This is a genomic window from Acinetobacter sp. 3657 (assembly GCF_031456775.1).
Lineage (GTDB): Bacteria > Pseudomonadota > Gammaproteobacteria > Pseudomonadales > Moraxellaceae > Acinetobacter.
On the sequence record NZ_JAVDVH010000009.1, the window covers coordinates 1 to 115343 of the forward strand.

Below are 115343 nucleotides of genomic sequence, written 5' to 3' on the forward strand. Positions count from 1 at the left end.
CCAAGATTTAAATCTTTCAATCCAAATCCTTGTTTCTCAACAAGTTTTTATCTGCATCACCGCCGATGGATGTGCATTCTACAGCATTTCCAATCAGGCGCAACCCCTTTTTTTAATTTATTTATCTAAGTGGGTATTTTTAGATCAATTTCACATTTCTTCTTATATTTTGTCAGTGAATTTGCTTTAATAATAGATGAGTACTTTAACTGTATTCTGCTTAATATGTTTTGTGCTAAATAGTACAATCATTTTTATGACCGTATTTCGCTCAGACCGCGATTAAGGATTAATATGCATTACTCCAATTTTATCTTGCTTGGGTTGTTAACTGCTGGAGCATGCTCATCCGTATTTGCTCAAGAGACGCTTAATGAAGCAGCAACTGATAGCAATCCAACTGTAATCTCAAATGAACATAAGACATCAACAATACAAGCAATAAAAGATTTAAAACATCTCACTAAAAATGATTTAAAAGTCAATGCAAATGCTGCTCAGCCAGATGAAGTGAAAGATCCATTACAACCATTAAACCGTCAGATTTTCCTTTTTAACGATGCATTAGACCGCAACCTATTGAAACCGGTAGCAATACAGTATGTTGCTAAAGTTCCTGTAGAGGTTCGTAGCCCTTATCGTCAGTTCCGTAAAAATCTGGGCGAACCGTGGAATGCTGTGAATCAAGTGATTCAAGGCCGACCTAGCCGCGCAGCAAAAACCTTAGGTCGTTTTACTGTGAATACACTCACAACCTTAGGTTTTGCTGACCCTGCTCGTCGTTTAGGGTTATCAACAGAAGAAGAAAACTTCGGTGTGACTTTAGGCTATTACGGCGTTCCTTCTGGCCCTTATGTCATGTTGCCATTTTTTGGCCCAAGTACGTTTCGAGATGGTTTTGGCTTAGCCGCAGATAGTTTTGGTCGTCCACAGAAATATTTACTTGACGATCAAGATGGTATTTATTGGTCAAGCAATGTATTGCAAGCTGTAGATGCCCGTTCACAGCTTCTCGATATTGAAGAAAGCTTGAAAGGTGATAAATATTCGATGATTCGTGACTTTTATTTGCAACGTAAGGCTTTCCAAATTGCAGAGAAACGTGGTGATGCAAATGACATTTCCTTTATCAACGATGCAGATGATAATGATGAATCATTTTCAGATGAAGAATAGTTAAATTAAAATAATGTCTTACAAACTTATGTGTCGCTAGTGAATTTAAACGCTAGCAACACTAGGTTTTAAGTTATCTTTCATCTATGATGAATTAAAAAGTGATCATACAAAGGATTGGCAATACATCAATGTATTTCATTCAACCCACACGCTCCATACCTTACTTAGATCAAGCTTTAACTGAGTTACCGACCCTCCAAATCATTCAAGTGAATGATTTGGATTTGTATGATCAAACAATTATTGCGATTGCTGATGTACAAGACTTCCTAAAATATCAATGGAAACTTCCTACCATTGTGCTTGCATTTGAGCATGAAGGTGCTGCACTTGCTCAAGCTTGGGAAATGGGTGCATTAGCAGGTTGGATGTGGGATAACCTTCCCAAGAATCCAATACATGCTTTATTTAAAATAGATGCGCAATACAAGCGAAATCAAGACAGCCGCGACCTTCCCTCTGCGGCAGAGTTACAGCAACGTCTTTTACCAAATCCAATTCAATTACCAAACTATCAATTTGAATCGTTTTTCCAACCATCTGCCTATTTATCGGGAGATTGGTACGATTACTGGCGATTAAATGATGAAGAGGTCTTATTTTATCTAGCTGATGTTTCAGGGCATGGTGTCACCAGTAGTTTATTGACGTCATGGATGGCAGCTTTTCATGGTCGATCAAAAACGCCAAGTCAACTGATTCAAAAACTTAATGCCATGTTGATGCAAGAAAATATAGAAAAACATATTACGATGGTAGCAGGGATTCTAAATCTAGTAACAAACGAAGTTCGCTGGTCGAGCGCAGGACACTATCCTCCTCCTATTATTTTTGAACCAAACCAACCACCACAAATTCTATCAACCAGTAGTTTTCCCTTAGGGCTCACAGAAGAACTGGAAGTTGAAGAACATCACTGTATACTCAATCGCCAAGCACGGTTCATTTTATGTTCTGACGGCGCGCTTGAGCCTTTCGATGGTGGATTGAATGATCAGTTTAATCAATTGGTCGAACATCTACAGAATAACTCCTTCCGCGCCCCAGAACATGTCGCCGATGACATTGCCATTCTAAGTTTATGCCGAATGAATTAATCATAAAATCAATATCTTAACCAGTTCACAGTATCCAAGCCCTTGTGTCTGGAATATCACTATGGGATAATTTTATATCCTTTCTCTGAAAATGGCATTTATATGTCAACAGGTCATGTTGAATATGCAAGTTTGAACGGAACGCATATTTTCAAGCTTATTGGCGAAGTGCGTGCTCACTCTTGTATAAGTCTAGACAAACTCCTCAACCGAATTGAACAACAACAGAACGTTGTTGGTGCAATTGTTGATCTTACCCAAGCCACTTTTATTGACAGTACCGTCTTAGGAATACTGGCAAAACTAGGCTTAAAACTTAAGCAAGCGCATCACATACAAGCCGTAATGCTTTCAACCAATGCCGATATTACAACCTTAGCCAACAGCATGGGGCTAGCACAAGTGTTTGTAATTTTGGATTATTGTGGTGATCCTAATGTATGCACGCTAGAGCTTACTGAAGAACATATCACGCATAGTGCTATGCTTAACACCGTGCTTGACGCGCATAAAACACTCATGCGTTTGAATGAAAACAACCAGAATATGTTTGAGCCTCTGGTTAAACAATTGCAAAAAGAACAAGATTGCTTAAGTATCGATGTACAAAAACAAAATGTTTGATCACTAAATTCTGTATCGTGACTGGCTTATGACCTTACTTTCCGTTGTACAAATGAACTCCCAAGATGACATTGAGGCTAACTTCCTTGTCATTGAATCATTGATCCAACAAAGTAAGGCACAAGCCGCAAAACTGATTGTCTTTCCTGAAAACTTTGTTTGTTTTGCTGCAGGTAAACAACGTGAAACTGCTGCTCAATTTGAAAGCATTCAACAACGCTTAGAGCGGCTTGCTCATCGCTATCAAATTTGGATCGTTGCTGGCACACTCCCTTGCCCTTTCCGCCCCGATGGTTCAATCGTTCCCGACGGCCGCGTTCGGACTGTGAGTCTATGTATTAGCCCTGAAGGCACAGAAGCGCGCTACGACAAAATTCACTTATTTGATGTGCAGGTTGGAGATCGCGTTGGGGGCTATCAAGAATCAAAATTCTTTGAGCCGGGCAATCAAGCTGTTGTGGCAAAAACACCATTTGGCAATATTGGCTTAATGGTGTGTTATGACTTACGCTTCCCTGAGCTTGCCTTAACTTTACGTCAGCAAGGTGCAAATATTTTAACTGCTCCCGCAGCGTTTACTTACATCACAGGTCAATTACACTGGCAATTATTGTTGCAAGCACGTGCAATGGATAGTCAATGTTATGTTTTGGGTGCAGCACAACAAGGTTGGCATGGTCAGCAGCGTCAAACTTGGGGGCATGCGGGTATCACCGATAGTCGTGGTCAACTGGTGCAAATACTCAATACAGAAGGTCATGCTTTAATCAGCTCAACTTTTGATCTCGCAGAACAAGAAGCGGTACGTCTTGCAATGCCGTTGATGCAACATCGCCAACTCATCCACTATTAGAAATATATTTCCTACTTTAAATATCTAAACTTCAATTAAACCTTTATTTCTTGGCATAAGCTGACTGTTCTGATCATTTTTATTCATGTCAGCCTACTTAAATCATGATTTAATACAAATTATTGAACTCTGTCGAACAAAGCAAAATGACTTTATTCGATGAGTGAAATAATATTGTCAATTCATTCTTATTAAGCTTTTGTTCATGTTTAGATTTATTAGCATATTGTTTTTTCTAGGGGCAACGACACCACTCCATGCGACATCAGTAGAAGATATTCCTGATGTATCAACCAATACGCAAAATAATTTATCCACACCACAAAACTTGTCTCTCAATACTTTTGGTCAATGGATCATTGGCTGGGGCACAGGGGCGGAAGGTGCGAGACAACGCTTAGACTATATTCAGCCTGAAGATGTGGTGATCATTAAACAAAAAGGGACAACCTTGGAAATGATCAAAGCATGGCAGCAGTATTATGAGCAAGAAGCTCAGAAAAATATAAGTAACCCCACCGCTCGTTATAGAGCAAGATTAATGAAAAAAATTGCAGAGCTTTGGTAAACAAATCCTATAACAATAAGCACTTAATATTCAAAATTGAACAACCTTTACTTACTTGTTTTTTAATTCATATAGCGTACGATCTAATGCTATTCAATAATATTCAGGAATAATAATCATGTCTTTAGAAAAAGTGGTTTATAGCGCAAAAGCGAAAGCAACAGGTGGTCGTGATGGCCGTGCAACGTCTTCTGATGGTGTTTTAGATGTTCAATTAGGTGTGCCAAAAGAAATGGGCGGTGCTGGTGGTGCTGTCACCAATCCAGAGCAACTTTTTGCCGCAGGTTATTCTGCATGCTTCTTAGGGGCAATGAAGTTTGTTGCGAATCGCGATAAGTTCAATATAAGTAAAGATGCTTATGTTGAAGGTGAAGTTGGGATCGGCCCTATTCCAAATGGATTTGGTATTGAAGTGACTTTAAATGTCTATCTCATAGGAATGGAGGAGGCAGAGGCACAGCAACTGGTTGATGCTGCTCACATCGTCTGTCCATACTCGAATGCAACACGCAATAATATTGATGTGAATTTTAATATCGTCACTGCTGAATAATACTCTCACTGATAAAAAAACAGCATGGATTCACCATGCTGTTTTTTTATCGTACCGCTGATTGCTTATCCTTCGGCAGCTTCATTGGTGACTCGCAACACTTCTTCTAAAGTGGTTTTGCCAGCCAAGACCTTTCTTAAACCATCATCACGAATTGAACCCGATTGTTTACGAACATAGGTTTCTAACTCATATTCAGCAGCATTGCCATGAATCAAACGACGCATGGATTCATCAACGGGTACAATTTCATAAATTGCCGTTCGTCCGCTAAACCCTACGTGTGAACAATGCTCACAACCCTGCGGCTCTGGTAACTCCATTTGATGATTGACATCGAGGTGTTTGAAAAGCTGTTGTTCAAAATCATCTGCTCTACGCCATGTCACACAATGTGGACATAAAGTACGAACCAAACGTTGTGCAATCACGCCTATCAGCGAGCTTGCAAGTAAGAAAGGCTCAATCCCCATGTCTTTTAAACGAGTGACTGCACCAATTGCAGTATTGGTGTGTAGCGTTGATAAAACCAAATGACCCGTCAATGACGCTTGAACCGCAATTTCAGCCGTTTCAAGATCTCGGATCTCTCCGACCATGACCACATCAGGATCTTGACGCAACATCGCTTTAAGCGCACGAGCAAAGGTCATATCAACTTTGGTATTGACCTGTGTTTGACCAATCCCTTCGAGTTGATATTCAATCGGATCTTCCGCAGTCAAAATATTACGCGTGTGGTCATTCAGATCAGAGAGTGCCGCATACAATGTCGTGGTTTTACCCGAACCCGTTGGTCCAGTCACAAGGATAATGCCATGTGGACGATGTACCAATTGAGTTAAACGTGCGTAATCACCTTGCATCAAGCCTAAATGGGTCATATTTAAACGCCCAGCTTGCTTATCCAGTAAACGCATCACCACGCGTTCACCATGTGATGATGGCAATGTCGATACACGCACATCAACTTCGCGTCCAGCTAAGCGCAAGGAAATACGACCGTCTTGAGGAATTCGCTTTTCTGCAATATCAAGTTTAGCCATGACTTTGATACGTGAAACCAACAACGGCGCTAACTCACGACGCGGCTGTACGATTTCACGCAGTTGACCATCAACACGCAGGCGTACCGAAAGTTTTTTCTCAAAGGCTTCAATATGGATATCAGATGCACTGACACGAATTGCTTCTGACAGCAAGGCATTAATGAGGCGCACAATCGGTGCATCATCTTCCTGATCCATCAAATCTTCCGCTTCAGGAACTTGATCCGCCAAGCTCAACAGATCGGGGTGATCTTCTAAACCCGCGGCAACTTGTTGCGACTCGCCTGTATCTCCTGCATAGCTTGAACTGAGTAAAGCATGAAACTCTTGCTCGGTACAAAGTTGATCATGAGCTGACTTCCCCAAAATTCGACGTGCTTCCTGCAAAGCAATACGCGCCGTTTCCTTGCGTCGCACAATAAAAACTTGATCGCCTTCATAACGGAACAAAACGCCATGCCGTTTGGCAAAACTATATGGAATTTGTATTTGTTTAAGTATTTGCATCACACAAATAATGATAAAAGAAAGCATTGAGTGTACTCTAAGCTGGTTACAGCGTGAAGTCTCTTTAGCATCCTCACAAAGGAATTTTGCATCTTGTCTCAAAATAATCTATATGAAGCGCCTCATTCAGAATCTTTGAAGTGGTGGGGCGAACAAAAATTTGAAATTCAACAAGCTAAAGCTTGGCAATTCGGTTCATTACTCTTCCGTCTCACACGCGGAATTAAAGAGTGGCGATTGGAATACCATCGTCCGCACTATCAGAACGATTATGAACAACAATGGCGAATTCTAACGGATACTGAATTTGCAATGCCACAACCTGCAAAAATTGAACGCTACATGCTGCATAAAACCAATGAGACGTTTCATTTGATGCCACGTCTGGCTGATCGTTCAGTGGTCATTAAACCCGTAGACCCTATTTATATCCCAGCTGGTCAACGGGGAACACTTTATATCAGTACCCCTCTGTGGATTGCTGGTTTGGCTGATGGATTGGTAGAACCTTTGTTTGACATTCCTGTGATTCAATCCAAAGACACGTGGTTCGGGAAAAATCCTCAACATGGAGAAATTTGCTACGCCACTTCGGTTGATGGTCGCACGGATTTAAACCTTTTAACACCGCGTGCTTTTCGCGCAGTCACGCCCATCGAATTTCAAAACAACAGCCCACATCAACTCCGTTTTGACCGTATGAATGTCCCCGTTCCTGCCCTCCCTCTATTTTATAGTGAAGGCACTGGTCGACTATGGACCTCCAAGATCAAGGTTTATTATGATGGTGCTGAACAAGCACGAATTCGCATCGAGAATAGAACGCCAAATCAAGCAGGAGAAGTGACCTATATTCACCCTCCACGCTCACCCAATAGTACTTTTTTGAATATGTTTGACTCGTTTTTTTAAGAGGTTGCTATGCCAGATTCCAATATTCCGAAAGATGTTGCAAGCAACCTCACCAGCATATTTACCAATATTAATTTTGCGCGACTCAGTGAAATTGTAGTCGCGATTATTTTATGTTTTATTGGTTTTATCATTGCAAGATTATTATCCAATACCTTTATTCGAACCATTGGCAACCGACTCAATGCACATCAACGCCTTTTGTGGCGCAGAGGGATTTTCTATTTCATTTTCTTACTGTTCATTATGACCAGTCTAAGAGAAGCAGGATTTAAACTCAGCGTTTTTTTAGGCGCGGCAGGTATTCTCACCGTCGCACTGGGTTTCGCCTCACAAACCTCTGCATCCAATTTGATTAGTGGTTTGTTTCTGATCGGTGAAGGTTCTTTTGAAGTCGGTGATACTATTCAAATCACCTTGATTCGAGGACATACCATTGAAGGTGAAGTCATTTCGATTGACCTACTTTCGGTCAAGCTTCTGACACTAGATAATGTATATATTCGCTTGCCAAACGAGCAATTGATTCGTGCACCAGTCATGAATTTATCTAAATATCCAATACGACGTATTCCCATTACACTAGCGATTAACTTCCACGAAGATATTATTAAAGTCAGACAGGTGTTATTAGATGTCGCATCAAAATATCCGCTCGTGATGGATGACCCTAAACCAGCCGTCACAGTGACTGCTTTTAAAGAATCCTCAATCGAAATTTTATTTGCGGTATGGTGTCGTCAAGAAAACTATATTCAAGTTCGTGATGAAATGCAGGAACGTGTTCGTAATGGTTTCTTGGAAAATGAAATTGAAATTCCAGTACCAAAAATGGGTTTAATTGATCGACCTGCATCATTGGAAAATGACGAAATCGATCAATATACACACCAAAAAGAGCTCAAAAAAGAACAGAAAGAGAAATAATCAGCGCTGTTTCTCAGGCTCGTCAATCGCAGGTGGCAAAGGTGCAAGATATGCTATCACCAACATGATTGCACCAGACCCAATAAATGAAATCACACGGGTCAATGTGCCACTTTGCGATAGGTCAAGTAATAATAATTTAGCCACCACGATACCTAACAACGCAGCACCCACAAACCAAATTTGACGAATATGACGACGACTAGAAAAAGTCATTAATACAAAAGCCAAAATCATCCACAATAAGGTCAAGCTCAGTTGCACATCACCGTTTCGCCAAATTGCCCCACCCCATAATGGCGTACCCAAATAATGGTGCATAGCACGAACCACCACACTACTAAGTACCAACAAACCAATTAAAATAGTTGTGACTTTAAAGCCCCATTCAATCGATCGTTCAGCACTGAAATCGTGATGATAAATGATCCAAATCATGCCAATGAACATCAACAAAGACAGAATGTCAGTCAAATTTAACAGCGGCACACTATAATATTGCTCAGCAGAATAAGGATCTAGACTGACCAACACCAACCAAAACAAAGTTAAACTCCAGACAGGGAGCTGATGCAGCAATTGGGTCTGCTTCGATGTAAACAACCAAATACTATAGATCGCTGGGATAAGTGCTAAAGCAATCACTGGCATGCTCGGGAAAATAGCTAAACCAATACTCGCCAAGCTCAGCCAAAGCAAAGTTGACCACACCAGCAGATAAGTTTTGGATGCTAAAGGCTTTAACACCACAAGCAACACGGTTAAACCAATTGAAGCAATCAAAAAGCTCACTTGACTTAAATAACTTGACCAATGCCCTAACCAATAGACATTTTCAGCCAAACTTGCGCTATAGAGTAAAAATAATAGTCCGCCCAACAAGGTGAGCTGTAGATGCTGCCATTGCAATTTTGATTTCAAATAAACTGCAACGCTAAATATCGCCAGTAAAACCACAGCAACTGCTAAATAAGGACTGAGTCCATGTTGCTGCCACTGCATCAACTCAACAGCAGCGATCGAACCCGCGTACATGCCTAATGCGATAAAAATCCCACTCAACATGCGTGAACTAAAATACTTTTCGACTTGTTGATAATGTAATAAATAAAATGCCGAGATAAATTGAGCTAAGGCATAAATGACAGTACTGAGGACTGGGAAATGGTCATTGGACCAAACTTGGAACATCAGTGCAATTGAACTGAATAGAACCAATGCTACCCCAATATAACGACTCAAACGATAACGTTCAGTCACTCCCCAAACAATCAATGCTGTTCCTTGAATCACCCAACCTGTTGAGGTCCAATGTGCACCTTTAGCAAGCGGGAAAATCAACGCAACAAAAACCACTGCAAGGATAAAAAAGCTTTTTGCTAAGATCGATAATTGGGGATGCTGACGTTTAATCCAGATATTTAAAACGATATAAACAACCGCCAATGCCACTGCACCCCAAGTCAATGCTGAAGTTGAGTTATGCATCAAATAAGCATGTAAAGAAAAGCCAAGCACAGGCACACTAAAAATCAGCCCAACATCCAAAATCGGCTGTAAACGCTGTGCTTTAGGCGCTGTTTCTTGTTGCAGGTTTTGCGCACGTAACATCAATTGGCTATAACGAATACTCAGCCAAATAAATAAGGCAATATGCAACCAAAGGATAAAATCAAGGGTTGTGTGTTGCTGATGTTCTGCATAAATAGCAATGACCGCTCCACCAATAAACATGGTGGCAAAAAACGCAATTTGGTGCAGGATCTTCCAAGGTTGAATAAAGTTAACGGCGGCAACAGCCAAATTAATCAGAAAATAATAAGCAAATAAAAAGATGACATCAGGATGATTTTGCGGAATAAGTAATGGCGCAAGATAGGCCATAGTCAACGCAAGGATGGCCAAATATAGGGCTTGTTGTTTGAGGCTGAGATAGACGGTTGCCAATAATAAAATCACAAAAAGGATACTGGCAGTGGTCAAACTAGCAATCACTGCAAAATGATGCGAGAAAATAAGTGTTAAAAAGACAATCGCTAAACCTAAACCTTGTAAAGCCACTGCAAATAGCTGATTTTTCTTTTGTAGTAAATAACCTACGATTGTTGTAATCCCACCTGCACAGGCGATAAAGCCGAGTTTTACACCGAGGCTTAACTGCCAATGTTCACTGGCAAACCGTAACAGCAGTACCACGCCAACCATTAAGATCGCCACCGCAACACGCAAAATTGGATTGCCATGGATCATCCAATCAAATGCAGGCTGCCACCATGCTGCATCTTTAGATTCAGACGGAGAGCTTATAGGGAAAGGGTTTTGAGTATTGGGTTGTTGACTTGATCCAGTATTAGCTTGCATCCAAGCAGGATGTTGTGACTCAGACACTGGTAAAGTAGTGGTCGTTAATGGCGGAGATGATTCAATTTCTGGAACAAGCGGTGCAGATTCAGTTTTCGGTGTAGTCATTGAGAACTGTTCTAAATGCAGCAATCTGGTTTGAAATGCACTGATGGTTTGAATCAAACACAACATCAGTACCAATAATGCACCGCCTGCCAGCCACATCCACGTGTTGGCATAAGCAAATAACGCAACCAATGCGGCGCTATAAATCAGTACCCGCTGTATCACTATTCCTGGGGATTGACCCGAAAAACCAGAACAGGCTTGCTCCAACTGACATAAGCGTTGATGAATTTCAGAAAGGATGTGCACAATAACAACGGTTAATCCCACGGTGGCAGCAACAATGGTTCCCTGCCATTTAAATGCAATGGCACAAGCCAGCAACACAGTCAAAGCAATTAAAACAATGACAATTCCCTGTTTGTCTTTTTTATACATAGACTTATATCAATAAAACAGCTTCATTGAGGCTATCTTACTTGATCACTAGATAAGCAGCTATTTTTGCATACAAAATACTGCAATTTTTTAAAGTGACGTAACTCGTCATTGCACAACACGGCGACAAGGACAGACAACACTTTTTCACGTAAAATACCTGCTAACTTATAATTAGGATTTGCGAAATGCCACCTTTTGTCTTGGTTGACGGGTCTTATTTTTTATTTCGTGCTTATCACGCGTTACCACCGTTAACGACGTCTACTGGCTTACATACCAATGCAATACGTGGTGCAATTTCAGCAATTCAAAAATTGATGCGTCGTACACAACCGACGCATATGGCGGTGATTTTTGATACGCCTGAACCTACTTTTCGCCATGCTCTTTCACCTATTTATAAAGGTGATCGTCCAAGTATGCCCGAAGAATTGTCTCAACAAATTCCATATTTGCACGCATTAATTAAGGCACAAGGGATTCCTTTATATTATCTCGCAGGCGCTGAAGCGGATGATATTATTGGAACTTTGACCAAGCAAGCACTGAGTGAAGGTCATCATGTTCTGATTTCAACGGGTGACAAAGATATGGCCCAATTGGTCAATGAACATGTCAAGCTTGAAGATAGTTTCAAAGAACGTGTGCTTGATGAAGCGGGTGTTTTTGAAAAATTTGGCGTTCATCCGCATCAAATTATTGATTATCTCACCCTCATGGGCGATGCATCAGATGGCATTATGGGGGTTCCAGGTATTGGTGCAAAAACTGCAGCTAAGCTCCTCAATGAATACGGCTCACTGAATAATATTATTGCCAATGTCGATCAGCTAAAAGGCAAAATCAGTCAAAACATTAAAGACAGCTTAAACAACATCAAAATTGATCACCAATTGGCAAGTATTGTCTGTGATCTTGAGCTAAATCTAGATTGGCATGAGCTTAAACTCAGCAATCCAAATATTGATCAGCTACGTGATCTCTATACAGAACTCGAATTTCGTAATCAATTACAATCCTTAGACCACCCGAATAATCCAAATACCTCGGCTTATCAGCAAACCTCACAAAAAATTGTGAAAGCAGAGCAAAAAGCTGAAACGATTGTGACCGAAGATCACGCCACACTTTCAAGTCAAGATGATCAGCTCGGAACAGCCACTTATCATACAGTTCTCACACAACAAGACTGGGATGCATTGTTACAACGAATGCAACAAGCAGATCATTTTGCCATTGATACAGAAACCACGAATTTAGATTATCGTATTGCCGAACTGGTTGGTTTTTCGGTGGCATTTGATGCCAATGATGCATTCTATGTGCCTGTGGCGCATGATTACGAAGGCGCACCCGAACAACTGAATCGTGACCAAATTTTAGCTCAAATCAAACCAATCCTTGAAAATGAGCAGGTCAAGAAAATTGGTCATCATCTAAAATATGATGCCCATATTTTTGCCAATCATGGCATTACCATTCGTGGTTGGTATTTCGATACCATGCTGGCATCTTATGTGTTAAATGCAGCAGCCACACGTCATGGTATGGATGATGTCGCACGACTTTATCTGAGCCATTTGACCACCACCTTTGAACAAATTGCAGGTAAAGGTGCCAAACAGAAAACCTTTAATCAAATTGAACTCGAAGTTGCAGCACATTATGCGGCCGAAGATGCACATGTCACTTATCGACTGTATGAAGTTTTATCAGGAAAATTAAAAAGCTCCCCAGAACTAGTAAATATTCTGCACAATATCGAAATGCCAGTTGCGCGTGTGTTGACTGCCATGGAAGAAGATGGCATCAAGCTCGATCATCAGTTCCTTGATCAGCTCAGTGTTGAATTTTCAAAGACCATACAAACACTAGAAAATCAGGCAACTGAACTGGCAGGTGAAGCTTTTAATGTTTCTTCACCAAAACAAGTGGGTGAAGTCTTATTTGAAAAGCTGGGGATTAAAGGCGGTAAAAAAACGGCTACGGGACAGTTCAGTACCAGTGAAAGTATCTTAGAAAAAATTGAACATCCACTCGCCGAAGTCATTTTAGAACACCGCGGCTTGGCAAAACTGAGAAATACCTATACTGACCGTCTGATTGAGCAATCTCATAATACAACACATCGTGTTCACACCAGTTATCACCAAGCCTTGACCACCACAGGTCGCCTATCTTCGACAGACCCAAACTTACAAAACATTCCTATTCGTACCCCAATTGGACGACAAATCCGTAAAGCCTTTATAGCACCTGAAGGTCGCGTGCTATTGGCAGCCGATTATTCACAAATTGAACTGCGTTTGATGGCGCATTTTTCTCAAGATGATGCTTTGATCCATGCATTCCAACAAGGACAAGATGTACACCGTCGTACTGCGTCAGAAGTATTGGGCATTGCGATTGAAGATGTCACCAATGACCAACGTCGCCAAGCCAAAGCCGTCAACTTTGGTCTACTTTATGGCATGTCAGAATTTGGCTTAACCCGTCAACTGGGCTTTACTCGTGAAGAATCACGTAGCTATATCGCACGTTATTTCCAACGTTATCCAGGTGTTTTGGATTATATGGAGCGCACGCGTCAGATTGCACGTGAACAAGGTTTTGTTGAAACAATTTTAGGTCGTCGCCTCTATACCCCTGATATTTTGGCAAGCAATAAAATGATCAAGCAAGCCGCTGAACGAGCTGCAATTAATGCACCACTGCAAGGCAGTGCGGCTGATATCATCAAGTTAGCGATGATTGCCGTGGATCAAATATTACCAAAAGAGCAAGCTAAACTCTTGCTGCAAGTACACGATGAACTTGTATTTGAAGCGGACGCAGCAATTGCGGATGAACTTTCCAAGCAAATCGCCGAAGTGATGCAATCCGTCTTGAAAATCTCAGTTCCATTTGTGGTTGAAGTTGGACAAGGGCTGAATTGGGACGCGGCTCACTAACCCTGATTCTGAGCAAAAAAAAAGAGATGCTAAGCATCTCTTTTTTTTTAATCAAAGCTAGACAATTGCTCTGAGCATTGTTTCAGCCACAAATAACACTAAAAATGCAAGAATCGGTGATAAATCAATCATCCCCATACTTGGCATCACTTTACGGAAAGGTGCCAAAATCGGCTCGACCAATTCCTGAATCACCTCCATATAAGGCGATCGAAATTGTGAAAGCATCATGATCCAGCTACAAATAATAAAAGCAAAAATCATATATTTAAGGAGCGTCACTAAAGACAATAGCATTTCTTTTACTGTAGAAACAATAAAATACAAGGTGCTCCCCGTACCAACGCCAGCTAAATGCTTTTCTCCCCACATTTTGAGGAAGTAAAGCAAAATAACCAAAACCAATGCGGCTAAATTAACCCGTCCTTTGCTCACCGTTGGGAAAATACGGCTGAAAACATCTACAATCTTGGTCGCTTTCGTTGTTGAAAGCACCACGGGATTGTAGGGAGTGACTGCCGCCAATTGCATTAAAAAACGGAAAAAGATCAATAAAATAGCAACATTGATCAAAACACCAAAAATTAGCGCAGAACTTGCACCCATAATTGTCTTATCCTACTTAAACTGATTTAGTCTTGTCACTCAACTCTTGCGCAAGCTCTTGGCTGCGTTTTTGAGCTGCTGCAAGCGCTGCTTGAATATTTTGTGAAATCTGTGCACGATCAAACACCTCTAAGGCTGCTTGAGTTGTGCCATTTGGTGAAGTCACATTTTTACGTAATTCTGCTGGAGAATTTGAACTGGTAATCGCCATTTGCGCCGCGCCCAGCGCGGTCTGCAAGGTTAATGCAGTAGCCACTTTTTCATCTAAGCCCAAGTTTTTACCCGCGCGAATCATACTTTCCATTAAATAGAAAAAGTAGGCAGGGCCTGAACCAGATACTGCAGTTACCGCATCAATTTGCGCTTCATTATCAACCCAAATGGTTAAACCAGTCGCCGCTAAAATTTGACTGGTTAATTCACGATCTTTAGTACCTACAGCCGCAGGTGCATAAATACCATGTGCGCCCGTTTGAACCAATGCAGGCGTATTCGGCATCACACGTACAATACGTTCGCTACCGCCGATTAAATCTGAAAGGGTTTGAATCTCAGCGCCCGCAATAATTGAAATCACGAGTTTATCTGACAACAACCCTTTTAATGGTTGTAAAACCGTTGCTAAGACCTGTGGTTTTACCGCCAATACAACAACATCAGCATCTTTGATCGCTGCAACATTATCTGTCGTGGTTTGAATCTCTTTTTCTTCTAATATTTGACGAATCTGCTCTACTGGGTCAGACACTGTAATGCGTGTAGTTGGTAAGCCACGAGAAAGTAACCCACCAATCAAGGCTTGCGCCATATTACCGCCGCCAATAAAACAGATATTTTGATTCAATGATGTCGCCATGTCCTACTCGTCATGTAATAAAGACTGATGAAAAATACAGTCAGAAATTAAACTTGGTTGCCAACCGCCCTGCACCAGATACTCAGATTGCGCCAACCAAAAACCTTTTGGGCTAAAAACCCCAAGCATAACATTATCCACGACTAATATTTGAATTGTATGACGTAACCAAGGCAAAATCTGCGCATCTTGAATGGCTTTTTTGAGTGGCCAATGCCCAACTCGCCCATACAGATGGATTTTTTCACCGCCTTGTCGTTTCAACAACTGCAACTCTCTATCGAATAGTTGAGGAGAAAGACCTAGACTTTGAGATTCAATTTTAAACTGCCCTGCTGCCACCTGAATATGCTGTCCTAACAAATAGCGCTGTGAAATAACATCAGCAAGTGTCGATAATTTTTCTGCATATAGGATGTCATGGCTTAAACGGTACAACGTTTTTTGATAACGCACATAATAATACGGATGCACATGTAAGGTCGCTTGGGCATCTGGTTTGGCTGCAATCACTTCTTGTTGTAAACGCTGAACCATGTCGTAACTTGGTCGGTATTGTGCATTGCCTTTCATCCATGAGGAGAGCAATTGACGCTGGCGTGCATGAGATAACTTTTTGAGTTGAGTTAAATTGAGTTCATGGTCGGTAGCACATTGCTGCCAATCCGTTTGCAACACTTCATCTAAAATCTCAGCCGCATCCTGCATTAAATAACTACTACGTGCGACCGCCGCCTGCATTTTAGGAAATCGATGTTGTAATACATCCCATAAGACTTCACGACACCATGCCCGATCATAATGAGTATCTTGATTGCTTGGGTCGGTCACATACTCAAGACCGATCTGTTGTGACCATTGTTCAATCTGCGCTCGACTTAGATCTAAAAATGGCCGCCAAATGGTCAGCTCTTTACGTACGTCGATTTGTTGCATCGCCGCCAACCCATTGACACCTGCACCTGAGAATAAACGCAACAAAACCGTCTCGGCTTGATCTTGTTGATGATGCGCTAAAACTAAAATTTCATTGGTTTGTAAATGTTGGTGATAGGCTTGATAACGGGCTTGGCGAGCTTGTTGTTCTAAATTGCCGGTTTCAACTCGTACTTTCTGAATGATACAGGGAACATTGAATATCTTTGCCTGTTGTTGCACCAACTCACCCCATAGCACACTAGGCGGTTGTAATTGATGATCAACATAAATGGCACGAATTTTATCGGGAAAAAGTTCAGACATTTGAGACAGCAACAGCATGGAATCCATGCCGCCGCTACATCCAATTAAGAATTGAGTTTGCTCTGAAAAATGCTGTGCTTGCGCTAAGACGCGATGCCTAAATTGCTGCTGCCAAACTTCATTAAACGTTGATAACGTGCTTCGCATCGTGCTTGTGCATCCATCGGTTGCAATTCTTCCAAGGCTTGTTTTAACACATCTTTTAGGTCATGCATGACTTTTTCAGGCTGCAAATGTGCACCCTCGCCTTCATCCACGACATATTCAACAATACCAATCGCTTTTAACTTATCCGCAGTCAATGCAAGTGCTTCACTCGCTTGCGCTGCTTTATCTGCTGTTTTCCATAAAATAGAAGCACAGCCTTCAGGTGAAATCACCGAGTAAATACTGTGTGAAAGCATGATAACACGATCAGCCACACCAATACCCAAAGCACCACCTGAACCACCTTCACCCAGTACGGTTGCGATCACAGGTACTTTCAAACTCGAAAGTTGCGCCAAACTCGTTGCAATTGCTTCTGCCTGACCACGTTCTTCAGCACCGACACCAGGATAAGCACCCATGGTATCGACAAAAGTAAAAACAGGTAAATTGAAACGTTCAGCCATATCAAGTAAACGTTGAGACTTTCGATAACCTTCTGGGTTACACATCCCAAAGTTATGTTGCAGTTTCTCACGGGTACCACGTCCACGATGTTGACCCACCACCATCACAGGCTGTCCATCAAAACGTGCTAAACCACCAATCATTGCACCGTCATCACCATATAAACGATCGCCGTGAAGTGCATCAAATTCAGTGAAAATTTCACTCACATAATCGAGGAATTGCGGACGTTCAGGATGACGTGCAATTTGAACCGTAGTCCAAGCCTTGGACTGAGTCGCTTTATTTTTCATAAGTCGTAAATAATCCCTAACAAGGATGCAAGGTCTGTTGACACTTTCTATAAGTTATACGCACATTGCGTTTCAAGCTGAAAGATCAACAGCTCCTAGGTTAATCAACAAATTTATCTGACACGATATGTAAACCAATGTTCCAATGCTTAAATTGCACTTGTTCATCATGCAAATCTGCAACCAGTAAAGGCCATTGCTTCGCATCGCCAGAAACACTCAGTTGCCATTGTTGATCATTTACCACACTGAGTTCAATGGCAGGAAGCATCTGATCACTACGACTATGATTTAGTAAAACTGCAAGACGAAGAATCATGCAAAGATAAACTAAATGATGACCACCAACTTTTAATACATCGTTTTTAGCATCTGCACGTAACTTACGACGATGATGAGAAATCAGATGCGAAAGATGATTTTGATCAATTTGTGAAAAACCAGGAATATCTGAATGTTGTAATAAATAGGCGCCATGACGGTGATAACCACCATGACTAATGGCCAATCCAATTTCATGTAAATAAGCTGCACGACGCAGTAAGTCACTGTCTTCAGTAGTTAAATCTAGTACGTCAGCTACACCATTAAACAAGTGCTGGGCGGTATTGACCACACGCTCTGCCTGTTTTGGATCGGCATTGTAACGACCCATCAATGCTTGAACACTGCGATCGCGAATATCTTCATGTTTGAATCGACCCAACAAGTCGTACATTACACCTTCACGTAATGCACCATCCGAATAAGCAAGCTTATCAATGTTTAATACATCAAAAATCGCATACAAAATCGCAAGTCCAGCTGGCAAAACTGCTCGACGATCTTCACGTAAGCCTTCGAAATCAATTTCTGAAGTATGCTTAAATTTCAACAAACGATCTTTAAGCTTATATAGACCATCACGAGTCAGGTTTTCTTGTTCATCACTCAAGCCGAGATTTACTAAAATTTGACGACAGGCTTTAATGGTTCCGCTCGAACCTACTACCGTATCCCAACCTTCCATTTTATAAGTATTGGCAATACCTGACATTTCTTTACGTGCAGCAACAACAGCCTTATCAAAGGCCTTGGTTGAAATCTCACCTTCAGCAAAAAAAGTCTTACTATATGCCACACAGCCCATCTGCAAAGACTCGGTATAAATCGGCTCGAATTCCTCGCCAATAATAAATTCTGTTGAGCCACCGCCAATATCAATCACTAAACGACGTCCGCCATTGGCCATAGTATGCGAAACACCGAGATAAATGAGGCGCGCTTCTTCACGACCTGCAATAATTTCAATAGGTTTAGGCAAAATTTCAGCGGCTTTTTGGATAAACTCGTGACCATTCTTGGCTTGTCTTAATGCATTGGTCGCAACAATTCTCAGGCGATTTGGTTGCACGGAACTCAAACGCCCAACAAAACGCGCTAGACAGGCTAAACCGCGTTGTTGAGCAGCTTCTGTTAAATTTTTATTTTCATCTAGCCCAGCAGCCAATTGTACTTTTTCTGACATTGAAGCAACTTTCTTCACTTCACCGTGATCAACACGAGCAATTGCAAGATGGAAACTGTTCGACCCCATATCTATTGCAGCAAGTAATTCTTCATCAATCAGAAAATCAGACATTATTCGTATAAACCCATGCTCAATTCACGCATTAGAGTAATTCACATGCTTACAATTTTAAAGTCATTTTAAACAATAAAACGCGTGTATTTTCGCTTATAGCCTATAAATGATTGTTTAAGTCGATGAACAGCATCGTGAGCAACCATTAGACTTTTTACTTTCTAACTTGAATAATTAGAACAAACCCTTACATTGAATAAAGTAGCAATGTAATATTCTTTCTGATACTGAATTGATACTTTATTTCTTAAATTTGGAGCAACCCCATGTCTGCGACTATTGTTAATACAACTGATGAAAACTTCCAAGCAGATGTATTAGATGCTGAAACTCCCGTACTTGTTGATTTCTGGGCTGGCTGGTGTGCGCCTTGTAAAGCCATTGCACCAGTCCTCGAAGACTTGTCAAACGAATATGCAGGAAAAGTTAAAATCGTTAAAGTTGACGTGACTGCATGCGAAGAAACAGCAGTAAAATACAACATCCGTAACATTCCAGCATTATTGATGTTTAAAAATGGTGAAGTTGTTGATCAACAAGTCGGTGCAGCACCCCGTTCTAAACTTGCAGCATTTATTGACCAAAACATCTAATTAAGTTGTATAACTGTCAATCTGCGGAAATACGCTATTCATTGATTAGCGTATTCCTCCGTAAAAATTGACAAAGCAGTTGATTTCGTCTATATTTCTCGATCAAGAAGCTTTGAATGGAATCTACTTCATCGCGCTTCTTACACGATACAAAACATAAGATCGCCGCTCGGCAATAACAATTGTTTTCACATTTCTCTCTGAAACAATGAACCAGACTACTGGATCGTAATTGTTTAATACAATTACATCAGTATATATGCGGTCGATTTTTTCTTTCCCAACACAATCCTCCACTTATTCCATTCTGTCTGACCACTTATGAACTTAACTGAACTCAAGAAAAAACCCATTGGCGAACTCATTAAAATTGCGGAGTTTATGGGCCTTGAAGGCATGGCACGTAACCGTAAACAAGATATTATTTTTGCCATTTTAAAACGCCATGCAATGAATGGTGAAGAAATCTTTGGTGATGGCGTTTTAGAAATCCTTTCTGATGGCTTTGGTTTTTTACGCTCCGCTGCTGGTTCATATTTAGCTGGACCAGATGACATTTATGTCAGCCCATCACAAATTCGCCGTTTTAATTTACGTACGGGTGATACCATTACAGGTACGATTCGCCCACCAAAAGAAGGTGAACGTTATTTTGCTTTATTAAAAGTGAATCAAATTAACTATGACACACCAGAAAACTCACGTAACAAGATTTTATTTGAAAACTTAACCCCATTGTTCCCAACCGAACAAATGGTGATGGAACTTGGTAATGGCACAACAGAGGATCTAACCTCTCGTGTTGTCGACCTTGTGGCACCGATTGGTAAAGGTCAGCGTTCAATTATTGTTGCACCGCCAAAAGCGGGTAAAACAATGCTTTTACAAAACATTGCTCAATCCATCGTTCGTAACAACCCAGAAGTCTTCTTGATCGTTTTACTCATTGATGAACGTCCAGAAGAAGTGACCGAGATGGAACGTACAGTTCGTGGCGAAGTTGTGGCATCAACTTTTGATGAAGCCCCTGCTCGACATGTCCAAGTTGCGGAGATGGTCATTGAGAAAGCAAAACGTCTAGTCGAGCATAAAAAGGATGTTGTGATTCTGCTTGATTCTATTACTCGTTTAGCACGTGCCTATAACACGGTTGTTCCATCATCAGGAAAAGTACTTACAGGTGGTTTGGATGCGCATGCGCTCGAACGCCCAAAACGCTTCTTTGGTGCTGCACGTAATATCGAAGAGGGTGGTTCACTGACCATTATCTCGACGGCATTGATCGAAACAGGCAGTAAAATGGATGATGTCATCTATGAAGAGTTTAAAGGTACAGGTAACCAAGAGATTACGCTCGATCGTCGTATCGCGGAAAAACGTGTCTTCCCTGCCATGAACATTAAGAAGTCTGGTACGCGCCGTGAAGAACGCTTAATGGGAGAGGATAACCTTCGTAAAGTTTGGATTTTACGTAAGCTACTTCACCCAATGGACGAACTTGCGGCGATGGAGTTCTTACTTGATCGCATGAAAGAAACCAAGACCAATGATGATTTCTTCGACCAAATGAAGCGTAAAGCTGCAAACTAGGTCTATCATCCAATGATCACAACAGCCACCTTTATGGTGGCTGTTGTGATTTGGTTGACATGCTTACACAACAGTTACAATTAGATTGTTCTTTGATAGCAAACCATTATCCATCTGATTTATATACTTAAATACAAACAAGTTCTGCTATTTCTCTCTAGAATACCGATTCACAAATGATCCTTCATAGTTATTTTCTATCAAAAAATGACCTATTTTTGTCTATTTTTGTCGTTTTGCCAGACAGAATAGTAGTAATTCATGATTTGCTTTGATAGGATAGCATCTGACTAGTTAGGCTGCTCCCTGCGTTGTTTCCTAAAATATTTAGGAATAATAAAAGCACAAACAGACTAACTCAGGTTTTTTTTAATCTCACAATTTTATGAGAGTGATGCCATGTTATTCAAAAAATTCGCTGTTATTGCTGCTGTTGCAACTACTTTAGCTTTTGTTGGTTGCTCTAAGAAAGAAGACGCTGCTGCTACTGACGCAACTGCTGCTGCTTCTGAAGCTGTAGCTGCTGCTTCTGAAGCGACTGTTGCTGCTTCTGAAGCGACTGTTGCTGCTGCTTCTGAAGTTGCTGTTGCTGCATCTGAAGTTGCTGCTCCTGCTTCTGTTGCTCAATAATCTAGTTTTAGATTAAAAAAAAGAGAACCTTTTGGTTCTCTTTTTTTATGGCTGAAGATTTATTTAAGTCAGTTAAAATTGTTTCAGACTTAAAAAAGCAGATCAATCGATCTGCTCATTTCCAACACGTTGTCTAAATTTCTGACCCGCTCTAAAGGTCACAACTCGACGAGCAGAAATCGGAATCTCCTCACCCGTCTTTGGATTACGGCCAGGGCGCTCACGCTTATCACGTAACTCGAAATTCCCGAACCCAGAGAGTTTGACTTGTTCGCCCGCAATCAATGCTTGGCTAATTTCGTCAAAAAACAATTCGACCATTTGTTTTGCTTCACGGCGATTTAAGCTCGTGAGTTCACTTAAATGGTCCGCCATATCTGCTTTTGTTAATGCTGTCATGAGGCCCTCAATGTCGCTTGATAAGTGTTTTCCAACACTTGAATAATGTTATCCATACCAGATTTGATTTCAGCATCTTCAAGCGTACGAGTTGGGTGCTGCCATAACAATGCGAAAGCTAAAGAACGCTTGCCTTGTTCGACTCCTTGCCCCGTATACACATCGAACAACCATGTAGAGTCAAGTAACTCTCCCCCAGTCTGTTCAATCATGCGCTGAATATCTTTCACCACAATCTTATCAGAGATTAAAAGCGCAATATCACGTCTAACTGATGGAAAACGTGATAATTCTGTAAAATTAGATACATAAGATTGCAAAACTGCTTGCTGATCGAGCTCAGCAACCCAAGTCGTACCCAAATCCAAATCATTTTCCAAAGATGGATGTAAACGCCCTAAATAACCGATTGACTGCCCATCGACCAGAACTTCAGCAGACTGCCCTGGATGCAACCACGCTCGCTCGGTGCGAACAAACTCAACCTTAACACGTCCAGCCGCCAAAATTTCTTCAATTTCACCTTTAAAATCAAAGAAATCCATTGCAGTCGGCTTAGCATGCCAAGATTCAGGTACCTGTGAGCCTACTGCAATCAATGCCAATGTTGGAATCTGCTTAAGGTCATGAATATTTTGCGCATTTTGATAGTCAAAACGCAAACCCAACTCAAAGAAACGAACACGATGTTGTTGACGATTCAAGTTATATTGCACACAAGGAATCAAACTAGATAACAGTGTGCTACGCATTGCCGCCAAATCACTTGAAATTGGATTCGCAAGCATGAGCGGTTGTACATTTGGATTGAGTTGTTTTTCCAATTTCGCATCAGCAAAACTAAAGCTAATCGCTTCCTGATAACCCAAAGTTGCAACACTTTGACGTAGTTGTGCAATATCAAAACCATCTTGGTACTTTTTCAACTTCACATCAATTTGTGGCAAACTGATTTGAATATTGTCATAACCATGAATACGGGCAACCTCTTCAATAAGGTCTTGATAAATCACCATATCATAACGATGCGAAGGCGGAGTCACAGACCACTGGTCTTCAGCTAAGGTCTCAACAGCACAACCAAGGCGACTCAAAGCATCCGCAATAAAATCACCTGCAACTTGATATCCTAACAATTGATCAACTTGACTTTGTTTTAACTGAATTGTTTCGCGTTTTGGCAATAATTCAACTTGTTCAGCAACCGTAATTGGACCAAATTCCCCACCAGCAAAGGCCTGAATCAACTCAGAAGCACGATGCATTGCGATCATTGGCAACTCAAAGTCAACACCGCGTTCATAGCGCTGTGATGAATCGGTATGCAAGCCAAAACGACGTGCACGACCAGCAATCGCTAAAGGTGCAAAGAACGCACTTTCAAGGAAGATATCTTGCGTATCATCCGTAACCGACGAATCTAAACCACCCATGATGCCAGCAATCGCCAATACTTTTTGATCATCAGCAATCACCATCATGTCATCTTGCAGTTCAACTTGTTGATCATTAAGCAAGGCCAGTTGTTCTTTTGGCTGAGCTTGGCGTACCTGAATCGAACCATCAATCTTCGCCAAGTCAAAGGCATGCATCGGTTGACCTAACTCAAGTAAGACATAGTTGGTGATATCGACCAAAATACTATGGCTGCGAAGACCAGAACGCGTAAGCGCTTGTTCCATCCACTCAGGCGTTGCTGCTTTTACATTTACATTTTTGATGATACGACCCAAATAGCGCGGTGTACCCTCAGTGCTAATCACTACTGATTTTTCATCTGAAATGCTTGCTGCAATGGCTTGAATTGTAGGTTCATTAACTTTGAGTTGATTAATCACGGCGATTTCACGCGCAATACCACGGATACTAAAACAGTCACCGCGGTTTGGTGTGATGCTAATATCGATTACATTGTCATCGAGTTTGAGATAGTCACGGATATTCATCCCGACAGGTGCATCAGCTGGTAACGCCAATAAACCATCAATTTTATCTTCTAAATCAATTTCAGAAGCACCGCAAAGCATACCTTGTGATTCCACACCACGTAGCTTGCCTTTTTTAATTTTAAAATCGCCAGGCAACACAGCACCAATGGTTGCTACAGGTGCTTTCATTCCTACGCAAACATTTGGCGCACCGCAAACGATCTGTAATGGCTCATCTGAACCAATATTTACTGTGGTAACACGTAAGCGATCCGCATCTGGATGTTGCTCAACCGTAACGACCTCACCCACAACAACCCCAGTAAATGGTTTGGCTACAGGCGCTAATTCATCGACCTCCAAACCAAGCATGGTGAGTTGATCAGACAGTGCTTCGCTATCAATTGAAGGGTTCACCCACGTGCGCAGCCAATTTTCACTAATTTTCATTTGTATAAACCTTTGTTAATCCTGAAATACTGTTAGGCGAATTGGCGTAAGAAACGCACGTCGTTTTGGTAGAACATACGCAAATCATTGATGCCATAACGCAACATTGCAAAACGCTCTACCCCTAAACCAAAAGCAAAGCCTTTGTATTTATCAGGATCAATACCTGCGGCACGCAGTACATTTGGATGTACCATGCCACAACCTAAAACTTCTAACCAGCGACCACGCTCGTCCATGATATCCACTTCTGCACTCGGCTCTGTGAATGGAAAATAAGAGGGACGGAAGCGTACTTTTAAGTCTTTTTCAAAGAATTCATTCAGCAGGTTAATTAATAAACCTTTTAATTCAGCAAAGCTGGTATTTTCCGCGACATACAAGCCTTCGATCTGATGGAACATCGGAGAATGCGTCTGGTCGGAGTCACAACGATAGACACGACCCGGACACACAATACGAATAGGCGGCTGATTTGTTTCCATGGTACGGATTTGCACACCCGATGTATGGGTACGAAGTAGATGTGTCGCATCAAAATAGAAAGTATCGTGCATCGCACGTGCTGGATGGTGTCCTGGAATATTTAGGGCTTCAAAGTTATGATAATCGTCTTCAACCTCAGGACCATGTGCGACTTGGAAACCCGCTTTGGTAAAGAATTGGCAAATACGCTCTTGAACTTGAGTGACAGGATGGATACTCCCCATGCGTTGACCGCGACCGGGTAAAGTAATATCAATCGTTTCACTTGCTAATTTTTTTGCAAGTTCAGCTTGTTGTAAAGTCTGTTGGCGCTCAGTCAAAGCAGCATTGATTGCTTCACGAACAGCATGGATCGCAGCACCTTGTACTTTTCGCGCTTCAGGGTCCATTTTTCCAAGTGCTTTCGACTGTTCTGCAAGCTGGCTTTTCTTCCCTGTAAATTGGACTCGTACTTGATCGAGTACAGCAAGGTCTTGAGCCGCTGCAATGGCAGCAAGCGCTTCAGTGGTCAGGGCTTCCAGTGACATAGTAACTCTCAAAGCAACAAATTATAGAAATATAATAAAACGCTATAGTTTATCAGCTTTTTATCTGTTTTTTGAAGATTAAGCCGATTGAAAAAACATATACCGCAACAATTTGATAAAATCGTCAATACCGCTAAAAAACCAAGAGTAAAAACAATGGCGCTCGATCAAATCTGGAAAGCACAATTGACGCTTGTCACCTATGGCAATGAGTTTTTACAGCAAGACTTAAATATGAATGATTGGGTTAACCATCCTATCTTTGCTCAACATCATTTGGTTTTTCGTGATTTAGCATCTCAACAGCTTTTGGCACAACATTTTCGAGTTTGGTTAGAGGCATTAAAACAACAAGGGGTGAATAAACTAAGCCTACATAATTCAACCATTCTCGATGAAGAAAGTAACCCCAATCCAAACGTTGAATTACTTCCCTACGCTCACTTTATTGTCAGTCATCAAGGCAAAAATAAAACGGCATGGATTTGCGGTCACGAACTTGCCGAATGGTACACTCATGATCATCCCTTTACCGCCCCTTCTGCGCAGCAAGTTAAACTCCGACAAGAGATCTTTTGGCGTTATCCACTCAATGAGAAACTGTCTAAAAAAATTACTTTAGATTTAAAAGATAATGATTGGCACGAAATAGAAAAGTATATTGAAAGTGAAATTTTTAATCATCAATGCGCTGAAGATTTCTTAGAACCAGAACAAGTCGACCTACCTTTTTATGGATATGAACTTGAACAGAGCCATTTAGATAAAACGGTCTTAGCTATTATTCCAACAACCTATCAAGCAGATGCCGCACACCATTTATTACACCGCATGTCTGCTTTGATTGACTTCTTACATTCGCGCTGCAATCACCCTTATACAACCCAAGGTGAAATTCTGAGTCCAGAGGAACAAATTAATTTACGCAATTTTGTTAAAAAAACCGACGATGTATTTGGTAGACTCATCAGCAAGATTGCCAATCATTATAAAAATATTGATTTTGAAATGCCGATGGAACCTTATGATCGGACTATGGATGTCCCAACCACATCGGGTCCCACAAATCTACACAAGACCAAGCACTCCAGCGTCATTAAACTGGTGCTGATCACTGTTGTAATTTGTATTTTGGCTTATTATTTTGGGCTTTAATATTCAGTGTAATCCAGCTCATCTTCGTCAATATTGATGAAGTCTGGCTCAGGGGTTTGCTCAAATTGCACTGCGCGAATATCGAAATGCTTGAGCAAACTTGCCTTTGCAACGCGATGCATCCCATCCATCACTCTACCCCTTGCGCAAAGGATAATCGGATAACTGAGATCTGCATCTCGAACTAATTGAAAATGCTCAATGATTTGCTGTGTCGTCGGATACTGATCTGGAAACCAATAGGCTTCGTTGAGTTCCTGAATATCAACCAGTTGAACTTTCTTGGCAATACACGTTTTTGTCAGCTCAACGAGCTGATGTACATCCCAAATATGTGTATCCTCGCCAACTTGTCTAAAGTGATATTGTCTACGCACGTTTTAATCCATCATTAGTTATCGAAAATACCACTTCGCCAGAATCTGAAACCATTTCTGGTTGGCGGACACTAACCACACCACTCATCGTCTTAGCCATACTCTTAATTATATTATATGGTTTATTTTTATTGATTCAGAGATATGAGATTGCCAAGTTTTTATTGCTTATTACCACAATTTTGTCGGTACTAATAATTATAGGAAGGAAATAAAAAAGACCGCTAAAAAGCGGTCTTTTTTGAATCTCTAAGCTTATGCAGCTAATGCACCTTTAGCTTTTTCAGCTAAAGCAGCAAATGCAACTGCATCATGCATAGCGATGTCAGCTAATACACGACGGTCGATGATTACTTGAGCTTTTTTCAAGCCATCAATCATGCGGCTATAAGACAAACCGTTAAGACGAGCACCAGCATTGATACGCGCAATCCATAAAGCACGGAATTGACGTTTCTTCTGACGGCGGTCACGGTAAGCATATTGACCAGCTTTGATTACTGCTTGGAACGCTACGCGATAAACGCGTGAACGAGCACCATAGTAACCTTTAGCGCGAGCAAGAATTTTTTTGTGACGACGATGCGCCACTACACCACGTTTTACACGAGCCATTTATAATCTCCTTAGATGTATGGGCACATACGACGAACTGATGCAACATCACTTACGTGAACCATTACACAGCCGCGCAATTGACGAATACGCTTAGCAGATTTTTTGGTCAAAATGTGGCGTTTGAACGCTTGTTTACGCTTAATACCGTTAGCAGTCGCTTTAAAGCGTTTAGCTGCACCACGGCGAGTTTTCATCTTAGGCATAACAACCTCTTTTGAACACCTGTTCGGAACGTTTGCACCATTGCAAAAACGACCTGCAGGTAAGGGAGGCAGTATCATATAGTATTTTTGCTTAAAACTAAAGCAAAAATTATGGGTTCAAAGCTGAACATTCGAGAGCATTTACAGATTTGATAAAGTCCTCAAAATTCCACTCAATAACCTTAGGGACTAAGATATTCAGCTAAACAACCCGATATATAGCGCATACATAAATAGATAACGCCCGCCTTTGGCAATCGTCACAATCAATAAAAACCGTCCAAACCTTTCTTTCATTATGCCTGAAATCAAGGTGATGGGATCACCAATCACAGGCACCCAACTCAAAAGTAAGGAATAAAAACCATATTTATGATAAATCTGCTGGGCTTGTTCTAAACGAGGCTTAGAAACGGGAAACCATTTTTTATCTTTAAAATGTTCTATTTTTAGCCCCAACCACCAATTCACACATGAACCTAGTACATTACCAATGGTTGCTACGAGAAGTAAATAAAAGGGATTTGAAAGACCTTGTATCAACAGCGTCATTAAGACTGCTTCTGACTGCAACGGGAGTAACGTTGCTGCTCCAAAAGCAGAGAGGAATAATAAAAAATAGGACATCAGTGTGTAGAGGCACTCAAACAAAGATCAAAACAATGTCCAGACAATACCATCTAAAACTATTCAATCAAAGCGAGTTTATCCCACACCTGTTGAAGTTTCTCCTGATTCATCTCAATCTGAAAAACAGTTTTTATTGTTTCCTCAAAATCATTAAAAGTGGATAGAATTTTTTTATCTGACTTCTGTTTAGCATGTATTCTTAATACACGATCCTTTAACGTCATTCTGGCATCCGAATTGGCAGTGAACAACATCAAATGCTGTGTAAACATGGATTCCGGGGATGTTGATATATACCAATTTGCAATCATAGCATCGGCTGGGGCAATCTTTTGCTCAGGATTAATGGCATAGACATTAACCCATTCATCAAGCAGAAAAACTTGCAACATATATTTCATATCCGTCAGCAGTGAAGTATCGATTCCACACGCTGCAATATCAACGAATCTGAAAGGCTCTAATGGCGTTGGCTGCATTTCCCCGATGCGATCTAAAGATAGAATTGTTGTCGGTGTCATGCCACCAAACCCTGGATCATATAAAAATAATTGTTGATCAAGTCGAACCAGTGTTACCAAGTGCGTCCGGACTGGTACAGTTGTTGGGATACCTTGATAATAAACTCGACCTAATACGTTATAGGCTTCATATCCCAATTCAGTTAACGCGATTTTGGTTAAAGAACTATGCTCTAAACAATACCCTTCCCGATTTTCAATTAATAACTTCTGAACAAGTCGATCAGGTTCTAATGAAACTTCTTCTCCCAAAAAAGAAGCAATATTACCAAAAGGAATGTGCTGCACATGCAAGCTTAATAATGTCTTTAGATTATCCTGCGTCGGTGTGAAGTCCCCTTCAAAACCAAGCTTATTTAAATAACGTGTTGAAATTATTTGCTTCATGACTGACTATACTTTTTTATGATTAAACTATCCTATAATGATCAAGCCAATTTTAGTTTAAAAATTACACAACTATAAAAGAGTCATTCACACCCTGATTAGAACATTCTTTTTGAAATGTCTAATTCTTCATCCGAGCTGTCTTAGATCGAAAAACATAAGTAAGGATTGAGAAAAGAAATGGGGAAATAAAAGCCATCCAGAAGGTGAGATCTGAGGTTACAATTTCTTGGTACAAGGTGAGTTGAGTATCCCCATCTGAAACTGCCGCCCAGTCAATGGATACCGTATGATAAAGATAAGTTCTGAACAATAACGTCAGGCTTAAAAAGCCCACGAAAAGCCAAGTGCTATAATATGAGTTTCTAGTTTCCACCTGCACCCAAGCAAATAACATAGAAAATAAAAGCCCTAAAACACCAATCAAAGCAAAAACCAAGATCGCTAAATGAGTCTCTGAATATAGCTTTTGCAGCTGAGCGCAAAGGATTGCTGTGATGAAAAGCAATCCCATTGCAATTGCCCAATGCTTAAAATAGCTGTGCCTTCCCATGCCCTGATTCATCCAACTTTTATTGACAAGGCTTTTTGGATCGCAGGACGAGCGGTTAAACGCTCAATATAATCTTTCACATAAGGATAATCTTCAAGCTCAATCCCTTGCCATTCGTAACGTAATGCCCAAGGTAAAATCGCCATATCCGCAATAGAGTATTCGCCAGCAACAAATTTTTGTCCAACCAACTGTTTATTCAACACCCCATAGAGACGTTTGGTTTCATTGACATAACGATCAATCGCATAGGGAATACGCTCAGCAGCAAACTTATTAAAATGATGATTCTGACCAAGCATTGGCCCGAATCCACCCATTTGCCACATCAGCCATTGCTCAACTTCGACACGTTCTTGCTCATCACTTGGGTAGAATAATCCAGTCTTACGACCTAGATATTGCAAAATTGCACCAGACTCAAATACAGAAATCGATTCGCCACGTGGTCCATTCTGATCAACAATCGCAGGAATTTTATTATTCGGAGAGATTCTTAAAAAGTCAGGCTGAAACTGATCATTCTCTAAAATATTGATAGGGAAAATTTGATATGCAAGTCCCATTTCTTCTAAAGCAATTGTTATTTTATGCCCATTGGGTGTACCCCAATAATATAAGTCAATCATTTATATTATCCTATTCATCATTATCATGACTGTTTATCGCGTTATAGCATATTTAATCAGCGCTTCGTATTATTCCAATACGAAACAAAACAATAAAATACACCTTTTCAATGGGCTGGTGAAAGGAAAATTACTGGCTTGCCAAGTATGCTTTGGCTTTTTCACCTAAAAATCGTCGTCCTGCATTTTCACCATTAATCCATTCTTCCACTGTAAATAAGTCAAACAATCCAACTTTAACTAAAGTTGGAATAGCTAGTACTAATTCCTGCTCGACCTCACCACGCGCACCCGCATTATATAAACTAATGTTATGCAACATGGTTGCCACAGTTCCTGTTTGAACCTGACTACCATCTTTTAATCTGACTTGCGGCAGAACCTCTCCATCCTGTACCACTTTTTGATTTATTTCAGATAATTCATGTGTACCATTTATTGTAGACATTCGCATGTGCCCCTATAAAAATAGTTTAATATTCAAGTAAATTTAACATGATATTTAATGATGCACGCGACTGCATTTAAAAAAATTGCAAAAAAAAGCACCGCTTATTGCGGTGCTTTTTTATCAAGAAAAATTACTTTTTCTTTTTCGGGCCTAATAACATGCCCATTTGACGGCCTTCCATTTTTGGTGCTTGTTCAATGACACCAAAATCAGCCACATCAGCTTCAATTTTTTGCAACTGAACCAAACCAAGCTGTTGATGTGCCATCTCACGACCACGGAAACGCAAGGTGATTTTCACTTTATTTCCTTCTTCAAGGAAACGTAAAATTGCACGCAATTTTATCTGATAATCACCCACATCCGTTGCAGGACGTAACTTGATTTCTTTCACTTGCACTTGATGCTGTTTCTTCTTCGCATCTTTTTGCTTTTGCTTTAGGTCAAACAAGTGCTTGTTGTAATCCATGATTTTACAAACAGGTGGTTCTGCATTAGCAACAATCTCAACAAGGTCAAGATGCGCTTCTTCAGCAGCACGCAACGCTTCAGTTAATGAAACGACCCCTTTTTGTTCACCATCAGCTGCGACAAGACGTACTTCTTTTGCACGAATCTCATCGTTAATGGCAGGACGGTTACTTTTAGCACCTTGTTGTTGGTTACGGTCAGGCTGTTTAATCTTTATTACTCCACAATGTACCGGCCACGTTCGGCGACGGCAGATTTCACTAAGTCAACAAATGCATCGATTGACATAGTACCTAAATTTTTTCCTGAGCGAGTACGCACATTTACGGTACCTTCTTCAACTTCTCGATCACCAAGAACCAAAAGATAAGGAATACGCTCTAGGGTACGCTCACGAATCTTAAATCCGATTTTTTCATTTCTCAAGTCAGAAATAGTACGAAGACCATTTTCTTTGAGTTTTGCAACCACTTGTTCGCATGCTTCAGCTTGTGAATCGGTAATATTCATTACACAAGCTTGAATAGGAGCAAGCCAAGGTGGCATGAAACCAGCGTAGTGTTCAATTAGTATACCAATAAAACGCTCAAAACTGCCAAGAATTGCGCGATGCAACATAACAGGTTGATCACGATCGTTATCTTCTGTGACATAAGAGGCATCTAAACGAATCGGCAAGTTGAAATCACACTGGATTGTACCGCATTGCCATACACGACCTAAGCAATCTTTCAATGAAAATTCAATTTTTGGACCATAAAATGCCCCTTCACCAGGTTGCAAGTCCCAAGCCAAGCCAGCATCATCCAGTGCATCTGCCAAAGATTTCTCAGCGATGTCCCAAAGTGCATCATCACCCACACGCTTTTCTGGACGTGTTGATAACTTCATTTGTACTTCTTCAAAGCCAAAATCTTTATAAACATCTAAAGTCAGTTTAATAAAGTCAGCGACTTCCTTACCAATTTGTTCTTTGGTACAGAAAATATGGGCGTCGTCTTGCGTAAATCCTCGAACACGCATAATACCGTGTAAAGAACCCGATGGCTCATTACGGTGACAAGAACCAAACTCAGCCAAACGAATTGGTAAATCACGGTAAGATTTTAAGCCTTGGTTAAAGACCTGTACGTGACATGGACAGTTCATTGGCTTCACTGCATAGTTACGACTTTCTGAGTGCGTCGTAAACATGTTTTCAGCATAGTTTGCCGCATGTCCAGATTTTTCCCACAAGCTAAAATCAACAATTTGTGGTGTCTTGATCTCTTGGTAACCGTTGTCTTGCTGAACTTTACGCATGTATTGTTCAAGCACTTGGTAAATAGTCCAGCCGTTCGGATGCCAGAACACCATACCCGGTGCTTCTTCTTGCATGTGGAACAAGTCTAGAGCTTTACCAATTTTACGATGGTCACGCTTTTCAGCTTCTTCAATACGTTTAATATATGCAGCTAACTGTTTCTTATCAGCCCAAGCTGTACCATAGATACGTTGTAGCTGTTCATTTTTCGCATCACCACGCCAGTAAGCACCAGAGATTTTAGTGAGCTTGAATGATTTTAAAAATTTAGTGTTTGGTACGTGCGGACCACGGCACATATCCAAATAATCTTGATGATAGTACAAGCCCATTTGCGTTTCATTTGGCATGTCTGAGATCAAGCGTAATTTGTATTCTTCGCCACGTGCGGTGAACTCAGCAATCACTTCATCACGTGGCGTCATTTTCTTAATAACGTCGTAATCTTGATCGATGAGCTGTTTCATGCGCGCTTCAATCGCAGCCATATCATCCAAAGTAAAAGGACGTGGCATCCAGATATCGTAGTAAAAGCCTTCTTCAATAACAGGGCCAATTACCATTTTCGCTTCTGGGAACAATTGCTTAACCGCATGTCCAACGAGGTGTGCGCATGAATGACGAATGATTTCTAAACCATCTTCATCTTTAGGTGTAATAATTTGAACTGTTGCATCTTCTGTGATGAGATCAGAAGCATCCACCAAACGATCATTGATACGTCCCGCAACGGTATTTTTTGCAAGACCAGGCCCAATACTTTGAGCAAGTTCCATCACGGATATCGGCTGATCAAATTGTTTCTGATCACCATTTGGTAAAGTAATGATTGGCATAATAAAATCCTTAAGGAGTGATGCCCTCTACGAAGGAGCATATCACCGCGAGATTATGTATTGAGGTAAACCCCAAAAGATAAAAAACGGCGGATAAAAAGTATCGAAGATTTTACACAGGTTTAGGCTAGGATGAAACCTTTGTGTCATAAAAACCCAAGTTCATTCAAGGTTTTCTCTCAGACTAAAGCCTAAATGATTTAGATTGAACTAAACACTATGTTGATCTAGTTAAAGATGACAATAACATTCACGGAGCAATACACATGGTTAGTGCATATGATGAGTTACCACAAACACCCGCAAACTTCGTAGCCTTATCACCATTAGGCTATTTAGAGCGTGCCGCTTATATTTATCCAGATCAAGCTGCGATTATTCATGGTGAACGTCATATTACATGGAAACAAACCTATCAACGCTGCCGTCAATTCGCCCATCAACTCGAAAAATTAGGCATTCAGAAAAATGATACCGTCTCGGTGTTATTACCCAATATTCCGGCCATGATTGAAGCACATTTTGCTGTACCGATGGTCGGTGCGGTTTTAAATACCTTAAACACTCGCCTTGATGCAAAAACCATTGCCTTTATGCTTGAACATGCTGAGGCAAAAGTCCTATTGGTCGATCCAGAATTTCGCCCAATCGCTGAAGAAGCACTTGCACTTATTGCACAAGAAATTATTGTAATTGACGTATTTGATGCCGAATTCGATGGTGAGCAAATTGCCATTGGACAATACGAATACGAATCTTGGATCGCCCAAGGTGATCCTGAGTTTGAATGGCATTTACCTCAAGATGAATGGGATGCGATCAGCCTAAATTACACCTCAGGCACAACGGGTAATCCAAAAGGTGTGGTCTATCACCATCGAGGAGCCTACCTCAATGCTGCGAGTAATATTTTAGCTTGTGGCATGAAACCACGGGCGGTGTATCTATGGACACTCCCCCTATTTCACTGCAATGGTTGGTGTTTTGCATGGTCAATTGCAGCCAGTGGTGGTACTAATATTTGCTTACGTCGTGTTGATCCAACGCTGGTCTTTAAATATATCGCCAAGCATAAAGTTGATTATTTCTGTGGTGCGCCGATTGTGTTATCCATGTTGATCAATGCACCTCAAGAACAAAAAATAGCATTTGAACACCATGTTGAAGTCATGGTCGCTGGTGCCGCCCCTCCCGTTGCCATCATTGAAGGGATGCATCATATCGGCATCAATGTCAATCATGTGTATGGTTTAACTGAGACCTATGGCCCTTCGGCACTTTGCGCGACGCAAGCAGGCTGGAGTGATTTATCTATTCAGGAACAAGCTCAGCTTCATTCCCGTCAAGGTGTGCCATATCCGTTGCAAGACAGTATGCGTGTACTTGATCCCGAGACCATGCAACCTGTACCGAATGATGGTCAAACTATGGGAGAAATTATGTTCCGTGGCAATATCGTCATGAAAGGTTATTTGAAAAACCCTCAAGCAACGGAAGAGGCATTTAAAGGGGGCTGGTTCCATACCGGTGACTTAGCCGTCTGTCATCCGGATGGCTATGCCAAAATTACCGACCGCTCTAAAGATATTATCATTTCAGGTGGCGAAAATATTTCATCTTTAGAAGTTGAGGATGTGCTCTATCGCCACCCCGCAGTACTCACTGCAGCTGTGGTGGCAAAGCCAGATCCTCGCTGGCAAGAAGTACCATGTGCATTTATTGAATTAAAACAAGGCGCATCTACGTCAACAGAAGAGATCATTGCCCACTGTCACAAAGAGCTCGCTCGCTTTAAAGTTCCTAAAGATATCGTGATTACTGAAATTCCAAAAACATCGACAGGTAAATTACAGAAATTTATTTTACGCGAGTGGGCTAAACAACGTGCGTCAGGTGAGTTTGGAAATTAATCCCAAAAAAAAGAAGTTTCCAAGGAAACTTCTTTTTAGTCTTTAGCCTTGTTCAGATAACAACGCCACTTGCTGTACATAATTCACTAATTTAAGCTTAGAGGCTGCTAGCTCATCTTCACTCACTTCTCGTTTAATATCACGATGGATCCGCAGTACATGCTGGCGTAAGGTATGGCGTTCAGACGCATTATACACTTTACTAAATTCATTAATAATTGGATCACCCTGATCAATCATACGATCGACCCAACGTAACAACTGTGCTTGTTTCTTCGCACCTTGTTGTGGGGTTAGATAAGATAAAATCGTTGTTTCATTTTCATTGCGCAATAATTTACCAATTCGTAGAAACTGACGACGTTTTGCTTCATATGAACTAATCGTTTGTACATCAAGCAGTGCATCAATTAAACGCTCATCGACAGGCAATTTTTGAATCTGTTTTGGATTCAATTGAGCCAGTTGTTCACCCAAAGCAGCCATGCGCTGTACTGCTTTTTTTTGCTCAGTTCTACTTGCACGCCCTTCTAATGACTCAAAATCTTCATCGGTATAACGCTGCTGGGTACGACGTGACACTATTACTCTGCCTCATAAAATTTTGCTGCGAACAGCGATTGAATTTCTTCCAGTGCCTTTTCTTCATCGGCACCTTCAATGACTAATCTTAATGTGGTGCCCTTACCAGCGCCCAACATCAACAACGACATAATATTTTTTGCATCAACCAACTTATCGCCCTTACCAATTTGGATAGAAGAACGAAACTTCGTCGTCACCTCAATAAGTTTACCAGATGCGCGCGCGTGTAAGCCGAGTTTATTAATTACATCAATCGTTGTGTCTATCATGACCAGTGCTTCATTTCTCTATGTAAGATTTGGACAGCCCATTTTGCCTCAAGGGCTTGTTTGAGTCTATCCACAATATAAACTGAACGATGCTGCCCGCCAGTACATCCCACTGAAATGGTCATATAGTGGCGATGCCCCTCTGCAAAGGCAGGCAACCATTTATCTAAGAAAGCATAAATATCTTCAAACATTTCATTGGTTTGCTGACTACTTTCTAAAAAAAGGCGTACTGGCTCATCCAAGCCAGAAAAACGACGTAATTCTAAATCCCAATGCGGGTTAGGTAAATGACGTACATCAAATACATAATCAGCATCCAGTGGAATACCGTGCTTATAACCAAAGGACTGTAAAATAACAATCAAATTGTTCGATTGCCCAAGTTTAGACAACAAAATATGCTTTAAATCATGGACACTTTTATCCGAGGTATCAATATGCACTGTAGAGCGGAATTGTATCGGAATTAACAGTTGTTTTTCTTCCTGTATACATTGCAACAGGCTATTAAAACGATTGGCCAATGGATGCGGTCTTCGTGATGCACTAAAACGCGCAATCAGATTTTGATCTTGTGTGGTTAAGTAAATAATATCCACTGAACCATGTTTTTGTAATTGGTCAAAAACTTGATCAAAGTCTCGCATATCGGCACGAGTACTTCGCACATCAACACCTAAAGCGAGTTGTTCCAGATTATTTTCACGATCCAGTTTGGCTACAATTTCAGGCAACAATGCCAAAGGTAAGTTATCTATACAATAATATCCCAGATCTTCAAGCACTTGTAATGCAGAGGATTTCCCTGAGCCAGATTGTCCTGTGACGATAAGAATACGCTTCATGGCATTTTGCCCTTTTTATTTTTCAAGTTCTAAGTTTTAAAATGTATTTGTAAATTATCAATCAACCGCGTTGAACCTAGTTTTGCAGCAATAAATAAAACCAAATCTTGGTCAAATTGTTCAATAGGTTGCAAGTTGGTTTGTCGAGCTTCCACATAATCCACAATGAACCCTGCGTGTGTCAATTGAGCGGAGACATTTGCTAACACTTGTGAAAGTGCTTGTCCCTCATGCAATTGTTGCTCAGCTTGTTTTAACGATTGATAAATTGTAGGTGCAACAGCTCGTTGTTGTTCAGACAAATATCCATTGCGTGAACTTAGCGCCAAGCCATCTTCAGCACGCACAATCGGCACACCAATGACTTCAAGTGGCATGTTTAAGTCTTGAACCAACTGACGAATCACAGCCAACTGCTGATAGTCTTTTTCACCAAAAAAGGCATAATCAGGTTGCACAATATTGAACAACTTAGTGACCACCACAGCGACCCCATCAAAATGGCCTGGGCGTGACTGACCGCATAAATCTTCGGTGATTTGATTCACACGAATATTGGTCAAACGAGGATGCTTACCATACATTTGCTCAACAGAAGGTGCAAAAATAATATCGCAACCCACATCTGCCAATAACCGACTATCTTGCTCTAAAGTACGCGGATAACTATCAAAATCTTCGCCCACACCAAATTGAATTGGATTGACGAAAATACTGACCACCACCACATCACAGATCTTTTTTGCAGCGCGCACTAAAGTCAAATGACCTTCGTGCAAATTTCCCATCGTCGGTACGAAACCTATCATTTTTTTTGTACTGCGTGCAGGTGCAAGCGACGCAGTTAAGCCTTGTATCGTTGTTTCTGTTTTCATGAATCAAAGCTCAACTTGGAAAGTATGTTCTTTTGCAGGGAAAGACTGATCTTGAACTGCAGCATGATACGCTTTAAATGCATCTAAAATAGCAGTTTCACCGGCCTGCTCTTTCATAAAATTACGAACAAAACGTGCAACACGCCCAAAAGTTAAGCCCAACATGTCTTGTGCAACGAGCACTTGTCCATCGGTTTCATTACCTGCACCAATCCCAATCACAGGTGTATTTGGGAATAATTCAGCAATTTCTTTACCGAGTTGTGCAGGAACACATTCGAGTAATAAAACAGCTGCACCAGCATCCACAACCGCTTGGCAGTCAGCAATCAATTGATCTGCCGCTTCGCGCGTTCTCGCTTGAAGCTTATAACCACCAAATACATGTACAGATTGTGGCGTTAAGCCCAAATGTACACAGACAGGAACGCCGTTACGGGTCAAGACTTGAACCAACTCACTCAGCCAAGCACCACCTTCAATCTTGATCATTTGCGCGCCAACTTGCATGACTGCTCTGGCATTTTTCAAACCATCTTCAACGGTCGCATAGCTCATAAATGGCAAATCAGTCATGATTAAGGCATGCGAATTACCACGACGTACCGCCGCAGTATGGTAAGCCATATCTTCCACTGTGACAGGAAGGGTTGAATCTCTTCCTTGAATCGCCATCCCTAGAGAATCACCGATTAAAATCGTATCAATTTCAGCCAATTCCATTGCTTTCGCCATACTTGCATCGTAGCAAGTTAGGCAAGAAAACTTGCGTCCTTCGGCTTTAAACTTTCTTAAGTCACTTAGACTAATCATGATGATGTCCTCTACAGGCATTTCCAGAACAAAATAATCTTAAGCGTTTGCCCAAGACTGATTTGCGATTACAATCAAGTTTGCTTGCTGTACCAGTTCTAAATCTTTTAACGGATGACCATTTAACTGTAAATCGGCATCTAAATCTAATAAAGGAATAACCACAAAATCACGCTCAAGAATCCCTGCGTGAGGTACAGTCAAACGCTCATTATGTATTTGCTCTTGACCATAAATCAGTAAGTCTAGATCAAGGGTACGTTCGCCCCAACGACGTAAACGTACACGCCCTGCTTCTTGCTCAAAGTGTTGTAATTGATCCAATAAAGCCAGAGGCGCAAGTGTGGTATCCAGTTGAACAACCGCGTTTAAGAAATTGGGTTGATCTTGAGGTCCCATCGGTGGACTTTGATAGAGCTTGGAAACCTGTACGGGACCTAAAGTCGCGAGTTTCGCAACAGCTTCTTTTAAAATCTGTTGCGAATCACCTAAATTACTTCCAAGACCAATAAAAGTGCGAATTGTCATTGCGTTGGTCCAAATACCACTTGGCTCAAATCACGTTGAACACGCTTACGCTTGAGAATCGGATGATCTGCATGAATCTTATGCGGGTCCATCGTTGCTTTTTCAGCGAATCGACTCGTAGATTCAGGTGCTCTCACACGTTCTTTCTTCGCACGACGATTTCTTGGTTCTGGCTCATTGACTAAAGGTTCGATTTCAGTAACTTTAATATCATCCGCATCAGCAACCTTGCGACGAGTTCGGGTGCGCTGACGATTGTACTGACGAATTGCCGCTTCTTTTTGATCAGCTGACATTTCTTGGTAGTTTTCCCACCAAACACCCATACCTTCAGTTTGGGTATCGCCAGATTTCTCACGAAGTAACAAGAAATCAAATCCAGCACGGAAGCGTGCATGCCCAGCCAAAGCTTCTATTTGCTGTGGTTTTGGATTCAACAAACGCGTTTGCATTTCCCAAACTTCACGGATAAAAGTTTCAGCAAAGCGTGGAATAATCGTTCGCGTTGCTTGACGCTTCAACACATCGAGTCCAGCTTGAGCACGTGCTTCAGCAGGAACAATCCCTTTATTTAAATAAAAGTCACAGCGCTCTAGAAAGGGTTTCCATAGTAATACTGCATAAAAGAATGCAGGATTGATGGTTTTCCCAATTTGAATCCGTTGATCGGTATTTCGAGCCGCACGCTCTATAAATGCGGTGATATTCGGTGGAATTTCGGCAAATAACTGCTTCCATACACCAAAATCAATCAACATTGGTAACACACGTGTTAAGTGACCCATGGTAAAGAGCTTTTGCGATTCATCATATAAACGATGTGGCGAAACATCACGCAATAGCTGCGTCATGTCTGGATTAAATACATCGAGAATCGATTGATCAATTTGAAAATTCAGTTTTGCTGCAAAACGCAATGCTCGCAACATACGTACTGGATCTTCTTCAAAACGCTGCGCAGGTTCACCGAGGAAACGTAAGCTACGTGATTTAACATCCTCAACAGCACGGCAGAAATCCAGCACGATGCCTTGTCGAGGTTGATAATACAAAGTATTGATTGAGAAATCTCGACGCGCGAAATCCTGCTCAATCGTTCCCCAATTATTATCACGAAGAATCATACCAGATGCACTGGTGACTGCTTTTTTAGGGGGTGCACGGAACGTCGCAACTTCAATAAGCTCGCGACCAGAATAAACATGTGCTAATTCGAAACGTCGCCCAATAATACGGCAACGTCGACCAAAAACTTCTTTCACTTGAGCGGGTGTTGCATCAGTAACTGCATCAAAATCCTTCGGATTAAGACCTAACATCAAGTCACGAACACCACCGCCCACAATATATGCCTCATAACCTGCTTTAGTCAGGCTATCAATCACATCTAATATTGAGGAAGGAAGTTGAGTTGTGGATAAACCACATTTTGACGCACGCAAAGTTTGCAAAAGACACTGTCTCCTACGTCAGGACGTAAATAACAATTTGTCGCTAATCATAGCTCTAACACACACAAAGGGCAATTTATTCTGTTGAAGATTCAATAGATCGATGCGTTTAATGTGTGATTTCATAACAAAACCTCTTTTAAAGCACCAGTCTTGCTTTATTCTTTTCAAGTAACTTTGGTCCTATTCCTTTTACATTCATCAGTTCATCCACCATTTTAAAACCACCATTCTTTTGACGATACTCAACTATGGCTTGCGCCTTTTTCTCCCCGACACCAGCTAAAGTTTGCAACTGCTGTAAGTTCGCCTGATTTAAACTAATTTTATCACCGCGAATATTTACAGAAGATGAAACTTGCTTAGTTGTTTGCTGCTGCGTAGGTCGTGATAGATAATAGTTATTGTTAGGCTGACTCGCCAATTGTTGATCACGTGTTTGCTGCTTCGCTTTCCATTTTTCATAGGATTGATCAAACTGCTGTGCATGAATACTCGGTACCAAACCCAAGCATAAAACGATGCACAAAAAAATATTATGTTTGCTGCTGAGTTGCGGCAAATTCATTGGATGTCCCCTGAAGTTTTAATTGTCGTTTTGCTTGCTCCCATAGTTCGTCCATTTCCGTCAAACTCATTTCTTGCAAGTCTTTATGTTGCCGTTGTGCCTGTTGTTCAATAAATGCAAAGCGATGTCTAAATTTATGAATCGTTGCCAACAGTGCTGTTTCACTCGACAGCCCAAGTTTACGTCCTACATTGATCAAAGAAAATAGACAGTCACCAAATTCCTCTTCTATTTCATCGGCTTTTTGGTTTTTTATCGCTTGCTGTAACTCTGCCAACTCCTCATCCAATTTTTCATAGGCATCTTCTACTGTTTCAAAGTCAAAACCGAGTTGTGCTGCTTTGTGCTGGATTTCATGAGCCTGCACCAGTGCAGGTGCATGTTTGATCTCGTCTAAACGCGACTGAGTTTTGCCCTGTTTCTCTTGCTGCTTAATTTGTTTCCATAACGCACTGACTTGTTCGGAACTTAGATTTTGAAATTTCTCAGCTTGAAATACATGCGGATGACGGCGAATGAGTTTCTCACTGATCGCATCCACAACATCTTGAAAATTAAAAGCACCTTGTTCACTAAACATTTGTGATTGAAACACCACTTGCAGTAACAAGTCTCCGAGTTCATTGCGGATTTCATCTAAATCCCCCACTCGAATCGCAGCTTCAACCTCATAAGCCTCTTCAATGGCATAACGCGTCAAACTGCTTGGTGTTTGTTGTTGATCCCATGGACATTTTTCTCGTAACTGTTGCATGATTTCTAATAACTTTTCCATGATGATCTCCCAAACCTAATACAGCCAAATTGTTGCAGCATAAAGCAGCTTATGCGTAATATACACCCACTCAAGAAATATCAATATAAAGGAAAGCCATGCAATATAGCGTTTTTATCACTGGGGCAGCGCAAGGAATCGGCGCGGAAATCGCTCGACTTTTTCATCAAAAGGGCTTCAAAGTCGGAATCTATGATATCAATGAACAACAGGCCCAAGCTTTAGCTCAAGAACTTGGGGAAAATGCTAAAGCGGGATATCTAGATGTGAGCAATGATCGCCAATGGCAAATCGCGCTACAAGAGTTTCAACACTGGGCAGGTGAACTGAATATTTTAATCAATAATGCTGGAATTTTATATTCTGGTGCGTTTGAACAAACTTCAATTCAATCACACCAGCGTACGATGGATATTAATATCAAAGGGGTTTTAAACGGCTGTTATACTGCTTTTCCATATCTTAAAAATGCCAGTTTTGCTCGCGTGATTAATCTCTCTTCAGCGTCTGCGATTTATGGTCAAGCTGATTTAGCATCCTATTCTGCCAGTAAATTTGCAGTGCGTGGCTTAACCGAGGCACTCGATGTAGAGTGGAAAAAATATAATATCCGAGTCTTGGATGTCATGCCTTTGTTTGTGCAAACCAATATGGTGAAAGACATGAATGCAGGGAGTATTCAAAATATTGGCGTGGATTTAACCCCTGCCGATGTTGCAAAGCAGGTCCTGTATTTAGCACAACAAAAAGATCACGTACTGCTCCCAACACATACGCCTGTCGGAATTAAAACCAAACTCCTGTATCAACTATCTAGTATTAGTCCACAATTTCTAAATCGGCTCAGCAATTTATTATTATCTAGACAAAACAAACCATTTTAATCACATTATTAGACCTCTTTCATCATTAATTGCATCCTCCTTGTATTTCTCCATACTGGAGAAGTAAAATAGATTTATGAAGGAGGTTTATTATTTCAAATAAAATATAAAGAGGCTGAGTTTGATAATACCACCCCACATTTAGTTGAACTTTCACGTAAAATCAAAAAACACCAATAAAATCCAGAGAAAAAACAAACAATCATCATTAAAAAAAATAATAAACAAGTCAAAAAACTCAAGACAAAAACAAATTAAACAATATAAATCAATTGGATAAAACAAAAATTTTTTAAAAAGGATATAGTTAATAAAAATAAAATTAACTTTTATGACGCAGTAGACAGACAATTCTTTAAAAAAAGTATTAAAAAATCGTGACATTTAAAAATATTTTAAATAGAATCCACCCGCCATACTCATCTTGGCCATTTAACCGAAAACTTTTAAAGTGTTTATAATATGAAAAAACTATTAGTTTTAACTGCTGCTGCAACCCTTTCTTTTTCTACTTTTGCAGCAACTGAGGGTAAACCTTTCTCTACAACTGAATTAAGAGCGATGGACTGCCCAACGCTTTCTGTTGAGCAAGCCAATGCAAAACGTGAACTCGCTGCCGCAGAAAAAAATATTGCCAACATTAATGCTAACGCTCAAGCACCAGGTAAAGCAATTAGCAAATGGGCTGGTGTTGCAGGCGGTGCATTAGCTGCATTTGGCGGTAACTCTGAGAAAACAGCGAAAGCAAGTCAAATTGCAAATAATATTGCAGGTGAAGACGATACTTCTGATGTAAACAACCTTTCTGCTCAAGAAGCAATTAAAGTTAAGGCTCAAACTAATATTGATAATATTGCCACTTATCAAAAAAGCAAAAAATGCAAAATCTAATATAAATATTATGTTCAGATAAATCTGATCATTCATATTTATTGATCGCAAATATAATAAAACCCGCTTAAGCGGGTTTTATTATGATCCAACAATATTTAACTGCCTTGAACCAAACGTCTTGCACTAATAATCCCTGGTTGTTGCTCTAAACGAGCCAACAAACGAGAGAGTTGTGCTAAACCTTTGACTTCAATTAGCAACTTCATATTGGCAATACCATCGGATTCAGAAATTGTATTGACCTGACGAATATTGATTTGATCAGAAAAAATCACTTGGGTTAAATCTTTGAGCAAACCACGGCGATCATAAGCCTCAACCACGATCTGAACACTCTGACCACGGGTTGGCTGCATTTCCCAATCCGCTTCTACTGCACGCTCAGGCTCTAGCCCTGTCATCCGTATATAATCCGTACAAGCGACCTTATGGATGCTCACACCACGATTTAAAGTGATATAGCCGCCAATCGACTCGCCATGTACAGGCTGACAACATTGAGCAATGTGTAGTTCCACATTATCCAAACCATCAATCAAGATTCCATGTGCAGACAAAGTATGACTAGCACGCGGATTTAATGCTGGCTTCAACACCAACTCAGGTTCATCTTGATCCAAATGCATCTGACGATTCACTTGGTTAATCAGCGCATGCAGACTAATGTCCCCACTGACCAATGCAACCAAAATATCATCACCAGATTTTAGATTAAAATGAGATGAATAATCTTTTAAATCAATACTTTTTGGGTGAATCGCCAGCCGTGCAAGCTCCTTGTTCAGCAGCTCTCGTCCCACTTCGATATTCTTACTACGATCTTGTTGTCTAAACCAGTGACGTAGCTTGTCTCGTGCGCGCGAAGTTTTGATATAACCTAAGGAATTTACCAACCAATCACGGTTTGGCTCTCGATCTTTCTTGGTTAAAATCTCAACCTGTTCACCCGTTTTTAAGGTATAGGTTAATGGCACATAACGCTGATTTACCCGTGCGGCATAGCATTTGTTCCCCACCTCAGTATGCACATGATATGCAAAGTCGAGAACCGTTGAACCACGCGCTAACTCCTTAATATCACCATCACGACTAAACACATAAATCTTTTCAAAATTCTCAAAATCTTGAATCTGATCTATACCATTTGACTCATCGTCTTCGCCATGTGGTGTGGTTTCAGTACGTTCCTGATAATGCTCAAGTACTGCACGCAATGAATGCAAGCGATCATTAAAAGAATGATCGGTATTTTTTGCACCTTCTTTATAGTTAAAGTGCGAGCAAACCCCGAGTTCAGCTTCTTCGTGCATCTCAAAAGTACGAATTTGCACTTCTAGAGATTTATTCTCTGCAATGACTGCCGTATGCAAAGAGCGATAACCATTGGCTTTCGGGTTGGTGACATAGTCATCAAACTGATTTGGAATATGCCGCCATAACTGATGCACGATCCCCAAGGCATGGTAACAATCGGGTACGCTTTTCAACAATACACGCACTGCGCGTATATCATAGAGCTGATCGAAGCTGAGATTTTTGCTTTTCATTTTTCGATAAATCGAATAAATGTGCTTCACTCGCCCTGTAATTTCAGCATCAATATCATATACAGCCAATTCAGTCTTGAGCTTGTCAATCACAAATTGAATATACTGCTCTCGCTCCAAACGTTTTTCATTTAGTAACGACGCAATTTCTTTATAACGTTCAGGCGCTAAATAACGAAAGGCAAGGTCTTCCAACTCCCATTTAAGTTGCGCAATCCCTAAGCGATGTGCCAACGGAGAGTAAATGGTTAAGATTTCTCGAGCGACACGTTCTTGACGCTCTTTACTTGCATTGGCTAACTCACGCAACGCATAAGTACGTTCTGCTAGCTTGATTAAAACAACACGCACATCTTCTGTCACTGAGATGAGCATCTTGTATATGCCGTTTAAATGTTCACGCTGGTTATTATTAAAATGATCTTCTAGTCGCTTATTTTTTTCAATCAACTCAGACAGTTTACCCATCGCAAGTGTACCTTTGACGAGCGCCAATACTTGCTCGCCAAACTCACGCTGAATATCTTCTAGAGTGATTAAGCCCTCACGTACACTGCGATATAATACTGCCGCTGACAACGTATCTTCATCTACATGTAAATGCGCTAGAATATCTGCCATACCAATCCCAGTACTAAAGGTGTTGGTATGATGATTAACCGTAGTTTCTAACTCTTTTGCTAAGGTAAGCTCTGCAACTTTTTGTAGTTGTTTTAGCTCATCCCTATCCAAGATATCGCACACTCGATCTAGCCAAGAAACTAGACTACTTTGCGCTTCAGCGGCATGTTCTACAGTCGCTTCCTCAGACAATTCTTGGAATCGTCCAGGTAACTGTTCACGTACTGTGACCATACCATTCTCCTCTGGATATATAACTCATTTTCTAATCGTTTATCTCTTAGATTTTATCAAACTGATTTTTTTCAAATAAGGCAATAGATTCAACATGTTCAGTATGGGTAAACATATCCATCACTGCGGCTTTCCTAAGCCGATAACCATATTGCGCCAATACACCCGCATCCCTTGCCAGTGTTGAAGGATTACATGAAACATAAACGATTCTTTTTGCTCCAAAGTTCGGTACATATTGCATTACCTCAAATGCACCCGATCTAGGTGGATCAATCAATAATGCATCAAATCCTTGTTTTGCCCAAGAATGATGCGAAAAGTCTTTTGTTAAATCTTGTGAAAAAAACACAGCGTGAGCCAAATCGTTTGCTTTCGCATTCTCTGTGGCCCGTTGTACCATTTCATCACTTGCTTCAACACCTACCACTTGACCCGACTCACCAACACAACGTGCTAAAGGCAGAGAGAAGTTACCTAACCCACAGAATAGATCAAGTACCCTTTCCCCTTGCTGTAATTCTAGCAATTCACATGCCAATTGAACCATTTTAGCATTTATAGCGCCATTTACCTGCGTAAAATCCAAAGGTGAAAATGCGAAGTTGACAGCAAAATCTTCTAAACGGTAATGCAAGCGCATCGACGCTCGCGGATCATCCACGCGATGTACACTGTCCGCACCTTTAGGTTGCAAATACAACTGCCATTGCTTGTCTAACGCAAATTGACGTAATTGGTTGACATCCGATACATTTAATTCATCTAAGTGACGAATTAACAATGCGACCTCGGTATCTCCCATCGCCAACTCAATATGACCAATCTGCGCTTTACCCGCTAAGTTTTCAAGTAGCGCTCTTAGCTCAGGTAGTGTGTCCGATAAGCTTTGTTCCAACACCGTACACTGCTGAATCGCAGTTAAATGATTACTATGATGCTCTCGAAAGCCCATCACTAAACGGTCTTGCCTTGCAATGTAGCGAACACCAATCCTAGCACGACGTCGATAGTCCGCTTTAACTGAACGAATTGGATCGAGCCACTGTTCAGGCTGTAAACCAGCAAAGTGCTGTAGATGAGACTGCAACACATTTTGCTTCAGTCGAATCTGCTCATCGGGGTGAATATGTTGTAAGCTACAGCCACCACACACGCCATAATGTGGACAAATCGGCTCTATTCGCTGTTCAGCAGCCTCACTCTCAAGCGTGAGCATTTCAGCTTCTTCTAGACGCGTGGTCTGATGGGTAATTCTTGCTTGAACAGTTTCACCGACCAAAGCATTACGAATAAAAACTTTTTTACCCTGCTTTTCTTTCGGATGGTCTGCATGCGTTCCATAATGCGCAATCCCTCGCCCCTCATGCGAAAAAGCTTCGACTTGAAAGGTATAAATGGGATTTTGGGCTGGACGCTGTTTCGCTTTATGTTTCAAAAGATGAACCTAATTTTGGGGCGCAAAAGTGTGTGCGGTGAATACAGTATATTGCGATGTTCGCTGCCATACCTGTAAAAAATCTGATTGTTGCGTTTGCGTTTGTAAATATTCAACTGTTGACTGAATCATTTGCTGATGATCCTGTTGATTTAGCTGACCTTTTAATAGTAACCAACGCAAATACACCAGCCACGTATTTAAAACATCACCTTCACAATAACTGGTCAGTTTTAACCACTGCTCTGTACGAACATACTCAGGCACATGATAGCCAGACTCACCACGCTTACCAGGAAAACCAAGAAGACACGCAATATCATCCAGCTTTTGGAAATTACGACCATTAAACATCGCCATAACATCCATCAAATCAACATGACGATGATGATAACGGTTCTGGTAATTATTAAAGCGTTTTTGGTTATCAATTTCACCTTGATCAAATAAGCTCGGTGCCGTAAGTCCGTGATACATGGCTCGGAATAAGATCACAGGTAAATCAAACTGTGAACCATTCCAACTGACCAAAGTTGGCTGTTTCTTATCAAAAATAGATAAAAACTTAGTCAACATTTCCGCTTCAGAATTTTGCTCCCGACTAAATGAAAACAATCGGAAACCTTTTTCATCAATCCATAAACCTGAGATACATACGATTTCATGTAAAGGCAAACGTTGAAAGTCTATACCAGACTCTTGACGACGGATCTTGGTCAGTGCCTGTTCCACATCGGCTTCAGGTAAATCAAGGTGATAAAGATGAGCACCAGCTTTTAAATCAGTCAGCGTTTCAATATCAAAAACTAAAATCGGTAAACGTAAGCTCATCATTCAATACAATTCATCTAGGCTTGGTCTTCATCTTGCACTGAAAACAATCCAGTCGACAAGTAACGATCACCTCGGTCGCAGATAATACAAACAATCACGGCGTCTGGATTCTCTTCTGCGATTTTAAGCGAAGCCCAAACGGCACCGCCCGAAGATGTACCCGCGCTAATGCCTTCCTTACGAGCCAGTTTACGCATGGTTCTTTCCGCTTCGATCTGCGGAATATCCATAATACGGTCGACACGACTAGCATCGTAAATGGTAGGTAAATATTCTTGTGGCCAACGGCGAATACCCGCAATGCTCGACCCATCCGAAGGTTGTAGACCAATAATTTGAATCTCAGGGTTTTGTTCTTTTAAATATTTTGAGACACCCATAATTGTGCCTGTGGTTCCCATCGAACTGACAAAATGCGTGATTTTTCCAGCAGTTTGCGCCCAGATTTCAGGACCTGTGCTGAGATAGTGTGCTTCTACATTATCAGGGTTGCCAAACTGATTGAGTACAAAGCCTTTGCCCTGTTCTTGCATTTGTAGCGCCAAGTCACGCGCGCCTTCCATGCCTTGTTGCTGTGTCACTTCAATTAACTCAGCCCCATACGCCGACATGGCATCTTTTCGTTCTTGGCTCATGTTGTTCGGCATGATCAACTTCATGTTATAGCCGCGCATCGCTGCGACCATCGCTAAAGCAATTCCAGTATTTCCACTGGTTGCTTCAATTAAAGTATCGCCCGGCTGAATTTGTCCGCGCTTTTCTGCTTGGATAATCATATTGTATGCAGGACGATCTTTAACTGAGCCTGCTGGGTTATTGCCTTCTAATTTGGCTAATACCGTGGCTTGAGTATGACTTGCTAACCGCTGTAAACGCACTAAAGGAGTTTTACCAACATAACGATCTAGCAAATAGTCGTCGAGTAAAAATTCATTTGCTAAAAAATCAGTTTGCGTATTCGTCATGATCGACACCGACATCAATGTGGCGACTATTGTATGAAAAAAACAGAGAAACTGCACCTTTTCACGCTGCTTTTTATTGACCGCTAAACGCTCACGCGATGTAAAGCGTGCTAAGATATTTTGCAGAATGATAAATCTGCCCCAACTATGTCAAATTTCAATAAAGCCATCTCTAAACGTTTACGGCTCAATCATGCTTACGGACAACTGATTGCACTCATTTTCGTGCCAATCGCCATTTTGACAGCCGTGGGAATCATCTGGGTTTTATCAGAAACAACCAATGCCGCCAAACAACAACAAAACGCAGAAGCTTCCGCCATTTTGGCACGTTACCATCAGACCTCAACTGAGTTATTTCATCTGATACAAGAGCATCCAGATCAGTACGATCGTGCTCAAAACTTGATGCAGAAGATGTTTGATGAAAAAAACTTACAACGTGCAGTACTAATTGACAATAAAGGACAAACCTACTTAACCGTTGGCTATCAAAATAATCGCTTTTGGCCGAACTTCCCCAAAAATGGTCACTTTTTTGGACCTATCCCACATAATGATAATAATATTTATGGTGTAAGACTGGATAACAGCAACCCCAATTCAGTGTGGTTAATGATTGAGTTAAATAATCACTCACTCGAACTCGCTCGCTATAAGATTTTACTTTCATTGGTTGCCACAGGACTGCTGACACTCTTAATTTTATTATTTTGCTTAAATGTTTTTTCTCGTCGTTGGCTCGCCCCGTTATACGAGATCCGTATGCAAATGCAACGCCTCAATGCCGATACATTGGATCAGCATATTGTGGTCAACAGTACGGGGGAACTCCGTTTACTCCAACGAGATATCGCCAATGTGGTTAAGCGCTTGCATTTCAGTTTCTTAGAGTTAAAAGAACATACTGAGCAAACTGAGGAAGACTTACGCCGAACACTGGACACTTTAGAAGTTCAAAACATTACCTATCGTCAGGCACGTGACCAAGCTATTTCATCGAACCAATCGAAATCAGTCTTTCTTGCCAACATTAGCCACGAGTTAAGAACACCACTGAATAGTATTGATGGTTTTATTCACTTATTGCTACGTCAGCAAAACTTAAGCAACGAACAGAATTTATACCTACAAACCATTCGTAAATCATCGGCACACCTTCTAGCGCTCATCAACGACGTTCTTGATTTTTCTAAAATTGACGCTGGAAAATTAGAGCTTGAAACTGCGCCATTTGACCTAGAAGAAGCCATCTTTGATGTGATGGATATGCTGTCTCCTTTGGCTGCACAAAAACATATCAATATGGCATTTTATTATGCGGATAATATCCCACAACATGTGGTCGGTGATGCATTACGCTTTAAGCAAATCCTAACCAACCTCATTTCTAATGCGATTAAATTCACACCTGATGGTGAGATCATCGTTCGTGTGCGTATGGAAGATGATGATATTGGACAATGTCTATTACATTTTAGTGTTCAAGACAGTGGTATTGGTTTAAGCGGCACAGATCGCAAGAGATTGTTTGAGTCCTTCTCGCAAGGTGATGCATCTGTCACACGTCAATTTGGTGGTACAGGGCTAGGCTTAGCCATCTCCAAACAACTGGTGCATTTGATGCGAGGTCAAATCGGCTTTGAAGACAACCAAGAACGCGCACCGACCGAAAAAGGCTCAACGTTCTGGTTTACCGCTTCATTTAAAGTAGAAGAACAAGATGCAATAATCGAACATCCTCGATTTGACCATTTACAAGTGGTGTCTTATTTAGCGCATCCAGCAACGGCAAGTGTACTCCGTTTATATCTCGAAAATTATCATGTTGATCATATCGAAACACAGTCGATTTTAGATTTATTTAGTCGACTCAACCATCTCAATCAACAAGAAAATACGTGGCTCATCGTCGATTATAGTGGTGATACCGAGGCATTGCTCAAAGAAATTCGTCAACGTTATCATGGCAATCTCGCTGTTTACGGCTATCAGATGAACCTCGATCCGAACATGTTAAATGAGTACCGTGCTCGACCAATCTACCAACCTTTGAGCCGTCGTGAACTGATCCAACTGTTAGGCAATCAACCTATTTTTGAGCAAGAACCAGAGGATTTTAATGGTCAAGGCCTACATATCTTAGCGGTGGATGACCATTTACCCAACTTGATCGTGCTTGAAGCCCTGTTAGGTGAACTCAATGTCACCACCACCAAAGCATTGAGTGGACAGAAAGCCATTGATATCATTCAAGAGCGCATTGAACAAAAATCGCCACCTTTCGATCTGGTCTTTATGGATATACAAATGCCAGTGATGTCAGGCATTGATACAACACGTGCGATTCGCTCATTAGAGTCAACTTTAGATTCAGGTATGCAACTGCCGATCATTGCACTGACTGCACATGCGCTGGCAGATGAAAAACAAAAACTCCTCAAAGTTGGTATGAATGACTATGTCACCAAGCCGATTCAAATGGAGCAAATTATTCAAATATTGACGCAGTGGACCAAGAATAACTTTAGCGCTCAGCCCGTAACAAATGAAACCAAACGCCCAATAGAATCGCTTGACCCACAGATTTTAAATTGGCAACAAAGTATCCAATTGGCTGCCAATAAAGAAGATTTAGCTCAAGACTTATTACGTATGTTAGTCGATAGTTTTGATACCGAACTCACTGAAATGCAACAACTGATTGAGGTAGAAGACTTCCCCCAACTTGAACACGTGCTCCACCGTCTTTATGGCGCAACGCGATATGTCGGCACCCCGACCTTACAACGTGTTGCAGGTGAGTTTGAACAATTTGTTTCCACGCTACGTAAAGAACGTCGCAAAGCGGATGAAGGCTTTATTCAAGAAACAAACCATCGTTTTAATGAGCTAAATTTTGCAATTGAACAAGTCAGACAATCAGCAAATTTAATCTTAAATTTGAATGACAGCTAAGGTGACTGTTGTGTCATGTTTCATCTTAAAAACTCATGCTATGCTGCCGATCATCAAACACAATAAGAGTATGACAGATGGCCGTTTTACGCGTTGAAAAGAATAATGGCATTGCAACGGTTTACCTCAACCGTCCAGATAAACGCAATGCAATGAGTTTTGCGTTGTTAAAGGAACTTGTTGCAACTGCCAAAAAAATTGAAAAAGATCGTTCGATCCGTTGTGTCATTTTAACGGGTGAAGCGCAGGTGTTTAGTGCAGGTATCGACTTGTCTGATCTAAACAACCCTAAAAATACCGTGTTTGCGGCATGGGAACTGATCAAACCGGGACAAAGCCTCTTTCAAAAAGCGTTTTTAATTTGGCAAAACTTACCGATTCCAGTCATCGCGGCCATTGAAGGCTATTGCTTTGGCGCAGGTATGCAACTTGCACTCGCAGCCGACATTCGTATTGCCACGCCAGATACTCAAATGTCAATCATGGAAAGTCGTTGGGGGCTTGTGCCTGATATGGGTTTAACCCGTTCTTTAAAAGGTTTAATCGGCGTTGATTTAGCCAAAGAATTGACCCTGACAGCACGTATTTTTGATGCGCAATACGCCAAAGAAATCGGCTTGGTCACGCATTTGGACGCTGATCCATTAGCAAAGGCAAATCTCATTGCCCAAGAAATGCTACAACGCTCTCCAGATGCATTGATGGCTGCCAAACGTGTATTAGATGCAATGCAACATCAGCCAGAAAAAGCACTACGCTTAGAAAAGCTGTGGCAGCTTAAACTGATTTTAGGTAAAAACAGCGCACTTGCACGCAAGAAAGATAAGAACCCTGAAATTGAATTTTTACCAAGACAATATAAATAAGCTGAATTTAATCTCAAATCTATCCCATTATTTATTATCGTGGGGCGACATGGATGTCGCCTGTTGGACAGGGGTAACATCGACGTACCCTCTGTCCAACAAAGGGTTTTTGTTACTTTTCATCCGTGAAAAGTAAGGTCAACGCCAACGCAAAGACAATTCAATTCCTCGCACTTTATGAGGCTACGTAAATTTTAAAGCTTAATATGACATAGGCTACAAATGGCGTTTCCAAATATCATATTTGAGCGAAAAGTTTTAAATCAAAATCGTTAAGTTATTGAGTTTTTATATGCAAATCAATCCACAAACACCTATCGCTTTTTTAGGTATGGGCTTAATGGGTACACGCATGACAGCCCGACTCCTTCAAGCAGGCTACTCAGTTGCCGTTTGGAACCGCAGCCCACATGCTTGTGAAACACTCATTAAACAAGGTGCAACTGCTTTAGAACTCGATCAGATTGCAGACTATCCCGTTATTTTGACCTGCTTGGCGGATGACAAAGCAGTTCAAAGTGTTTTCATGAAAATTCAGTCTTACCTACAACCACAACAAATTATCGTTGATTTCTCTAGCTTATCGGTAGCAGCAACCCAAGAATTGGCTCGATCAGCTCAACAACAACAAGTCACATGGATCGACTCCCCTGTTTCGGGTGGAACGATGGGCGCAGAACAAGGCACACTGGTTATCTTTGCAGGTGGAAATGCTCAGACCATCGAACAACTGAACCCAATCTATCAAGTCCTATCGCAACGTGTAACCCGTATGGGCGATTCAGGAACAGGACAAGCCACAAAAATCTGTAATCAACTGATTGTTGCAGCCAATAGCACATTAATTGCTGAAGCCGTTGCGCTTGCCGACCAAGCTGGTGTGGATACGACTTTACTCGCTCCTGCACTTGCAGACGGTTTTGCTGATTCTAAACCTCTACAAATACTTGCTCCCCGTATGGCAACACACACCTTTGAACCAGTGCAGTGGAAAGTCCAAACCCTCTCTAAAGATTTAAACAATGCTTTACAACTTGCACAAAGCTTTAACCTACAGATACCTGTCGCACAAAAAGCTCTACTACAGTTACAAGCACACCAACAAAATGGCTTTGCTGAGAATGATTTAGCTACTATCATTCAACATATAGAACAATAATTAATGAATCATGGAGGTTAATATGAGTCATCTTGCAGTCAATTTATCGATGATTTTTACTGAAGTACCTTTAATCGAGCGCTTTGCTTTAGCACACGCACATGGTTTTCAGCATGTTGAAATTCAATTTCCCTATGAATTAGAAATTTTTGATATCCAAACCCAACTTGACCAATACAACCTCTCTTTGTGTCTCATTAATGCCCCTGCGGGAGACCTGATGCAAGGTGGTAATGGATTGGCTGGTGTTCCTGGATTAGAAACGACATTTTATCAAGCACTTGAACTTGCGATCAGCTATGCCAATGCATTGAATGTACCTCGCATAAACATACTCGCAGGCAAACAACCTTTAGATGCCGATTTACTACCTTGCTTAAACACACTGGCAAGCAATCTGAAACTCGCATGTCATATGCTGACAGAACACGATATTGAGCCTGTATTTGAAATGATCAATGGCACCGATATGCCCCGTTTTTTAATACAAAATATTGCCCAAGCGCAAGAAATGCTTGAAGCGGTGAATCATCCTGCACTTAAAATGCAATACGATTGCTATCACATGGCGATGATGGGGGAAGATGTTTTAGCCGGTTTACAAGAGAACCTTCATCACATTGGGCATATACAATTTGCTGATTGTCCGAGTCGCCATGAGCCTGATACTGGAAATATTCCTTATAAACAAATCTTTGACTGGTTGTTACAAAGTGATTATCAAGGTTTAATTGCCGCCGAATACAGACCAGAAACACATTCAGATCAATCATTTGCATGGAAAAAGAAATATTTTTCAAATGATGTGAACACATAATCTGTTACGGCTAAAATTTGAATTTTTTTGTTAAAAACGGTATATTTGACAATGAGCAATTGTCAGGAAAATATACGCCCCATGAATTTAGAACCATCGCCCAGCGCTTCTAATTCTCACGACCTAAAAATCAAAACTTCAAGCACCGATGTACAGGCTTGTTTAAAAGTCGTACATGAAGCCCTTACTGATGTAAAAGCCAAAGATATTCTAGAACTAGATGTCAGTTCTATTAGCAATGTTGCTGATGCAATTGTTATTGCCAGCGGCACTTCAACCCGTCATGTTAAAGCCCTCGCGGATAATGTTGCTGATGAAGCACGTAAAGCAGGTTTTCGCCCAATCGGTGTCGAAGGTGAACGAGACGCTGAATGGATCTTAATTGACCTAGGTTTCGTCGTTGTACACGTCATGTTACCTACTGCTCGTAAATTCTATGACCTTGAAAGTTTATGGCGCGCTCCTGAGTCTGTCGCATAAATATTTTAAGTAAAAAAGCGATCTTATATAGATCGCTTTTTTAATTTTTAAAGGTCAGATTTTCTTTTTATATCTTCACATTTTATTGCTCAATCGTGTCTTTTCTTCCCTCTCGAATAACTTCAAGCATTATGTCGGACATTTCTTTTCTCATTTTTTCTACCCTCCCACTTTTTAGCTCATCAATCAACTTTAGTTGCTCTTTACTTATATCTTTATAGTTGTCACCCGCCAAGTTTTTTATATCAAACGTCCCCATCAATTGCCGCTCTTCTTGTCTACACTCATAAAAAGCATATTCAACAATGGCTTTTTCATCTTTATTCATTTTTATCTGGGACTCAACTTTTTGCATTAAACAATTTGCATATTTTTCACTGGCCTCTTCAAGAGGCTCTGCTAAGACCATAGAAGAAAAAGAAAAACAGATAAATGAGATCACGAAAAATATTGTTCTTTTGATCACCCAAACCTCTTAAAATAATTTAAATATGTCCGTAGAACACTACCACCCTTAATATCTAATTAAAACAAAAAACGACCTAAGGCAGCCTTCTCAAATTTTCAACGACTAACTTCGCATCACCAAAGCTAAAATCAATCAATCCTACATAAATTTATTCACATCAAAAGAAAATCGCCTCTCCTCGCTTTAAAACTGACATGCTAAATTGTCAAATTTAACGTATTATAAAAATGCTTAAACACTCAATCTATAAAAAGTCATAACTGGAGTAAACAAAGTGAAGATTCTCATTACTGGTGCAAATACAGGTATTGGTTTTTCCACCGCTGAACAATTAGTTAAGCAAGGACAGCATGTCATCTTAGCCTGTCGCAACCCGCAAAAAGCCCAAGCTGCGCAGGACAAACTCCGTGCACTGGATCAAGGTCAAGTCGACTTAGTATCACTTGATTTAAATAGCCTCGAAAATACACGTAAAGCAGCAGACGAAATCGCCAATCGCTATGGCAGCCTAGATGTTCTAATTAACAACGCTGGACTATTTTCAAAGACCAAACAATTAACACAAAATGGTTTTGAGCAACAATTTGGTGTTAATTATCTTGGTCATTTTCTGCTGACGCACAAACTTATTCCAGTTTTACAGCAAGCACCCAAAGCTCGAATTATCCATCTCGCTTCAATTGCACATTGGGCTGGATCAATCAAACCCAATAAGTTCCGTGCAGAAGGTTTCTACAACCCATTGTTCTATTATGGTCAGTCTAAACTTGCCAACTTACTATTCAGTAATGCATTAGCCGAACAGATGGCAGGTAGTACCATTAGCAACAACGCCCTACACCCTGGTGGTGTCGCTTCTGACATTTATCGCGATTTGCCGAAACCCATTTATGAAGTAATGAAAATTGGTTTAGTACCCACTTCTGTTCCAGCCAAACTCATTACTCAAATGGCAATTGGCGGTGAATGGGAAAATCGCAATGGCGAGTATGTGAGTGCACATATGCCAGACTGGAAATCACCTCATGCTAAAAACCAACAGCTTGCACGTGATTTATATGCTCAATCTATGGATCTTGTAGAAAAGTATCTTTAATCAAAAAGTAGCAATCAAAAAAGCCACCCGAAGGTGGCTTTTACAACCTTGATTCAGGTCAGATTAGTGACCACCACCATTGATTGCTTTAGTCATGTCTTCAACCACTTTCTTCGCATCACCAAAGACCATCATGGTTTTTTCATTGTAGAACAAGTCATTATCTAGACCAGCATAACCTGTTGCCATAGAACGCTTGATCACCATAATCGTACGAGCTTTGTGTGCTTCAAGAATCGGCATACCGTAAATCGGTGATGTCGGATCATCTTTCGCCGCAGGGTTAACCACGTCATTTGCACCGATAACAAGAACAACATCAGTTGCAGGGAAGTCTGAGTTAATCTCATCCATCTCTAAGATGTCTTCATACGCAACATCAGCTTCAGCTAACAATACGTTCATGTGACCAGGCATACGACCAGCAACTGGGTGAATCGCAAAACGAACTTTTACACCTTGTTCTTTTAAGATTTCACACAACTCTTTAACTGCATTCTGTGCACGACCTTGCGCCATACCATAACCCGGTACGATCACAACGCTATCCGCATTTGACATCAAGAAGCCAGCATCATCAGCAGAACCAGAACGATAGTTACGTTGTACTTGCTCACCTTTGTCAACTGCAACTGCTGCGCCACCCATTGCACCACCAAATAATACATTGATGATAGAACGGTTCATCGCCTTACACATGATGTAAGAAAGAATCGCACCAGAAGAACCAACAAGTGAACCTGCAACGATCAACATATTGTTTTCAAGTGTGAAACCAATACCTGCTGCTGCCCAACCAGAGAATGAGTTCAGTAACGATACCACAACTGGCATATCACCACCGCCGACTGGTGCAATCCACATCCAACCAAATGCCAAAGCAAATGCAGTCATGATGTAGAACGCAGTCAAGCTATCTGTAGCGAAGTACACACCACCGAAAACTAACATTGTGATAAACAACAAAGCTTGTAGTGGTTTTACCCATGCACCTGAAATGGTTTTCGCCCATTTCTTTGCTGCAAGTTTGCCGTAAGCAAATACAGATGCTGTAAAGGTAATCGCACCAATGAAACAGCCCACAAACAATTCAAAACGATAGGTACTGCTAAAGCCAGTAAATGCTGTATAGCCTTCAGCCAACATCGCTTCATTCACAGAAGTCAATTGTGCTGCATCAAACTGGCCAAAATGAGCCGCTTTTAATACAGTCGCAATCGCAATCAATACTGCTGCTAAACCGACCAATGAGTGCATCAATGCAACCATTTCAGGCATTTGCGTCATTGGTACTGCGCGCGCTTTGGTAATCCCGATCGCTGCACCAGCAACCATTGCCAAACCAATCATCCAAACCACTGGACCTTCAGCCACAAAGAATGTCGTTGCAACCGCGATTGCCATCGCAATCATACCGTAACGGCTACCCGCAATCGCAGTCTTAGGACCTGACAAACCACGTAAAGTTAAAATAAAGAGGACAGCACCAATCAGGTAGAACCAATCCGCATAGTCTCGAATAAATTCCATCACACGCCCTCTTTTTTCTTTTGCTTAGGTTTGAACATTTCAAGCATACGCGCCGTTACAGCGAAACCACCGAAAATGTTAATACTTGCAAGGAACACAGCGATTGCACCTAAAATGCTAATCGGGTTAATGGTCTCAAAATAAACCGAACCCTCAATCCCAATAAATGGCAAACCGACGGTTTGAATCATTGCGCCAACAACAATAATTGAAGACAATGCGTTTGTTACAGCCATCAATGGCGTATGTAACGCAGGCGTTACACCCCAAACAACGTAATAACCTACGAAGATGGCAAGGACGAAAATTGTAATCGTTTCAACCATGAGAACTCTCCTTAACCACGCTTGAGCAGTACTTGACCGCCATGTGTCACGAGTAACGCTTTTTGGATTTCATCTTCTTGATTGATCGCAAAGGCTTTGTCTTTGTCAAACAATGTCTCAAGGAAGTTAAATACGTTACGTGCGTACAATGCAGATGCTTCAGTTGCAACTGTGCCCGGAATATTTGGGATACCCAAAATTTTCACGCCATTTTCAGTTGTTACTGTTTCGCCTTCTTTAGAACCTTCAACGTTTCCACCCGTTTCAACTGCCATATCTAAAATGACAGAACCTGGTTTCATTTTGGCAACGGTTTCAGCTTTAATTAAACGCGGCGCATTACGACCAGGAAGCAAAGCAGTTGTGATCACGATATCTGCATTTGATACCGCTTTATCCACAATCGCAGCTTGATCTTGAATGTATTGCTCACCCGGCATCCAACCATAACCATTCTTGGCAGCGTCGGCAGCTTTTTGCTTTTCTTCATCAGACATCGGCACGTCTAACCATTTACCACCTAAAGACTCAACTTGCTCTTTAGCGGTTGGACGTAAGTCGGTCGCTTCAACGATTGCACCCAAACGTTTTGCAGTCGCAATCGCTTGCAGACCAGCAACACCAACACCCATGATCACAACACGTGCAGGTTTTACAGTACCCGCAGCCGTCATTAACATTGGGAACATACGTTGATATTCAGCCGCAGCCAACAATACAGATTTATAACCTGCTAAGTTTGCTTGAGAAGAAAGTACATCCATATTTTGTGCACGTGAAAGTGTACGTGGAAGCAACTCTAAAGCAAAAGCAGACACTTGCTGAGCAGCAAATTGGTCTAATTCTGTGTTTCGGTAAGGGTCAAACATTGCAATCACAGATGTATTCGCCGCAAGTTTTTGAATTTCGTTACCACTAGGGGCACGTACTTTCAAAATAATTTGGCTACCTGTATATGCATCATCCGTAATGGCTGCGCCAACTTGTTCATAAGCACTGTCAATATACGCAGCTTTAACACCAGCGCCACGTTCAATAACAACGCTATGACCTGCGTTAATCAACTTCTTCACTGTCTCTGGTGTTGCAGCAACACGACTTTCACCGACGACAGTTTCGGTTGGGATTCCGATCTGCATGAGCGTTCCTCAAGCTAGTTTTTCTTAAGTAAACATCGCGAATCGCAATGTTTCCCCCAGGAGTATTCTTTGTAGAGACTTAGGATTTTAATGGAACTTTTTTAAAATTCCACCCAATATTTATTTAATAAATACCTATATTTTGAACTGATGATTCATATTAATGTTTCAAACTTGTATGATTGGTATGTTTGATTTTTATAATGCAAACCTACGCTTCGATACTCGTTAAAGATGATATGCCATTATCATCCACATAAATCTGCTCATATCTACACTTTGTATCGCATGCGCGATTGAATGGCAAAGCGATATCTATTGAAATAAATCTACAGCACAGCGTTCACTATAAATAAGCCTTGTTCAAATGCGTTACATATCAATGGCACTTGCGTCGGGTATCTACAGATTGACGACCTGAATCGGCATCATAAGCATGCGATTACGCGAGTGGATTGGCTTATTTAAACTTTTATTGTTTTTTTCGGCTACTTTTTATTAGCCCTGTTATTCACTTAAATTTAACCAAGCTTGAATGAATCGAAATTTCACTCCATTCAATGTAATGTTGGCGATTAAATAATAAGCACAATTAAAAAAGAAATGTAAAAACGTAGCTTGGCATTTTCTCAAGTGATATTTGTTTATTTTTTAGCAGCAAATTTCCGCATATTGCACAATATTGGTGCGATTTTTAAGCAAATTAGCCTGCCGCATCATTTTTTTGATTGAGTAAAAATAAAATTTCCTGAAAATGAGCGCCCATTGCCTCTTTTGCTAAACAATCATCAGGATTCCGCAATGGACATTGCGCCAAAGATAGGCAGCCACAACCAATACATTGATCGAGCTGTTGACGTAATTGCAATAACATCATGATTTGCTGATCAAGTTGGCCCTGCCATTGCTGAGACATCGTTTGCCAGTCTTGTTTGCTGGCAATTTGTTGCTTAGGTAAAGAAGCAAAGGTCTCTTTAATTTGCCCCAAGCTAATCCCAACTTGTTGCGCTGCTTTAATAATTGCAATTCGCCGCAATATAGCGCGTTGATAACGGCGCTGGTTACCTGAAGTTCGTACGCTCCATATCAGTTCTTTTTCTTCATAAAAACGAATAGTTGCAACACTTACACCACTTCGCTTTGCAAGCTCACCAATCGTGAGCCAAGCCTGTAATTGTTCTTGTTCCAAAATATGCTTGACCTCTAGTTAACTTGAGCTTTGATACTAGCATAACTCAGTTTTCCGAATGGTGTTTTCCAATGAATAATACAAATACGCAAGCTTTTACCATAATCAATCCAAATGAGTTGTATGACCCACGTGCCAATGGGTATAGCCATGTCAGCATCGTACAACCCAATATGCGTACCATTCATATTGCAGGTCAAGGCGGTGAAAATAAAAATGGTGAACTGTCACAAGATTTTGACCAACAGGTACAACAAGTCTTTTATAATATCCAACATGCTTTAACTTCAGCTCAAGCCCAACTTCAAGATATTGCTGTTTTACGTATTCTGGTTGTCGATCACGATGCTGAGAAACTTCAAAAATTGACTCATATCATGCAGCGTTTGTGGATAAATCATGTTTTCCCTGTTTGCACACTTATTCCTGTGCCCTGTTTAGCATTAAAAGACATGCAAATCGAAATTGAAGCAACTGCATATACCGCTTAGACCCGTTATAGAGAGAATTATGTCTGCCTCCCAAGATATTAGTCAAAATAAAGCCCTGCTCTGGTTTATGGCTGTGGCATGTGGTTTGTGTGCAGGTGCAAACTATTATAGTCAACCGTTGATCCATTCGATTCAGCAGTATTTTGCTGTGACGGAGGGTCAAGCTGCCCTCACCGTCACTTTTGCACAGGTTTCTTATGCCTTGGGCTTACTCTTTATTGTACCGATGGGCGATGTGGTCAATAAAACCAAGTTCATCCCTTTATTAATGTGTTTTTGTGCGGTCGGTTTATTTATTAGTGCTTTTTCAGTGAATTTGCCGATGTTATGGCTTGGAACAGTCTTGGCTGGTTTATTCTCAGTTGCGGCACAAATCCTGATTCCACTGGCAACCATGACGGTACAACCTGAAAAAACGGGTGAAGTGGTTGGCTTCTTGATGAGTGGACTATTGGTCGGAATTTTACTATCGACCAGTTTAGCAGGGTTATTTTCCAATTTATTTCACTGGAAAATGATTTATGCGGTCAGCGGTGTATTGATGTTGATATTGGCTTATGCCCTAAAAAGCCGTTTACCGTATGTGATGCGGATGAAAATGAATTATGGGCAAGTGTTTGCATCAATGGCACAACTACTGAAACAAGAAAAACGACTCTTATTGCGTGCACTTTCGGGTGGATTTGCTTTTGCAGCCGTCAGTATCTTGTTTTCTACCATCGCTTTACTTTTGGCTTCCGCACATCAACTGTCTGATCTACTGATCGGCATGGTTGGATTGGTCGGCATCTTTGGTGCATTATCGACACAATATATCGGTAAATATGCTGATCGAGGCTATACCCAACAATTGACATGGATGGGTTGCGGATTATTTATCTTGAGTTGGATCTGCTTCTATTATGGTCAGACTTATTTATTCAGTTATATTCTCGGCTTCGCACTAATCCAATTGGCTTTAGCACTCGTTCACACCAGCAATCAAAGCATTATTTTCCGTTTACGCCCTGATGCCAAGTCACGTATCAATGCCATCTATATGACCACCTATTTTATTGGCGGCGCTTGCGGTTCTGCACTGGGAATTTTCTCATGGAATCATGGAGGCTGGAGCATGACCTGTTTGGTTGGTCTCAGTTTGGTTTTCGCTTGTATGTTCTTTAGTTTCTTGGATAAGCTGGTTTCATCCAAAACCATTTCAGCCTAAACGATAAATGCCAAGAAGACTCATCTTCTTGGCATTTATATAAGGATAGCGTTTAAAGTCTTAAGTTATTCGGCTCGATCGCAACAATATCCTCTCGCGCCGCAATAAATTCAGGTCGGGGTTTAAGCCCACCCAATGGCTGCTGTAATTGATTGTCGATACTATTATAGACAAAGAAAATATTACTGCGTGGGAATGGAGTAATGTTACTGTTTGAACCATGCATTAAATTGCAGTCAAAGAACACAACACTACCCGCCAACCCTGTACACGAATGTATGCCACCCATATCGGCCAAATAGCGCAATAAGCTACCATCAGGTACACCATACTCTTGCTTTTTGAGCGACTTTTTATAGTGCTCATCAGGGGTCTCACCCTGACAAGAAATATAATGTTGATGTGAACCAGGGATCACCAAAAGTGGCCCGTTGTGATCATCATTATCCGTCAGTAAAATCGAGCAACTTAAAGCACGCATTCTCGGCATACCATCTTCACTATGCCATGTCTCAAAGTCGGAGTGCCAAAAAAACTCTTTGCCATGCAAACCCGGTTTATAGTTAATCCGCGACTGATGTATATAAACATCACTTCCCAGTAATGATCGAGCAATGTTTAATACTCGTTCATCAGAGACTAGATTTTGAAATACATCATTTAAACGGTGTACATTAAAAATCGAACGCACTTCTTGGCTTTCACGCTCAATAATCGCTTCAGGGCGTTGTTGCACGGCGAAATCTTGGCGCATTTGATGCAACTCATTCAGTAGATGTTGTACTTCATCTTGACTAAATAATTGATCAACTTGCAAAAAGCCATTTTTTGCATAATCCTGCTTTTGCTGTTCGGTTGCACCTTGAACGACATCTTGCTGATAAACCACTGGATCTGCGCGCGAAATGATTGCCGCAGCATCACTTCTTCGAGTCAGGTAAGGGTTACTCATTTGCACGATTACACCTCCTCCTCAGTTTGTTTGATCATTTGTTCTGGTGTTGCATACACGCCGTCTTTGTCATGTACTTCATTGCCTACCAAGGCAGGATTGAAAGTACAGACCAAAACCAAATCAGTGGTCGCACGTAGATAATGATTGTCATGCTTGTCTAAGGCATAGAGTGTTCCTGGCGTGATTTTAAAGACTTCTCCAGACGGAATCAGCTCAATCTCGCCCTCACCTTTGACGCAATACACCGCTTCTAAATGGTTCTTATACCAAATATGCGTTTCTGTACCTGCAAAAATGGTGGTTTCATGCATCGAAAAGCCCATACCATCTTCACGTAATAATAAACGGCGACTTGCCCACGTTTCTGTCTGCACATCACGATCAGTATTTAGAATATCTTGTAATTGACGTACGATCATGAAACAACTCCGTGTACTTTAACTGTCGATTTTATTTTCGCTTGAGGTAAATTGGCTTGAGTATAGACCTGAACCACATGTTCAATTGCCTGCTCTAACAGCTCAATCCCTTGTTCTAAGATTTCAGGTTCAATCGTCAATGGCGGTAGTAATTTCACCACCTCACCACGACTGCCAGAAGTCTCAATCACCAAACCAAGTTGGAAGGCTTGTGTTGTGACTTCATCTGCCCAGTCTGGGTTTTTAAATGCGATACCTTGCATCAAGCCACGACCACGATGGGTTAACTCTGCCGCTGGGAATTTCTTCACCATCTCTTGTAGTCGATGACTGACCAATTCTGATTTCTGCGCCAACGCTGTCTGGAAGCTTTGATCCGCCCAAAAGTGTTGAATCGCTTTAGTCGCCGTAACAAAAGCTAAATTATTGCCACGGAATGTGCCATTGTGTTGACCCGGACGCCAAATATCTAATTCTGGTTTAAACAAAACCAAAGACATAGGTAAACCAAAGCCCGACAAAGATTTAGACAAGGTCACGATATCGGGGGTAATCTCCGCTGTTTCAAAGCTAAAGAAATGACCTGAACGGCCACAACCAGCCTGAATATCATCGACAATCAATAGAATCTTGTGCTGTTTACACAAGGCCGAAAGTCGCTTCAGCCAATCAATACTAGCCGAATTTAAACCGCCTTCGCCTTGCACACACTCAACAATGATTGCGGCTGGTAGATCAATGCCACTGCTACGATCAGTTAAAAGCTTATTTAGCATCGCAATGGTATCGACATCTTCACCAAAATAGCCTGCATAGGCTGCATGATGAACATTGCCCAAAGCCACACCCGCAGCTTCACGAAACTTTTGATTTCCTGTTAATGAAAGTGCGCCTAAGCTCACCCCATGAAAACCGTTGGTAAATGCAATTATATTGTGGCGCTTGGTGACATTACGCGCCAACTTGATCGCCGCTTCTACGGCATTGGTTCCTGTTGGACCGGTAAACTGCAACTTATAATTTAAAGTACGTGGCTTTAAAATATATTGCTCAAAGGTTTCTATAAAAGCCTTTTTCGCAGAGGTTGCCATATCCAAGCCATGCACAATGCCATCTTGCATCAGATAATCAATTGCAGCCTGTTTCAGCACGGGATGATTGTGCCCATAATTCAATGTGCCCGCACCCGCGAGAAAATCAATATAAGATCGATCGTTCTCATCCACCAAAACTGCATTTTTTGCAGTTTTGAATATGGTTGGAAAAGAATGGATATAACCTCGTACTTCAGACTCCAATCGACTGAAAATATTCATGAATAACTCCAAGTTAATTTTAAAAGGAATAAATCTCTTAAATACTGCTCAATTCCAATCCCAAAGACCGATGGTGTATAAGTCTTCTGGCTCATGCTGAGTATCGAATGGTTCGGGTTGTAAAGGTTGCAGCGCTTGCTTGGATAAAAACGGACTGACTTTACAAGGGACATCAAAGCGAGAGGCAAAACTGCGGAAAAGATTTTGAGAGGCTTTATTGCTTGGAGAAATTGTTGTTTTTAAGAATTTTAATTGGCGGTTTTCTAAACATTGTTCTTTTACGTTATCAAGGAGTAAGGAACCGATCCCATTTCCTTGCTCACTGGGCGAAACCGCGATTTGCCAGAGGAAGTACGTATCTGGATCTTCTGGACAAATATAGCCTGTCACCACACCCGAGATTTCACCTTTGTGGTTATAAGCCACAAAACAGGTATCGGTATGATGTTCAGCAAGTAATGCATATGCATAGAGTGAGTTGAGGTCCAAAGATGGACAGGACTGAATCAGCGCATGTACTTCACGTACATCTTTCGGTTTAAAATTACGAACGCTGCATTGATTCAGTTGATGAATCACTGATTGTTTAGTCAAGCGAATTGACTGTCTTGATAAAGCTTCCACGCTATCTCCTTTTGTATTTCCATAATCGGCATACTCAAGTTATAAGTGTGGTATCAGGATAGTGTCTACGCATGTCATTGAATAACAATCACATTGATAATCTGTATTGCCCTATTTTCAACTGAATTTAATTTGGAACTTTTGCCTCAAGTAACTGGGCAAACCGCTCTAATGACACAATCAGATGCTGTCGCTCATCATTGGTCAAAGCTTGTAAAGCCAGTGAAAAACCTTCAGGTAACGCAGACGGTGATTGATCTAATAATTGTTCGCCTTTCGCGGTTAGGCTGACATGTACATGTCGACGGTCCTGTGTATCCCTCACACGCAAGACCAAACCTTTTTCCTCGAGACGATCAATAATTCCAACAACGGTACTCGGACTCACAAAAATTGCTTTGCCAATGACAGACATACTGCATGGGCCTATTTTTGCAACGGTCATCAGCGCAACGAGTTGCGGTGTCGTGATTTGGTGAAGTTGAGACAATCGTTTGGAATAAAGCTCCACACACTGCTCAATCCGCCGAACACTTTGTAAAACACGAACAGCATCATCCATCTCAATCACGCACAAAAAAAGCTAAACACACTATTGTAGTACGTTGTACATGATGTTGTCTGTATTTTAATAAAACATCACCCCGTTATTTCTTTACGCTTGACCCTAACGCCAAGTACATCTATTTCCCGATACCTTGAGTAGAAATCATTATAGGTAGTGAATATTTTTTCTTCAAATCAATTCATATCAAATAGTTTCAATAAGAATGATTTTACTATGAATCATTTTTAAAAACATATATAAATCAAAGTATTATAAATTATGTAATTTTGTGTAATCTATCCAACTCATATAAAGCCAAAACAACGTACAAAAAACAACCACTCAAGATTCATGCCATGATCAATATTTTACGATTTTTGTTGTTTTATCACGATGTATGATTCAGAGGAAATTGCTGAAGTTTCTCAACAAAATCTGCGGATTCAACTTCTAAAAAAATGACGATCTGAAATGTGATAGCTGATAACAACAAACACATTTTTAGATCGTCACTAAGATTTGAGATTTTACTGATTACGTTGATTGACACGCTTTGAAAGTTCTTCAGCGGACTCTTTGCGTTCAGAATAACGGTCGGTTAAATACTGACTTTGTCCACGTGTCAGCAATGTGAACTTATAAAGCTCCTCCATCACATCTACGATACGATCATAGTAAGATGAGGCTTTCATACGTCCATCTTCTTCAAACTCCAAAAATGCTTTAGGAATTGAAGACTGATTTGGGATCGTGATCATCCGCATCCAACGGCCCAAGATACGCATTTGATTGACACTATTAAATGACTGCGATCCGCCACTGACCTGCATCAAGGCCAAGGTTTTGCCTTGTGTTGCACGAATCGCACCACCAGCCAGTGGAATCCAGTCAATTTGTGATTTAAAGATCGAACTCATCGAACCGTGACGTTCAGGCGAGCACCACACCATTCCCTCAGACCATGCCAGTAACTCGTGCAACTCTTTGACTTTTGGATGCTCCATATCTGCATCTTCGGGTAAAGGCAGTCCTTTAGGATGAAAGATTTTCACCTCAGCCCCTAAATACTGCAAAATGCGACCCGCTTCCATCACCGCCAATCGACTATAAGAGCGTTCCCGATTTGAGCCATATAGCAATAAAATACGGGGTGGATGATCCAACTTTAGCGCTTGAACCTGTTGAAATTCAGGCTTTGGCAGTAATTCAAGATCAATATTCGCTACATCAACATCAGATTTATTCATTTGGAAAATACTTCTTCTTTAACCAGAGTGATACGCTCACCAGCGCAATCAATACAGGCACTTCCACCAATGGACCAATGACCGTAGTAAATGCTACTGGAGAAGCTAAACCAAAGGTCGCAATCGCGACTGCCAAAGCTAACTCAAAGTTATTTCCAGCCGCCGTAAACGAAATCGCGGTTGTACGCGGGTAATTATTCCCCATCCACTTACTCATAAAGAAGCTAATAAAGAACATTAGCACAAAATAAATCGTCAATGGAATCGCAATACGAATCACGTCCAAAGGCAAACTCACCACATCACTGCCTTTTAAGCTAAACATCGCCACAATCGTGAATAACAATGCCAACAAGCTTAGGGGGCTAATTTTGGGTAAGAATTTATCTTGATACCAATCCAAACCTCTAGATTTGACCAAAATCAATCGCGTCATAAAACCAAGGAAGAATGGAATACCTAAATAAACCAACACAGCATGGGTAATCGTCCAGAAATCAACATCAATCACCTGTCCTGCCACACCAAAATACGGTGGTAAAACGGTTAAAAACAACCACGCATAAGTACTAAAGAATAAAATCTGGAAGATACTATTGAACGCGACCAATGCGGCGACGTACTGATTATCACCACAAGCTAAACCATTCCAGACCAAGACCATCGCAATACAGCGCGCCAGTCCAATCAGAATTAAACCGGTCATGTACTCTGGATAGCTATGCAAAAAGATAATCGCCAATGCAAACATCAATATCGGTGCAATCAACCAGTTCTGTACCAATGACAAGATTAGCGTTTTCTTGTCTTTGAACACTTCAGGTAAAGTCGCATAGTCGACTTTTGCCAACGGCGGATACATCATCAAAATCAAACCGATCGCAATCGGGATATTGACTGAGTCAAAACTCATTCGCTCTAAAGCAACCGACGCTTGCGGGAAAAATACACCGATCGCAACACCCAACCCCATCGCCATGAAAATCCATAGCGTGAGGTTACGATCTAAAAAGGACAATCCTGATTTAGCCATGTTCTACCCAACTAATCGATATGTGAGATTTGATTGATTGCTGCAATCATTTCAGGACGTGCCATATTGGCCGCATCAAGTGCAAATAGCGCATCAAGGCGACGATTGATATGATCGACAGTCACTTGGAAAGCTTTGAGTTTTTCTTCTTTAGGTAAATCTAAATGCGAAGGATCGACCAAGCCCCAGTGTGCTTTGATCGCGCCACCAAGATAAAGCGGACATGCTTCTTGCGCAGCAGAATCACACACCGTAATCACCACATCAGCTTGGTACTGTTCACAGTCATCAATGGTTTTGCTCCACAACCCCTCAGTAGAAAGATTTAAAGCTTGTAAGGTTTCAATCGTTAATGGATGGACTTGTCCAGACGGCTTACTGCCTGCGCTATAAGCCTTCCAACCCGCTGGTGCACGATCATTGAAAAGGACTTCTGATAAAATACTGCGGCAACTATTTCCAGTGCATAAAAAAAGAAATTTCATGATGTTTTACTCACAATAGCTCTGTGTAGGTAGAGCGGCTAATGTTGGGATATTGTTGGATTGCTGTGTGGTCAATACATTTAAAATGTCATGACACCAATTCGGTAACTGTGGATTTATGCTGTAATACACCCATTGGCTTTGGCGTCTGTCTTGTAATAATCCTGATGAACGCAATAAAGCGAGATGTCTTGAAATCTTGGGTTGACTGAGTTGTAACTTTTCAGTGAGATCACAAACACACAACTCTTTATTCTCTACAATTAAAGTGACGATATTGAGACGGGTTTCATCTGATAAGCATTTAAAAAAATTAACTTGATCCATATTGGCACCTTATTTGTTTATTTGAATATGCAGATAGTTAGGGTTTGTTGACAATTCAGTGCTAAATTTTTTAATTTACCCGTTGTCCATTTTCATCGATCACTTGTTCACCATCTTCTTTGGTGAAAGCACCCTTTTGCGGCAATGGCAAAATATCTAACACGATTTCAGAAGGGCGGCTAAGGCGAGTACCCAAGTCAGTCACAACAAAAGGACGGTTGATCAAAATCGGATGTTCAAGCATAAAATTGATGAGTTGTTCATCCGTCCAATCCTCACGCTCCAGTGCCAAATCACGATATGGATCGACATTTTTACGGATCGCTTCCCTAACCGTTAAACCAGCATCATGAATGAGCTGAATCAGTTCCTCACGGGTGGGTGGTGCCACTAGATACTCAATCACAGTCGGTTCAATCCCTGTATTGCGGATTAAAGCCAAGGTATTTCTTGAAGTTCCACAAGCTGGGTTGTGAAAAATCTTCACGTCTAATGAAGTTGTCATTTGAATGAACTCTAGTTTGTATATGCTTATATCTTTATATACGAATTAGCATATATACTCAATATACATCTCGCTCTTTTTTCCTTTCTAAACAGCATAAGCTCTGAATCAAGAACAATATATCAAATAAAATTAAGTGCTTAAAAAAATAAACCACAACAATAAAGTTGTGGTTTTCTCTATATCACTATTACTTATTGGATATGATCACGCCATTTTACGGATTACGAATACAGTTGCTCATTACCCATTTAAATTGATTCAACGATGTCTACGTAGCGATAAATGCAGCCATCTTTTGGGTTTTCAAAAAGCAAATCAATGTTAGGTAAAAGAATATCGCCGTCCACTTCAATTTGCTCTATATATTTGAACACAGGAACTTCTCGATCATTTAATTCTTTAATTTTAGCAATAACTATCTTTTCAGAGTCAAATTGATTCTTAACTTTGATTTTTATATTTTTCATTAGAAACTCCAGTTCTACAGATTTAAAATACACAAATAAATAAAATTAAAATGATGTAATTGCAGAAAAAGCCAAAGGCATAGCAAAGACAGTTAAAATACATGATGCACTACGTTGTAAATTACGCTGATTCAACCAAGTAATTTTGTTTGAAACTAAGACAGATCCAAAAGCAATCCATAAAAATGCGATTGGTGTAATCAGTGCTAAAAAAGTTCCCATATGAATTATATATTGATGGAGGTTCAACCAAACCGTATGCGGGAAAATAGCTGAAGCAAACAACAGAGCTTTAGGGTTAAGTAAAGTTGCGACAAATAAAGCCTTTGAGGTAATTAATGGCTGGTTTAAATCCATCTTTTTGGTAGAAGTTATCCATAGTTTAATTGCTAAATAAATGATAAAAGCAGCGCTAAACAACTTTATGAGAGGTGGTAACCAAGGCATATAGTGGGAAACGGACTCAAGTAAAAACCCCCATGCAGTAATTGCAATAAAATAACCGAGTACCTCCGATGGGATTAATTTAAGTGAGCGTTTGATACCTACTTGGATTCCAGATGAAGCCAATAATGTATTCGTTGGACCTGGTGTAAGTAAGATCGTAATAATCAAACCAAAGAATAAAAATGTCACCATAGACAAATCCCTTTGATAAATTGTGCAAGCGCAATATGGCAAAATAGATAAAGGTTTGTCGACAAAATGGTTGTAACCAAAAATATTTAAAAACACATTTTACTATATAAATCAATAATATAATTAAAACAAACTTTAATTACACATACACCAAATGTGTGACCAAAATCACCTTTTATTAAGTTTTTTAGATAATACAGCGGTCTTTGAATCATACAAGATTCTGATTATTCAGAAGAATTTATTGTTAAAATTGAATAAAACGTTGGAAAAAGCCCACACACCTTTCAAGGAGTTTAGACATGATTCATAAGCAAATGTACTACTTTTAGTTTTATGCTAATATTGCGCGCAAATTGCCGATTTGATCATTCAGCAAGATCAAATATAGGCTTCAGTTTTCGATCTCTTCTCCAGTCAAATGTATTGTATTCAATATTCAGCCTACAAATGTGCCATGTATTCCCTTTGCTTGATTGCAATCCTGTCGGTTATTTAACATTGAAACAAAGGTATGATTTTTAATGACGCCGAACCAAACCATTGAAACAACTTCAAACCCAAGAATCAGTGTTGCCCCGATGATGGATTGGACAACCAAAGATTACCGATTCTTTGCACGTTTATTTAATCCAAATGTGGTGCTGTATACCGAGATGGTCACTACGGGTGCAATCATTTATGGTGGAGCGAATCGTCATTTAGACTTCAATAAACAAGAACATCCGATCGTGTTGCAGCTCGGTGGTTCAAATCCACAAGAATTAGCCACTTGTACCAAAATGGCTGAAGACTGGGGCTATGATGAAGTCAATTTAAATGTCGGCTGCCCAAGTGATCGTGTTCAAAACAATAAGATCGGCGCATGCTTAATGGCTGAGCCAAATCTGGTTGCTGACTGTATTCATAGCATGCAAAAAGCGGTATCAATTCCTGTGACGGTCAAACATCGTATCGGCATCGATGACATGCACTCTTATGAAGAAATGCTGCATTTTGTTGATACCGTTGCAGCAACAGGATGTACTCACTTTATCGTACATGCGCGGATCGCAATCTTGCAGGGCTTATCGCCGAAAGAGAACCGTGAAGTGCCCCCTTTACGCTATGAAGATGTCTACCGCCTAAAACAAGAACGTCCACATCTTACTATTGAAATTAATGGTGGCATCAAAACCCTTGAGGAAACTCAACAACACCTACAACATGTCGATGGTGTGATGATTGGCCGTGAGGCTTATCACAACCCTTATTTGCTCGCCGAAATGGGACAGCTCTGGAATTTGCAAGCGCCAGACCGTTTTGAGATTATGCAGCAAATGATGCCGTATATTCATCAACGCGTTGCTGAGGGTGCCCCACTCTCCATTATTACACGCCACATTTTGGGTTTATTTCAAAACTTACCGGGTGCGCGTAAATGGAGGCAAGCTCTGAGTGGTGGCAACGCAAAGACCATTATGGATATTGAACATGCGATTCAGAACATCCAAGTGGCAATGCAGCGCACCGAAGACTATATTCGAGAACAGCAACACTAAAGCTTGTTCTCCATGCATGCGCAAGGGTGTCGCGTGAAGCTCATCCTCTTGCGCATCAAAATTTACTTTATAACAATATCTTAAGCGATTTTAGCTAACTTCATATAAAGCTGAATACAGCCGAATTCGTACTTTAAAATCTAGATATTCATCGCGAATACTCACTAAAGTGAATCACTTGTTAAATTTTCTAATGAATGATAAAAATCTTCAAATCTCACACATAAAAAATAATACCACTACAAAACAAAGCCTTAGAATAAATAAAATGGATGATTTTTTGTTTTTTAGCACAAAAACGCTTATTTAATATACGATTTTGAAATATAATTTTACAAATCATTTTATCTAAAGTTAACACTCGCCAAACTAATGATAATTAATAAAAAAATTGTTCTGCGATTTAGCTAAGTTATCCCCAAGCCATCACAAATGATACATTATTACATTACAAAGGGGCTTTTCTGCTCTTTTTCGCTTACCATGTCTTTCGCCAAGAGTCTGGCATTAGTCTGGTTATTTAGAAATGCGATAGAGATTGAAGATGATTTATGATGCGCCCTCAGTTGATCACAGTATGGTTCACACCCCACCTCATCAAATGATTGTGACGACCAAAGATGTACCAAAACAGCCTTCACTCGATGTCATGGCATTTGCACAAAAGTTAACGCGCAGAGCGTCTTATCGTAGTTCATCTCAATGTGCCAAGTTCGTCAGAATCGCTTTACAATCTGCGGGTGCAAAAATCGTCAACCATCCTGTAGCCGCTTCTGACTGGGGTAGAACCTTACAAGAAATTGGCTATAAAAAAATTACCCCTGCTTTTGATAACCCACAGAAAGGTGATATCTATATTATTCACCGCACACAAAAACATCGTTATGGCCATATTGCTGGCTTCTCTGGCACACAATGGATTTCAGACTTTAAACAACGCAGTCACGATATATATAAAGATAAAAATGTGACTTATAGTTACTACCGTTTAGGTTCAAACTACATCTAATCCCAGCAAGGGCCGACTTGATCAGCCCTTCTTCGCATCCAGCTTTTTCAAAACTTCTGCCACCGCAACCATCGCAAAACTCGACGTCACCACAACTGCCGATCCATAACCACCACAGCGCAAGCCTGAGCCTGGATTAAACGTGGTACTTTCTGAGGTCGAACAAAGTTCAGCATTTGAAAATGGATTGTCGATTGAATACACACAAGTGATCCCAAACTTTTCTTTTGGTTTTTTACAGATACCTTTAGCGCGAAGTTGTGCACGTAACTTTGCCAGCATCGGGTCTTGTTCTGTTTTAGATAAATCCGCCACTCGAATCTTAAGCGGATCAAGCTTGCCACCTGCCCCACCCGATACAATCAATGGAATCTTGTTAAAGCGACAGTGCAGCATCAACGCCAGTTTGGCTTTGACATCATCAATACAGTCTAAAATGATATCGGGAACAGGACTTAAAATCTCTTTGACATTTTCAGGTGTTAAATAGTCATCTATTACATTAACGGTCATGCGTGGATTGATCTGACGACAGCGCTCAGCCATCACTTCGATTTTTTCTTGTCCTAATGTTGAGGTCAATGCAGGAAGTTGACGGTTAATATTCGATGCGGCAATCACATCCATATCAACGAGCGTTAGCTGACTAATCCCTGTACGAGCCAGTGCTTCAACTGCCCAACTCCCAACGCCACCAATTCCGATCACCATCACATGACTGTTTTCATAATGGCTAAATGAACTTTCTCCATAAATCTTTGCCACACCAGCAAAACGGCGGTCATATTCATCATTTACAAGCACATCGGTCATAATAGTGGCGATCTATATCTTTCAATCAAAGCGCTATTTTAACTCGTTTAATATGGTTTTGGTTAGGAAGATGAGACTTTGATTGCAAATCGATGACGTCCACTTAAAATAATCAATATTACCAAAATAAGAACACTGATTGATAAAGCCAGCAGATTAGCATTCATCCAGCCAACCTTAGTCAAAATCGGTGCAGGCAAGAAAGCACCAAGTGTCGCGAATAAGGCAATTATGGTTTCATTAATACCTTGTACACGATGCTTTTGCTGTTCGTTTAGCCCTGCCAATAGCGTAGATGCACCTGAATAAGCAAAGTTCCAGCCTACACCAAGCACAATCAGAGCGACATTAATATAAATTCCCTCTTGGCCAAATATTGGAATCAAAGAGGACAACATCAGCAAAACAAACCCGATATAAATCGTGCGATGTGTTCCCCAGCGTTGAATCAGCTTAGATACAAAGAATGAAGGAATAAACATGGCCAAGACATGTAACTGAATCGAGACAGAAGCATAGTGAAATGAATGATGTTCCTTTAAATGCAAGGAAGACATAATCATCATGACATTCATAACATAGTATGCAAATGCCCCACTGATCACTGCCACAACAATAAAATTGACAGGTAATTTAGCTCGCTCTAGTGACTCAATCACAACTTGCTGTGCTTGCTGTGATTTAAATTTCTGATTCCAAACATACAAAATTGGCGACAATAACAATGCCAATACACTGAAAATTAAATAAATCGCAGTAAAATCAGGTAAGCCTTGCACTTGTTGAAATTGAATCGCCAAAACAGGCGCAATAATAGCGGCGACTACGCCGCCAGAAATAACCATCGCTGTGGCTTTCGGGATTAAATCAGAAGCAAGACGATCTGAGGCAGCAAAACGGTAAAAGTTTGCAGTAGAAATAAATAAGCCCAGTGAAAAATGACTAAGGCACAATAAATAAAACTGTTCACTTTGTAATGCAAGATAGCCGAACACACCCGCTAAAAAAAGACAAATGCATCCAAACTGGAACACCAGATGTCGACCCAGCTTTTTCATTAAGAATGAAAAGATAAATGTTGTCAGCAACATTGCCAAGAATTGCAAACCATACGGTACTGTCGCCAAAGCCTGAGTTGGCGCAAGTTTTAAGCCAACAATCGCTGAAACCGTTACCGATAATACCGCTGCAATTAAATTAAATGCTTGCGCAGCCAATAAATAATAAACATATCTCGGCAACTGATTCAAAGCCATCACTCTCACAGATTAATGGCTATCACCTTAACGCCGAAACGGTAAAATTCAAACAAAAAAAAAGATGAAAGACTAGCTTTCATCTTTTTACAACAACTTTTTTTGGCGCTATGCAGCGATTAAATTCCGCAGTACATAATGCAAAATCCCACCTGCTTTAAAGTATTTCACCTCATTTAAGGTATCGATTCGGCATAACACCTTAAATTGCGCTTGGCTGCCGTCTTCTCGAATCACACTTACATCTAAAGCTTGATGTGGTTGAATCTCATCAGATAGACCGTGAATAGAGAGAACTTCTCGCCCGGTTAAATTTAACGACTGGCGTGTTTGCTCATCAATAAATTGAAGTGGTAATACGCCCATGCCAACAAGGTTTGAACGATGAATTCGCTCAAAGCTTTCTGCAATCACTGCTTTAATGCCAAGTAAATTTGTACCTTTCGCAGCCCAGTCTCTCGATGAGCCTGTGCCATATTCTTTACCTGCAATAATAATCAGCGGTGTTTGCTCCTGTTGATAACGCATAGAAGCATCATAAATCGACAATTTATCACCACTTGGTATATGAATGGTATTGCCTCCCTCTTCGCCACCTAACATTTCATTCTTAATTCGAATATTGGCAAATGTTCCTCGCATCATCACTTCATGATTACCACGACGCGAACCATAGGAGTTAAAGTCATTCGGGTCTACGCCTTGTTCCTGTAAATAACGACCTGCTGGACTATCTTTCTTGATATTCCCCGCTGGAGAAATATGGTCAGTCGTTACTGAATCACCCAACACTGCCAAGATACGGGCCTGATCAATATTGGTGATTGCTTTGGGCGGTTGCTCAATTCCCTCAAAGAAAGGTGGATGACGAATATAAGTAGAATTGTCCTGCCATGCATAAGTTTGGCTTTGTGGAATTTGAATCGCTTGCCACGTCTCATCACCATCAAATACGGCGGCATATTCTTTATGGAACATGGCGGTGGTCACTTGTTTCAATGCTTGATCAATTTCAGCCTGACTTGGCCAAATGTCCTTCAGATAAACCTCTTGTCCCTCTTTTCCGATACCAATCGGCTGTGTGGTTAAATCGGTACGGATATTGCCAAGCAAACCATAGGCCACCACCAATGGCGGTGAAGCCAACCAGTTGGTTTTCACCAATGGATGTACACGACCTTCAAAGTTACGATTACCTGAAAGCACAGATGCTACATTTAAATCATGACATTGAATCGCTTCTTCAACAGGATCAGGCAAAGGTCCAGAATTCCCGATACATGTGGTACAACCATAACCCACAAGGTTATAACCCAATTGATCGAGGTATGGTGTCAATCCTGCCGCAGCCAAATAATCTGTTACTACTTTGGAACCGGGTGCGAGTGAGCTTTTTACCCAAGGTTTGCGTTGTAGGCCTTGTTCAATCGCCTTTTTCGCTAATAAACCTGCAGCCAACATAACACTTGGGTTCGAGGTATTGGTACATGAAGTGATCGCGGATATCACCACATCGCCATGATTTAAAGGATATATCTGTCCATCAATGGTACAAGATGGACTCTCATGTGGAAGATTGGCCTGATGAGCTGCAACCGCTGTACCGCCACCACCTTCATTTTCCAATCGCTCTTTCATCTCTTGGGCTGGTTTTAATGTCAGCTCCATGAGCGCATTAAAGGTTTTGGGTACATCTGCCAGTAATACACGATCTTGTGGGCGCTTAGGACCAGCCATGCTTGCTTGCACCGTACTCATATCAAGACTCAATGTATCGGTAAAGACTGGCTCATCTCCCGCATTTCGCCATAAGCCTTGTGCTTTACTATATGCCTCCACCAAATCGATGCGTTCTTGTTGGCGACCAGTCAGTACTAAATACGCCAGTGTGACTTCATCAATAGGAAAGAAACCACAGGTTGCACCATATTCAGGTGCCATATTGGCAATCGTAGCACGGTCAGCGAGTGGCAAGTCCGCCAAACCATCCCCATAAAATTCAACAAATTTACCAACCACGCCTTTCTGACGGAGCATTTGGGTAATGGTTAAAACCAAGTCAGTTGCGGTAATGCCTTCATTGAGCTTTCCAGTCAATTTAAAACCGATTACTTCAGGAATTAACATCGAAACAGGTTGTCCGAGCATCGCCGCTTCTGCTTCGATCCCGCCTACCCCCCAACCCAATACTCCAAGTCCATTAATCATGGTGGTATGCGAATCTGTTCCAACTAAGGTATCTGGAAAAGCAAAGGTCTGCCCGTCTTCTTCGTTGAGCCAAACGGCTTGAGCCAAGTATTCTAAATTGACTTGGTGACAAATACCTGTACCCGGTGGCACTACACTAAAGTTATTAAATGCTGACTGCCCCCACCGTAAGAACTGATAACGCTCGCCATTGCGCTCCATTTCAATTCTGACGTTCACAGTAAATGCATTTTGATTGGCAAAATGATCGACCATGACCGAGTGATCAATCACCAAATCAACAGGTGACAATGGATTAATTCGATTCGGATCACCGCCTGCTTTAGCCATTGCTGCACGCATGGCGGCTAAATCGACAACCGCAGGTACACCGGTAAAATCTTGCATCAATACTCGCGCGGGTCGGTATTGAATTTCTTGATCGGAGCTGCGCGTTTTTTGCCAGTCGACTATAGCTTGGATATGTTCAACTTTTACACTTTCTTGGTCTTCAAATCGAAGGAGATTCTCTAATAAAACTTTTAAAGATTTAGGTAGATGGTCAATATTACCAAGTGTCTGCGCGGCTCGTTTCAGGTTGAAAATTTGATATTGTTTTGAACCGACATCAAGCGTTTGTAATGCATTAAAACTATTGATTTTGCTATATCTGGCCATAGGATGATCCTCCCAGTTTGGCGATTTCATTCGTTTATTATGAAGTTCTTTATTTAATGTAAGCCAGTTTAGGAAATGCTGTGTTCCCTTTTAGTTATCTTATTTAAAATTACATGATTATTATTCTATTAAAGGCAGGTACTATCTGAGATGTAGCGCCTCAAATGAGTTGTGCCAAAGTTGTGTGGCAAGCTGTGCGTGAGGCAACTGCAGTGTTTGGGCTAAGCCATCTAAGACATAAGGTAAATTCACAGGGGTATTGCGAATTCTATGTTCGGTTGATGTCTGACAACATAACGGCGTCATATCAGGACAATCAGTTTCAATCACCAAATTTTCTGCACCAATCGCTTGTACCACTTGATGTAATTTTTTGGCATTTGGATTGGTGATTTGTCCGGTTATCCCAATTTTAAAGCCAAGTTTCACCAACGCCTTCGCTTCTTCAATACCGCCACTAAAGGCATGAGCAATTCCACCCCATTTGAATTTTTTCGCTTTTAAGATCGCAAGCGTTTCTGCATGGGCTTTGCGAACATGGAGTAACACAGGCTTGTTATATTGGGCTGCCAGCTCAAGCTGAGCATTAAAATAATATTGTTGCTTGGCAAATAATTCAGGCTGTTTGTGTTGCTTTAAAAAAGTATCTAAACCAATCTCACCTACAGCAACACAATGATGTTGCTGTAAAATCTGCTCCAACTGGTGTAAATGTTCTGACTGATGTTGCTCGATATAAAAAGGATGCAAGCCCGGTGCTAAATGAGATCGAGGTACATTTTGCCACTGTTGTAATTGTTGATGTGTAGCCATTAACTCACCAAAGCGGGATGCAATAAACCCGATTAGAACCAAATCCTCGACCCCCACTTGTTTGGCTCGTAAAGCCAGTTGTTGCCGATCATGATCAAAATCGGCAACATCAAAATGGGTGTGGGTATCAAAGAGTTGCATTAGGTCTTGCTTTTGGTATCTGCAACAACGGTTGAGGCCACTGGCACATCTACTTTTGGCAAATATTCAGGCTTTAAAACTCCTTTCAATTGATCAAATGGAATTACCAAGCGAGGTAAACCCACCACATAAGGACCGATTTCATATTCACCGTATTGGAGAATTAAACCGTTTTCGCCTAACAAAAAATTATCAGTCATTTCAAATGGCCAAGCTTGCTCATATTCTTCAGGATTATTGGCTAATTTAGAATCTACAATCCATGCCTTAAATGCATCATGCGCCAGCTTTTTCAAAGCTGCTTGCTGTTTTGCTAACAACAAATCATTGAGATTAATTTGCTTTTGATTGACCAAATCGAAATTATAATAACGTTGTGAAGTTGAGCCATGCGCTCCGCCCATATAACTACTACTATTGAGTACCACCGTCGCCAAAGAGCCTTCTGTTTGTAATATCTTAGGTTTAACCAACAAACTAATTTGATGACTGATACTCAGTGCTTTTAATTCTTCATCAATTTTAATAAAAGCATTCGCGTAGTGCTGAACTTGTGTATCTAAATTCGGCTTTTGCTCAGCGGCCTGTACCGTCGATATTGCCTTATCTGCATCGACTACATCCAACATTTTGCTGAGTTGATCGAGGATTTGCTCATCCAGAAATTGATCGATAAATGAAAAGTTACTCTGCAAACGCTCAACCACAAAATTAGGGCAAGTATTACCCTTGCATTCAGGTAATGTTAGCGCAACTTTTACCGTTTCGCCGCGCAAGATCGGTTCAGCTTGCTGTTGTATCGTCGCTGGATCTTGTGACTGATCCTGTGATTCTTTTGGCTCTGATTTCGGTTGGCATGCTGCGAGTAAAATTGCACAAGTAAGCACACTATATTTATAAAAATTTTTCATCTAAACCTATCACCATTATTCGTATACAAGCTTTTTAAAATGCTATCTGACTTCGCTCGAAACCACCATAAACACATGCGATTTCTATACATATCTTAGCTAAGTTAGAACATTTGCTGATAAATATCGGGCTGTAACATCTGTTTCGTTTGCGCTGCTGTGAAATAAATATCTAGTTGTGGCGCATCTTTACTGATCTCATTGGCACGATAATGCAATCCAATGCCCTCTCCATCAAAGAACCAATCTGCTTGACCCCAGTATAAGGTTTTTGGTACTTGTTTCTTCACTTCGATAGACTGCTGTTCAATCCATTTCTGATAATGGACTTGAATCACATCATGCATGGCACTTTGCTGCTTTTTTTGAATGACATCAAGCACCGTTAAATGCTTTTGCAATTTGCGATCGGCAACAAAGAAATAATAACGATCTTTTACTTCAATATCTTCTTGTCTGGTATCAACACCCACTTGTAACAAGACATACTGATTACGTTGTGACGCCATTCTAGTATTCAGGTGCAATGCATAGGCTTTATTTTCTGAATATTTATCCTGCCACTCATCGGACTTTTTAACATAAGCATTTATGGCTTGTTGTAGGGTCATACTTTGTTTGAGTTCTATTTGCTGTTGAATGACCATGGCTTGATTTCTCTCAATCCAAGTATTCAACCATTCATCCTGGGTTTTAATGGTTTGAATATCAACATCAATACAGTTTTTCTTTTCGCAAAAAGGCAATGCATATTTTGCTTTGCCTTCTTGGATATTTAAATAAGGAAGAATCTCTGCTTTTTCAATCTTTGCTGTTTTCGACTCAATCGTTTCTGTTGAATCAGATTCATTGTTTTTAGGATAATCACATGCGGTTAAAGCCATCATTCCAATCATTACTGTGATGCTGAGAATTGGTTTTAAAGCGTTCATATCATTATCCTTTATTTTTAAATCCCTCCTAACCTCCCTTTTAAAAGGGAGGTATATCACGAATTTAGATACCAATAGGACTCGTGACAAAGCCCCTCTTTTCTAAAGAGGGATTTAGGGAGATTCTAATGTTCTCGCGTACTGCTAAATTGAATATCAGGCCAACGCTCTTGCATCAACTGCAAATTGACACGGCTTGGCGCAAGATAAGTAAGGTGACCACCACCATCTACTGACAGCTGATCATGCGCCTTTTTCTTAAACTCATTGAAGATTTTTTCATCATCACAATGCACCCAACGTACAGTGTGAACACTCACTGGCTCATAGATACAGTCTACTTTATATTCTTCTTTCAGACGGTAAGCAACCACATCAAACTGTAACACACCCACTGCACCAACAATCAGATCGTTACTAATTTGCGGCATAAACACCTGCGTTGCGCCTTCTTCAGACAACTCTTTCAAGCCTTTTTGCAACTGCTTCGACTTTAATGGATCACGCAAACGGACACGGCGGAACATTTCAGGTGCAAAGTGAGGAATACCAGTGAAATGAAGGTTCTCGCCACTGGTAAAAGTATCACCAATTTGAATAGTGCCATGGTTGTGTAAACCAATGATGTCACCCGGCCAAGCTTCTTCTAGTTGTTCACGCTCACCAGCAAGGAAAGTCAAAGCATCACTAATACGCACGTCTTTGCCGATACGCACATGATTCATTTTCAAACCTTTTTCATATTTCCCTGAGCAGATACGCATAAAGGCAATACGGTCACGATGCTTCGGATCCATGTTGGCTTGGATTTTGAAGACAAAACCCGTAAAGCCAGCTTCATTGGCATCCACAACACGTTCTTGCGCAGGATGTGCCTTCGGTTCAGGCGCCCAATTGATAAAAGCATCAAGGACATGGTCAACTGCGAAGTTACCCAATGCTGTACCAAACAAAACCGGGGTTTGTTTTCCTTGTAAGAATAACTCTCGGTCTAAAGGCTCATTTGCCATCTGTACCAATTCAAGTGACTCTTCAAAAGATGCCCACGCTAAATCGCCAACTTTTTCACGAATATCAGGATAGTCATAACCATCACGCACTTCGATATCAGTAATGGTTGAGCCAAAACCTGCTTTATACACATACAATTTATTTTCGAGCAGATTATATACGCCCGCAAAATCACGCCCCATACCTAACGGCCATGTAATCGGTACACAGCGAATTTTTAGGACGTTTTCAATTTCATCGAGCAACTCTAAAGGCTCTCGAATTTCACGGTCCATTTTATTCACAAAGGAGATGATCGGTGTGTCACGCATACGACACACTTCCATCAATTTAATGGTTCGATCTTCGACCCCTTTTGCACCATCGATCACCATCAACGCAGAGTCAACGGCGGTCAAAGTACGATAGGTATCTTCGGAGAAATCTTCGTGTCCTGGTGTATCGAGAAGGTTAATGGTGTGCTTTTTATAAGGGAACTGCATCACAGAGGTAGTAATCGAAATACCACGTTCTTTTTCCATTTCCATCCAATCGGATGTTGCTGCGCGGTCAGATTTACGGCTCTTCACCATACCTGCAACTTGAATCGCTTTACCCCATAACAGCAATTTTTCTGTCATGGTGGTTTTACCCGCATCGGGGTGGGAAATGATCGCAAAGGTGCGTCGTTGGGCAACTTGTGCCGCTAATTCATCTTTAAACATGAGAAAAATCTACACTAATTGTACCCATTTGTATCTGCAAACTGAGGCGAGAACAGATGGCGTACGAAAGAATTTAAAATTGGCGCAATTGTAGCAGATTTATAGAACTTATTTATTGATTGTTGATAGGTCTTAAATTATCCATAAAACAATCATCTTCATGATTTTCTAAGGTACGTAGATGTCTTGAATTAAGTACTCGAATACACCATCAGTCTCAAATACTCTAATCGAAAGAATTAAATCGCTACGCCCTTCTCTTTCGGTAAAAAGATCAAGAATGACATACCAATAATCCCCCATCCATAACGCTTGTGAGCTGTGCCACGTTTCATCGGGCAAGCTCACTAATGTTTCACCATAATCGGTAATATTTTCAGCAATTTCTTGCAGATGCTCTAACTCAAGTAATTGAACACCTTCAATATGATGAATAGAAACCAAATCATTATGTTTAAAAGCCTCTATTATTCTTATAAGCGTCTTTCTCCAAACAGTAGGCACTGGAGTAGCAGAATCTTCATTATATGAAACAGGAACATCAGTGCTCATATATTCACTACCATTTTATGCAAAAGATGATGATAACAAGTTAGATAAGTTAAGTATTTTTTCGGTATTAAAGATTTGTATCTACATAACTTTTACTATCAAACAAATTAAATCAACAAACTGCTATCCAGTGCTTATATTAGAAATAATTTCATCTGTCCAAATTTAGAACATCACAGTCAACAAGTATAACTTTATCTCAAATAATGATTGAATTAGGATGAGTCTCTATCAATGGACACATTCGACTCTGTCCTCATCCTTATAAGAGTAAAAAAATGTCACAACAAGATTTTGAAAATGGGTTAAAAGTTCGTACTGAAGTTATGAGTGAAACCTTTGTGAAACGCGCTCAGGACAATACTGTACCGTTCACGCAACCCCTACAGGACTGGATTAATGAACATGCTTGGGGTTCAACTTGGCAACGTGAAGGTGTATTGCCACGTAAATATCGCTCATTGATTACCATCGCGTTTCTAACTGCACTCAAAAGCCCCACTGAGCTGAAAGGCCATATTCGTGGCGCTTTGAACAATGGGGCGAGTATTGAAGAAATTCAAGAAGTCTTACTACATAGCCTACCGTACTGTGGTGCACCTGCAACTCAGGAAGCATTTCGAGCGGCACTTGAGGTGATCAATGAATATACGCCTGAATCTTAAATTGAATCTCGTTACATGATCTAAATACCTAACAGCAAATTGATTCATCACGACTTAAACGCCGAATGAGTGCTATTTGGCGTTTTACATATCATTTCTAATCAAATAACGTATTCAAACAACAATGAAGCCTTAAATCAGCAGTAAATGTCCTCCAATATCAATCAAATAAATTTCAAGCATGATTAATACACTTTTTGCCATCTTATTTACTGCATGGAGTGGCTAAGATGTGACAGATGATGAATGAAATTTGAATAGAATGGAGCAATCAATTGAGTAAAAAAATACAATCTAATTCTGATGGCATACAATTTCCAATACAGTCTGGTAAAAAGACACCGAGTACTACCCATACCGCAAAACAAATTTTAAAGTCAGCACTGCAAAGCGTCGATTCCCCTTTTGTCTCACAACTGGCTCGTGAGAAAAACTGGAGAAAAAATTATCCTGTTTACTTTCAAGAGTTAGTAAAAACAGGGATTGAGTCCGTAGATCATCCTGCACGTATCGCACAGCAAGGATTAGATAAGGCTAAAGCATTATTTAACTTTAATCGAGCTGAAAAAAGTGACACTTTAAGTCATGCAATGCTCAATATTAAAGATCAACCTTTTGAAAAATTTATATTAAAAGGCACAGGTAGCTCGACGATTGAGCCTTGGTTTATTCCTTATAATGGTAAGAAATTACAAGGTGCTGCGTTATTGCAACAAATTGATCTGTGGGAGCAACAACAGGTTATCGAACCTTGTCATGCCAAAGCATTACGCTTACTGCATGAACACCCTGAATGGTTTGATTTGTCTGCTCGTACCATGGTGTTATTTGGTGCTGCCTCTGAAGCTGGCCCTCTCAGTTGGCTAGCAAAATGGCGTGCCAATATTGTTGCGATTGATTTACCCAATCCTGCAATATGGGAAAAAATTACCAATACAGTCAAGCAAGGCAATGCGACCTTGATCGCCCCACAAATCACGATAGCAGATCAACAACCACAACTCGGGGCAAACTTACTCACCCAAACACCTGAAATTGCCAATTGGTTAAACACCTTTACCGAAACTTTAGATTTGGCTGGGATCGCGTATTTGGATGGTGAAAAGCATGTTCGTGTTTCCATCGCCATGATCAGCATCATGGAACAAGTCAGCCAGCAAAAACCCGATAGCAGCATTATGTTTATGCTGACACCGACGGATATTTACGCGATTCCGAAAGCGGTGGTGCAGTCTGTCCAACAAAACATCAAACAACGACCAATGTTGGAAAAATTACTGACCAAGTCCATTCACGGTATCTCTTTGGCTAATTTTTTCAAACCGAATATTGATCAGTTAATCACGTCAGATAATGGTCAACAATACGGCATTTCAGATTGTATGGTGATTGAACAAGGTCCGAACTATGCCTTGGCCAAACGACTGCAACAATGGTTTGCAATTTCAGCACGCGCACGTGGTCAAAAGACAGTGATCAATATTGCTCCATCAACAACAACCCACTCAGTGGTTAAAAATCCAATATTGAAAGCTGCCTTTTCTGGCGCAGACTTATTTAAAGTTGAAACCTTTAGTCCCGAAACCACCAATGCGATTATGGCGGCACTCTGGGTTCATGATCTGAACAATCCTGAGAGCGCAACCAACCCTGAAAAAGTGTTAGCTCATCCACTGGAACTGATTATGGAAAATGCCAACCACGGTGGTCTATGGCATGTACCCTATTTAGCCAGAACAGCACTGCCTTTTGCCGCGGCTTATGGTTGGGTTAGAGAAAAGTTTTGAGTACCTGAGTTAGCAGCTATTCATAGATGCCTAGATCTGCACAAATAACCCCGTCTTTTGTGCAGATCCATTCAATAAACATCCTAAATTGATCATTTTGGGGGATAAGTTAAGCAGATGAGTCACTGAGCTCATCTCATTTTTCTTCTAAGATGCGGCTACTGAATAGCAACCTTAGAGTTTTAGCTTCCAATGACTCAATTGCCGAAAGTTAGACAACGTTTACTTCACTCCAAAACTGCACAAAAAATACTGAATAGCCCGACTGGTCAGCAAACACGCCATATCGCTTCCAATGCTGCGGATCGCTTGTTACGCGGACATCAACTTGCCTTATCAGGTAAAACACCATTTGACGTTGTTTATCAACGTGAAATCATTAGTTTACGTTATTACGCAGCAGATATAGGCGCAGCGCAAAATCACCGAATTCCATTGGTTATTGTGCCGCCTTTAGCTGCAAATATGCTGATTTATGATTTATTTCCTTCACGTAGCTTGGTTCGTTATTTTCAATCGCAAGGTTTTGAGCTTTACTTGATCGATTGGGGTACACCGAGTTTGCGCCAAGCCAAATACAATTTAGGCACTTACGTAAAAACGTTTATGCCTGACTTTATCGAACAAATCAGAAAACATAGTGGTCAGCAACAACTGTCACTTTATGGTTGGAGTTTAGGCGGCGCCCTTTCACTCTGCTATACCTCGTTATTTAAAGATAAAAATATAAAAAACTTAGTCATTTTAGCCTCACCGATTAACACCCATCAATCAGGTTATATGGGCAAGCTATACCAACGCTTAACCATTCCTGCGCAATGGATTCGCAACAACACCAATTTTCGTATTAAACAAATCCCAAGCCGTGTCTTTCATATTCATGGTTGGCAGAACACCCTTGGTTTTAAACTAACAGACCCTATCGGTAACTTTAAAAATTATTGGGAACTGGTCAGAAATCTGAATGATCGCCAATTTGTGATTAACCATGCAACCTCAAGCTCTTTTGTCGATAACATGCTGGCCTATCCAGGTGGTGTTATGCGAGATATTATTTTACGCTTCTGGATCGATAATGAGTTGTCGACGGGTTCAGTTCAATTCGGTGAACAGACTGCAAACTTAAAAGATATCGACTGCTCGGTACTCGCGGTCGGTGGTAATACCGATATCATCGTCACCACTGAAGCGATACGTCCTTTAATGGATCTCATCAGCAGTGAAGATAAGCAGTTTAAAATCGTCGCAGGCGGACATATGGGATTGGTCTCAGGCAATCAAGCACCTCAAACCGTTTGGCCTGTGGTGACTGATTGGTTAGCCCAACGCTCTCTTTGATCATTTGCATACGTCGGTAAGGTTGCGATCCTTTAAAACCACAACCTTACCTTTAACTCAGCCTAATCGAAAAATGCTTGGGACGCTAAGCCAAGCGTTGCTGACGATGCAATACCAAACTTTCAATATTAACGGGTGTTCCCAATAAATACCCTTGTAACTGATGGCAGCCCAGCTTGGTTAAAATATCAGCTTGCTGTTGGGTTTCTACCCCTTCTGCAGTTACCGTCAAACCGAGTTTTGCAGCAAGATGAATAATACTTTCTAAAATTGCTTCTTCTTTAGAGTTAGGTTGTAAATCGATGATAAAACCCCGATCTATTTTCAACTCATCTACAGGTAAGTCTTTTAAATACAAGAAGCTTGAATAACCTGTACCAAAATCATCGATGGCAATACGGATACCCAGCTGACGTAAACGCTCCAAGGTACGAATGCTCGAATCAATATGATGCATTGCAGTTGACTCAGTGATTTCTAAAATCAGATGCTGAGGTTGAATAGCATATTGTTCAATCAGTTGTTCTAAGACACCAAAGAGTTTTTTATTTTCAAATTGAAGCGCCGATAAATTGACTGCAATGGGATAAAATGGACTATTTTCTTGTTCCCATTTCTGAATTTGCTGACAAGCCTGTTCCAAAGCCCAATACCCCATGGGAATAATTAAACCAGTTTTCTCCGCCCCATCAATAAACATGTGTGGTGTTAGCAATCCTAAACTTGGGTGATTCCAACGAATCAGTGCCTCAACACCACATACCTCATAATTTGCCGTAAATTTAGGTTGATAAAATAAAATGAACTGCTGCTCATCCACTGCTTTATACAAATCATTGATCAATTTTGATTGACTACGGACATCTTGTTGATCCGTCATCGCATGAAACATGGTGTAGGTATTACGTCCCTGATCTTTAGACATCAACATGGCAATATCCGCATTAATCAGGAGATCTTGCACATTGGTTCCATGCTCAGGATACATCGCGATGCCAAGACTCGCAGAGATATTAATATCTTTACCTGCAATCAAGTAAGTTTCCTGAATGAAGTACAAAATACGTTCTGCTAGTTGCATCGCATCATTGCTGTCGGTGTTTTCCGAAATCAAGACAAACTCATCACCACCAATACGAAATAACCTTTGATTGGCATTGAGTTGATTATGTAAACGATTTGCCATTTGAATCAGTAATTGATCACCAACATGATGACCAAAAGCATCATTCACAGATTTAAAGCGGTCTAAATCAATATATAAAAAAGCCACTTTCTGTTCACGTAAACGATGATGAGTAAAAACAACCTCGGCATAATCGGTTAGATATAAACGATTGGGCAATTTAGTTAATGCATCATGTAAAGACTGTGTCGCAAGTTCTTTATTGATTAAAGTGAGTTGTTGATTGCGTTGCTCTAATCGAGCTTCCAATATGGCTACCGCGAAACCTGCGACAAAAACCAAACTGGTAATAACAATAATCGTGAATAATAAAACGCTTTGTTCAGTTTGTGCAGGAGTAATTACTTTAACGAGGTTTTCATTAAAGTACGTTGCAGCCATGCCGATATAGTGCATGCCAACGATACTCAATGCCATTAACACAGCAACAATTACTTTTAAAGTAATTCTATAGCTCACCGCAGCTTTATATTTAAAAATAAAAAAGAAACTTAAGCCAGAACCACTAATTGCGATCAAAATCGAGCAGATCACAAGCAATGGATCATAATACATCTGATGATATTCAACGGTGAGCGCCATCATCCCCGTATAATGCATGCCAGATATCCCAAGCCCCATAAAAACAGCGCCTAGAATCAAACGAGCAAGAGGTAAAGTTTGACGCGAAGTCAACCATACCGCAAAGACAGAGGCGACCGCTCCAATCAGATAAGAGAGAACCGTCAAACCAACATCAAAATGATATCCTTCTGGCAAATGGCTAGCCAGCATCCCCACAAAATGCATCGACCATATCGCTAGGCCTAAAATCAGACCACTCGCTACTAAAATGCTTTTTTCAAACTTTTTATAAGCAGCTTTAAAAACGAGCTCTTCCATTGAAACTGCAGCGTAACAGATCACGACTGCAACCAGAATGGAAACGATGACCAATGTGCTATCGTAATCAACGTGTACCATAAAGGACTTCCATGATTATTCAGTACTTTTTTTTATTTACTGAGCAAATTGCTCAAAATCAGAACGATCCTTCACACTCAAAGAAATATGAAGTTTATCTTCATAAACTTTTCCTAACAATAACATCATCTAGCATAAGGTCAAGTCTTTTTCACTTTATAAATCAATAGAATAAAAACATAAAATACAGTTTATTCCTATAAAAAATATTGTTTTTCCCATTCCATTTTTTATCTAAAGACTTACTTTATCTTTTACCCGATTATTTTAAAGTTTAAGTGATTACTCTTTTAATGCTGTGAATCGTGCAGATACCCCAAAGTATGCAACGATATTGCCTCAATCAAATACGAAATATACGTATTAAATCGATTAAAACATGAACAATATTAAGCCTATTTTTTATTTGTATTGTTATAACTCTGTTATCGAGCATCTACTATTTATTTCTAATTTCGGAAACATATATTGGCTTTTGCTGTACACAATAAACTTCTATACCAAATTTTGTAATTAACGCTACTATCGAAGCAGCTATCATAGAAACTCCAAAACCTATCCCACTTAAACAACTTACGACGGAACTAACAATATATTTTTTATCTAGCACCAGCTGCAACCCATTACTAAACCAAGCTTTATAAATTTCACTATCAGGGTTACATAATGAGTTATACAAGACACGTTTTACAGATTCAAATATTGTTAAGCCGACCTCTTTATCTTTAACTTTTTGATCTGGGCTTGGTAATGCTAATCTTTCTGTGAATGTGAGTTGTTTAGTTGAATAATCATGCACTATATAAATTAAATCCTTAGTTGACTGCGGCGAATTTTTTCCAATCTGGCTAAAAATCTCATCTTCTGTTAAATTCTGAATAATTCTAATAGCTTCTTTTTCAATATCATCTTGATCTAGATAAAAACTCTCATAACCTGTTAAAGTTGCTAAGGCCACCTCCTCATTAAATCTATTTATAATTTCATAATGAAAAATCTCTCTAGTCCTATCAGTTTTAATAACTGTATGATTTACTAAAACTTCTTTAATATATTTTTTAGCAGCCTCCACATCTTTCATTCTAAGATGGCAAATTGCTAATAGTGAAACTGTTTCTAAATAAATCCTAGTGTTTTTATTAATAACTAAAATATTTGAATTCAATAGTGATAAAGCATACTTCGTATCATTCAATTCTATAGCAAGTTCGCACAACTTATTCTTGGATTGCACCAATCTAACAAAATGCTTTGTTGGCCTTAAGATACTTTGAATATCAACAACTATTTCTTTAGCAAACTTATAATTTTGTTCATTGATAGCTCTATTTAATCTTGGTTCCAAAACTTTTAATTTATTTTTCTGTAAATCCGTTAATGGTAAATTCATTCCCCACCCAAAGCCAATTACCAAAAAGTAAAAATATAAAACCCTGCTCTTTCACAGGGTTTTATAGCACAGAATCATATAATTAGAGAATTAGTTCTTCTCTTTGTCTACGATCTTGTTCGCTTGAATCCAAGGCATCATCGCACGTAACTTGTTACCAGTTACTTCGATACCATGTGCAGCGTTTTGACGACGACGAGCAGTCATAGATGGGTAGTTTAACGCACCTTCTTGGATGAACATTTTCGCATATTCACCAGACTGGATACGCTTCAATGCATTACGCATTGCTTCACGAGACTGTTCGTTAATAACTTCAGTACCCGTTACATATTCGCCATATTCAGCATTGTTTGATACTGAATAGTTCATGTCCGCGATACCGCCTTCGAACATCAAATCAACGATCAATTTCAATTCGTGTAAACATTCGAAATATGCCATTTCTGGTGAATAACCCGCTTCAACCAAAGTTTCGAAGCCCATTTTCACCAATTCAACCGCACCACCACAAAGAACTGCTTGCTCACCGAATAAGTCAGTTTCAGTTTCTTCACGGAAAGAAGTTTCGATGATACCAGTACGACCACCACCTACGCCAGAAGCATAAGAAAGTGCAACGTTACGTGCATTACCAGACGCATCTTGATGAATCGCGATTAAATCAGGAACACCTGAACCACGTTGGAATTCTGAACGTACAGTATGACCTGGTGCTTTTGGTGCAACCATAATCACGTCTAAGTCTTTACGTGGAACAACTTGGTTATAAAGAATAGAGAAACCATGTGCAAATGCTAGAGTCGCGCCTTCTTTGATATTTGGTTCAATCACATCACGATAAAGCTGAGATTGGAACTCATCTGGAGTCAAGATCATGACTAAGTCAGCTTGAGCAACAGCAGCTGGAACTTCAGATACTTTAAGACCTGAATTTTCAGCTTTTTTCCAAGAAGTAGAACCTGCACGTAAACCAACAGTGACATCTACGCCAGAGTCTTTTAAGTTAAGTGCGTGAGCATGACCTTGTGAACCATAACCAATAATTGCAACTTTCTTGCCTTGGATGATTGATAAGTCACAGTCTTTATCGTAAAAAATTTGCATCTGTTTTCTCCGCTAAAATTTTTGTCATTTCCCTTGTTATACAAGGACAGATTTGGTCGCTCCCGATTTTGGCATTGCTTTGGCCAAAATCGGGAGAAATATATACTAAATTGTTAGAACTTTTTCGCCACGCGCGATGCCTGAAACACCTGAGCGTACAACCTCTAGGATGGTATTTTCAGCCAATGCATCAATAAAACCATCAATCTTGTCGGTAGTACCAGCGATCTGAATGGTATAAGTCGTTGGCGTTACATCAACGATTTGAGCGCGGAAGATATCAGCAGTACGTTTGATTTCAGCACGAGCCGCTCCCAACGCTTTTACTTTAATCAACATCAACTCACGTTCAATGTGTGCACCTTCAGACAGGTCAACCACTTTCACGACTTCAACCAGTTTGTTCAACTGCTTGGTAATTTGTTCAATTTTATGGTCATCACCATAAGTCGTTAAGGTCAGACGAGATAAGGTTTCATCTTCAGTCGGCGCAACATTTAAAGTCTCAATGTTGTAGTTACGTTGGCTGAATAAGCCTACTAAACGAGAAAGCGCACCAGCTTCGTTTTCAACGAGTACCGAAATAATATGTCTCATTAGGTACGCTCCCCTTTTCCTAACCACATGTCTTGCATCGACTGACCTGCGATCAACATTGGATAAACATGCTCAGTCCGATCGACCATGACATTAATGAATACACATTTATCATTAATCGCCATCGCTTCAGCGAGTTTAGACTCAAGCTCATCTGCATGATCGATTTGAATACCGACATGACCATAAGCTTCCATTAACTTAGCGAAATCAGGCAATGAATCGACATAAGAACTTGAATGACGTCCTTCGTAGTTCATATCTTGCCACTGTTTCACCATGCCCAAAGCTTGGTTATTTAAGCAAAGAATTTTCACATTTAAGCCATATTGCTTACATGTTGATAATTCTTGGATACACATCTGAATCGATGCTTCACCTGTAATACACACCACTTGCTGATCAGGGAATGCAAGCTTGGCTGCCATCGCATATGGCAAGCCAACACCCATGGTGCCTAAGCCACCAGAGTTGATCCATTGGCGTGGACGTTTGTATTTATAGTAGTTTGCACCAAACATTTGATGCTGACCAACGTCAGAGGTAATGATCGCTTCACCATTGGTCACACGGTCCAGTGCTTCAACCACTTGTTGTGGTTTCATTTCACCATTTTTAGCCGCTTCATAACGCAAACCATGCACTTTACGCCACTCATTAATTTGAGACCACCATGCTGCAATCGCTTCAGGGTTTGGCTTAGAAACATTCATCTGCTTGAGTTGTGCCAACATTTCTTGCAACACAGGCTCTACTGCACCCACGATCGGGATGTGCGCCATAATGGTTTTTGAAATGGTTGCTGGATCGACATCAATGTGAATGACTTTAGCATTGAGACAGAATTTAGCAGGGTTGTTGGTTACACGGTCATCGAAACGCGCACCAATCGCTAAAATCACATCTGCATTATGCATTGCCATGTTGGCTTCATAGGTTCCATGCATCCCCAACATACCCACGAATTGTGGATCATTTCCTGGGAAAGCACCTAAGCCCATCAAAGTATTGGTGACTGGATAACCCAATAAATGTGCAAGTTCAGTCAACAATCCAGAAGCATTACCTTGAACAACACCACCGCCTGTATAGATCATTGGGCGTTTCGCGGTAATCAGCTCATCAATTGCTTTACGAATCTGACCTGAGTGACCACGTGATGGTGGTTGATAAGAACGCATCTTCACTTTTTCAGGATATTCGTAGGCAAATTTATCTGCTGGATTAGTTACATCTTTAGGAATATCGACCACAACTGGACCCGGACGACCAGAAGATGCGATATAAAATGCTTTTTTAATAATGGCAGGAATTTCGCTGGCATGACGCACTTGGAAACTGTGTTTTACGATTGGGCGCGAAATCCCAACCATATCTGTTTCCTGAAAGGCATCTTCACCAATTAAATGACTCGCAACCTGACCAGACAGAATCACCATTGGGATTGAGTCCATATATGCAGTTGCGATTGGAGTTACAGTATTTGTTGCACCTGGACCAGAAGTAACAAGAACAACACCTGTTTTCCCTGTTACGCGTGAATAAGCATCTGCCATATGACCAGCAGCTTGCTCATGACGTACAAGGTAATGATTGATTTTGTCTTGTTGAAAAAGCGCGTCATAAATATGTAAAACTGCGCCGCCTGGATAACCAAAAACATGCTCTACGCCTTCGTCCGCGAGGGCACGAACGAGCATTTCACCACCAGATAAAAGTTCCAACGTGATTCACCCTATGTTTACACAATTTATGGGAGGCATAAATTGTGTTTCATTCATTAACTTATGCACTTTTTGTATGTGTGCGTATTCTACTCGTTTTTGCTGCAATAGGAAAAATTTTCTGACTCATCAGCCGTATAAGCTGTTATTACATCTCGAATCAAAACATGTTGGGATAAACATATTTCAAAAAATCATTCTCTCGGCTAGAAAGAATGTCCATTGCAAGCCATGACATTTATTCGAAGGGTGATCAAATAAACGCATATAAAACTAAAGCAAGCATTTTTGTTGCTTTCCTGCACAAAGTCAAGATTAAAGGAACAGATTTTATATAATATTTTTTGGCTGCTGTTTTTTTAAACAGCGCAGTTATAAAAATAACTGCATATTCAAATGAGTTTTATTTCAATTATTGTACTTTTGGTATTTATAATTTCCAGTTAAAGTATTTATTTTGAATATTAAACAACTGATCGGATCAAATGATCTTGGGGAAAATCACAATGCAATCATCTCATTTAAAAACAATTACATCCATAACCTTAACTAGTTTGTTCATGTTCTGTTCTGGCCAAATATATGCTCAACAATATTATAAATGGATCGATGCGAATGGTTCGACGCATTACACCACTACTCCACCACCTAAAGGAGCAAAACGCTTAGATAAAATTTCAACTTATGGTTCAAATAACAATCAAAGCAGTCCCAATGCTTCTTCACAAAATCAGCAAACTACACCTCAACACAACACCTCATCGAATACAAATCAGCTTCAACAAGAAAATATGCATGGAGATGAAACACCCCAACCACAAAATATAGGAATAGCAGCAGCACCAGTAGAACAATAACTTAAAAGTTTAGGGAGAGTGTCCAAGACATTCTCCTCACTTATATCCAATAAAAACACTGCTAAAAACTGACATTTCACCCCGTTTTGCGCTATGCTGTGCAGCAATTATTTTCCACTTATTTTGTTGTATCGCATATCCCTATGACGACTTCTCACATTGACGCCGAATATCAAGCAAGTGCCATTGAGCCTCAAGTTCAACAAGACTGGGACAATCGCAAAGTTTTTAAAGTTGCAGACACTGTAGAGGGTAAACATCGCTATATCCTATCGATGTTCCCCTATCCAAGTGGCAAACTGCATATGGGCCATGTGCGTAACTACACGATTGGCGATGTGATTAGCCGTTTTTACCGCCTAAAAGGTGAAACCGTTCTACAACCAATGGGTTGGGATGCATTTGGTTTACCTGCGGAAAATGCAGCGATTGCCCATCAAGTTGCTCCAGCAAAATGGACCTTTGAAAACATCGCTTATATGCGTGACCAATTAAAAAAATTGGGCTTATCTGTCGATTGGGATCGTGAATTTGCTACCTGTACCCCTGAGTACTATCACTGGGAACAATGGTTATTCGTTCAGCTTTATAAGAAAGGCTTGATCTATCGTAAGCTTTCAACCGTGAACTGGGATCCTGTAGACCAGACCGTTTTAGCCAATGAACAAGTTGAAAATGGTCGTGGTTGGCGTTCAGGTGCATTGGTTGAAAAACGTGATATTCCAATGTACTACTTCCGCATTACGGACTATGCACAAGAATTATTAGACGATTTAGATACCTTAAAAGATGGCTGGCCTCAGCAAGTCTTGACCATGCAGCGTAACTGGATTGGTCGTTCAACAGGGATGGAAATCACTTTCCCTTCTGCAAGTCCTGACGTGTATGCAGATAGCTTAACTGTCTATACCACTCGTGCAGATACCCTGATGGGTGCAACCTATGTCGCTGTTGCTGCTGAACACCCAATGGCATTGAAAGCAGCGGAAAGCAACCCTGTACTTGCTGCATTTATTGAAGAATGTCGCATGGGTTCAGTCGCTGAAGCTGATTTAGCCACTGCTGAAAAGAAAGGCATGGCAACGGGCTTATTTGTGAAGCATCCAGTCACTGGTGAAGAGTTGCCAGTATGGATCGCCAACTACGTGTTGATGTCATATGGTTCGGGTGCGGTAATGGCTGTGCCTGCACATGACGAACGTGACTTTGAGTTTGCCAATAAATTCAACCTGCCAATCAAACAAGTCATTGATGCTAAAGGCGTTGATGATGCTGAATACACTGCAGCTGAATGGCAGGAATGGTATGGCTCTAAAGAAGGCAAACTGGTCAATTCTAGCGAATTTGATGGCTTAACCCTCCAAGACGCTTTTGATGCATTCCTTGCAAAACTAGAACCACAAGGTTTAGCGAACGCGAAGGTTCAATTCCGTTTACGTGACTGGGGTGTATCTCGTCAGCGTTATTGGGGTTGTCCAATTCCAATGATCAACTGTAATACATGTGGTCAAGTCCCTGTTCCAGAAGATCAATTGCCTGTGGTATTACCGACTGATGTGGTTCCAGATGGTTCTGGCAATCCATTGAACAAGATGCCAGAGTTCTATGAAACAAAATGTCCAAACTGCGGTGGCGATGCACGTCGTGAAACCGATACATTGGATACTTTCGTAGAATCATCTTGGTACTATGCGCGTTACGCATCGCCTGACTTTACGGGCGGTCTAGTTAAACCTGAAGCTGCGCAAAACTGGCTTCCAGTCAACCAATACATCGGTGGTGTAGAGCACGCGATTCTGCATTTACTTTATGCACGTTTCTTCCATAAATTGATGCGTGATGAAGGTGTGGTACAAGGCAATGAACCATTTACTAACTTGTTAACGCAAGGTATGGTCTTGGCAGATACCTTCTATCGCGAAGCTGAGAATGGTAAGAAGACTTGGTTTAACCCTGCTGATATCGAGTTAGAACGTGATGAGAAAGGTCGTATCCTTTCAGCTAAATATTCAGGTGATGGCCAAGAAGTTGTGATCGGCGGACAAGAAAAAATGTCCAAGTCGAAAAACAATGGTATCGACCCACAAGCGATTATTGATCAATACGGCGCAGATACCGCACGTGTATTTATGATGTTCGCTGCACCACCAGATCAATCATTAGAATGGTCTGATGCAGGTGTTGAGGGTTCAAACCGCTTCTTGAAACGCGTATGGCGTTTAACGTCTGGTTTCTTGGAAAAAGGCAATCAAGCAACGGCGATTGATCGCAGCAAACTTTCAAAAGATGCGCAAGACTTACGTCGTAAAACCCACGAAACTATTCAAAAAGTGGGTGATGACATCGAACGTCGTCATGCTTTTAATACTGCAATTGCAGCATTGATGGAATTGCTGAATGCTAGCAATAAGTTTGAAATCAAAGATGACAATGACGTTGCGGTTGCGCGCGAAGCCATTACGACATTGTTGACTTTACTTGCGCCATTTGCACCGCACTTGAGTCAAACCTTGTTAACTCAGTTCGGAATGGATTTAACCACAGTTGAATTCCCACAAGTCGATGAGTCTGCGTTAACCCGTAATACACAAACGATTGTTGTACAAGTGAATGGTAAACTTCGTGCTAAGTTAGACGTCGCTGTCGATATCTCTAAAGAAGATTTATTGGCTCAGGCAAAAGCGTTACCAGAAGTTCAACAATTCTTAACTGGTCCAACCAAAAAAGAAATCGTTGTACCAAACAAATTGGTGAATTTAGTCGTTTAAACTGTAAGGGCGTATTATATACGCCCTCATTGTCTATGAGGAATGGATATGCACTTAGCACAACGTTTAGCTGCGATTGTTTTAACCTTAGGTCTAAGTGCAGGCTTAGTCGGCTGTGGCTTTCACTTAAAAGGCAATAATCCAGCGGCAACACCACTGGTCTATAACAAACTGACTTTAGTTTTGCCTGACTATACTGATGAGTTGGAAAACCGACTGAGTATTTATCTCAGTGCAACAGGCGTACAACTGAGCAATTCAAATGATGCTTATGTACTACGCATTTTGGATTACACCCCTCGCCGCCAATTACTGAATGGTAAATTGACCGAGGTTCTGCTTCGTTTGACAGTGACTTTTCAAATTGAAGACCGTCAAGGCAATAAAATTACTGAACCGCGTACTTTAACCGCATCACGCACTTACCAATACGATGTCGCAACAGTCAACACGGATAATCAACAAGAAGCTTATCTGAATCGTATTGTGATTGATGATGTAGCTCAGCAAGTGACGCGTCAGATCGCAGCAAATCGCCTACCTAAAGCTCAATCATAATCTGTATCTATGAAACTAGATTATGTTCAGGCGTTAAAAAGGGTTAAAGATGCTCGTGGTGCATGGATCATTCATGGTCAAGAGCCTCTACTCGAGCAGAATCTGCTCGACACCTTTCGTAAGAGCTGGCAGCAACAAGAGGTTGAACGCCAGCGTTATGATATTAGCAGTGTCAATGATTGGAAAAATGTCTTTAATGCCCTGAATAGTTTGTCGCTGTTTTCTCAACAACTGGCAATCGAAGTTCATGGCAATATCAAACCCGATGCCAATGGCTTAAAACAACTCAAAAGTTATATACAACACAATGAACATAATTTATTACTGATTGTTTTACCTAAACAAGACAGTGGTAACCTTAAATCTGCATTTTTCCAAGTGGTCGAAGCCAATGGTGTGGTGGTGCCACTCACCGCCACTTATCCTCAAGACCGACAACGTATTTTAAATATTGAAGCAGAAAAACTCGGTATTCAGTTAGATCAAGCAGCATGGCAATGGCTAATGCAGCATCATGAACATAACTTATTGGCTGCTAAAAATAGCTTGATGCGTGTTGCAGATACCTTCCCTGATATCCAACACATTCAGACTGAACAATTGTATGCCTGTTTGCAGGATCAGTCGCGTTATACCACGTATGATTTAAGCGATGCCTTACTGGCGGGAAACTTAGCGCAATCTGTTAAAATTTATCAATACCTGATTGCAGCGGGCGAGCCTGACAGTCTGATTTTATGGACGCTGAGCAAAGAAATGCGTTTATTGATGCAACTGTTTGAACAACCACAAAACGCCTTGCAACTGGGTATTTGGAAAACCAAAGTATCAAACTATCAACAGGCGCTACGTCGTCTAAATCCGCAGCAGTTTCTCACATGGCCTGATTTATTATTACAGATAGATGCTGCCATCAAAGGCATGTCCAAACAGAATAGCAATCATTTAATGTTGCAAGCGATTAGCAAACTTTGCGGTACAACTTTATTTACCCAATCTTCGTAAACCGATAAAAGCGCTAGATCAAATAAGAAAATAGAGAATAATTCTCATTATAGATTAAAAATATTCACGCTTTATCCTTATTTCACTTTTATACTAAACAAAATTTTTTAATTACGCGCTTGTACCATGCCAAAAATGATTTCTAAAAAAGTTAGACCTGTAAAAACAATCATCATTGTGGTCAGCATTCTGGTGATCGCCCTACTCAGTTGGCTGATGTTAAAGCCGAAAGAAACTGCACCGCAGTACATTACTGCTGAAGTGAGTCGTGGTGATATCGAAAGTTCAGTTTTAGCGACAGGCGTATTAGAAGCGACTAAGATGGTCAGTGTCGGCGCGCAAGTTTCAGGTCAAGTTAAAAGGATGTATGTGCAACTTGGTGATCAAGTTAAACAAGGACAACTGATTGCCCAAATTGATTCTGTTCGCCAAGAAAATGAATTGAAAACAGCCGAAGCCAGTATTAAAAATCAACAAGCGCAATTGGCAGTTCAACAAGCCAACCTTGCGAAAGTAGAAGCAGAATACAAACGCCAACAAACCATGTTCAGTCAAGATGCCACCTCTCGTGCTGAACTAGAATCTGCATTAGCCAGTTACAAAACGGCTCAAGCACAAATCGCGGCCATCAATGCGCAGATTGAACAATCACGCTTAACCCTTGCAACCACAAAAGAAGACTTGGGATATACCCAAATCGTTGCGCCGATGGACGGTACGATTGTGGCAATTGTGACCGAAGAAGGTCAAACGGTGAATGCCAATCAAACTGCACCCACCATTGTGAAACTTGCAACGTTAGATACCATGACGGTTAAAGCACAGATTTCTGAAGCGGATGTGATGCGCGTTGAAAAAGGCCAAACGGTTTATTTCACAACTTTAGGCAATAGTGAGAAAAAACATTACGCAAAATTACGCCAAGTCGAACCTGCACCCAATTCAATTAATACCGAAAATACCAACACCAGTTCGTCATCTACCAGCTCTGCTGTGTACTATAACGCGCTGTTTGATGTGCCAAATGAAGATGGCAAATTACGTATTGATATGACAGCGCAGGTTTATATTGTGTTGGCTGAGGCAAAAAATGTGCTCACCGTGCCAGCTTCAGCGTTACAAACAAGTAAACGTCCAAATCGAAAAGATCGCGGAACAGATAAAACCGAAACCAAAGATGGCGCAAAATCGCAACAACCGAAACGCCTCGAGTTGACCGCGGATGAACAAGCATTAATTACGCAAGGCAAAGCATCAACCAGCATGATTCGTGTACTACAAGCAGATGGCAGCATCCAACCACAACCTGTGTTAATTGGTCTCAATAATCGTGTCACAGCGCAAGTCATCAAAGGTCTGAAACAAGGTGATCAAGTAGTGATTGCCGATGCTTCAGATAGCTCAAATGAAGCGGCAAAACGTAGTAGCCAACGTGCGATGAGAATGTAATATGACTCAAAATCAAATACATTCATCTCAGCCTCTACTTGAGGTCACTGACCTCACGCGTGAATTTCCTGCGGGCGAAGGAACAGTACAGATCCTCAAAGGCATTAATTTAAAAATTTATGCGGGTGAATTGGTCGCGATCGTCGGTCAGTCAGGTTCAGGCAAATCAACCCTAATGAACATTTTAGGATGTTTGGATAAGCCGAGCGCTGGAAGTTATCTGGTGAGTGGACGAGAAACACGTCAGCTCGAACCCGATGAACTGGCACAATTACGCCGAGAATATTTTGGTTTTATTTTCCAACGCTATCATTTGCTAGGAGATCTTAGCGCTTCAGGAAATGTAGAAGTTCCAGCCATTTATGCAGGTGTGGAAAGTCATTTACGTCAGCAACGATCTGCTGAATTATTATCCGAGCTTGGGCTTGAAGAACGCCTACATCATCGACCAAGCCAGCTTTCTGGCGGACAACAACAACGTGTTTCGATTGCTCGCGCCTTGATGAACGGCGGCGATGTGATCTTGGCAGATGAGCCAACAGGTGCATTGGATAAAAACAGTGGCGTTGAGGTGATGCGTATTTTACGTGAACTCAATGCCAAAGGTCATACTATTATTCTGGTGACCCATGATATGAATGTCGCTAAAAATGCGACACGAATTATTGAAATCAGTGATGGTAATATTATTTCAGATCGCGCCAATACGCCTGAAAATACCGATCCTGATTTAGAACATCATCCCTTACAACGCAATCCGCAAAAGAAAACCTCTGCTTGGCGATCTTTCTTTGATCGTTTAGGTGAAGCATTCCGTATGGCATTGCTTGCAATGAATGCCCATCGCATGCGTACGTTTTTGACTATGCTCGGCATTATCATCGGGATTGCATCCGTGGTATCTGTTGTAGCGTTGGGTAATGGTTCGCAAAAACAAATTCTAGAAAATATTAGCAGTCTCGGTACCAACACTATCACCGTTTATCAAGGACGAGGTTTTGGTGATACCTCCAGAGCTTCTCAAGTTAAAACCCTTGTCCCTGCCGATGCAGATGCACTCGCGGAGCAACCCTATGTCGATGGCGTCAGTCCATCGGCCAATACCAGTGTGACTTTACGTTTCAAAGATACCGAAGCATCGGCAACGGTCAATGGTGTCAGCGAAGACTTTTTCTATGTTCGAGGAATGACTTTTAAATCAGGTCAGCCTTTTGACAAAGATGGCGTCACCCAACGTGCGCAGGATGTGGTGATTGATACCAATACTGAGAAAACCTTTTTTGCGGATGGGACCAATCCCGTCGGTCAAGTGATTCTTCTGGGCAGTGTACCGAGTCGAATTATTGGTGTGATTGATGCTCAGCAAGGTTTCATGGGCAATTCTGACAGCTTGAATGTCTATCTCCCCTACTCGACAGTTATGAGTCGCATGTTAGGTCAATCCAACGTTCGCAGCATCATCGTGCGAATTAAAGATGAATACCCAAGCAGCGCAGCTGAAAATGCCATCCTGACACTGCTTGAACAGCGTCATGGTGCACAAGACGTATTTACTCAGAACTCAGACAGTATCCGTGAAACCATCCAGCAAACCACAGCAACCATGACTTTGTTGATTTCAGCCATTGCCGTGATTTCATTGGTGGTGGGTGGTATTGGCGTCATGAATATCATGCTGGTTTCTGTGACTGAGCGTACTCAAGAAATCGGGGTACGTATGGCGGTCGGTGCTCGACAAAGCGATATTTTGCAACAATTCCTGATCGAAGCCATTCTGGTCTGCTTGTTGGGTGGCGTACTTGGAGTACTGCTCTCTTTGGGCATTGGACAAATCATTGGGCATTTCGCCAAAGGCATTATTGAAATGAGTTACTCGACCACGTCAATCGTCGCAGCCTTTGTCTGTTCAAGTCTCATTGGTATTGTTTTTGGCTTCTTACCAGCACGAAATGCCGCCCAACTCGATCCTGTTGCCGCTTTAGCGAGAGAATAATAGCGAAAAAATCTATCCCAGAAATATGATACACGTGAACGTCATCCGCAACCTGCGTGGTATCAACAGAATACTGTTTCTGCGATAGATTAAGATAATTGAAAAAATATGACAGGTTTTGCGGATGACTATGCCTTTGCTTACTTTGGGCGAAACCAAAGTAAGTCTAGCTGAAAGCTTATCCTAAAGTTGGATGAGAACTCGGTAAGACACCGTTACAGCCTTATTAAGGATACAAAAATGAAGAAGCTTAGCCTTGCTTTATGCTTGAGTACAACACTTGTAGGTTGTACCGCTATCGTCAAAACACCTTATAACGCACCCGCTGTACAAGTACCACAACAGTTCCAATACGATGCACAAAAAAATCAAAATGTGAATCTGACCGATCAATGGTGGACACTGTTTAATGATGCTCAACTCAACCAACTGGTTGATCAGGTTTTGGCTAAAAACAGTGATCTTATCGTTGCAGGCATCACCTTAAAACAAGCCCGTTTACAAGCTGGATTGGCAGAAAATAGACAAGGACTGCGTACCAGTTCCAGTGTATCTACAGGCCATAACTATGACCTGCGCTCAGGTGATGGCAGTGATCGCGGCCTATCAACCAGTTTGGGTGTGAGCTATGAGTTAGATTTATTTGGAAAATTGGCAAATCAAACTGAAGCCAGTCGTTGGGAGGCGCAAGCTAGTGAACAAGACTTACAGGCTACGGCGCAAAGTCTGGTCGCAACAACAGCAAAACTCTACTGGCAACTTGGCTATCTGAATGAACGCTATCAAACGGTTCAACAAAACTTAGCTTCCACGCAGAAAATCTACACTTTGGTGCAATCGCAATACAAAGCAGGTGCGGTATCAGGTCTGGATTTGACCCAAGCGGAACAATCGGTACAAAGCCAAAAAGCCAGCCTCAGCCAAATTGAACAACAACGTGTAGAAGCACGTACAGCGATTGCGGTACTGCTGCATCAGCCTGTACAACAACTGAATATACAAGAGCCAGTGCAATTACCACGCAATGCTTTGCCTAATATCGGGGTAGGTTTGCCTGCGGAAATCTTATCTCGTCGTCCAGATTTGCAAGCCTCGGAATTACGTTTACGTAAAACTCTTGCCAATAAAGATGCGACCAAAGCGAGTTATTATCCATCGATCAATTTGACAGGCAACTTAGGTGCTTCGAGTACCTCATTGACTCAACTTCTACAAAATCCAGCGCTAACCTTGGGTGCAAGTTTAAGCCTACCCTTCCTTCAATATAATGATATGAAGAAAGATATTGCCATTAGTGATCTTGAATATGAAAAAGCCATTACTCAATATCGTCAAGGTCTATATCAAGCCTTTGCCGATGTCGAAAATGCTTTATCCAATCGAATGCAGTTAAATCAACAAGTTCAACTTCAACAACGAAATGTAGAACTTGCAGAAAAAACTGAACATTTAACGGAAGTACGATATCGCAATGGTGCAATTGCCTTGAAAAACTTACTCGATGCTCAAGCAACCACCCGTAACGCACGACTCAGTTTGGTTGAAACCAAGCAAAATCAATACAATGCCTATGTCACTTTGATGCAAGCACTAGGTGGAAGCCCGATCAAACAATAGTCTATCTAGGCTATTGTTTTAATTCTGCTTGATCATTTACATTGGTATGAATCAACTGAGAGGATTTCACTTTATCATGGGCATCAAATACAACCTCATATGAGAGTTTTTGACCATTAAAGTAGATCTCTGTAGGTGAACCAATAATTTCCCATAGACCAATCGTGGCGATATCCGCAGTGGTATGCCACATTGTGCGGCTGATTCGTGCTGCTTTTGAATAACCCTGTTGAAAGGTATAAATTTCTTTTCGTTCACCATTGAGGGTTTCTGATACCACAGGAGCACCTAGTTCAGAAATCACGTGATTACGATGTTTTCCAACTTCTAAAACGGTCAAGTTCTTTTTATGCGGTTGATTACTTGCCATAACCGCGGCACAACCTTGTAGCGAAAGTAGCATCGCTAAGCCCAATACAATTACAATTTTCTTCACGTTATGACGACCTTCCCCGAAGCGTTAAAAAATAATATGTTTATCGATACTCTATTTAAAATTTTCGATTAAACAAAAAACCAGCATTAATTATCATATAAAGTATGGGGTGACAAATGATTAATTATACTTATTGATATATATTTTCAATAGATTCCTAATTGTTGAATTAAATATAAAATCAAACCGTATGAAATGATTTTGTTCATAGCTTTTGTGTTGACCTAAATATTGCTGTTTTATATGCTGATCTAAATATAATTACATAAGATAAAAAATCTAATTGACTATAATTTATTTTCAGTTCACTTATGTTATATGACTACCGAATTTAAATTACTTACGATATGTTAACTTACAAGCAAGCCCTTATACTCGCAGAAACATGGTGCCGCGTTCTTTGCGGAGATGGAGTACAAATTATTATCGATAAGGTTATGAAGAAACCATACGGTTGGATTTTCTTCTACCAGAATACTTCATTTTTGGCATCTGATGACTACCACCACGCTTTGGCTAGTAACGCACCAATTATTATTGATAGAGTTAATGGTGAGATTAGAGTCACAGGTACTAGCAAACCATTGAGTGAGTATCTCGCGGATTATGAGGCGACGATCCCAAAGGCACGACTAGAGTTGAGTTTGCCAAATGAGCCTTAATTTTACAAACAACATCCTAGAAGTCTAATGCCAACCCATAAGCATTGTTGCGTTTTATGACAAGGAGTTGCTACGCGTCAGTTCAACGAAGCTTCGGATTTGTTAGAGTTTAAAGCCTCACTATTTAAAAAACAAAGCCGCTATCAAAGCGGCTTTATCATATGATTTAGATCAATCTAATTATTCATCATCCATCATTGATTGGCTCATACCTACAGTATTAAAACCACCATCAACATACATGATTTCACCTGTAATGCCCGAAGCCCACGGTGAACAAAGGAATAATGCAGCATTACCCACTTCCTCAATGGTCACATTACGTTTTAAAGGTGCAATCTTTTCATTCGCATCAAGCATTTTACGGAAAGATTTAATACCAGACGCCGCCAAAGTACGGATTGGGCCCGCAGAAATTGCATTCACACGAATACCATCAGCACCCAAGCTAGATGCTAAATAACGAACACCTGCTTCTAAAGATGCTTTCGCCATACCCATCACGTTGTAGTTTGGCATCACACGCTCAGAACCTTGATAAGTCAAGGTCAATAAGCAACCTTGACGCGCTTGTAATAATGGCTTTGCTGCACGAGCCATCGCAACAAAGCTATAAGCACTAATGTCATGCGCGATTTTAAAACCGTCACGGTCTGTCACGTCGGTAAAATCACCATCTAATGTATGTGCTGGTGCGAAACCAATTGAATGCACTACACCATCCAAACCATCCCAATGTTTTGCTAACTCAATAAAGGTGTTGTCAATTTCTGCGTCAACAGCAACATCACAAGGGAAAACCAAGTCTGAACCAAATTGTGCGGCAAAATCATCGACACGTTTTTTCAGCTTATCATTTGGATAAGTAAACGCCAGCTCTGCACCTTCACGATGTAAAGCTGCCGCAATGCCATAAGCAATCGACAACTTACTTGCAACACCTGCGATTAAAAAACGCTTACCAGTTAAAAGTCCTTGTGACATCTTATTCTCACTCGAAAAATTTTCACCCATAATGCCAATATTCAGCATTTTCCGAAATTGCATAATGCATCTTTTTTACAATCTTGCATAAAAAAACGCCCTCAATTGAAGGCGTTTGGTGTTTTTACTGACTTAATACAGGCTCATTACTTTTGGATCAGGCTCAATAAACGCATAAATGAGTAATACATCCAGACCAAAGTGGCTAACAATGCAATACCACACACCCATTCAAATGTTTTAGGTGCGCCCTGCGCCGTGGCACGTTCAATCAAATCAAAATCCAAGATCAGGTTCAACGATGCAATCACCGCGACAAAAGCCGCAAAACCGATGCCTAACCAATTACTTTCGAACAGATAAGGAATGCTAGAACCCAATGCCAAACTTAAAAAGATCTGCACCACAAAAACCAAAGCAATCGCAATCGAAGCTGAAATCACAACTGCTTTAAACTTCTCAGTTGCACGAATCACTTGGAACTTATACAAGGCAAATAATACCAATGTAGTGACAAAGGTCGCCAGTAATGCTTGTAATGGTACACCTGGAAATTTCACTTGGAAAATAAAAGAAACACCACCTAAAAATGCGCCTTCAAATAAAGCAAAGGGAATCGCCAATACAGGTGCAGTATTCGGTTTAAAAGTTGTGAGCAATCCAAGAATAAGGCTGCCAACAATCCCTACGATGGTTGCGGCATAAGCAATTGAAAAATTAGCAGTGAAGGCACAATATAAAAATAGTCCGATACCAAGTATCGCTGCGATCACAGTTAATAGGACTGATTTCTGAATAGCCCCTTGGATCGTCATCGGCTCGGCCAAATCGCTATAGGTTTCAACTCGGGTTAAAATAGGATTATCGCTTTGCATGTCTGCTCTCTTTTTATAGTTCACGAAAATAAAATCTGAGTTTAAGCGATTTTAGCATCGCCCCCAAATATTTTTTACGTTCGATAAAAAAAGAGGCTTTCGCCCCTTTATTTAAATTCTTCGAGAAAGCTTATTTATTCATAATAAAAAAGTATTCACGATAATATTTCAATTCTGCAATCGAATCACGAATATCATCCATCGCTAAATGCGAGGCATTTTTCTTTAGACCGCTCATAATTTCAGGTCTCCAGCGTTTAGCCAGTTCTTTCACTGAAGATACATCCAGATTACGATAATGGAAAAATTGTTCCAACTCTGGCATTAAACGGTGTAGGAAACGGCGATCTTGGCAAATTGAGTTGCCACACATCGGTGAAGTCTTTGCATTGACCCATTTCATTAAAAATTCTAAGGTTTGCTGTTCCGCATCTTCAGCAGTCAGTTTACTGCGACGCACACGTTCAATCAGCCCCGATTGACCATGTTGTTTGGTATTCCACTCATCCATTGCGTTGAGCAAGCGATCTGATTGATGGATCGCTAACACTGGGCCTTCAGCCAAAATATTTAAATGATCATCTGTAATAATTGTTGCAATTTCAATAATCTGGTCATTATCCGTATCTAAACCCGTCATTTCGAGGTCAATCCAGATTAATCGTGTATCAGGGGTGCTGCTCATGGATAATATTTCTAATAGGTGTGAAAAACATCAATAGTAGCAAATTAATGCGAACTTGACTGTAACTCTCTCATCACTTCATGCTATTTTTGCGGTCTTATACATGTGGATTTTTGGGATATGAATGGCTTTAATTCGTAAGCGTCGTTTAACTGACCAGCAGCAACGTCGTATTGAAAAACAACACAAATCGCGTCAAGACGACATTGATACGTCGCAAGACCTTGATGGGTTGGTTGTTCAACATTATGGTCGTCAACTCGAAGTACAAGCTTTATCTGTGCCTGAACAGCACCCAGAATCCCCACAAGTGAACACAGGTGAGCCTGCACCATTTTGGAAATCGATTGAACTGGATAGTGTGTGGCGCTGCCATACTCGCACCAACCTCGAATTATTGGTCACAGGTGATCGCGTAAAGTGGCAAGCGGATCCCAATACGGGACTCGGTATTATCACGGCGATCTATCCAAGACAGTCATTATTGACACGTCCAGATCGTTATCACAAAGTAAAACCCGTTGCTGCCAATATCAGCTTGATTGTCATTGTATTTTCACCGCTACCAGAACCCGCGCCAACACTGATTGATCGCTATCTGGTGGCTTGTGCCGATGCCAATATTCCCGCCTTATTGGTGCTAAACAAATCCGATTTACTCAAAGAAAATGATCCGATTCTGACCCTGTTAAGTGAATATGAGACGTTGGGCTATGAAACGCTTATCTGCCACTCATACGGTGATTTATCTGCGCTTTCAGCTCGCATAGACAATGAAACGGTCGCTTTCGTTGGGCAGTCAGGTGTCGGCAAAAGCTCACTGATTAATACCATCGTTCCTGACGCTGCGCAAAAAACCAATATTATTTCTGAAAACTCTGCGCTGGGGCAACATACCACCACTTCAACCCGTTTGATTAAATTTGGAACAAACGGCGCATTGATTGATTCACCGGGAATTCGTGAGTTTGGACTGTGGCATTTAAGCTTAGAAAAAGTACGTACAGGATTTCCTGACATTGAGGCACATTTAGGGCTTTGCCAGTTCCGTAATTGCACCCATACCCATGAGAAAAATTGTGCTTTGAAACAAGCAGTTGTTGCGGGTGAGATTCTACCGCGTCGTTTAGATAGCTACTTACGACTGTTGGATGAGATTCAAGAAGCACAGCAAAAAAATTAGCATAAATTCAAATGAGCCCTTGAACTAAAGTTTTTGATCACCATACAGATAAGTTATACTCAGTGGCAGTTTTGATTTTAACTTTAGGTGACTTGTGGAACGTTGGTTTGAGTTTATGGGGAATCACCCCTTCTTATTTGGTACGCTTGCGGTACTCATCGTATTGTTCTTTGTTTTAGAAGGACAACGCAATGGTCGTAAAATTTCACCACAATCTCTCGGTATTTTGGTCAAAGCGAAAAATGCGATCTTGATCGACTTACGTGATGCGAAAGATTTCCGTGAAGGCCACATCAGTGGTAGCCGTAACATTTCATATAGCCAGATCACAAGCCACCTTGATGAACTCAAAGCAAGTGACCGCCCATTGGTTTTTATATGTAACTTAGGACAAGTGGCCGGCACTGCATTGCAAAAAGTGGGTCATGCTGACAGCTACCGCTTAGACGGTGGCATTAGCAACTGGAAAGCTCAGGGCTTACCTTTAGTCAAAAGTAAAACCAAAGCTTAAGGAGAGATGAAATGACAACCAATGTCACTATTTATTCAACGCTTTCTTGCCCATATTGCGTACGCGCCAAACAATTGCTTGAGCGCAAAGGTGTTGCTTATAAAGAAATTAATCTTTCTAATGAAGCACCTGAGGTTCGTATTGAATTAATGCAACGTACCAATCACCGTACAGTGCCTCAAATTTTTATCAACGACCAGTTTATTGGCGGTTTTGATCAACTTTATGCCTTAGAGCGTGAAGGAAAACTCGATCCATTATTGGCTTAATTAACAACAGTTCCATAATTTAAGGAAAAACGATGAGCGAAGAACAAGTTCAACCACAACTCGCGTTAGAACGTATTTACACAAAAGATATTTCATTTGAAGTTCCTGGTGCACACGTCTTCACCAAACAATGGCAACCAGAACTGAATATCAACTTATCTTCTGCCGCAGAAAAAATTGATCCAACACACTATGAAGTGTCTTTAAAAGTTGTGGTTCAAGCAAATAACGAAAATGAAACTGCGTTCATCGTTGATATTACTCAATCAGGTATCTTCTTGATTGATGGTGTAGAAGAAGATCGTCTTCCATATATCTTAGGTGCTTACTGCCCAAATATCCTATTCCCGTTCTTACGTGAATCAGTGAATGATTTAGTGACAAAAGGTAGCTTCCCACAATTGCTACTTACGCCAATCAACTTTGATGCTGAGTTTGAAGCGAATATGCAACGCCTACAAACTGAAGGTGCTGCACAAGGTCAAGCATAATCGTTATAACGATTGCTTCGATATAAAAAAGGACTGATTTTTCAGTCCTTTTTTATATCTAAATATTTAACAAACAATCGTTCTAAACGTTAAATTAATCCGAGCTTTATCCACTTTCTTTGTGGGTGGTAAACGATGCCACCAATAACTTTGCGTGGTATCTTTCATCACCAGCAAACTGCCATGCTCTAAATACAATTCTACTTTTTCCTTAGTCTGCTTATGTTTAAAAGCGAACTTTCTTTCCGCACCAAAACTCAATGATGCGATCGCACCTTCTTTTTTAAGATCTGTTTCCGCATCGCTGTGCCATGCCATTCCCTCTTCACCTGTATGGTAAAGATTGAGTAGACAAGAATTGAATGTTTCACCTGTTAATTGTTCAACTAATGCTTTTAGTTCAATCAGCTCAGATGTCCAAGGCAAAGCGTATTTGTTGATGTTTGAATAGGTGTATTCAAATGCGCGATCGCCATACCACGCTACTTTTCTTTTGGTGGTGATCTGCCGACCAAAAATGATGGCCTGATCATTTTGCCATGCGATGTTGTGCATCAGCTTCTCAAAATAATCATCCGCACTCAAACCTTCAACGACTTTGCCATAATACTGTACCGTGCCATCATAAGGTAAATGGTTATGATTGGGATCAGCTTCGATATCAAATAGTTGCATGTGTTTGCACTCCCTCCCAACCAATCATTGCCATTTTTCGGGTTGCTCCCCATTCATAGCCACCAAACGCTCCAGTGGACTGAATCACCCGATGACAAGGAATCAAAAAAGCCACAGGATTATTGCCGATTGCGGTACCCACTGCACGCGCTGCTTTGGGATGCTCAATGGCTTGGGCCAGTTCGCCATAAGTGGAAAGTTGCCCCATTGGGATCTTGAGCAAACTTTGCCAAACTTTCAATTGAAAGTCTGTGCCTTTCAAATGCAATTTAATATCAGCCAATCGACGCTGATCTTTTTGAAAAAGAACTAAAGCACTTTGTTGAAACTGGTCAGCTTGTTGTTTAAAAATGGCTTGGGGAAATTGAGATTTTAATTGTTCTAGCGCATCGGCTTGATGTTGCACAAAGGTGAGCGCACAAATCCCTTTATGCGTTGAGGCGATCAGCACCTCGCCAAAAAGTGTCTCTGCAAACTGATAATGGATGCTTAGGTTCTGCCCACCATGTTTATATTCGGCAGGTGTCATACCTTCGATTTGAATAAAAAGATCATGCAACCGGCTGGTGCTGGAAAGCCCTGTTGCAAAGGTTGCATCAAAGATACTGCCCTGTTGCTTTAAAATATTTTTAGCATATTCCACACTGATATATTGCAGAAACTTTTTCGGGCTGGTCCCCACCCATTCACTGAATAAACGCTGAAAATGGGCTGGGCTTAGATGAATATGAGCCGCGACCTCATCAAGTTGCGGCTGTTGCTGGAAGTTTTGCTGTATATAGGCAATCGCTTGAGCAATACGATCATAATTCCGTTGCTGTTGCATCTGTCTGCCCTCTTGTTGCTATTTCTCCACATTAACAAGCTTGCAGTCAGAAGAAAATCCGAAAGATGCTATTCATGCATATCCATACTCCCTTATGATGTCATACACCAACACCGCTACAGAAAAACAAGAGAGAATAATAATGCCCTTTACACCATTACACTTAGGCGTTGGTGCTTGCTGTAAAGCGGTAGCACAACAGCGTTTTAGCTTTATGATTTTTGGTGGCACACAGATCTTAATGGATATAGAGCCTTTACTTGGTCTAATTTATGGCTGGCAATATCTACACATCTACACATCTACACACACAACCTATTAGGCGCAACCCTGATTGGAGGCATTGCATTACTCATCGGCAAACCGATAAGCCAATGGATATTAAGAGCTATTCTAAAATACAGAGATTGGAAAATTTCGTGGAAAACAGCAGCAATGAGTGCATATATCGGTAGTTTTAGTCATATTTTATTAGATGCTTTCATGCATCACGATGTTTATTTCTTTTATCCGTGGATTTTGAAGAATCCATTACTCCATCTTATTCCCTATTCTCTTATTTTTTATAGCTGTATTTTCACTGCGATTTTTGGGGGTATATCTTGGCTTTATCTTTCTAAATACAAAAAATAAGAGGGCGTAAAATACACCCTCCTATATTTATTTATAAACGGCGACGTAATGCGTCAGCAATCGATTCAACCAATTGCTGCGAAATTTCCTGTTTAGAGGCTTTCTCTAATTCACGTTTTTTCATGTGGTAAGACTGGGCAAAGAATACCGTCATGGCATTTTCATCAGAAGCAAAACCAATATCAGGACGAGAGACGTCATTACACGCAATCATATCCAACTTCTTCGCAACCAATTTACCCGCAGCGTATTCTTCAACATTTTGCGTTTCAGCGGCAAAGCCGACCATAAATGGACGTTCCTGTTGCTGTGCGATAGTCGCCACAATATCTGGATTTTTCACTAAGGCAACCGCAAGTTCATCGCCTGCTTTTTTAATTTTATGTTCTGCCACTTGCGCCACGCGATAATCAGCAACCGCAGCGGTGGCGATAAAAATGTCACAACCGTCTGCCAGTTGATTCATGCTGACATCTAACATTTGCATGGCAGAACTGACATTTATTCGTTGCACACCATTGGGGGTATCTAAACTCACAGGACCTGCGACCAAGGTGACTTTCGCACCTGCTGCATAGCAAGCGGCTGCGAGCGCAAAGCCCATTTTACCTGTGCTATGGTTTGAAATATAACGGACAGGATCAATTGCTTCGCGGGTAGGACCTGCTGTAATCGTGACGCGCTTACCCGCCAATAAACCAAATTTCTCTGCGATCGCACGCTGTGCTTTATGAAAGTAAGCTGCAACTTGACGGGCTAGATCTTCAGGCTCAGGCATACGCCCCAAACCCACATCACCACAGGCTTGCTCACCCGCATCAGGCATAATCACATGCACGCCATCTTCAACCAAGGTTTGCAAATTACGCTGTGTTGCTTTTGCAGCCCACATTTGTTGATTCATGGCTGGTGCAACCCAAACAGGTGCTTTGGTCGCTAAATACAAGGTACTGAGCAGATCATCGGCCAAGCCATTGGCAAACTTAGCAATACTGTCACAGCTTGCGGGTGCAACTAAAATCAAATCAGCCCAACGCGCCAACTCGATATGTCCCATACCGGCTTCGGCCTCTGGATTTAACAATTCAGTATGGACTGGATTTCCAGAAAGTGCTTGAAAGGTCAAAGGCGTAATAAAAGCTTGTGCGCCATGTGTCATGACCACGCGGACATCAAAACCAAAGT

The 115343-nt window shown here is 40.9% G+C and carries 113 protein-coding genes (1 of these 113 running past the window's edge); 43 read left to right on the plus strand and 70 right to left on the minus strand.

The window, feature by feature from the left end:
* The 7 genes from J2Y37_RS10775 to J2Y37_RS10805 all read left to right on the plus strand — a co-directional run.
* Nucleotides 1-190: hypothetical protein (locus tag J2Y37_RS10775; RefSeq protein ID WP_349032819.1), on the plus strand; the 190-nt coding region annotated here is incomplete at its 5' end.
* Between the two features lie 104 nt (nt 191-294).
* Nucleotides 295-1176, plus strand: a complete 882-nt coding sequence (locus J2Y37_RS10780; protein ID WP_005198378.1) for a VacJ family lipoprotein — start codon at nt 295-297, stop codon at nt 1174-1176.
* Between the two features lie 131 nt (nt 1177-1307).
* Nucleotides 1308-2276, plus strand: coding sequence for an RsbU family protein phosphatase GigA (gigA, locus tag J2Y37_RS10785; RefSeq protein ID WP_004672565.1), 969 nt, complete (start codon nt 1308-1310; stop codon nt 2274-2276).
* Nucleotides 2277-2378: 102 nt separating this feature from the next.
* On the plus strand, nt 2379-2900 hold the full coding sequence (gene gigB, locus J2Y37_RS10790) for an anti-anti-sigma factor GigB (protein ID WP_004672564.1): 522 nt from the start codon (nt 2379-2381) through the stop codon (nt 2898-2900).
* 28 nt (nt 2901-2928) lie between these two features.
* A complete protein-coding gene (locus J2Y37_RS10795) occupies nt 2929-3753 on the plus strand; it encodes a carbon-nitrogen hydrolase family protein (protein ID WP_349032820.1) in 825 nt (274 codons plus the stop codon).
* A gap of 205 nt (nt 3754-3958) precedes the next feature.
* On the plus strand, nt 3959-4321 hold the full coding sequence (locus J2Y37_RS10800) for a DUF4951 domain-containing protein (protein WP_004672562.1): 363 nt from the start codon (nt 3959-3961) through the stop codon (nt 4319-4321).
* 118 nt (nt 4322-4439) lie between these two features.
* Nucleotides 4440-4874, plus strand: a complete 435-nt coding sequence (locus J2Y37_RS10805) for an organic hydroperoxide resistance protein (protein WP_005198385.1) — start codon at nt 4440-4442, stop codon at nt 4872-4874.
* A 65-nt stretch (nt 4875-4939) separates the two neighbouring features.
* Here J2Y37_RS10805 and gspE read toward each other — a convergent pair whose 3' ends face one another.
* Nucleotides 4940-6430 (minus strand): type II secretion system ATPase GspE, encoded by a 1491-nt coding sequence (gspE, locus tag J2Y37_RS10810; protein WP_034595181.1) that lies wholly within the window; start codon nt 6428-6430, stop codon nt 4940-4942.
* A gap of 93 nt (nt 6431-6523) precedes the next feature.
* Here gspE and J2Y37_RS10815 point away from each other — a divergent pair, with 93 nt between their 5' ends.
* A complete protein-coding gene (locus J2Y37_RS10815) occupies nt 6524-7342 on the plus strand; it encodes a hypothetical protein (protein ID WP_349032821.1) in 819 nt (272 codons plus the stop codon).
* 9 nt (nt 7343-7351) lie between these two features.
* A complete protein-coding gene (locus tag J2Y37_RS10820; RefSeq protein ID WP_004672555.1) occupies nt 7352-8269 on the plus strand; it encodes a mechanosensitive ion channel family protein in 918 nt (305 codons plus the stop codon).
* Here the strand turns inward: J2Y37_RS10820 and J2Y37_RS10825 are convergent, their stop codons facing one another.
* Nucleotides 8270-11116, minus strand: a complete 2847-nt coding sequence (locus tag J2Y37_RS10825) for a DUF2339 domain-containing protein (RefSeq protein WP_349032822.1) — start codon at nt 11114-11116, stop codon at nt 8270-8272. It abuts the gene before it with no gap.
* A gap of 188 nt (nt 11117-11304) precedes the next feature.
* Here J2Y37_RS10825 and polA point away from each other — a divergent pair, with 188 nt between their 5' ends.
* Nucleotides 11305-14070 (plus strand): DNA polymerase I, encoded by a 2766-nt coding sequence (gene polA, locus J2Y37_RS10830; RefSeq protein ID WP_349032823.1) that lies wholly within the window; start codon nt 11305-11307, stop codon nt 14068-14070.
* A gap of 57 nt (nt 14071-14127) precedes the next feature.
* Here the strand turns inward: polA and J2Y37_RS10835 are convergent, their stop codons facing one another.
* The 5 genes from J2Y37_RS10835 to ppx all read right to left on the minus strand — a co-directional run bounded on the left by J2Y37_RS10835 (nt 14128) and on the right by ppx (nt 19303).
* The gene (locus J2Y37_RS10835) at nt 14128-14676 is read right to left on the minus strand and encodes a YggT family protein (RefSeq protein WP_004672550.1); all 549 of its coding nucleotides are present in this window, start codon (nt 14674-14676) and stop codon (nt 14128-14130) included.
* 16 nt (nt 14677-14692) lie between these two features.
* A complete protein-coding gene (proC, locus tag J2Y37_RS10840; protein ID WP_004672549.1) occupies nt 14693-15532 on the minus strand; it encodes a pyrroline-5-carboxylate reductase in 840 nt (279 codons plus the stop codon).
* Nucleotides 15533-15535: 3 nt separating this feature from the next.
* Complete coding sequence (gene tilS / locus J2Y37_RS10845) at nt 15536-16921, minus strand: tRNA lysidine(34) synthetase TilS (RefSeq protein ID WP_349032824.1); 1386 nt, start codon at nt 16919-16921, stop codon at nt 15536-15538.
* Nucleotides 16858-17682, minus strand: a complete 825-nt coding sequence (locus J2Y37_RS10850) for an acetyl-CoA carboxylase carboxyltransferase subunit alpha (RefSeq protein WP_004672544.1) — start codon at nt 17680-17682, stop codon at nt 16858-16860. The genes tilS and J2Y37_RS10850 overlap by 64 nt, the downstream gene beginning before the upstream one ends.
* A gap of 100 nt (nt 17683-17782) precedes the next feature.
* Nucleotides 17783-19303: an exopolyphosphatase gene (ppx, locus tag J2Y37_RS10855; RefSeq protein ID WP_349032825.1), complete on the minus strand. Its 1521-nt coding sequence runs from the start codon at nt 19301-19303 to the stop codon at nt 17783-17785.
* A 269-nt stretch (nt 19304-19572) separates the two neighbouring features.
* Here ppx and trxA point away from each other — a divergent pair, with 269 nt between their 5' ends.
* From trxA to J2Y37_RS10870, 3 genes are all read left to right on the plus strand, one after another.
* Nucleotides 19573-19899, plus strand: coding sequence for a thioredoxin (trxA, locus tag J2Y37_RS10860; RefSeq protein ID WP_004672540.1), 327 nt, complete (start codon nt 19573-19575; stop codon nt 19897-19899).
* A 321-nt stretch (nt 19900-20220) separates the two neighbouring features.
* Nucleotides 20221-21489, plus strand: coding sequence for a transcription termination factor Rho (rho, locus tag J2Y37_RS10865; RefSeq protein ID WP_004672538.1), 1269 nt, complete (start codon nt 20221-20223; stop codon nt 21487-21489).
* A gap of 399 nt (nt 21490-21888) precedes the next feature.
* Nucleotides 21889-22119 (plus strand): hypothetical protein, encoded by a 231-nt coding sequence (locus tag J2Y37_RS10870; RefSeq protein WP_121930558.1) that lies wholly within the window; start codon nt 21889-21891, stop codon nt 22117-22119.
* A 102-nt stretch (nt 22120-22221) separates the two neighbouring features.
* Here the strand turns inward: J2Y37_RS10870 and J2Y37_RS10875 are convergent, their stop codons facing one another.
* Genes J2Y37_RS10875 through pheS form a run of 3 tightly spaced genes read right to left on the minus strand, consistent with a single transcriptional unit; the run spans nt 22222 to nt 25909 of the window.
* Complete coding sequence (locus tag J2Y37_RS10875; protein WP_000126166.1) at nt 22222-22518, minus strand: integration host factor subunit alpha; 297 nt, start codon at nt 22516-22518, stop codon at nt 22222-22224.
* Nucleotides 22515-24896: a phenylalanine--tRNA ligase subunit beta gene (gene pheT, locus J2Y37_RS10880; RefSeq protein WP_349032826.1), complete on the minus strand. Its 2382-nt coding sequence runs from the start codon at nt 24894-24896 to the stop codon at nt 22515-22517. Before pheT ends, J2Y37_RS10875 begins: the two co-directional genes overlap by 4 nt.
* Before the next feature lie 32 nt (nt 24897-24928).
* Nucleotides 24929-25909, minus strand: a complete 981-nt coding sequence (gene pheS, locus J2Y37_RS10885) for a phenylalanine--tRNA ligase subunit alpha (protein ID WP_004672532.1) — start codon at nt 25907-25909, stop codon at nt 24929-24931.
* Nucleotides 25910-25996: 87 nt separating this feature from the next.
* Between pheS and J2Y37_RS10890 the strand changes: the two genes are divergently transcribed.
* The gene (locus tag J2Y37_RS10890) at nt 25997-27064 is read left to right on the plus strand and encodes a hypothetical protein (RefSeq protein ID WP_349032827.1); all 1068 of its coding nucleotides are present in this window, start codon (nt 25997-25999) and stop codon (nt 27062-27064) included.
* Here J2Y37_RS10890 and J2Y37_RS10895 read toward each other — a convergent pair.
* The 10 genes from J2Y37_RS10895 to thrS all read right to left on the minus strand — a co-directional run bounded on the left by J2Y37_RS10895 (nt 27061) and on the right by thrS (nt 34043).
* Nucleotides 27061-27441 carry a hypothetical protein gene (locus J2Y37_RS10895; protein WP_349032828.1) on the minus strand — a complete coding sequence of 127 codons (381 nt, stop codon included), beginning with the start codon at nt 27439-27441 and terminating at the stop codon, nt 27061-27063. The two genes, J2Y37_RS10890 and J2Y37_RS10895, sit on opposite strands and share 4 nt — an antisense overlap.
* Nucleotides 27442-27696: 255 nt before the next feature.
* The gene (rplT, locus tag J2Y37_RS10900) at nt 27697-28056 is read right to left on the minus strand and encodes a 50S ribosomal protein L20 (protein ID WP_004664213.1); all 360 of its coding nucleotides are present in this window, start codon (nt 28054-28056) and stop codon (nt 27697-27699) included.
* Nucleotides 28057-28067: 11 nt separating this feature from the next.
* Nucleotides 28068-28262, minus strand: a complete 195-nt coding sequence (gene rpmI, locus J2Y37_RS10905) for a 50S ribosomal protein L35 (protein ID WP_004672526.1) — start codon at nt 28260-28262, stop codon at nt 28068-28070.
* A gap of 198 nt (nt 28263-28460) precedes the next feature.
* Nucleotides 28461-28892 (minus strand): YqaA family protein, encoded by a 432-nt coding sequence (locus tag J2Y37_RS10910; protein ID WP_349032883.1) that lies wholly within the window; start codon nt 28890-28892, stop codon nt 28461-28463.
* A 56-nt stretch (nt 28893-28948) separates the two neighbouring features.
* Nucleotides 28949-29800 (minus strand): arylamine N-acetyltransferase, encoded by an 852-nt coding sequence (locus tag J2Y37_RS10915; RefSeq protein WP_349032829.1) that lies wholly within the window; start codon nt 29798-29800, stop codon nt 28949-28951.
* A 121-nt stretch (nt 29801-29921) separates the two neighbouring features.
* Complete coding sequence (locus J2Y37_RS10920; RefSeq protein ID WP_349032830.1) at nt 29922-30365, minus strand: hypothetical protein; 444 nt, start codon at nt 30363-30365, stop codon at nt 29922-29924.
* Nucleotides 30362-30982 carry a glutathione S-transferase N-terminal domain-containing protein gene (locus J2Y37_RS10925; RefSeq protein WP_349032831.1) on the minus strand — a complete coding sequence of 207 codons (621 nt, stop codon included), beginning with the start codon at nt 30980-30982 and terminating at the stop codon, nt 30362-30364. Before J2Y37_RS10925 ends, J2Y37_RS10920 begins: the two co-directional genes overlap by 4 nt.
* A gap of 130 nt (nt 30983-31112) precedes the next feature.
* Nucleotides 31113-31430, minus strand: coding sequence for a hypothetical protein (locus tag J2Y37_RS10930; protein ID WP_171063495.1), 318 nt, complete (start codon nt 31428-31430; stop codon nt 31113-31115).
* Between the two features lie 133 nt (nt 31431-31563).
* The gene (infC, locus tag J2Y37_RS10935) at nt 31564-32115 is read right to left on the minus strand and encodes a translation initiation factor IF-3 (protein WP_081398967.1); all 552 of its coding nucleotides are present in this window, start codon (nt 32113-32115) and stop codon (nt 31564-31566) included.
* A gap of 5 nt (nt 32116-32120) precedes the next feature.
* Nucleotides 32121-34043 (minus strand): threonine--tRNA ligase, encoded by a 1923-nt coding sequence (thrS, locus tag J2Y37_RS10940; protein WP_241323763.1) that lies wholly within the window; start codon nt 34041-34043, stop codon nt 32121-32123.
* A 266-nt stretch (nt 34044-34309) separates the two neighbouring features.
* Here thrS and J2Y37_RS10945 point away from each other — a divergent pair, with 266 nt between their 5' ends.
* Complete coding sequence (locus tag J2Y37_RS10945) at nt 34310-35953, plus strand: acyl-CoA synthetase (RefSeq protein WP_349032832.1); 1644 nt, start codon at nt 34310-34312, stop codon at nt 35951-35953.
* A gap of 42 nt (nt 35954-35995) precedes the next feature.
* Here the strand turns inward: J2Y37_RS10945 and yjgA are convergent, their stop codons facing one another.
* From yjgA to mazG, 9 genes are all read right to left on the minus strand, one after another.
* Nucleotides 35996-36535: a ribosome biogenesis factor YjgA gene (yjgA, locus tag J2Y37_RS10950; RefSeq protein ID WP_349032833.1), complete on the minus strand. Its 540-nt coding sequence runs from the start codon at nt 36533-36535 to the stop codon at nt 35996-35998.
* Between the two features lie 2 nt (nt 36536-36537).
* Nucleotides 36538-36807, minus strand: coding sequence for an HPr family phosphocarrier protein (locus tag J2Y37_RS10955; protein ID WP_005198445.1), 270 nt, complete (start codon nt 36805-36807; stop codon nt 36538-36540).
* A complete protein-coding gene (gene rapZ / locus J2Y37_RS10960) occupies nt 36804-37655 on the minus strand; it encodes an RNase adapter RapZ (protein ID WP_004672505.1) in 852 nt (283 codons plus the stop codon). The genes J2Y37_RS10955 and rapZ overlap by 4 nt, the downstream gene beginning before the upstream one ends.
* Before the next feature lie 29 nt (nt 37656-37684).
* Entirely contained in the window at nt 37685-38530 is an 846-nt protein-coding gene (panC, locus tag J2Y37_RS10965) for a pantoate--beta-alanine ligase (RefSeq protein ID WP_004672504.1), read from the minus strand.
* 3 nt (nt 38531-38533) lie between these two features.
* Nucleotides 38534-39343, minus strand: a complete 810-nt coding sequence (gene panB / locus J2Y37_RS10970; protein ID WP_241323766.1) for a 3-methyl-2-oxobutanoate hydroxymethyltransferase — start codon at nt 39341-39343, stop codon at nt 38534-38536.
* Nucleotides 39344-39382: 39 nt separating this feature from the next.
* Complete coding sequence (gene folK, locus J2Y37_RS10975; protein ID WP_349032834.1) at nt 39383-39871, minus strand: 2-amino-4-hydroxy-6-hydroxymethyldihydropteridine diphosphokinase; 489 nt, start codon at nt 39869-39871, stop codon at nt 39383-39385.
* A complete protein-coding gene (gene pcnB, locus J2Y37_RS10980; protein WP_349032835.1) occupies nt 39868-41322 on the minus strand; it encodes a polynucleotide adenylyltransferase PcnB in 1455 nt (484 codons plus the stop codon). The genes folK and pcnB overlap by 4 nt, the downstream gene beginning before the upstream one ends.
* 139 nt (nt 41323-41461) lie before the next feature.
* A complete protein-coding gene (locus tag J2Y37_RS10985; protein ID WP_349032836.1) occupies nt 41462-41890 on the minus strand; it encodes a ComEA family DNA-binding protein in 429 nt (142 codons plus the stop codon).
* Complete coding sequence (mazG, locus tag J2Y37_RS10990) at nt 41859-42665, minus strand: nucleoside triphosphate pyrophosphohydrolase (RefSeq protein ID WP_349032837.1); 807 nt, start codon at nt 42663-42665, stop codon at nt 41859-41861. Before mazG ends, J2Y37_RS10985 begins: the two co-directional genes overlap by 32 nt.
* A gap of 98 nt (nt 42666-42763) precedes the next feature.
* Between mazG and J2Y37_RS10995 the strand changes: the two genes are divergently transcribed.
* Both J2Y37_RS10995 and J2Y37_RS11000 read left to right on the plus strand, forming a co-directional pair.
* Entirely contained in the window at nt 42764-43549 is a 786-nt protein-coding gene (locus J2Y37_RS10995; RefSeq protein WP_349032838.1) for an SDR family oxidoreductase, read from the plus strand.
* Between the two features lie 462 nt (nt 43550-44011).
* Nucleotides 44012-44440, plus strand: coding sequence for a hypothetical protein (locus J2Y37_RS11000; RefSeq protein ID WP_349032839.1), 429 nt, complete (start codon nt 44012-44014; stop codon nt 44438-44440).
* Nucleotides 44441-44538: 98 nt separating this feature from the next.
* Here the strand turns inward: J2Y37_RS11000 and J2Y37_RS11005 are convergent, their stop codons facing one another.
* From J2Y37_RS11005 to cysM, 4 genes are read right to left on the minus strand one after another with little or no spacing between them, the layout of a single operon-like run.
* Nucleotides 44539-46845 carry a bifunctional (p)ppGpp synthetase/guanosine-3',5'-bis(diphosphate) 3'-pyrophosphohydrolase gene (locus J2Y37_RS11005; protein WP_005198460.1) on the minus strand — a complete coding sequence of 769 codons (2307 nt, stop codon included), beginning with the start codon at nt 46843-46845 and terminating at the stop codon, nt 44539-44541.
* Nucleotides 46846-46891: 46 nt separating this feature from the next.
* The gene (gene rlmD / locus J2Y37_RS11010; protein ID WP_349032840.1) at nt 46892-48283 is read right to left on the minus strand and encodes a 23S rRNA (uracil(1939)-C(5))-methyltransferase RlmD; all 1392 of its coding nucleotides are present in this window, start codon (nt 48281-48283) and stop codon (nt 46892-46894) included.
* 9 nt (nt 48284-48292) lie between these two features.
* The gene (locus J2Y37_RS11015; protein ID WP_004672488.1) at nt 48293-49117 is read right to left on the minus strand and encodes a 3'-5' exonuclease; all 825 of its coding nucleotides are present in this window, start codon (nt 49115-49117) and stop codon (nt 48293-48295) included.
* A 14-nt stretch (nt 49118-49131) separates the two neighbouring features.
* Entirely contained in the window at nt 49132-50082 is a 951-nt protein-coding gene (gene cysM / locus J2Y37_RS11020; protein ID WP_349032841.1) for a cysteine synthase CysM, read from the minus strand.
* A gap of 147 nt (nt 50083-50229) precedes the next feature.
* Between cysM and J2Y37_RS11025 the strand changes: the two genes are divergently transcribed.
* From J2Y37_RS11025 to rsfS, 5 genes are all read left to right on the plus strand, one after another.
* Complete coding sequence (locus tag J2Y37_RS11025) at nt 50230-53040, plus strand: ATP-binding protein (RefSeq protein ID WP_241323776.1); 2811 nt, start codon at nt 50230-50232, stop codon at nt 53038-53040.
* 77 nt (nt 53041-53117) lie between these two features.
* The gene (locus J2Y37_RS11030; RefSeq protein WP_349032842.1) at nt 53118-53906 is read left to right on the plus strand and encodes a crotonase/enoyl-CoA hydratase family protein; all 789 of its coding nucleotides are present in this window, start codon (nt 53118-53120) and stop codon (nt 53904-53906) included.
* Nucleotides 53907-54198: 292 nt separating this feature from the next.
* The gene (locus J2Y37_RS11035; protein ID WP_241323778.1) at nt 54199-55065 is read left to right on the plus strand and encodes an NAD(P)-dependent oxidoreductase; all 867 of its coding nucleotides are present in this window, start codon (nt 54199-54201) and stop codon (nt 55063-55065) included.
* Between the two features lie 22 nt (nt 55066-55087).
* Nucleotides 55088-55882 (plus strand): TIM barrel protein, encoded by a 795-nt coding sequence (locus J2Y37_RS11040; RefSeq protein ID WP_004672481.1) that lies wholly within the window; start codon nt 55088-55090, stop codon nt 55880-55882.
* A gap of 81 nt (nt 55883-55963) precedes the next feature.
* Entirely contained in the window at nt 55964-56362 is a 399-nt protein-coding gene (gene rsfS / locus J2Y37_RS11045; protein WP_004672480.1) for a ribosome silencing factor, read from the plus strand.
* A gap of 82 nt (nt 56363-56444) precedes the next feature.
* Here rsfS and J2Y37_RS11050 read toward each other — a convergent pair whose 3' ends face one another.
* Entirely contained in the window at nt 56445-56828 is a 384-nt protein-coding gene (locus tag J2Y37_RS11050) for a hypothetical protein (protein WP_241323780.1), read from the minus strand.
* A 277-nt stretch (nt 56829-57105) separates the two neighbouring features.
* On the opposite strand from J2Y37_RS11050, the gene J2Y37_RS11055 reads away from it, so the two are divergent.
* Nucleotides 57106-57927 (plus strand): SDR family NAD(P)-dependent oxidoreductase, encoded by an 822-nt coding sequence (locus J2Y37_RS11055; protein WP_349032843.1) that lies wholly within the window; start codon nt 57106-57108, stop codon nt 57925-57927.
* A 63-nt stretch (nt 57928-57990) separates the two neighbouring features.
* Here the strand turns inward: J2Y37_RS11055 and J2Y37_RS11060 are convergent, their stop codons facing one another.
* From J2Y37_RS11060 to soxR, 4 genes are all read right to left on the minus strand, one after another.
* Entirely contained in the window at nt 57991-59457 is a 1467-nt protein-coding gene (locus J2Y37_RS11060; protein ID WP_004672475.1) for an NAD(P)(+) transhydrogenase (Re/Si-specific) subunit beta, read from the minus strand.
* The gene (locus J2Y37_RS11065; protein WP_004672473.1) at nt 59457-59783 is read right to left on the minus strand and encodes a proton-translocating transhydrogenase family protein; all 327 of its coding nucleotides are present in this window, start codon (nt 59781-59783) and stop codon (nt 59457-59459) included. The genes J2Y37_RS11060 and J2Y37_RS11065 overlap by 1 nt, the downstream gene beginning before the upstream one ends.
* Nucleotides 59784-59794: 11 nt before the next feature.
* Nucleotides 59795-60922 (minus strand): Re/Si-specific NAD(P)(+) transhydrogenase subunit alpha, encoded by a 1128-nt coding sequence (locus J2Y37_RS11070; RefSeq protein ID WP_349032844.1) that lies wholly within the window; start codon nt 60920-60922, stop codon nt 59795-59797.
* 703 nt (nt 60923-61625) lie between these two features.
* Nucleotides 61626-62111, minus strand: coding sequence for a redox-sensitive transcriptional activator SoxR (gene soxR / locus J2Y37_RS11075; protein ID WP_349032845.1), 486 nt, complete (start codon nt 62109-62111; stop codon nt 61626-61628).
* A 71-nt stretch (nt 62112-62182) separates the two neighbouring features.
* Here soxR and J2Y37_RS11080 point away from each other — a divergent pair, with 71 nt between their 5' ends.
* Complete coding sequence (locus J2Y37_RS11080) at nt 62183-62602, plus strand: Rid family hydrolase (RefSeq protein WP_349032846.1); 420 nt, start codon at nt 62183-62185, stop codon at nt 62600-62602.
* Between the two features lie 19 nt (nt 62603-62621).
* Nucleotides 62622-63809: an MFS transporter gene (locus J2Y37_RS11085; protein WP_005198482.1), complete on the plus strand. Its 1188-nt coding sequence runs from the start codon at nt 62622-62624 to the stop codon at nt 63807-63809.
* A 52-nt stretch (nt 63810-63861) separates the two neighbouring features.
* On the opposite strand, the gene thpD is transcribed toward J2Y37_RS11085, so the two are convergent.
* From thpD to J2Y37_RS11145, 12 genes are all read right to left on the minus strand, one after another.
* Complete coding sequence (gene thpD, locus J2Y37_RS11090; RefSeq protein ID WP_171063493.1) at nt 63862-64761, minus strand: ectoine hydroxylase; 900 nt, start codon at nt 64759-64761, stop codon at nt 63862-63864.
* 8 nt (nt 64762-64769) lie between these two features.
* Nucleotides 64770-65183 carry an ectoine synthase gene (locus J2Y37_RS11095; RefSeq protein WP_004672464.1) on the minus strand — a complete coding sequence of 138 codons (414 nt, stop codon included), beginning with the start codon at nt 65181-65183 and terminating at the stop codon, nt 64770-64772.
* The gene (ectB, locus tag J2Y37_RS11100) at nt 65180-66499 is read right to left on the minus strand and encodes a diaminobutyrate--2-oxoglutarate transaminase (RefSeq protein WP_004672463.1); all 1320 of its coding nucleotides are present in this window, start codon (nt 66497-66499) and stop codon (nt 65180-65182) included. Before ectB ends, J2Y37_RS11095 begins: the two co-directional genes overlap by 4 nt.
* A 48-nt stretch (nt 66500-66547) precedes the next feature.
* Nucleotides 66548-67123, minus strand: coding sequence for a diaminobutyrate acetyltransferase (gene ectA / locus J2Y37_RS11105; RefSeq protein WP_004672462.1), 576 nt, complete (start codon nt 67121-67123; stop codon nt 66548-66550).
* Nucleotides 67124-67250: 127 nt separating this feature from the next.
* Nucleotides 67251-67685: a MarR family transcriptional regulator gene (locus J2Y37_RS11110; protein ID WP_004672461.1), complete on the minus strand. Its 435-nt coding sequence runs from the start codon at nt 67683-67685 to the stop codon at nt 67251-67253.
* 512 nt (nt 67686-68197) lie between these two features.
* The gene (gene arsH, locus J2Y37_RS11115) at nt 68198-68917 is read right to left on the minus strand and encodes an arsenical resistance protein ArsH (RefSeq protein WP_349032847.1); all 720 of its coding nucleotides are present in this window, start codon (nt 68915-68917) and stop codon (nt 68198-68200) included.
* Nucleotides 68910-69950 (minus strand): ACR3 family arsenite efflux transporter, encoded by a 1041-nt coding sequence (gene arsB / locus J2Y37_RS11120; RefSeq protein WP_241323786.1) that lies wholly within the window; start codon nt 69948-69950, stop codon nt 68910-68912. The genes arsH and arsB overlap by 8 nt, the downstream gene beginning before the upstream one ends.
* A gap of 11 nt (nt 69951-69961) precedes the next feature.
* A complete protein-coding gene (locus J2Y37_RS11125) occupies nt 69962-70435 on the minus strand; it encodes an arsenate reductase ArsC (RefSeq protein ID WP_005198497.1) in 474 nt (157 codons plus the stop codon).
* A gap of 6 nt (nt 70436-70441) precedes the next feature.
* Entirely contained in the window at nt 70442-70762 is a 321-nt protein-coding gene (locus J2Y37_RS11130; protein WP_005198498.1) for a metalloregulator ArsR/SmtB family transcription factor, read from the minus strand.
* A gap of 70 nt (nt 70763-70832) precedes the next feature.
* A complete protein-coding gene (arsC, locus tag J2Y37_RS11135; RefSeq protein WP_349032848.1) occupies nt 70833-71267 on the minus strand; it encodes an arsenate reductase (glutaredoxin) in 435 nt (144 codons plus the stop codon).
* 251 nt (nt 71268-71518) lie between these two features.
* The gene (locus tag J2Y37_RS11140; protein WP_349032849.1) at nt 71519-71737 is read right to left on the minus strand and encodes a hypothetical protein; all 219 of its coding nucleotides are present in this window, start codon (nt 71735-71737) and stop codon (nt 71519-71521) included.
* 45 nt (nt 71738-71782) lie between these two features.
* Entirely contained in the window at nt 71783-72376 is a 594-nt protein-coding gene (locus J2Y37_RS11145) for a LysE family translocator (RefSeq protein ID WP_349032850.1), read from the minus strand.
* A gap of 524 nt (nt 72377-72900) precedes the next feature.
* Here J2Y37_RS11145 and dusA point away from each other — a divergent pair.
* Together dusA and J2Y37_RS11155 are read left to right on the plus strand one after the other, a co-directional pair.
* Nucleotides 72901-73917, plus strand: coding sequence for a tRNA dihydrouridine(20/20a) synthase DusA (gene dusA / locus J2Y37_RS11150; protein WP_349032851.1), 1017 nt, complete (start codon nt 72901-72903; stop codon nt 73915-73917).
* Nucleotides 73918-74461: 544 nt separating this feature from the next.
* Nucleotides 74462-74926 carry a CHAP domain-containing protein gene (locus J2Y37_RS11155; RefSeq protein WP_004672716.1) on the plus strand — a complete coding sequence of 155 codons (465 nt, stop codon included), beginning with the start codon at nt 74462-74464 and terminating at the stop codon, nt 74924-74926.
* 21 nt (nt 74927-74947) lie between these two features.
* On the opposite strand, the gene J2Y37_RS11160 is transcribed toward J2Y37_RS11155, so the two are convergent.
* The 8 genes from J2Y37_RS11160 to J2Y37_RS11195 all read right to left on the minus strand — a co-directional run bounded on the left by J2Y37_RS11160 (nt 74948) and on the right by J2Y37_RS11195 (nt 84924).
* On the minus strand, nt 74948-75739 hold the full coding sequence (locus J2Y37_RS11160) for a tRNA threonylcarbamoyladenosine dehydratase (protein ID WP_349032852.1): 792 nt from the start codon (nt 75737-75739) through the stop codon (nt 74948-74950).
* A gap of 62 nt (nt 75740-75801) precedes the next feature.
* The gene (locus tag J2Y37_RS11165) at nt 75802-76995 is read right to left on the minus strand and encodes an MFS transporter (RefSeq protein WP_349032853.1); all 1194 of its coding nucleotides are present in this window, start codon (nt 76993-76995) and stop codon (nt 75802-75804) included.
* 108 nt (nt 76996-77103) lie between these two features.
* Nucleotides 77104-79860, minus strand: a complete 2757-nt coding sequence (gene acnA, locus J2Y37_RS11170) for an aconitate hydratase AcnA (RefSeq protein WP_349032854.1) — start codon at nt 79858-79860, stop codon at nt 77104-77106.
* A gap of 141 nt (nt 79861-80001) precedes the next feature.
* On the minus strand, nt 80002-80814 hold the full coding sequence (locus J2Y37_RS11175) for a TatD family hydrolase (RefSeq protein ID WP_349032855.1): 813 nt from the start codon (nt 80812-80814) through the stop codon (nt 80002-80004).
* Complete coding sequence (locus tag J2Y37_RS11180; RefSeq protein WP_349032856.1) at nt 80814-81725, minus strand: RsiV family protein; 912 nt, start codon at nt 81723-81725, stop codon at nt 80814-80816. Before J2Y37_RS11180 ends, J2Y37_RS11175 begins: the two co-directional genes overlap by 1 nt.
* 104 nt (nt 81726-81829) lie before the next feature.
* Nucleotides 81830-82657, minus strand: a complete 828-nt coding sequence (locus J2Y37_RS11185; RefSeq protein ID WP_349032857.1) for a hypothetical protein — start codon at nt 82655-82657, stop codon at nt 81830-81832.
* A 125-nt stretch (nt 82658-82782) separates the two neighbouring features.
* The gene (locus tag J2Y37_RS11190; protein WP_349032858.1) at nt 82783-84372 is read right to left on the minus strand and encodes a peptide chain release factor 3; all 1590 of its coding nucleotides are present in this window, start codon (nt 84370-84372) and stop codon (nt 82783-82785) included.
* Between the two features lie 168 nt (nt 84373-84540).
* Nucleotides 84541-84924 (minus strand): hypothetical protein, encoded by a 384-nt coding sequence (locus J2Y37_RS11195; RefSeq protein ID WP_241323978.1) that lies wholly within the window; start codon nt 84922-84924, stop codon nt 84541-84543.
* A 278-nt stretch (nt 84925-85202) separates the two neighbouring features.
* Here J2Y37_RS11195 and J2Y37_RS11200 point away from each other — a divergent pair, with 278 nt between their 5' ends.
* From J2Y37_RS11200 to J2Y37_RS11210, 3 genes are all read left to right on the plus strand, one after another.
* Nucleotides 85203-85589, plus strand: a complete 387-nt coding sequence (locus J2Y37_RS11200; protein WP_349032859.1) for a carboxymuconolactone decarboxylase family protein — start codon at nt 85203-85205, stop codon at nt 85587-85589.
* Between the two features lie 275 nt (nt 85590-85864).
* Nucleotides 85865-87376, plus strand: coding sequence for a hypothetical protein (locus J2Y37_RS11205; protein WP_349032860.1), 1512 nt, complete (start codon nt 85865-85867; stop codon nt 87374-87376).
* A 192-nt stretch (nt 87377-87568) separates the two neighbouring features.
* A complete protein-coding gene (locus tag J2Y37_RS11210) occupies nt 87569-88714 on the plus strand; it encodes an alpha/beta fold hydrolase (RefSeq protein WP_349032861.1) in 1146 nt (381 codons plus the stop codon).
* Between the two features lie 85 nt (nt 88715-88799).
* On the opposite strand, the gene J2Y37_RS11215 is transcribed toward J2Y37_RS11210, so the two are convergent.
* From J2Y37_RS11215 to J2Y37_RS11235, 5 genes are all read right to left on the minus strand, one after another.
* Complete coding sequence (locus tag J2Y37_RS11215; protein WP_349032862.1) at nt 88800-90863, minus strand: EAL domain-containing protein; 2064 nt, start codon at nt 90861-90863, stop codon at nt 88800-88802.
* 439 nt (nt 90864-91302) lie between these two features.
* On the minus strand, nt 91303-92253 hold the full coding sequence (locus J2Y37_RS11220) for a hypothetical protein (protein ID WP_349032863.1): 951 nt from the start codon (nt 92251-92253) through the stop codon (nt 91303-91305).
* A 90-nt stretch (nt 92254-92343) separates the two neighbouring features.
* Nucleotides 92344-93360 (minus strand): ketol-acid reductoisomerase, encoded by a 1017-nt coding sequence (gene ilvC, locus J2Y37_RS11225; RefSeq protein WP_004672686.1) that lies wholly within the window; start codon nt 93358-93360, stop codon nt 92344-92346.
* Between the two features lie 105 nt (nt 93361-93465).
* Complete coding sequence (gene ilvN, locus J2Y37_RS11230; RefSeq protein WP_004672684.1) at nt 93466-93957, minus strand: acetolactate synthase small subunit; 492 nt, start codon at nt 93955-93957, stop codon at nt 93466-93468.
* Entirely contained in the window at nt 93957-95681 is a 1725-nt protein-coding gene (locus tag J2Y37_RS11235) for an acetolactate synthase 3 large subunit (RefSeq protein ID WP_349032864.1), read from the minus strand. The genes ilvN and J2Y37_RS11235 overlap by 1 nt, the downstream gene beginning before the upstream one ends.
* A gap of 506 nt (nt 95682-96187) precedes the next feature.
* On the opposite strand from J2Y37_RS11235, the gene J2Y37_RS11240 reads away from it, so the two are divergent.
* From J2Y37_RS11240 to J2Y37_RS11270, 7 genes are all read left to right on the plus strand, one after another.
* Nucleotides 96188-96538, plus strand: coding sequence for a DUF4124 domain-containing protein (locus tag J2Y37_RS11240; RefSeq protein ID WP_241323972.1), 351 nt, complete (start codon nt 96188-96190; stop codon nt 96536-96538).
* A 158-nt stretch (nt 96539-96696) separates the two neighbouring features.
* The gene (gene leuS, locus J2Y37_RS11245) at nt 96697-99306 is read left to right on the plus strand and encodes a leucine--tRNA ligase (RefSeq protein ID WP_349032884.1); all 2610 of its coding nucleotides are present in this window, start codon (nt 96697-96699) and stop codon (nt 99304-99306) included.
* Nucleotides 99307-99354: 48 nt separating this feature from the next.
* Nucleotides 99355-99864 (plus strand): LPS assembly lipoprotein LptE, encoded by a 510-nt coding sequence (gene lptE, locus J2Y37_RS11250; RefSeq protein ID WP_004672680.1) that lies wholly within the window; start codon nt 99355-99357, stop codon nt 99862-99864.
* A 9-nt stretch (nt 99865-99873) separates the two neighbouring features.
* Nucleotides 99874-100869 carry a DNA polymerase III subunit delta gene (gene holA, locus J2Y37_RS11255; RefSeq protein WP_349032865.1) on the plus strand — a complete coding sequence of 332 codons (996 nt, stop codon included), beginning with the start codon at nt 99874-99876 and terminating at the stop codon, nt 100867-100869.
* 126 nt (nt 100870-100995) lie between these two features.
* On the plus strand, nt 100996-102318 hold the full coding sequence (locus J2Y37_RS11260; RefSeq protein ID WP_241323969.1) for a MacA family efflux pump subunit: 1323 nt from the start codon (nt 100996-100998) through the stop codon (nt 102316-102318).
* Nucleotide 102319: 1 nt separating this feature from the next.
* Entirely contained in the window at nt 102320-104311 is a 1992-nt protein-coding gene (locus tag J2Y37_RS11265) for a MacB family efflux pump subunit (RefSeq protein WP_349032866.1), read from the plus strand.
* A gap of 240 nt (nt 104312-104551) precedes the next feature.
* Nucleotides 104552-105928 (plus strand): efflux transporter outer membrane subunit, encoded by a 1377-nt coding sequence (locus tag J2Y37_RS11270; RefSeq protein WP_349032867.1) that lies wholly within the window; start codon nt 104552-104554, stop codon nt 105926-105928.
* A gap of 10 nt (nt 105929-105938) precedes the next feature.
* Here J2Y37_RS11270 and J2Y37_RS11275 read toward each other — a convergent pair whose 3' ends face one another.
* Nucleotides 105939-106364, minus strand: coding sequence for a hypothetical protein (locus tag J2Y37_RS11275; RefSeq protein ID WP_349032868.1), 426 nt, complete (start codon nt 106362-106364; stop codon nt 105939-105941).
* Between the two features lie 347 nt (nt 106365-106711).
* Here J2Y37_RS11275 and J2Y37_RS11280 point away from each other — a divergent pair, with 347 nt between their 5' ends.
* Nucleotides 106712-107026, plus strand: coding sequence for a YrhB domain-containing protein (locus tag J2Y37_RS11280; protein ID WP_349032869.1), 315 nt, complete (start codon nt 106712-106714; stop codon nt 107024-107026).
* Nucleotides 107027-107206: 180 nt separating this feature from the next.
* Here J2Y37_RS11280 and J2Y37_RS11285 read toward each other — a convergent pair whose 3' ends face one another.
* The 3 genes from J2Y37_RS11285 to orn form a co-directional block, all read right to left on the minus strand.
* Nucleotides 107207-108010 (minus strand): enoyl-ACP reductase, encoded by an 804-nt coding sequence (locus J2Y37_RS11285; protein WP_034595711.1) that lies wholly within the window; start codon nt 108008-108010, stop codon nt 107207-107209.
* A gap of 146 nt (nt 108011-108156) precedes the next feature.
* Nucleotides 108157-108885, minus strand: coding sequence for a Bax inhibitor-1/YccA family protein (locus J2Y37_RS11290; RefSeq protein ID WP_349032870.1), 729 nt, complete (start codon nt 108883-108885; stop codon nt 108157-108159).
* A 130-nt stretch (nt 108886-109015) separates the two neighbouring features.
* Complete coding sequence (orn, locus tag J2Y37_RS11295) at nt 109016-109570, minus strand: oligoribonuclease (protein WP_004672669.1); 555 nt, start codon at nt 109568-109570, stop codon at nt 109016-109018.
* A gap of 124 nt (nt 109571-109694) precedes the next feature.
* Between orn and rsgA the strand changes: the two genes are divergently transcribed.
* The 4 genes from rsgA (at nt 109695) to secB (ending at nt 112024) form a co-directional block, all read left to right on the plus strand.
* Nucleotides 109695-110753: a ribosome small subunit-dependent GTPase A gene (gene rsgA / locus J2Y37_RS11300; protein ID WP_349032871.1), complete on the plus strand. Its 1059-nt coding sequence runs from the start codon at nt 109695-109697 to the stop codon at nt 110751-110753.
* Between the two features lie 94 nt (nt 110754-110847).
* Nucleotides 110848-111264 (plus strand): rhodanese-like domain-containing protein, encoded by a 417-nt coding sequence (locus tag J2Y37_RS11305; protein ID WP_004672665.1) that lies wholly within the window; start codon nt 110848-110850, stop codon nt 111262-111264.
* An 11-nt stretch (nt 111265-111275) separates the two neighbouring features.
* Nucleotides 111276-111533 (plus strand): glutaredoxin 3, encoded by a 258-nt coding sequence (gene grxC / locus J2Y37_RS11310; protein ID WP_004672664.1) that lies wholly within the window; start codon nt 111276-111278, stop codon nt 111531-111533.
* 32 nt (nt 111534-111565) lie between these two features.
* Nucleotides 111566-112024, plus strand: a complete 459-nt coding sequence (gene secB, locus J2Y37_RS11315) for a protein-export chaperone SecB (RefSeq protein WP_004672663.1) — start codon at nt 111566-111568, stop codon at nt 112022-112024.
* A gap of 66 nt (nt 112025-112090) precedes the next feature.
* Here secB and J2Y37_RS11320 read toward each other — a convergent pair whose 3' ends face one another.
* Nucleotides 112091-112699 (minus strand): alpha-ketoglutarate-dependent dioxygenase AlkB, encoded by a 609-nt coding sequence (locus tag J2Y37_RS11320; RefSeq protein WP_349032872.1) that lies wholly within the window; start codon nt 112697-112699, stop codon nt 112091-112093.
* Nucleotides 112686-113525, minus strand: a complete 840-nt coding sequence (locus J2Y37_RS11325; protein ID WP_349032873.1) for a methylated-DNA--[protein]-cysteine S-methyltransferase — start codon at nt 113523-113525, stop codon at nt 112686-112688. The genes J2Y37_RS11320 and J2Y37_RS11325 overlap by 14 nt, the downstream gene beginning before the upstream one ends.
* A 142-nt stretch (nt 113526-113667) precedes the next feature.
* On the opposite strand from J2Y37_RS11325, the gene J2Y37_RS11330 reads away from it, so the two are divergent.
* Complete coding sequence (locus tag J2Y37_RS11330; protein ID WP_349032874.1) at nt 113668-113847, plus strand: hypothetical protein; 180 nt, start codon at nt 113668-113670, stop codon at nt 113845-113847.
* A gap of 342 nt (nt 113848-114189) precedes the next feature.
* Here the strand turns inward: J2Y37_RS11330 and coaBC are convergent, their stop codons facing one another.
* Nucleotides 114190-115343, minus strand: partial view of a bifunctional phosphopantothenoylcysteine decarboxylase/phosphopantothenate--cysteine ligase CoaBC gene (gene coaBC / locus J2Y37_RS11335; protein ID WP_004672659.1) — the 3' portion only. Its footprint extends 103 nt past the window's final position; 1154 of the gene's 1257 nt are visible here — the last part of the coding sequence; its start codon lies off the right edge, out of view — the gene reads right to left on this strand; the stop codon is at nt 114190-114192.

Coding starts and splice junctions, on each gene's coding strand:
- J2Y37_RS10780 (WP_005198378.1), top strand. CDS start 295: ATGCATTACTCCAATTTTATCTTGCTTGGGTTGTTAACTGCTGGAGCA.
- gigA (WP_004672565.1), top strand. CDS start 1,308: ATGTATTTCATTCAACCCACACGCTCCATACCTTACTTAGATCAAGCT.
- gigB (WP_004672564.1), top strand. CDS start 2,379: ATGTCAACAGGTCATGTTGAATATGCAAGTTTGAACGGAACGCATATT.
- J2Y37_RS10795 (WP_349032820.1), top strand. CDS start 2,929: ATGACCTTACTTTCCGTTGTACAAATGAACTCCCAAGATGACATTGAG.
- J2Y37_RS10800 (WP_004672562.1), top strand. CDS start 3,959: ATGTTTAGATTTATTAGCATATTGTTTTTTCTAGGGGCAACGACACCA.
- J2Y37_RS10805 (WP_005198385.1), top strand. CDS start 4,440: ATGTCTTTAGAAAAAGTGGTTTATAGCGCAAAAGCGAAAGCAACAGGT.
- gspE (WP_034595181.1), bottom strand. CDS start 6,430: ATGCAAATACTTAAACAAATACAAATTCCATATAGTTTTGCCAAACGG.
- J2Y37_RS10820 (WP_004672555.1), top strand. CDS start 7,352: ATGCCAGATTCCAATATTCCGAAAGATGTTGCAAGCAACCTCACCAGC.
- J2Y37_RS10825 (WP_349032822.1), bottom strand. CDS start 11,116: ATGTATAAAAAAGACAAACAGGGAATTGTCATTGTTTTAATTGCTTTG.
- polA (WP_349032823.1), top strand. CDS start 11,305: ATGCCACCTTTTGTCTTGGTTGACGGGTCTTATTTTTTATTTCGTGCT.
- J2Y37_RS10835 (WP_004672550.1), bottom strand. CDS start 14,676: ATGGGTGCAAGTTCTGCGCTAATTTTTGGTGTTTTGATCAATGTTGCT.
- proC (WP_004672549.1), bottom strand. CDS start 15,532: ATGGCGACATCATTGAATCAAAATATCTGTTTTATTGGCGGCGGTAAT.
- tilS (WP_349032824.1), bottom strand. CDS start 16,921: ATGCGAAGCACGTTATCAACGTTTAATGAAGTTTGGCAGCAGCAATTT.
- J2Y37_RS10850 (WP_004672544.1), bottom strand. CDS start 17,682: ATGAAAAATAAAGCGACTCAGTCCAAGGCTTGGACTACGGTTCAAATT.
- ppx (WP_349032825.1), bottom strand. CDS start 19,303: ATGTCTGATTTTCTGATTGATGAAGAATTACTTGCTGCAATAGATATG.
- trxA (WP_004672540.1), top strand. CDS start 19,573: ATGTCTGCGACTATTGTTAATACAACTGATGAAAACTTCCAAGCAGAT.
- rho (WP_004672538.1), top strand. CDS start 20,221: ATGAACTTAACTGAACTCAAGAAAAAACCCATTGGCGAACTCATTAAA.
- J2Y37_RS10870 (WP_121930558.1), top strand. CDS start 21,889: ATGTTATTCAAAAAATTCGCTGTTATTGCTGCTGTTGCAACTACTTTA.
- J2Y37_RS10875 (WP_000126166.1), bottom strand. CDS start 22,518: ATGACAGCATTAACAAAAGCAGATATGGCGGACCATTTAAGTGAACTC.
- pheT (WP_349032826.1), bottom strand. CDS start 24,896: ATGAAAATTAGTGAAAATTGGCTGCGCACGTGGGTGAACCCTTCAATT.
- pheS (WP_004672532.1), bottom strand. CDS start 25,909: ATGTCACTGGAAGCCCTGACCACTGAAGCGCTTGCTGCCATTGCAGCG.
- rplT (WP_004664213.1), bottom strand. CDS start 28,056: ATGGCTCGTGTAAAACGTGGTGTAGTGGCGCATCGTCGTCACAAAAAA.
- rpmI (WP_004672526.1), bottom strand. CDS start 28,262: ATGCCTAAGATGAAAACTCGCCGTGGTGCAGCTAAACGCTTTAAAGCG.
- J2Y37_RS10915 (WP_349032829.1), bottom strand. CDS start 29,800: ATGAAGCAAATAATTTCAACACGTTATTTAAATAAGCTTGGTTTTGAA.
- J2Y37_RS10920 (WP_349032830.1), bottom strand. CDS start 30,365: ATGAATCAGGGCATGGGAAGGCACAGCTATTTTAAGCATTGGGCAATT.
- J2Y37_RS10925 (WP_349032831.1), bottom strand. CDS start 30,982: ATGATTGACTTATATTATTGGGGTACACCCAATGGGCATAAAATAACA.
- J2Y37_RS10930 (WP_171063495.1), bottom strand. CDS start 31,430: ATGTCTACAATAAATGGTACACATGAATTATCTGAAATAAATCAAAAA.
- thrS (WP_241323763.1), bottom strand. CDS start 34,043: ATGCCAATCATTACTTTACCAAATGGTGATCAGAAACAATTTGATCAG.
- J2Y37_RS10945 (WP_349032832.1), top strand. CDS start 34,310: ATGGTTAGTGCATATGATGAGTTACCACAAACACCCGCAAACTTCGTA.
- J2Y37_RS10955 (WP_005198445.1), bottom strand. CDS start 36,807: ATGATAGACACAACGATTGATGTAATTAATAAACTCGGCTTACACGCG.
- rapZ (WP_004672505.1), bottom strand. CDS start 37,655: ATGAAGCGTATTCTTATCGTCACAGGACAATCTGGCTCAGGGAAATCC.
- panC (WP_004672504.1), bottom strand. CDS start 38,530: ATGAAAACAGAAACAACGATACAAGGCTTAACTGCGTCGCTTGCACCT.
- panB (WP_241323766.1), bottom strand. CDS start 39,343: ATGATTAGTCTAAGTGACTTAAGAAAGTTTAAAGCCGAAGGACGCAAG.
- folK (WP_349032834.1), bottom strand. CDS start 39,871: ATGACAATTCGCACTTTTATTGGTCTTGGAAGTAATTTAGGTGATTCG.
- J2Y37_RS10985 (WP_349032836.1), bottom strand. CDS start 41,890: ATGAATTTGCCGCAACTCAGCAGCAAACATAATATTTTTTTGTGCATC.
- mazG (WP_349032837.1), bottom strand. CDS start 42,665: ATGGAAAAGTTATTAGAAATCATGCAACAGTTACGAGAAAAATGTCCA.
- J2Y37_RS10995 (WP_349032838.1), top strand. CDS start 42,764: ATGCAATATAGCGTTTTTATCACTGGGGCAGCGCAAGGAATCGGCGCG.
- J2Y37_RS11000 (WP_349032839.1), top strand. CDS start 44,012: ATGAAAAAACTATTAGTTTTAACTGCTGCTGCAACCCTTTCTTTTTCT.
- J2Y37_RS11005 (WP_005198460.1), bottom strand. CDS start 46,845: ATGGTCACAGTACGTGAACAGTTACCTGGACGATTCCAAGAATTGTCT.
- J2Y37_RS11015 (WP_004672488.1), bottom strand. CDS start 49,117: ATGATGAGCTTACGTTTACCGATTTTAGTTTTTGATATTGAAACGCTG.
- cysM (WP_349032841.1), bottom strand. CDS start 50,082: ATGACGAATACGCAAACTGATTTTTTAGCAAATGAATTTTTACTCGAC.
- J2Y37_RS11025 (WP_241323776.1), top strand. CDS start 50,230: ATGTCAAATTTCAATAAAGCCATCTCTAAACGTTTACGGCTCAATCAT.
- J2Y37_RS11030 (WP_349032842.1), top strand. CDS start 53,118: ATGGCCGTTTTACGCGTTGAAAAGAATAATGGCATTGCAACGGTTTAC.
- J2Y37_RS11035 (WP_241323778.1), top strand. CDS start 54,199: ATGCAAATCAATCCACAAACACCTATCGCTTTTTTAGGTATGGGCTTA.
- J2Y37_RS11040 (WP_004672481.1), top strand. CDS start 55,088: ATGAGTCATCTTGCAGTCAATTTATCGATGATTTTTACTGAAGTACCT.
- rsfS (WP_004672480.1), top strand. CDS start 55,964: ATGAATTTAGAACCATCGCCCAGCGCTTCTAATTCTCACGACCTAAAA.
- J2Y37_RS11060 (WP_004672475.1), bottom strand. CDS start 59,457: ATGGAATTTATTCGAGACTATGCGGATTGGTTCTACCTGATTGGTGCT.
- J2Y37_RS11065 (WP_004672473.1), bottom strand. CDS start 59,783: ATGGTTGAAACGATTACAATTTTCGTCCTTGCCATCTTCGTAGGTTAT.
- J2Y37_RS11070 (WP_349032844.1), bottom strand. CDS start 60,922: ATGCAGATCGGAATCCCAACCGAAACTGTCGTCGGTGAAAGTCGTGTT.
- J2Y37_RS11080 (WP_349032846.1), top strand. CDS start 62,183: ATGAATAATACAAATACGCAAGCTTTTACCATAATCAATCCAAATGAG.
- J2Y37_RS11085 (WP_005198482.1), top strand. CDS start 62,622: ATGTCTGCCTCCCAAGATATTAGTCAAAATAAAGCCCTGCTCTGGTTT.
- thpD (WP_171063493.1), bottom strand. CDS start 64,761: ATGAGTAACCCTTACCTGACTCGAAGAAGTGATGCTGCGGCAATCATT.
- J2Y37_RS11095 (WP_004672464.1), bottom strand. CDS start 65,183: ATGATCGTACGTCAATTACAAGATATTCTAAATACTGATCGTGATGTG.
- ectB (WP_004672463.1), bottom strand. CDS start 66,499: ATGAATATTTTCAGTCGATTGGAGTCTGAAGTACGAGGTTATATCCAT.
- J2Y37_RS11110 (WP_004672461.1), bottom strand. CDS start 67,685: ATGGATGATGCTGTTCGTGTTTTACAAAGTGTTCGGCGGATTGAGCAG.
- arsH (WP_349032847.1), bottom strand. CDS start 68,917: ATGAATAAATCTGATGTTGATGTAGCGAATATTGATCTTGAATTACTG.
- arsB (WP_241323786.1), bottom strand. CDS start 69,950: ATGGCTAAATCAGGATTGTCCTTTTTAGATCGTAACCTCACGCTATGG.
- J2Y37_RS11125 (WP_005198497.1), bottom strand. CDS start 70,435: ATGAAATTTCTTTTTTTATGCACTGGAAATAGTTGCCGCAGTATTTTA.
- J2Y37_RS11130 (WP_005198498.1), bottom strand. CDS start 70,762: ATGGATCAAGTTAATTTTTTTAAATGCTTATCAGATGAAACCCGTCTC.
- arsC (WP_349032848.1), bottom strand. CDS start 71,267: ATGACAACTTCATTAGACGTGAAGATTTTTCACAACCCAGCTTGTGGA.
- J2Y37_RS11140 (WP_349032849.1), bottom strand. CDS start 71,737: ATGAAAAATATAAAAATCAAAGTTAAGAATCAATTTGACTCTGAAAAG.
- J2Y37_RS11145 (WP_349032850.1), bottom strand. CDS start 72,376: ATGGTGACATTTTTATTCTTTGGTTTGATTATTACGATCTTACTTACA.
- dusA (WP_349032851.1), top strand. CDS start 72,901: ATGACGCCGAACCAAACCATTGAAACAACTTCAAACCCAAGAATCAGT.
- J2Y37_RS11155 (WP_004672716.1), top strand. CDS start 74,462: ATGATTTATGATGCGCCCTCAGTTGATCACAGTATGGTTCACACCCCA.
- J2Y37_RS11160 (WP_349032852.1), bottom strand. CDS start 75,739: ATGACCGATGTGCTTGTAAATGATGAATATGACCGCCGTTTTGCTGGT.
- J2Y37_RS11165 (WP_349032853.1), bottom strand. CDS start 76,995: ATGGCTTTGAATCAGTTGCCGAGATATGTTTATTATTTATTGGCTGCG.
- acnA (WP_349032854.1), bottom strand. CDS start 79,860: ATGGCCAGATATAGCAAAATCAATAGTTTTAATGCATTACAAACGCTT.
- J2Y37_RS11175 (WP_349032855.1), bottom strand. CDS start 80,814: ATGCAACTCTTTGATACCCACACCCATTTTGATGTTGCCGATTTTGAT.
- J2Y37_RS11180 (WP_349032856.1), bottom strand. CDS start 81,725: ATGAAAAATTTTTATAAATATAGTGTGCTTACTTGTGCAATTTTACTC.
- J2Y37_RS11185 (WP_349032857.1), bottom strand. CDS start 82,657: ATGAACGCTTTAAAACCAATTCTCAGCATCACAGTAATGATTGGAATG.
- J2Y37_RS11190 (WP_349032858.1), bottom strand. CDS start 84,372: ATGTTTAAAGATGAATTAGCGGCACAAGTTGCCCAACGACGCACCTTT.
- J2Y37_RS11195 (WP_241323978.1), bottom strand. CDS start 84,924: ATGAGCACTGATGTTCCTGTTTCATATAATGAAGATTCTGCTACTCCA.
- J2Y37_RS11200 (WP_349032859.1), top strand. CDS start 85,203: ATGTCACAACAAGATTTTGAAAATGGGTTAAAAGTTCGTACTGAAGTT.
- J2Y37_RS11210 (WP_349032861.1), top strand. CDS start 87,569: ATGACTCAATTGCCGAAAGTTAGACAACGTTTACTTCACTCCAAAACT.
- J2Y37_RS11215 (WP_349032862.1), bottom strand. CDS start 90,863: ATGGTACACGTTGATTACGATAGCACATTGGTCATCGTTTCCATTCTG.
- J2Y37_RS11220 (WP_349032863.1), bottom strand. CDS start 92,253: ATGAATTTACCATTAACGGATTTACAGAAAAATAAATTAAAAGTTTTG.
- ilvC (WP_004672686.1), bottom strand. CDS start 93,360: ATGCAAATTTTTTACGATAAAGACTGTGACTTATCAATCATCCAAGGC.
- ilvN (WP_004672684.1), bottom strand. CDS start 93,957: ATGAGACATATTATTTCGGTACTCGTTGAAAACGAAGCTGGTGCGCTT.
- J2Y37_RS11240 (WP_241323972.1), top strand. CDS start 96,188: ATGCAATCATCTCATTTAAAAACAATTACATCCATAACCTTAACTAGT.
- lptE (WP_004672680.1), top strand. CDS start 99,355: ATGCACTTAGCACAACGTTTAGCTGCGATTGTTTTAACCTTAGGTCTA.
- holA (WP_349032865.1), top strand. CDS start 99,874: ATGAAACTAGATTATGTTCAGGCGTTAAAAAGGGTTAAAGATGCTCGT.
- J2Y37_RS11260 (WP_241323969.1), top strand. CDS start 100,996: ATGCCAAAAATGATTTCTAAAAAAGTTAGACCTGTAAAAACAATCATC.
- J2Y37_RS11265 (WP_349032866.1), top strand. CDS start 102,320: ATGACTCAAAATCAAATACATTCATCTCAGCCTCTACTTGAGGTCACT.
- J2Y37_RS11270 (WP_349032867.1), top strand. CDS start 104,552: ATGAAGAAGCTTAGCCTTGCTTTATGCTTGAGTACAACACTTGTAGGT.
- J2Y37_RS11280 (WP_349032869.1), top strand. CDS start 106,712: ATGTTAACTTACAAGCAAGCCCTTATACTCGCAGAAACATGGTGCCGC.
- J2Y37_RS11285 (WP_034595711.1), bottom strand. CDS start 108,010: ATGTCACAAGGACTTTTAACTGGTAAGCGTTTTTTAATCGCAGGTGTT.
- J2Y37_RS11290 (WP_349032870.1), bottom strand. CDS start 108,885: ATGCAAAGCGATAATCCTATTTTAACCCGAGTTGAAACCTATAGCGAT.
- orn (WP_004672669.1), bottom strand. CDS start 109,570: ATGAGCAGCACCCCTGATACACGATTAATCTGGATTGACCTCGAAATG.
- rsgA (WP_349032871.1), top strand. CDS start 109,695: ATGGCTTTAATTCGTAAGCGTCGTTTAACTGACCAGCAGCAACGTCGT.
- grxC (WP_004672664.1), top strand. CDS start 111,276: ATGACAACCAATGTCACTATTTATTCAACGCTTTCTTGCCCATATTGC.
- secB (WP_004672663.1), top strand. CDS start 111,566: ATGAGCGAAGAACAAGTTCAACCACAACTCGCGTTAGAACGTATTTAC.
- J2Y37_RS11320 (WP_349032872.1), bottom strand. CDS start 112,699: ATGCAACTATTTGATATCGAAGCTGATCCCAATCATAACCATTTACCT.
- J2Y37_RS11325 (WP_349032873.1), bottom strand. CDS start 113,525: ATGCAACAGCAACGGAATTATGATCGTATTGCTCAAGCGATTGCCTAT.
- J2Y37_RS11330 (WP_349032874.1), top strand. CDS start 113,668: ATGCCCTTTACACCATTACACTTAGGCGTTGGTGCTTGCTGTAAAGCG.